The organism is Enterobacter cloacae complex sp. IR53030, from assembly GCF_049238365.1.
GTDB classification, from domain to species: domain Bacteria; phylum Pseudomonadota; class Gammaproteobacteria; order Enterobacterales; family Enterobacteriaceae; genus Enterobacter; species Enterobacter kobei.
Map to the genome: position 1 here is coordinate 1 of NZ_JBMKHA010000022.1, position 90,607 is coordinate 90,607.

Sequence of the window (90,607 nt, forward strand, 5' to 3'; positions counted from 1 at the left end):
CGGGGTGTGCATATTACGCTTTCCCGCTTCAGAGTCAAGCGTTTATTTTGCTTTTCTCTGCTGACCCGGCGGCGTGTGTGCCGTTGTTCCGTGTCAGTGGAGGCGCATTATAGGGAGTTATTTCACAGTGACAAGCACAAAATACAAAAAACTTTTCGTTCGCTCACTTTTCAAACTTAACGCTTATTTAAGGCGCGAATCGTCCGTTAAATGTGCGATTTCCCGCGCAAAACTGGCCACCTGCGACCAGTCGGTATAAACCACTTCTTTGCGGGTATCGGTTTCACCACCGGTCATTTTCATAATCAGGCGGATCATGAAACGGTCATACCAACGGTATCGAGGGTAACGCAGCGCACCAGCAAAAACCGCGCACAGGGCTGGCTGCCACGGTGAGCTGAGTAAAAACTTGCGCGTATAGCTGTTGGTCTGCGGCGTACGCTTCTCGGCTTTACGCGCAACCAGATTGACCGAGTAAAACGCGCCGGGCAATTTGTTGAGCACCGCCGTGTGCTTTTTCACAAAGCGATCCAGCGCTGGATGGAAATGCCCGTAACGAATAGAGGCGCCAATCACCACGCGATCGTACTCCTGCCAGGTGATCTGCTCCGCGCGATTCAGGTTCACCACATCCGAGTAAATACCCAGTTCTTTTAATTCCGACGCCAGATACGCGGCAATCTCACGAGTTTGTCCGTCTCGCGTAGAGAAAAGAATCAGTGTTTTCATCAACGGCTCCTTATTCGCGCCAGAATGTTGGGGTGAAGAGCACCAGCAGCGTAAAGACCTCAAGACGACCAAACAGCATATTGGCAATGAGGATCCATTTCGCGACCGGGTTCATACTGGCAAAGTTATCCGCCACGACCCCCAGGCCTGGCCCGAGGTTATTCAATGTTGCGACGACGGACGCAAAGGCGGAGAAATCATCCACCCCCGTCGCGATGATCGCCAGCATACTGACGATAAAGACCAGCGCATACGCCGAGAAAAAGCCCCATACGGCTTCGAGAATACGTTCCGGCAGCGCGCGGTTCCCCAGTTTAATGCTGTAGACCGCGTTCGGGTGGACCAGTCGTTTCAGCTCACGGTTGCCCTGCTTGAACAGCAGCAGAATACGAATCACCTTCAGGCCACCGCCCGTCGACCCGGCGCAGCCACCAATAAACGCAGAGCACAGCAGGAGTACCGGCAGGAACAGCGGCCAGCGCGCAATACTGTCCGTGGTAAATCCGGCCGTCGTCGCCATTGATACCACCTGGAAGAACGCCTGGTTTAGGGTCGTCAGCGCGGAGTTGTAAACATCATGGAACCACAGCACCAGGGTACAGATGACGACCAGCGTAAGCTGGACACCAATAAACATGCGGAACTCAGGGTCGCGCCAGTACACCTTCAGGCTTCGCCCGCTCAGTAAAGAGAAGTGCAGGCCATAGTTACAGCCAGAAATCAGCAGGAAAATCGCAATGATGGTGTTGATCGTTGGGCTATCGAAGTAGCCTACGCTGGCATCGTGGGTGGAGAACCCGCCGATAGCGATTGTCGCAAAGCTGTGTCCGATGGCATCAAAAGCAGGCATCCCGGCAAACCAGAGCGCCAGCGCACAGGCCACCGTCAGCAGGACATAAATCAGCCACAGGGTTTTCGCCGTCTCGGCAATACGCGGGCGCATCTTGTTATCTTTCAGCGGCCCGGGCATTTCAGCCCTGTACAACTGCATCCCACCGACGCCCAGAATGGGCAGAATAGCTACCGCCAGGACGATGATCCCCATACCGCCGAACCACTGCAGCATCTGGCGATAAAAGAGGATGGCGTGGGGTAATGAATCCAGACCCACCAGCGTCGTCGCCCCGGTGGTCGTTAACCCCGAGAACGATTCAAAAAAGGCATCCGTGATGCTCAGGTTAGGTTGCTCGGAGAAGATAAAGGGCAGCGAACCCACGCTCCCCAGCACCGTCCAGAACAGCACCACGATCAGAAAGCCTTCGCGGGATTTCAGCTCACCTTTCTGACGACGATTCGGCCACCACAGCAGCGAGCCAATTGCCAGTGCGACAAAAAAGGTCTGGGTAAATGCCCGCCCCGCGCCGTCCCGGTAGATAAGCGCCACCAGTCCTGGGAGAATCATCGTCCCGGAAAAAAGTATGACCAGCAGTCCAACGATTCGGGTTATGGCACGAAAATGCATCTCTGCCGCTTCCTTTGGTATTCAAAAAAGTGAGGTGGGGATTATTCTTCAATCGGCAGTAATTGCAACGAACCGCGACTAAAATCTGCCAGTTTTGCTGAAAAAGCAGCCAGCTCCGCCTGAGGAAGCGCCACGCGTAATTGCACCATCGCCTGAAAGTCACTGTGCGCGATAACGCCATTAAACTGTTTCAGCAACGCTTCGATGCCGGATAATTGGGCGTAATCGCACAATAGAGTATATTCGGTGAGCGGCGTTTTGCGGGTGGTCGTCAATATATTCAGTGCCTGCTGAACGCCACCGCCATAGGCTTTCACCAGCCCGCCCGTGCCTAACAAGATGCCGCCGTAGTAACGCACCACCACGGCGGTAATTTCACCCACGCCGCTGCCCATCAGCTGCGAGAGCATGGGTTTACCGGCGGTTCCCGCGGGTTCACCGTCATCGGAAAAGCCAAGCTGTTGCGAATCGTCCGGGGGCCCTGCCACCCACGCCACACAGTGGTGACGTGCGTCAGGATGCTCAGCCCGGACAGACTCAACAAATGCCTTTGCCGCTTCAACGCCGTCGGTGTGTGCCAGCAGCGTAATAAAGCGGCTTTTCTTGATTTCCTCAACAAAGGTGACCGGTTCAGCCGGTATCAGCCAGCTTTCCATCAGGCCAGCTTCAGGTCTCGCGTCATATTCTCGATACCGTTCTCGTGAATCACCACGTTATCTTCGATACGAATACCGCCAAACGGTTTCAGTGCGTCAATTTTTTCCCAGTTGAAGTGTTTGCTGAACTGACCTTCACGCCATGGCGCCAGCAGGGATTCAATAAAGTAGATCCCCGGTTCAATCGTCAACACCATACGAGGCTCAAGAATACGGGTGCAGCGCAGGTAAGGATATTTAGACGGTGCCGCAAGATGCGTACCGGTATCATCCTGCATAAAGCCAGCGACGTCGTGAACCTGCAGGCCCAGCGGGTGACCAATACCGTGCGGCATGAATGGCCCGGTGAGATCGTTCTCGACCATTGCCTCTTCGCTCATGTCTTTCACAATCTGATGCTTACGCAGCAGCTTCGCGATGCGCTGATGGAACTGAACGTGATAATCCACGTAGCTGGTACCGGCTTTCATGGTACCAATAAGCGCCAGTTGCTCATCGTTCACGTCTTTAATCAGCTGCGCGAAATCGGTGTCAGCATTAGCCGCCCAGGTACGGGTCAGGTCAGCCGCATAACCGTTGTACTCAGCGCCGGCATCAAGCAGGAAGCTGCGCATTTCCGACGGAACCTGATGGTCCAGTTTGGTGTAGTGAAGAACAGAAGCATGCTCATTCAGCGCGACAATATTGCTGTATGGCACGTCGGTATCACGGTGGCCGGTCGCGGTCAGGTACGCCTGGTTGATATCGAATTCGCTCATGCCGGACTGGAACGCCTCGTGTGCGGCACGATGGCCATTCACCGCCGTTTTTTGCGCTTCACGCATGCAGTAAAGTTCGTAATCGGTTTTGTACGCGCGGTAGTAATGCAGGAAGTCCAGCACCCCTTTCGGGTTGAGTTTGTCCGCGGGAATATCCAGACCCAATGCACGCTCCGGAACCGGGCCAATATAGGCGATATTGCCGCGTGCAGCAGGCTGCTGGCTGCCAATGCCGTCCGCTTTTGGCAGCGCAATCACGTCAATTTCTTCCGTCCAGAAAGAGGTCGGCAGCGGTTCCACGTTGTGCCAGTAATCGACCGGCAGGTAGAACCACAGTTTCGGCTTGTTCACGCCATCCACCAGCAACCAGCAGTTAGGAACCTGAGTAACAGGCACCCAGGCTTTAAACTGCGGGTTAACCTTGAACGGATAGGCATGGTCATCAAGAAATGTGTTTATCAGCTCGCCGGAATGGATAAGCAGGGCATCCAGTTTGAAGCGGGCCAGTACATCGCGGGTACGTTCCTGTAGAGTAACGATATGATTTTTATAAAGCGAAGCCAGTGAGTCCATCATTCTTCCTTTCGTTTTTTTGACCTCAAGTCATCGCATCTTAGCACACCTCACTCCGGCTGCGTGATTTCCACCGACCGTGATCAATGCAGCAATTTCTTAATGAGCAATTTGCATTTTATTAACATAAATCCCACACTCCGTTTCATCTGGTATGACCAGATCCAATTGCTGGATTCAGGAGACTGACATGCTCTACAAAGGCGACACCCTGTACCTCAACTGGCTGGAAGATGGCATTGCCGAACTGGTGTTCGATGCCCCCGGCTCAGTGAACAAGCTTGATACCGCGACCGTGGCCAGTCTTGGCCAGGCGTTGGAAGTACTTGAAAAGCAAACTGAATTAAAAGGGCTGCTGCTGCGCTCAAACAAAGCAGCCTTTATTGTCGGTGCCGATATCACCGAATTCCTTTCCCTGTTCCAGGTGCCTGAAGAACAGTTGAGCCAGTGGCTGCACTTTGCAAACAGCGTCTTTAACCGTCTGGAAGACCTGCCTGTTCCGACTATTTCCGCCGTTAATGGTTACGCATTAGGCGGTGGCTGCGAGTGCGTGCTGGCGACCGACTACCGTCTGGCCACGCCGGATCTGCGTATCGGCCTGCCGGAAACCAAACTGGGGATCATGCCTGGCTTTGGCGGATCCGTCCGTATGCCGCGCATGCTGGGTGCTGACAGCGCGCTGGAGATCATCGCCGCCGGTAAAGATGTCGGCGCGGAACAGGCGCAGAAAATCGGCCTGGTGGACGGCGTGGTTAAGCCAGAAAAGCTGGTTGAAGGCGCTCTGGCTATTCTGCGTCAGGCCATTAATGGCGATCTCGACTGGAAAGCCAAACGCCAGCCGAAGCTTGAGCCGTTAAAACTCAGCAAGATAGAAGCCACCATGAGCTTCACCATCGCCAAAGGCATGGTGATGCAGACGGCGGGTAAACACTACCCGGCGCCGATTACGGCAGTGAAAACCATTGAAGCGGCCGCCCGTCTGGGCCGTGACGAAGCCCTGAAACTGGAAAATCAGAGCTTCGTCCCGCTGGCGCACACCAACGAAGCCCGCGCGCTGGTTGGCATCTTCCTGAACGATCAGTTCGTGAAAGGCAAAGCTAAACAGCTGACCAAAAACGTTGAGACCCCAAAACACGCGGCGGTACTCGGGGCGGGCATTATGGGTGGCGGCATCGCCTACCAGTCAGCCTGGAAAGGCGTGCCGGTAGTGATGAAAGACATTAACGAGAAATCCCTGACGCTGGGCATGACCGAAGCGGCCAAGTTACTGAATAAACAGCTGGAGCGCGGCAAAATTGACGGGCTGAAGCTCGCGGGCGTGATCTCTACCATTCAGCCTGTGCTGGAATACAGCGGTTTTGATCGTGTGGACGTGGTCGTTGAGGCGGTCGTAGAGAACCCGAAAGTCAAAAAAGCGGTGCTGGCGGAAACGGAAGACAAAGTTCGTCCGGATACCGTACTGGCCTCTAATACCTCGACTATTCCGATTAGCGAACTGGCGAGCGTACTGAAGCGTCCGGAAAACTTCTGCGGAATGCACTTCTTCAACCCGGTACACCGTATGCCACTGGTCGAAGTGATCCGAGGGGAAAAAACCTCTGACGAAACCATCGCCAAAGTGGTGGCGTGGGCAAGCAAGATGGGCAAAACGCCGATCGTTGTTAACGACTGCCCGGGCTTCTTCGTCAACCGCGTACTGTTCCCTTACTTCGCCGGTTTCAGCCAGCTGCTGCGCGATGGGGCAGACTTCCGCAAAATCGACAAAGTGATGGAAAAACAGTTCGGCTGGCCGATGGGCCCGGCGTATCTGCTGGACGTGGTCGGTATTGATACCGCCCATCACGCCCAGGCGGTGATGGCGGCAGGCTTCCCGCAGCGCATGCAGAAAGATTATCGCGACGCGATTGACGCCCTGTTCGACGCTAACCGCTTCGGTCAGAAAAACGGCCTGGGCTTCTGGCGCTATAAAGAAGACAGCAAAGGCAAACCGAAGAAAGAAGAGGATGCGGCGGTGGATGGCCTGCTGGCCGACGTATGCCAGTCAAAACGTGACTTCACCGACGATGAGATCATCGCCCGCATGATGATCCCGATGATCAACGAAGTGGTGCGTTGTCTGGAAGAAGGCATTATCGCCAGCCCGGCCGAAGCGGATATGGCGCTGGTATACGGCCTGGGCTTCCCTCCGTTCCACGGCGGCGCGTTCCGCTGGCTGGACACCATCGGCAGCGCCCGCTATCTCGATATGGCTCAGCAGTATCAGCACCTCGGCCCGCTCTATGAAGTGCCTGAAGGGCTGCGCAACAAAGCGCGCCATAACGAACCCTATTACCCAGCAGTTGAGCCAGCCCGTCCGGTTGGCGAGCTGAAAACGGCTTAAGGAGTCACAATGGAAAAGGTTGTCATTGTTGATGCGATTCGCACCCCGATGGGCCGTTCAAAAGGCGGCGCATTCCGTAACGTGCGCGCGGAAGACCTCTCCGCACACCTGATGCGTAGCCTGCTGGCGCGTAATCCGGCATTGGACCCCGCCGCGCTCGACGATATCTACTGGGGCTGCGTGCAGCAGACCCTGGAGCAGGGCTTCAATATCGCGCGTAATGCGTCACTGCTGGCGGAGATCCCGCATTCGGTTCCGGCCGTCACCGTTAACCGTCTGTGCGGTTCGTCCATGCAGGCGCTGCACGATGCGGCACGTATGATCATGACCGGCGATGCTCAGGCCTGCCTGGTGGGCGGTGTGGAGCATATGGGGCACGTCCCGATGAGCCACGGCGTCGATTTCCATCCGGGGATGAGCCGTAACGTGGCAAAAGCTGCGGGAATGATGGGTCTCACCGCGGAGATGCTCTCCCGCCTGCACGGCATCAGTCGTGAAATGCAGGATGCGTTTGCCGCACGTTCCCATGCCCGCGCCTGGGCTGCCACGCAGTCCGGCGCATTTAAAAACGAGATCATCCCTACCGGCGGTCACGATGCGGACGGCGTTCTGAAGCAGTTCAGCTACGACGAAGTGATCCGCCCGGAAACAACGGTGGAAGCACTTTCTACGTTGCGTCCGGCATTTGATCCGGTTACCGGTACGGTCACGGCAGGTACCTCGTCGGCGCTGTCCGACGGAGCAGCGGCGATGCTGGTGATGAGCGAAAGCCGCGCCCGTGAGCTGGGGTTAACCCCACGCGCTCGGGTACGTTCGATGGCTGTCGTGGGCTGCGATCCTTCAATCATGGGTTACGGCCCGGTTCCGGCCTCGAAGCTGGCGCTGAAAAAAGCGGGACTAACCGCCAGCGACATCGATCTGTTCGAGATGAACGAAGCCTTCGCCGCGCAGATCCTGCCGTGCATTAAAGATCTGGGGCTGATGGAACAGATCGACGAGAAAATTAACCTCAACGGCGGCGCGATCGCCCTCGGCCACCCACTCGGTTGCTCCGGGGCGCGTATCAGCACGACGCTGATTAATCTGATGGAGCGCAAAGATGCCCAGTTCGGACTGGCAACAATGTGCATCGGGTTGGGTCAGGGTATCGCGACGGTGTTTGAGAGAGTGTAAATCAGGGAAAGTATCTCAAAGCCAATGACGTCAGAACAAGGCGGCAAGCGAGCGAATCCCGATGAGCTTACTCAAGTAAGTGATTCGGGTGAACGAGCGCAGCCAACGCAGTTATGGCGTCATTGGCGAAGAGAGAGAGTTTAGTTGCCGTTCTTCCCGCCTGTCAGGGGCGGGTTTTTTATTTAAATGAAGGCAAACGCATCGCCAAACAGGCGATCTTCACGCGCGTCACGTTCGTTACAGAACAGGTCCCGGGCGATTTTCGCCATCTCGAAACGACCTGCGATATAGATATCGTGTCCTGCCAGCGTGCCGTGATCCTGCAATACCGCCGTCAGCACGGTACCGCTACGCCCACGCCAGCCCTCTTCCGGCTGCTCAACCACCGGCTCAATGCGCAGGTTAGGATGGGTTACGCTCAGCGCTTCCAGCTCAGACAGGTCATACAGATGTTTCTCTTCGCGGCCACCCCAGTAAATGGTGATGTCACGGTCCGGGTTACGTGCCAGAGCGGTCAACAGAATAGAGCGCACATAAGAGAATCCCGTACCGCCAGCGATCAGGATCAGCGGACGATCTTCGTCATCGCGCAGCCACGCTTCGCCGTGAGGGATGTCGACCACAATCTCACGTTCTTTCAGGATGCGGTCCATAACGGCCATCGCGTACAGGTTAAGCTCAGACGCACCAATATGCAGCTCAATAAATTCTTTCTCTGCTGGCGTAGAGGCCATAGAGAAAGGACGCTTATCACGCTCATCCATCACTACCATTAAGTACTGACCAGCGCGGAAAGAGAATGCCGCTTCTGGCACTAAACGGACGCGATATACGGTGTCGGTGATGGCATCTACCGAGGTCACTTTACAGCTTAAGGTTGTCATTCGCTCTCTCTGTCGTGAAGTCTATAGGGCTTAACGGCCTGTTTCAGGTTTACCGTTATTCATTATGGCCAGTTCATCCCAGATCGCGTCAATACGCGCGGTCACGGCAGGATCTTTTTTGATCGGGCGACCCCATTCACGGTCGGTTTCGCCAGGCCATTTATTTGTGGCATCCAGTCCCATTTTTGAGCCAAGACCGGAAACCGGCGAGGCAAAGTCCAGGTAATCTATCGGCGTGTTCTCGACTAACACCGTATCGCGCGCCGGGTCCATTCGCGTGGTAATCGCCCAAATGACGTCATTCCAGTCGCGAGCGTTAACGTCATCATCGCAGACAATAACAAATTTGGTATACATAAACTGGCGCAGGAAAGACCAGACGCCCATCATCACGCGTTTCGCATGACCGGGATACTGCTTCTTCATCGTCACTACCGCCAGGCGATACGAGCACCCTTCAGGGGGCAGGTAAAAATCAACGATTTCCGGGAACTGCTTTTGCAGGATCGGCACAAACACTTCATTCAGCGCCACCCCCAGTACTGCGGGTTCATCCGGTGGACGACCGGTGTAGGTAGAGTGATAAATCGCATCTTCACGCTGCGTAATGTGCGTAACGGTAAACACCGGGAAGTTATCCACTTCGTTGTAATAACCGGTGTGGTCGCCGTAAGGGCCTTCCGGTGCCAGTTCGCCCTGCTCAAGGTAACCTTCCAGCACAATTTCCGCACTGGCCGGAACTTCGAGATCGTTCGAAATACACTTCACGACTTCGGTTTTTGTCCCGCGCAGCAGGCCGGCAAACGCATATTCAGAGAGCGTATCCGGCACGGGTGTGACGGCTCCCAGAATAGTGGCCGGGTCAGCGCCTAAGGCGACAGAGACCGGGAAACGTTCACCCGGATGCGCAGCGCACCACTCCTGGAAATCCAGCGCGCCGCCGCGATGCGACAGCCAGCGCATGATGAGCTTATTCTTACCAATCAACTGCTGGCGGTAAATACCCAGATTTTGCCGTTCTTTATGCGGACCGCGCGTGACGGTCAAACCCCAGGTGATCAGCGGCGCAGCATCTTCAGGCCAGCACTGCATAATGGGAATTTTGGTCAAATCAACCGCATCGCCTTCCAGCACTTTTTGCTGGCACGGCGCACCGCGCAGGCGTTTGGTTGGCATGTTCAGCACCTGCTTAAACTGCGGCAGCTTGTCGAACAGATCGCGGAAGCCTTTCGGTGGCTCTGGCTCTTTCAGAAATGCCAGCAGCTTACCCACTTCACGCAACGCGGTAACGTCTTCCTGCCCCATCCCCAATGCGACACGACGCGGTGTACCAAACAGGTTGCACAGCACCGGCATGGAGTAACCTTTCGGATTTTCAAAGAGTAACGCGGGGCCACCGGCACGCAGGGTGCGGTCAGCAATTTCTGTCATTTCCAGATAAGGATCAACAGGAAGTGTAATGCGTTTGAGTTCGCCCTGCTTTTCGAGCAGCGTCAGGAAGTCGCGGAGATCGTGGTATTTCATGCAGTTAGTCATGGCCTCTCTGTAAGCGCTTCATTATACGGCGTAAGCCTGCTTGATGCTGTAATTTTGTTAAATTAGCGTGAACTTATGCGTTCTGTTCCAGGTTCACCCATTATAATCAACTTAGCGATCCCTCCAGGGTTTTGATATGCTTGCGCCCCGAACTAAGGGAAAGAGTGATTATGCAGGCCTGGTATTTACTGTATTGCAAACGCGGGCAACTTCAGCGCGCGCAGGAACATCTTGAACGTCAGTCTGTAAATTGTCTGACACCCGTGATCACGCTTGAAAAAATGCAGCGCGGGAAGCGCACAACCGTCAGTGAGCCGTTATTCCCGAACTACCTGTTCGTGGAGTTCGACCCTGAGGTGATCCACACCACCACCATCAGCGCAACGCGCGGCGTCAGCCACTTCGTTCGTTTTGGCGCCCACCCGGCCACCGTTCCGTCGACGGTCATTCATCAGCTTTCGGTGTATCAACAGCCCGAAGGGATCACCGACCCGGAAACCCCTTACGCGGGTGATAACGTCGTCATTACGGAAGGTGCATTCGAAGGCCTGCAGGCGATTTTCGCCGAGCCGGACGGTGAAGCACGCTCCATGTTGTTGCTCAACCTGCTGAACAAGCAGGTGTTGCAGAGCGTCAAAAATACCGACTTCCGTAAAGTTTAAAAACTGATCCTGAAGAGATGGCGCACGTTGTCATCCGTCTGCGCAGAAAGCCAGTGCGGATCGTCCCCACGCCATCGCGCCACGCGCTCAACAATGTGCCCCAGGTATGCAGGCTCATTTCGCCGCGATGACGGTTTGGGCGTCATATCTCTCGGCAGCAGATAAGGCGCATCAGTCTCAATAAGCAAACGGTCGGCCGGAATCAACGGTAACAGCTCGCGTAGCTCAAGCCCGCGGCGCTCATCACAAACCCAGCCGGTAATGCCGAGAAACAGCCCGCGCGCCAGGCACTCCTGCGCCTCCTGCCTTGAACCGGTGAAGCAGTGCAGCACCGCGCCGGGGAGTTTATCCAACCAGGGATCCAGAAGCGCGAGAAAACGTTCGTGCGCGTCGCGGCAATGCATAAAGACGGGCATTTCAAGCTCTGCCGCCAGAGCAAGCTGGGCAGTGAATGCCTTTTCCTGTTCGTCAGGCGTGGAGAAGTTGCGGTTAAAATCGAGCCCACACTCGCCAATGGCCACCACCTCAGCGGTTTTCGCCAGCCTGTAAAGGATTTGTGCGCTCTCCTCGGTCCACTGGCTACTGTCATGAGGGTGGATGCCTGCGGTTGACCAGCAGTGTTCATAACGTTGCGCCAGAAGCTGCGCCTGCTCGCTCTCATGAAGGTTAGTTCCGGTCAGCAGGAGTCCTTTAACGCCGGCGTCAAAAGCACGCGCAACAACGTCATCGCGATCTTTTGCAAACTGCGAGCTGGTCAGGTTGAGTCCGATATCAAACATGCGAATCCCCATATAACAACCGCCCTGACGGGCGGCTGGTTTTACTCTTCAGTGGTCTTTTCAGACGCATCGTCTTCATCGTCCGATCGGCGTCCTTTACCCACGTAGAAACGCGAGAAGAATACGCCAACCTCAAAGAGGCAATACATCGGTATGGCCAGTAACGTCTGCGAGAAAACATCCGGCGGCGTGAGCAGCATGCCGACCACAAATGCACCTACCAGGATATACGGACGCTTTTTACGCAGGTCTTCAGGGGTCGTTACCCCAACCCAGCAAAGCAGCACAATGGCGACCGGCACTTCAAATGCCACGCCAAACGCCATAAACAGCGCCATGACGAAGCTGAGATAGCTGGCGATATCTGTCGACACCTGCACCCCTTCCGGCGCAGTATGCGTCAGGAAGCCAAAGGCCAGCGGGAAGACAACGAAGTAGGCAAACGCCATACCGATATAGAACAGCAACGAGCTGGAGACCAGCAGCGGGATCACCAGTTTACGTTCATGTTTATACAGCGCTGGTGCCACAAACGCCCATACCTGATAAAGGATGACGGGTGCAGACGCAATCAACGACACCCAAAAGGTGAGCTTAATAGGGGTAAAGAACGGTGAGGCAACATCTGTTGCAATCATCGTTGCCCCCAGCGGCATCTGCTTAATCAGCGGTGCAGAGACCACCTGATAGATATCGTTGGCGAAATAGACCAGGCACAGGAATATCACCAGAACCGCAATAATGCAGTTTAACAGGCGCTTACGCAGCTCAATAAGGTGCGTAATAAGCGGTTGAGTATCATCTACTGCCATGGTTACGCTTTATCACTCGACGAGGGGGATGATTCGGAAACAGGCGCGACGGGTTTCGCTTCCGCCACTTTTATCGTGGGGTCTTCCGGCTGCGCCTGTTTTTTCACTTCGGTTTCCTGCGGCGTCTGTTCTGGCGCGGCGGCCTGGTGCTCAGCACTCGCTGGCGTCACGCCCTCACGTTGCGCTTCGCTGTCCTTCACCACCGGGTTATGAATGGTGTTCGCTTCATCGCTCGCTTTTTCAGGATCGTTAACGCTGTAAGAGCGCTTCATGGATTCCGCCGCTTCGCGCAGTTCATCCATTGAGGCTTTCAGTTCCGGCGTCAGGTTATCCATGCTCGCCTTCTCGACCTTTTTCAGGCTTTCCTGAAACTCCTGGAGCTTAAGTTCCTGTGCCAGCTCATTCTGAACGGTCGATGCCAGCGATCTCAGCGCACGCACCCAGCCCACAACGGTTTTCACCGCCACGGGCAGACGCTGCGGACCCAGCACGATCAGGCCAATCACAAAGACTAGCAGCAGCTCACTAAAACCAATGTCGAACACGACTTACACCTGCTCTTTATCGTGGCTTTTGGCGTCTTCTTTTTTGGCTTCTTCTTGCTTATCGGAGATGGATTTTGCAGTAAAATCAGCATCCTGGCTGGCTTTATCCTGCTTGTTCTCATCATCGCTCATTGCTTTCTTGAAGCCTTTGATAGACGCGCCCAGATCGGAACCGATAGAACCGAGCTTTTTAGTGCCAAACAGCAGCACGACGATGACGGCAATAATGACTAATTGCCAGATACTGATACCACCCATACAAATTCCTCAGGAATAGATGATTAATTGGTCAAGTCGCATTATACGTATGCGACCCGTCGATGGCGACGCAAACTCAGCGCGTTTTTCTCCATCCGGCTAGCCAGACAACAACCCCGCCAGCCATCAGCCAGGCGGGCATCATCTGCCAGTCCGGACGATTGATTAGCAGCAACGTACCGCTCAACAGCAGCGTTGCGCCAATCCCAAAGAGATAGCGTGATTGTCCCTGGCGCACGCGACTGGACTGAAGCTCGCGGGCGATTTTATCCATGCTGTGCTGAAGGTTCTTGCTCTGACGCAAACTGTCGTAAACCAGTTCAGGAATTTCGGGCATTTTTTCAATCCAGAACGGGCCTTTCTCTTTCAATGAGCGCACCAGCGCTGGAAAACCTACCTGATCCTTAATCCAGGATTCCAGGAACGGTTTAGCCGTCTTCCACAAGTCTAACTGAGGATAGAGTTGGCGACCTACACCCTCAACGTAAAGTAATGTTTTCTGAAGTAAAACTAATTGCGGCTGAACTTCCATATTAAAGCGGCGAGCCGTATTAAACAGGTTTAACAGCACGTGCCCGAAGGAGATTTCTGCCAGCGGCTTTTCAAAAATCGGCTCGCAGACGGTGCGAATAGCAAACTCAAACTCTTCGACGTTGGTGTCCGGCGGAACCCAGCCGGAGTCAACGTGCAGCTCGGCCACCTTACGATAGTCACGGTTGAAGAACGCGATAAAGTTCTCGGCCAGATAACGCTTATCTTCTTTATTCAGCGACCCCACAATCCCGCAGTCGATACCGATATACTTCGGATCCTCAGGATGCTCATAGCTCACAAAAATATTGCCCGGATGCATATCCGCATGGAAAAAGCTGTCGCGGAACACCTGAGTAAAGAAGACCTGAACGCCACGTTCGGCCAGCAGCTTCATGTTCGTTCCCTGCTTCTCCAGCGCCGCCACATCCGAAACCGGAATACCGTAGATGCGCTCCATGACCATCATGTTCTGACTGCAGTAGTCTGAATAGACCTCAGGCACATAAAGCATCGGGCTGTTTTCAAAGTTACGACGCAGCTGAATGGCGTTTGCCGACTCGCGAAGCAGGTTAAGCTCATCAATCAGCGTTTTTTCGTATTCCCGCACCACTTCCATCGGGCGCAGACGACGGCCATCAGGTAACAAACGTGGTACCCAGCGCGCCAGACGATAAATCAGCTTCATGTCAGCTTTGATGACCGGCAGGATATCCGGGCGGATCACCTTGATCACCACCTCTTTGCCGTTCTCTTTCAGACGCGCGGTATGCACCTGAGCAATAGACGCCGACGCCAGCGGGGCTATTTCGAAATCGTCAAACCAGGTTTCAACGGGAAGATTACCCATTGCCTCTTCGATCTGTTTCTTCGCCCTCACCCCGTCAAACGGAGCGACACGGTCCTGCAGCATTGCCAGTTCATCGGCAATATGAGGCGGGAAGAGATCGCGGCGGGTTGAGAGCATCTGTCCGAACTTAATCCATACCGGGCCAAGCTCCTGCAGCGCCAGACGCAGACGTTCACCCAGCGGCTGACCTTTATGACGATTAGGCATCCAGAACAACATCCGCCGCCAGATTCTAAGCGGCAGCGTGATACGCATTTTGGGGATAAGCTCATCGAGCCCGTAACTCAAAAAGGTGTGGACGATAAAATAGAGGCGCCGAATTTCACCAGGCGTCATTTGCCCTCCAGTTTTTCCAGCCGTTTGGTTAATGCATCAACCGCACGTTCAACAGCAGCGGTTTCTTCCGCAAACCATGCCACTTCCAGCGGACCGGGGGCCATGCGCCACTCTTCAGTCAGGACTTCTGCGGCATAGCGCTGCTGCCGTTGCAGATTTTTGCGCAAGAACGCCGTGCCGCCATGAATAGCTTTCCCGATCCCTTCAGCGGCGATGTCACCAATAAAAGGCGCGAGCAGTTCTGCCGGGTCAAACTCCGCCAGATCGCTGAGCGCAACGAAGTTTTGTACGACCTGGATGTCGCCCTCCACTTCCAGCTCACCGCTGCGGATAAGCGCCGTCAATTGCTGGCGATCGCGCAGTTTTGGCAGCACGCTCATATGGGTAATGACCGAGCAATCCGCCTCGCCTTCCCACTCACCCAGAACATCGAGCTGGTGTTCGCTGAAGACCAGCACGAGCGGCGTTGAGAACTCTTTTAATACAATGCGCAGGACCTTCCCGTTAAGTCGCTGACGTGCAGATTTTAGCGCCGGCGCGCGATACAGGAAGGCATTGAGCACATTCTCGATGCCTGCGGTGACTAAGGGTTTAAAGGGCACGGGACACCTCCACTCAGAATTTGTAACCGCGATGCAGCGCAACGACACCCGCCGTCATGTTGAAGTATTCAACGTTCTCAAATTCCGCATCCTGCATCATGGCTTTTAGGGTGTCCTGATCCGGGTGCATGCGAATGGACTCCGCCAGATAGCGGTAGCTCTCCGCGTCGTTTGCCACCAGTTCACCGATACGCGGCAGCACGTGGAAGGAATAGGCGTCGTAGGCTTTGCTCAGCGGCTCAATGATCGGTTTAGAGAACTCGAGCACCAGCAGACGTCCACCCGGCTTCAGTACACGGTACATGGAGCGCAGCGCTTTTTCTTTGTCGGTGACGTTACGCAGGCCGAAGGAGATCGTGATGCAGTCAAAGGTATTGTCCGGGAATGGCAGCGCTTCGGCGTTCGCCTGCACGTATTCCACATTGCCCACCACGCCGATGTTACGCAACTTTTCGCGTCCCATTTTCAGCATGGAGTCATTAATATCGGCCAGAACAACGCGGCCAGTTTCACCCACCAGACGGGAAAACTTCGCCGTCAGATCGCCTGTTCCACCGGCTAAATCCAGCACGGTTTGTCCACGGCGCACACCGCTGCAGTCAATGGTGAAGCGTTTCCACAAGCGATGAATGCCGAACGACATCAAGTCATTCATCACATCGTACTTCGCCGCCACGGAATGAAATACGTGGGCCACCATGTCAGCTTTCTGCGCTTTGGCGACAGTCTGAAAGCCAAAGTGCGTCGTGTCTTGTGAATCGTCAACCATCTCAGAGCCTGCTAATCAGTCAAATGTTCGTGAAGTGTAACAGATTGGGCGCGTTTGCCCTACGATTCAACCGCCGTGATAGAAACGTGTCGGCGGCTCGTCAGACGATAAATTCGTCGTTAACTCGTTGTCTTCACTGGGGGGTCTTTTGCTCATCTGCGCCTTCACGCAGACGGAACTCTTCGTCTTGCGCCGTGGCCTGCTCCACCAGTTCCGGATTAATCTCGCGTTTGACCTCTACCCCCAGGCCGCGGAATGCTTCAGCCTGAGCAAGCAGGTTGCCCCGCCCGGAGGCGAGTTTTTTCATCGCCTGACGGTAGTTATCCTGCGCACGGTCCAGGCTTTGCCCGACCGAGGACATATCGTCCACGAAGAGGCGCATTTTGTCGTACAGCTTGCTGGCACGCTCGGCAATCTTCTGTGCATTGCGGCTCTGGTGCTCATAGCGCCACAGGTTAGCAATGGTACGTAATGCCACCAGCAGGGTGGTGGGGCTCACCAGCATAATATTATTTTTGAGCGCTTCGGTGATCAGTTCGGGCTGTCTGTCGAGGGCCAGCAGGAACGCCGGTTCGACCGGAATAAACATCAGCACATAGTCCAGCGAGCGCAGCCCCGGAAGCTGCTGATAATCTTTTCTGCCCAGCAGTCGGATATGGTTACGCACGGAGGCAATATGCTCCTGCAGCGCCGACTCGCGCGTGTAGTCGTCTTCCGCATTGAAGTAACGCTCATACGCCACCAGCGTCATTTTGGCGTCGATCACCACATCTTTCCCCTGCGGCAGACGCACAATGACGTCTGGCTGCATCCGCGAGCGGGCATCGTTTTCGATACTCACCTGCGTTTCGTATTCATACCCCTCGCGCAGGCCAGAGGCCTCCAGCACGCGGGTGAGCACTACTTCTCCCCAGTTACCCTGGGTTTTGTTATCCCCTTTCAGCGCCCGAGTGAGGTTGACCGCCTCCTGCGCCATTTGCGCATTCAACTGCTGAAGATTACGAATCTCGTGCGCCAGCGTGTGCCGCTCGCGGGCTTCCTGTCCAAAGCTGTCCTGCACCTGACGGCGAAAACCGTCCAGCTGTTCACGCAGCGGCGTCAGCAGGCTGTTCAGACTCTGGCGATTCTGTTCGTCAACGCGGCGGTTGCTGTGTTCGAAAATGCGGTTGGCGAGATTCTCAAACTGCTCGCTGAGGCGCTGCTCGCTGTTAATCATCTGACGGATTTTGTCTTCCGCATGCAGCTGCGTGGATTCGAGGCGGGTAGTCACTTCGCGGAGATCGGCCTCCAGCGACGTGTTGATATCACGCAGGTTGCGCAGTTCGTTATTGAGCAGCTCGCACTCGTCGCGCCAGTGGTCACTTAGCGCAAGCTGTTGCTTTACCGCGCTGAGCTCGGCGACGATCTCTTCGCGCTCCGCCAGCTGATCGGCCTTCTGCTGCGCATGCTGGTAGCTGGAAATCAGCCAGCCTATCGCAACGCCCGCCAGCGCAATCACCGCATAAATCAGGATTGAGATATCCACAATGCCCCCTGCATCAACGTATTACCCGCACAAAATAGAATTGTGCTGTATAAACGTCCAGTTTGAAAGGGTTTTCCTGCGAGGCGCTACGCAAAAAATAAAGGCCGAACGCGTCGGCCTTTGATTTGAGAAGAGAGGGCTAGATCAGACGACGAGCCGCTTCCACCACAATTTTCACCGCATGACTTTCGGTCTGCTTCATGGTTTCGGCGTTCGGGATCTCCTGCTGAGTACGGTTGACGATAACGCCCGCCACCATACCGGCACGCAGACCCTGGCTTGCACACATGGTCAGCAGCGTCGCGGATTCCATTTCGTAGTTCATTACGCCCATGGACTGCCACTCTTCCATTGAGCCTTTGAAACGGCTCACAACGCGGCCAGAGAAGGTGTCGTAGCGCTCCTGGCCCGGGTAGAAGGTGTCGGAAGAAGCGGTTACGCCAACGTGGGTGGTCGCGCCCACGGACTTCGCGGCTTCAACCAGCGCGGTGGTGCATTCGAAGTCAGCCACTGCCGGGAATTCCATAGGCGCAAAGTGCAGGCTTGCCCCGTCCAGACGAACGGATGCCGTCGTCACCAGTACGTCGCCCACGTTGATGTGAGGCTGAATCGCGCCGGTCGTGCCGATACGCAGGAAAGTACGAATGCCCAGCTGCGCCAGCTCTTCAACTGCAATAGAGGTAGACGGACCGCCGATACCGGTGGAGCACACAATCACCGCTTTGCCATCCAGCTCTGCACGCCAAGTGGTGAATTCACGATGGGCAGCCAGTTTGACCGGCTTATCCATCAGCGCGGCGATCTTTTCCACACGCTCAGGGTCGCCAGGGACGATAGCGAGCGTAGCCCCTTGTAAATCATTTTTAGTGAGGCCGAGATGAAAAACATCAGACTTAGACATAGGTGACTCCTCTGTGGGTCGGTTAGTCAGAAGAAGTAAAACGGTACTTTACAGAAGCAGTAAGCATAATTTCGTGATGCATCTCACCATGAATGAAAATGATTGCAGTGAATTTCCATCAAAAAGTGATTTACATCACATTAACAAGTTATATCGTCAGGCGCTGCACAAAAGATAGACCGTTTAAGGCACTGTGAGTTGTTAACCTGGTGTCTATATTTACCTTTGCGCTAACTCATTGGTACGGAGAATGCCATGACTGAAAAAACCGGTTTTGCACCTGCTGCAGCCCCGCTTGCTTCAACCATCGTTTCAACCTCAGAAGAGGCCATTACGGCGGGAGAGACCTCCATTCCCTCTCAGGGGGAGAATATGCCTGCCTGGCACGCACGACCAAAATCGGCAGACGGTCCGCTGCCCATCGTGATTGTGGTTCAGGAGATTTTTGGGGTTCACGAACATATTCGCGACCTCTGCCGTCGCCTGGCACTTGAAGGATATCTGGCCGTTGCGCCAGAACTCTACTTCCGTCAGGGCGATCCGAACGACTATAGCGATATTCCAACGCTGTTCAGCAATCTGGTCAGCAAAGTCCCGGACGCGCAGGTGCTGGCCGATCTCGACCACGTTGCCAGCTGGGCGGCGCGTAACGGCGGCGACCCGCACCGCCTGATGGTCACCGGCTTCTGCTGGGGCGGGCGCATTAGCTGGCTGTATGCCGCACACAATCCGCAGCTCAAAGCGGCTGTCGCCTGGTATGGCAAACTGGTGGGCGAGAAAACGCTGAATTCGCCAAAACATCCGGTGGACATCGCCACTGAGCTCAATGCCCCGGTGCTGGGTCTGTATGGCGGCCAGGACACCGGTATTTCGCTTGATTCGGTAGAAACCATGCGCCATGCGCTACGGGCAGCCAATGCCAATGCGGAGATTGTGGTGTATCCGGATGCCGGACATGCGTTTAACGCAGATTACCGTCCGAGTTATCACGCGGAATCGGCGAAAGATGGCTGGCAGAGAATGCTGGCGTGGTTTAGCCAGTACGGCGGGAAGAAATAAACACTTCGCAGCCCCGGCGAAAGTCGGGGCTGCGTCAGGGCTTACTCCAGGCCCAGATGTTTCCACAGCTCGTCCATCGGCAGCGTGGCCAGGGCGATACGCTCATCCGCCGCACCATACCAGATATGCAACGTGTCATTACGCACCAGCGCCCCGCAGGTAAAGACGACGTTACCGAAAAAGCCTTCACGCTCATAGGGCGCGCTCGGCTCCAGCAGCGGTACGGAAGATTTGGCGATGAGGGTGAGTGGATCATTAAGATCCAGAAGCAGAGCGCCCAGGCAATAACGCTGGCTAGCATCCACGCCGTGATAAATCTCCAGCCAGCCGCGCGCGGTCTTGATCAGCGGCGCGCCGCCACCCGACTTCAGCGCATCCCATTCATCTCCCGAGCGCCCCAGCAGATGCCGGTGGTTTCCCCAGTGCAGCATATCGGGCGATTCGCAGATCCAGATTTCCGGGTGGCCGAAATGGCAGGGCGCGGGCCGGGTAAGCGCCCGGAAGGATCCGCCAACCTTCTCCGGGAAGAAACAGACGTCGCGGTTATCAGGGCAGAAAATCAGCCCTTTCTTGTCGACGGAGATAAAATCAACGGTGGTCGCCAGCGCGGTGGAGATACCCAGCGATGACACGGCGGAGTAATTGATGTACCAGACATCGTCAATCAGGGTGATACGCGCATCTTCACAGCCAAATTCCTCATAGCGGCTGTCGGCGGTAATAAACGGCTGTTGATCGATGGTGAAATTTACACCGTCCTGGCTTCGCGCCAGGCGCAGGTGGGACATTGACGTCAGCCAGACCTGAGCCGGGTCGCTTTTCAGCACAATGGTACGCGGGTCGCTAAAATCATAGCGCGGGTCGTTGCGGTCGAACGTTTTTGTTGCCGCCTGCCAGCCGCCGGACTGCTGCACCAGAAGCGGAACGACGATCTTCTGTGGGTCATCATTTATCACGCTCTCGGCAACCCGAAGCAGCAGGATAATCTCCCCATGATACTCCGTTACACCGGCGTTAAAGACGCACTCCACTTTCCGTCCAGGCAGAGAAGGCGCCACGTCGCTGGGGGTGATCAACGGATTCTTACCGTGTCTGTTCATATACACTCCTTTTTATCAGAATTTGATTTTTGTCCAGCTGCTGCGCGTTTTGGCCGTACAGGGCATCCGCTTCAATGGCCCACAATGGGTTTTGTACCGGCTGGCCAAAATTCACGGCCACCCAGACCTGTTCCTGCGCCGTTGTTCGGGTAAACCAGACGCACGCCTTATGGCGTTTCAGCAGGCTGCACTCCCCATGCTGTAGCGCCCCGATGGCGGTCCGAAGCGCAATGAAGGTCTGGTACTGACGCCACAACGAGCCGGGCGTCGATATCTGATGTTCGGCATTGAGCAAGGGATAGTCCTGGCTGACGGGCATCCACGGCGTGGATGTGGAAAAGCCCGCAAACGGTGCGTCGCACCAGAGGAAGGGGGCACGGGACCCATCCCGTGAATGTTCAATGGCCTGCGCCAGCGCGTCGGCGGCACTGCACCCCTGCCGCATGGCCGTGTCGTAGAAGGTTTTTCCCTGAATATCAAAAATCTGCCCGACCGTCTGAGGCACATAGTCGGGCATCCCCAACTCGTCACCCTGAAAAATAAACGGTACGCCGCGCACGGTCAGCTGTAGCGCCAGAACGGCCAACGCCCGGGCGGCGTCATGCGGGCCTTCACCAAAGCGGCTAATCATGCGCGGCATATCGTGGCTGGAAAAGAATAGCGTCGGCAGGCCAGACTGCAGCGCCAGCGTGGCGTTAATCTCGTCGCACAGGCGTGCCGCATCGAAGGTTTTCTGGCTGCCAATATTGAAGTTAAAGACCACGTCCATCAGCGACGGGGCCTGATAACGGGCCAGGGTCTCCCTCTCCTCGCTGCCGATTTCGCCGATCAGGAAAACATCCCCTTGCTGCCTGGCATGTTGGCATACGCGCTGCAGTGTGCCGATGAGTCCCGGCTGGTTCACGTCATGCTCATCCTGCTGTACTCCCGCTTTCTCCGGATTGTCAGGCCCGATGCCGCGCGTGCTGAGGAAATTAATCACGTCGAAGCGGAAGCCATCCACGCCCTGTGCCTGCCAGAAATCAATGACCTGAAGCATTTCCTGCTCTACCGCGGGGTTCGCCCAGTTAAGATCGACCTGCTCAGGCGCGAATTTATGGTAGTAAAACTCGCCGGTGTCCGGCTCCGGGCTCCAGGCGCTGCCGGAAAAAAATGACTCCCAGTTGTTAGGGTGCGCGCTGAAAAGAAAATAGTCCCGATAGCGGCTTGCGGGATTATTCCAGGCATCCTGAAACCACGGATGCTGCGAAGAGACATGATTAAGCACCAGATCGATAATGACCCGGATCCCCTTTTCATGGCAGCGATGAACGACGTCGCGAAAATCGGTCAGCGTGCCGAATCGTGGGTCGACGGCGCAGTAATCACTAATGTCATACCCGTTATCCACCAGAGGAGAGGGGTAAAACGGCGTGATCCAGATGGCACCGATGCCTAACGCGCTCAGGTAATCCACTTTTGAGAGCAGGCCGGGGAAATCACCCAGCCCGTCACCGTTACCATCGCAAAACGACGGCAGATAAATTTGGTAACAGGTACAGGCCTGCCACCAGGGTTGTTTGTTCACCGTACATTCCTTATTTCAGTGATAACGACATGCCCTGCAGGAAATATTTCCGGAACAGGATAAACAACACGATGACCGGCAGCATTTGCACCACGGCTCCCGCCATCACTGGCCCCAGATAAACGCCGTAGGATTTACTGAAGGTGGCCAGCAGCACCGAAAACGGCATTTTGTCGGCATCGCGCATGACAATCAGCGGCCAGAGGAAGTTGTCCCACGAGCTTGAGAAGGTAAATAGCGCCACGATCGCCAGAATGGATTTGTTCAGCGGCATCATGACGTGCCGCAGAATGGCCCACAGGCTGGCATGATCCAGACGCGCGGCGTACAGGTAATCGTTGGGCGTACCCTTGAAGCTCTGAGACACCATAAAGATCCCCCAGGCACTCATTGCATAAGGCAGGATCATGGCGCTGTAACGGTTGATCAGACCGAGCTCACGCATCAGCACAAACTGTGGAATGATGAACATGAAAACCGGGAAAACCATCTGCACAATCAACAGATTACGGAAAGCGTTTTTGCCCCAGAATTCCGTTTTTGCCAGTGCATAGCCCACCAGCATGGAGGTGACGGTCACGCTCGCGGTCACGGTGACAGAGACGAAAAGCGAGTTAAACAGCGTGCGCAGAAACGGCTTATCGGCCCGGTTGCTGTTATCGAAAAGGAAAGTGTAATTTTCGAGCGTCAGCGTGCCCGAAAAGAGATCCGTGGTATAAATCTGTGCCGTAGGCTTCAGGGATGACACGACCATCCAGACAAACGGATAGAGCCAGCTTAACGCCAGAATAAACATCAGCGCATGAATTAGCAGGCTCAGGGGCGTGAGTTTTTTCATTCATACAATCTCAATGTGTTTTTCGAATAACCGACGAAATAGCCAGATCATCAGGAAACTGCAGGCAGCGACGATAATCGACATGGCAGCGGCCCAGGTAGGTTTCATATTTTGAAACGCGGCTTCGTACATGACCACCATGGGACTGGTGGTACTGTTTAGTGGCCCGCCACCGGTAATTAAATAGGGCTCTGTAAAAATACTGAACGCCACCGTAATAGCCAGCACCAGCACCATCACAATTTGCGGATTCATCATCGGCAGCGTTATTGCCCAGCCTTTCTGAAAACGCCCGGTTTTATCGAGAATAGCCGCACTATAAATATCCGATGGAATAGCCTGCATGCCGGAATAGAGAATTAATCCGTAATAACCGACAAATTTCCAGGTCACGATAAGCGCAATGGATAGCATGGCGCAGTCAGGGTTGGTAAACCACGGCACGGAAATCCCAAACCACGCAGACAATAAGCGGTTAACCGGGCCGTACTCATTAAAGAGACGGGAAAAGACAATTGAGTACGCCACCCCTGACGAGATATTTGCCAGTAAAAAGCTTAAGGCGATAAACCCCCGGCCATAGTTAATCCTGCGTAATCCGGCAGCAAAAAGCAGCGCGGTAATAAACACGATCGGGACATACCACATTAAAAAGCGGCAAATGTTCCACATGGATGTCCAGAATAATGCATCGTGCAGTACGCCAATAATATTCTGCAAACCGGTAAATTGCGGTGCGCCGATAAACTGCCAGCGGGTCACGCTCAGCACCACCAGCCAGGCAAGGGGGTAGAACCAGAATAGCAGCGAATAGCCAATCCAGGTGGAGGCCAGCAGGCCTCCGGTTCGGGATTCATATCCAGCCATCATGCCCCCTACTGGCCCGTGAGGGCGCTGATTTCCTGCTGAGATTGTTTCAGCGCGTCAGCAGGCGTACTGGTTTTGAATATCACGCGCTCAAGCATCTGCGTCATGCTGCGCTGTATTTCTGTCGTCTGGTTTGTTGCTGCAGGAGGAAGCGCGACGTCCACCCACGAGGCGATCTGTTTCTCTAGCGGATTTTGTTTGAAGTAACTGACAAAGATCGGATTACTCATTAAATCCGCGCGGGCGGGCGGCATCCCTGTCAACTCAAGCCACAGCCGGTCATGTTCAGGGTTACTGAAGACCCACTGCATAAACTGCCAGGCCTGCGCCTTTCGCTTACTGGAACTGAAGATCACCAGACCTTTGCTGTCGCCGAACGTATAGGGGTGTTCAATGCCCGTCTCGGTCAGCATCGGACCAATCTGAATCGTTTTTAATATGTCCGGATACTGCTTGCGATAGCGGGCTAAATCCCACGGTCCGCGCGCTGAGCCGATAACCTGCCCCGTTGCGAGCGGATCCTCGGCAGAGGTGAAGTCGTAGCTGCTCCACTTATTATTAAAAACGTTGCCCATGAAGGTCAGCACGGCCTCGCCAGCAGGCGTGGTCAGCGCAGGTTTTTTGTCGACCAGATACGGCTTGCCGTGGCTCTGGGCGTAGAACAGCGGAATGAAGTCGAACCAGCGTTCCCACCAGTTTTTACCTGCCGTAAGCTGTATCACATAGCCGTGATTATCCGCCGCCCGACGCTTCGCCAGCGCGTAAAGTTCATCGTAGCTAACCGGTACCCGATCAAAACCGTATTGCTTCAGTAAATCGCCACGCCACCACCAGACAATCGGGTTGATATATACCGGCAGTACCGTTTGTTTGCCGTTTAATTCCCAGGCTGACAGCAGAGAAGCCATTTGCCGTTTCTGAATCGTTTCCTGAAAACCCGGCATTCTGGAGAGATCTTCTATCTGCCCGACATCAACAAGCTGGCTGGCAAAACCAATAAATATATTGGTTGAAATATCCGGTTCAGTCCCTGATGCCAGCGCATTCATTATCGCTTCTTCTGAACTGTTTGCGGCAGGAATAGCGGTAAATTCGACGGGCATATGGGCAGGGTCTTTATTCCATTCCGCCACTATTTTACTCCAGAAAGCTTCTTCATTGACGGTGGGTGTGACCCACATTTTGATTGTTTCACGCGCCCCGGATTGTGTCTCTTTTTTATCATCAGGCCCGCAACCGGTAAGAAAAAAGAGGAATATTACCGATGCTATTAATTTTGCTGCTTCTGCAACTCTCACGTTATATCTCCCTGATGTCGATAAGTGTTAATCGCTCACTGCTGCACTCTGTGAATGGTGCGTAAGCTAACACCCCTTTTTTATGTTTAACGTTAAACAAATCACAAAACTATTTATATTTAACGATAAACTCAGCCGCTATTATTTATTTAATTACGCCTCATAAATAATTTACGTGAATATAAAATGCCTAATTCATTTAGCAAAAGAAAGAATAAAAACGTGACGATTAAATCGCTGGCAGCAGAGATGAGTATTTCACATACCACGGTATCTAACGCGTGGAATAATCCCGAAAAGCTGTCTGCTGAATTACGTGAAAAGATACTTGGGTACGCCCGTCAGGTTGGATTTCAGGGGCCGGATAAACTCGCCCGGGCTTTACGCACCGGAAAATCCGGGGCCATCGGCGTCATTTTTAACGATGCCATGAGCTATGTTTTTATCGATCCGCATGACGTCAGCCTGATGCGCGGCGTCGCGACCCGCTGCGAAGACCGTAATATTAATCTGGTGCTGATACCGCTTCAAAAAGGGCCTTCATCGCTCACTACCCTGGTGGACGGGTATATTCTCAACGCCACGCATAACAGCGCCGCCATTATTCAACAAACCCTGGCCCGCAATCTGCCTGTGGTGACGCTCGATTTTCAGCTTCCGCAGTTCAGCAGCGTGTCGGTGGATAACACACGCGCCATGCGTGATATCACCCACTACCTGATACAAAAGGGTCATCGCCATTTCGGCATTATTGCCTTCCCGTCTCACCCGAACGCGCGCGGGATGCGGCCTCTGACGCACCGCGTGACGGGGGATAACCAACTCATGCTGACCCGCGTGAATGCCTGCCGCGACGCGTTTCAAGAGCACGGTATTACGCTCAGCGACTGCTGGCTGTGTGAAACCCATCACGATGAGCCACACGGCGAACGGGCAGCGGAAGCATTGCTGACGGCACACCCTGAGATCACGGCGCTGATCTGCTTATCCGACCGTTTTGCCATCGGCGCGGTGAATTATTGCCAGCGACAGCATCTTGCTATACCTGGCCGGGTCGCCATTACCGGATTCGACAATACCGCCCGGCAGTATAACGGGCCTGGACTTACCACCATCGCGCAGGATGCCGAACGTAAAGGTGAAATCGCGGTTGATCTGCTTCTGAACAATGGCCCCGTCACCCACGTTGCGCTGGAACATCGGCTTATCGAGCGTGATACGGCATGAGATTACCCTGCTTAAGATAAGAGTGAACTATGGATGAACTAACGTGCTTTAAAACCTATGACATTCGTGGCGAAGTTGACGTCAATCTCACCCCTGACATTGCGCGTCGCATCGGAAGGGCGTACGCCGTCTGGCTGCATCCCCGGCGCGTGGTAGTAGGCGCTGATGTCCGCCTCAGCTCGGAGGCGCTAAAAACGGCCCTGATCGACGGGCTTACCGCAGGCGGCGTCGATGTTATCGACCTGGGCATGACCGGTACGGAAGAGGTCTATTTCGCTACCCGGGAATTGCGAGCAGACGGAGGGATCCAGGTGACGGCGAGCCACAATCCCGCCCATTACAACGGCTTTAAGCTGGTTGGCCTTGAGGCGCGCCCGATCAGTAATGACAACGGTCTGCTGGAGATCAAAGCGCTGGCAGAACAGAACCGCTTTCCACCCTGCGTGCGTCGTGGGGGCATTTTTCCCTTCGACAATCGCCCGGCCTGGGTGAACGCTCTGCTGCGATTTATCACTACGTCCCCAACGCGAACGTTACGCCTGGTGGTCAACGCCGGGCACGGCACCGCAGGTCCGGCGCTAGATGCGCTTGATGAGGGCTTAAAGCGTGCCGGTGTACCGGTCGAGTTTATCCGTATTCATCACCAGCCAGATGGCCGCTTTCCCGCTGGCGTACCTAACCCGATGCTGCCTGAAAACCGGCAAAGCACCCGACTGGCCGTCATCGAACATCACGCCGATGCTGGCATCGCCTGGGATGGCGATTTCGATCGTTGCTTTTTCTTCGACGAGCGCGGGGATTACGTTGAGAACTATTATCTCGTGGGGCTGTTTGCCGAACATTTTCTGCGACGCTATCCCGGCAGCCGCATCATTCTTGATCCCCGCTTAATCTGGAACACGCTCGACACGGTCGCCCGTTGCGGCGGTAGCGCAATCGTGAGTAAAACCGGGCATGCCTTCCTGAAAGCCCGGATGCGAAGGGAAAATGCCATTTACGGCGGCGAGATGAGTGGCCATCACTATTTTCGCGATTTTGGTTACTGCGATAGCGGCATGATCCCGCTGATCCTGATGCTCCAGATCCTGGGCGCAGACGCGCAGCCGCTCTCTCATCTTATGCGTCACGCACAGGCCCGCTATCCGGTGTCTGGCGAAATCAACCTGACGGTCAACGAGCCTGCCGCACTCCTCAATGACGTCGCCGCGCACTATGCCCCGGTCGCATGCGAACGCGACACCTGCGACGGCCTGAGCCTGTCCTTCGCAGACTGGCGTTTTAACCTCCGCGCCTCCAATACCGAGCCGCTGGTTCGCCTTAATGTTGAAGCGCGGGGAGATACCGCTCTGCTTGTCCATAAAACTCATGAAGTGCTGATGCTGATTTCTGCCCTGCAAGGGGCTCAGGAGACATTATGACCGCCCTTTCATTACGACATATTCATAAAAAGTACGATAAAAACGTCATCGTGGCGGATCTGTCACTGGAGATAGCATCAGGAGAATTTATCGTTCTTGTGGGCCCCTCCGGGTGCGGGAAATCGACGCTGCTGCGCATGATCGCGGGATTAGAGGCGCCAGACAGTGGCATGCTGATGATGGGCAATGAGGATGTTACCCACCTGGCGGCGGGCAAGCGGAGCTTGTCGATGGTTTTCCAGTCCTATGCACTTTATCCGCATATGACCGTACGGGAGAACCTCGCCTTTGGCTTACGCAATATCCGCACCCCGGAGGCCGACATTGCGCAGCGCATCACCCACGCCGCCAACATGCTCAGGCTGGACGAGCTGCTCGACAGGCTTCCGCAACACCTCTCCGGCGGCCAGCGCCAGCGCGTGGCGATAGGTCGTTCTATTGTCCAGCAGCCCGCGCTGTTTCTGTTTGACGAACCCCTTTCCAACCTTGACGCCGCTCTGCGGGTTGAAATGCGCCAGGAGATCCAGCAACTCCATAATACCCTGAAAAACACCATGATTTACGTCACGCACGATCAGGTCGAGGCGATGACGCTGGCCGACCGTATCGTGGTGATGTGTAAAGGCAATATTGAGCAAACGGGTACGCCGCTTGAACTGTACAACACCCCGGCGAACCGCTTCGTGGCCGAATTCATCGGTACGCCAAAAATCAATATGTTACCCGCCGTCTGGCAGCAGGGGGCATTGCATATCGACCCTGATACCGTCTTCCCGCTTTCGCGTCAGCCCGCAGACATTCAGGAGGGGGAATCGGTATTTGTCGCGATCCGTCCTGAACACCTGGGTTATCAGCAGCCGGGGGATTTTAGCCTGAGCGGGAAAACGCGGTTATGCGAACTGCAGGGAGATTCAACCCTGGTGTGGCTGGACGTGGCAGGGCATGCCGTGTGCCTGAAATCCTTCCAGCAACTGAGTCTGCCTGCGCAGCAACGTATCACGCTGACCGTGCAGGAGGCTCATCTGCATCTCTTTGACGCGGCAGGCAAGCGGATTGCAATGACGGAAAATGCCGCCTGAGTAGAGTATCAGGCGGCGGGAAATGCGCAGACTTACCCCTGACGCAAATTCTGCGCTGCCTTCACCATGTTGGCGAGCGCTGCGCGGGTTTCCGGCCAGCCGCGGGTTTTCAGGCCGCAGTCCGGGTTCACCCACAGGCGCTCTGCCGGAATACGCTGAGCGGCTTTTTTCAGCAGGGCTTCAATCCACTCCACGCTCGGCACGTTCGGGGAGTGAATGTCGTACACCCCCGGTCCGATTTCGTTTGGATAGTCGAACTCTTCAAACGACTCGAGCAGCTCCATATCTGAACGCGAGGTCTCGATGGTGATCACGTCGGCATCCAGCGCGGCAATGGAATCCATAATGTCGTTAAATTCGCAGTAACACATATGGGTGTGGATCTGCGTGTCGTCCTTCGCCACCGCCGCATTGATGCGGAAGGCTTCCACGCCCCACTTCAGATAGTCATCCCAGTCGCTGCGGCGCAGCGGCAAACCTTCTCGTAACGCCGGTTCGTCAATCTGGATAATGCCAATGCCAGCGGCTTCCAGATCCGCCACCTCATCACGCAGCGCCAGCGCGATTTGCTTCGCAATGGTTTCACGGGTCACGTCTTCACGCGGGAACGACCAGCACAGAATGGTCACCGGCCCGGTCAGCATGCCTTTTACCGGCTTGTCGGTCAGAGACTGAGCATACTTCGCCCACGACACCGTAATCGCTTCCGGGCGGCTGACGTCACCGATCACCACCGGTGGCTTCACGCAGCGGGAACCGTAGCTCTGCACCCAGCCATTCTGGGTAAACACGAAGCCGTCCAGGTGTTCACCGAAGTATTCCACCATGTCGTTACGCTCGGCTTCACCGTGCACCAGCACGTCCAGACCTAAACGCTCCTGCTCGATGATCGCCTGCCTGATGTGCTCAGCAATGCCGGTACGGTAGTGATTCGCATCCAGATTGCCCTTTTTGAAGTCGAGACGCAGGCCGCGGATCTCGGTCGTTTGTGGGAATGAACCGATCGTCGTGGTTGGCCATGCGGGCAGGTTGAAGCGGGCGCGCTGGGCTTCGGCACGGACTTCATACGGACTCTGGCGCTGGCTGTCCTGAGCGGTGATGGCCGCCAGACGTTTTTCCACTGCCGGATTATGCACGCGTGCCGAATGACGGCGCGCCTGAATCGGGGCGCTCCATTCGGTAATCGCCGCCGTGTCACCGCTGTTCAGCGCGTCGCGCAGCAGCGCCAGTTCTTCACATTTTTGCAGGGCGAAGGCAAACCAGCTTTTCACTTCCGGGTCGAGACGGGTCTCCACGCTCAGATCGATCGGGCTGTGCAGCAGTGAACATGATGAGGCCACCCACAGCTCACGTTTACCGACAATGTCTTTAATTTGAGCATACTTTTCGGTGAGATCGGCACGCCAGACGTTACGACCGTTTACCAGCCCCGCTGAGAGCAGCCAGTCTGCGGGCAGACGTTTGTGCAGGTCCTTCACGTCATCTTTGCCGTGAACCAGGTCAACATGTAGGCCCTGAACCGGCAGCGCGGCAATCGTGCTCAGGTTAGGCGTCACGCCCTCGAAATAGGTGGTCAGCAACAGCTTCACCTGCCCGGTAAGCGCGTCATACGCCGGTTTGAAGGCATCGAGCCAAACCTGGGGCAGCTCAAGCACCAAAGCAGGTTCGTCGATTTGCACCCACTGAATGCCGCGTTTACCCAGCTCAATCAGTACCTGTTTGTAGACGGGCAGAATGTCCTTCAGCAGGCTGAGGCGGTCAAACGGCTCGCCTTTGACTTTGCCCAGCCACAGGTAGGTTACCGGTCCGAGCAGCACCGGTTTCACCTGGTGGCCCAGCGCCAGCGCTTCGTCGACTTCGTCCAGAAGCTGTGTCCAGGTCAGTTTGAACTGCTGACCTTTTACGAACTCCGGCACCATATAGTGATAGTTGGTGTTAAACCACTTGGTCATTTCCGCCGCTGCCGCGGGTTCACCCGTTGGCGCACGACCACGGCCTATGCGGAACAGGGTATCGATATCTACCGATCCATCTTTGTTCTGATGACGAGCCGGCACGTTGCCCAGCAGCAGGCTGGTCGTCAGAACATGGTCGTACCAGGCGAAATCGCCCACCGGCAGCAGGTCAATGCCTGCCTGCTTTTGCTGATCCCAGTGACGGGCGCGCAGCTCGCGCCCCACGGTCAGTAGTTCTTCACGGGTAGCTTTACCCGCCCAGTAGCTTTCTTGCGCTTTTTTCAGCTCGCGACGCAGGCCAACGCGAGGGAAACCGAGAGTGTGATTGCGGATTGTCATGTTATGCCCCTTGTGAATTTCGCTATTTAGACGTCCAGATGTTTACACATCTATAATTGGCAGGTACTGTATATTCCTCAAGCGCAAAATGTTCATGGCGAAGTGAAGGACTTTCATGATCGAGATAAAACACCTGAAAACGCTGCAAGCGTTGCGGAACTGCGGATCGCTCGCGGCGGCTGCGGCCACGCTGCACCAGACCCAGTCTGCCCTTTCTCACCAGTTCAGCGATCTGGAACAACGCCTCGGATTTCGTCTTTTTGTGCGTAAGAGCCAACCTCTGCGCTTTACGCCGCAGGGTGAAATTCTTCTTCAACTGGCGAATCAGGTCCTGCCGCAGATCGCCAGCGCGCTACAGTCCTGTAACGAGCCGCAGCAGACAAAACTGCGCATCGCCATTGAGTGCCACAGCTGTATTCAATGGCTGACCCCTGCGCTTGAGAACTTCCGCCAGAAGTGGCCGCAGGTGGAGATGGATTTTAAATCCGGTGTGACGTTCGACCCGCAACCCTCGCTGCAGCAGGGTGAGTTGGATCTGGTGATGACCTCCGACATTCTGCCGCGCAGCGGCCTGCACTATTCGCCGATGTTTGATTTTGAAGTGCGCCTGGTGCTGGCACCGGATCATCCGCTGGCGGCTAAAACGCGCATCACGCCGGAAGACCTGGCAACAGAAACGCTGCTGATTTATCCGGTTCAGCGCAGTCGCCTGGATATCTGGCGTCATTTCCTGCAGCCGGCAGGCATTAGCCCGCAGCTGAAAAGCGTGGATAACACCCTGCTGTTGATTCAGATGGTTGCCGCCAATATGGGCATCGCGGCGCTGCCGCACTGGGTGGTGGAGAGTTTTGAACGCCAGGGCCTGGTGGTGACCAAAACCCTGGGTGAAGGACTGTGGAGCCGTCTGTACGCTGCCGTGCGCGATGGCGAGCAGCGTCAGCCGGTGACAGAAGCGTTTATTCGCTCAGCGCGGAACCACGCGTGCGACCATCTTCCGTTTGTGCGGAGCGCGGAGCGACCCAGCGGCGATGGACCCACAGTGAAGCCAGGATCACCGCTCCCCCAATAAGGAAGCTCGGCCAGTGCGGTTGCTGCTGCCAGATGGCGAGGTTGACCAGCAGCCCCGCCGGGACGTGCACGTTATTCATGATCCCGAGCGTTCCGGCGTCGACCTGCGTCGCGCCGTAGTTCCACATGAAGTAACCCAGCCCTGACGCCACCACGCCCAGCCAGACCAGAACGCCCCACTGCACCGACGTGGTCGGCAGCTTTTGCGGGTTACCGAGCAGAAACCACGCCGACACCGCGACAATCGCCGCGCCCATATAGAACCACGCAAATGCATTGTGCTGCGGCATCGGACGGGTTTCCATCAGGCGTTTGTAGCCCACCATGCCGATGGCGAAACTGATGTTGGCGAGCTGGACGAACATCAACCCGGTCCAGAAGTGATCGCTGACTTTGTCATAGCGAATAATCGCCGCGCCAATCACCGCCAGCGCCGCGCTCAGCAGGTATCCCCAGCGCAGACGACGCCTGCTGAGCAGGTCGTAAATCAACGTAATATAGAGCGGCGTCAACACGGTAAAGAGCAGGAATTCAGAGACGGACAAATAGACGTAAGCCCGGAAGCTGAACAGATACATGATGCCCAACTGCATCGCGCCCACCAGCATGTACAGCACAATCGTTTTCAGCGATTGACCACGCGTGCGCAGAAACGGCAGGAATACCAGCGCCGCCAGCCCCACGCGCATCAGCACCGAGAAGTAGCTGTCGACCGAACCGGCAAGGTACTCGCCAATCAGGCTAAAGGAGAAGGCCCACAGGATAGTGGTGATAATGAGTAGCGCCACAATGCTTGTCTCTCAGAAAGAAGGACAGGCATTGTAGCGGACTCTTCAGTTGACATCTGGTCAATAAACAACCGAATGAAGATTATTCAAGGAACAGCTTGCGCAGGTATTTCGGTACCGCGTTGTCAGCGTTGGAACCAATCACTTCCAGTTCCGGGTGCAGATCTTTCAGACGCTGATGCGCGTTCTGCATGATGCAGCCCTTGCCTGCCATGGAGAGCATTTCAGCGTCGTTCATGCCATCACCAAAAGCGATGCAGTCTTTCAGCGCGAAACCCAGACGTTTCGCGACCGCTTCCAGCGCGTGACCTTTGGAGACGCCCCCCGCCATCACTTCCAGACAGGTCAGGGTTGAGAAGCTCACGTTGACGCGATCGCCCCAGCGGGCGTTGATCGCCTGTTCCAGTGGGAGCAGTTCTTCATGGCTATCGCAGGTGAAGAACACCTTACTGATACCTTCCGGCTCAAGAAGGCCCGGCTCGTACAGGGAGTAGTTAAATACCGCTTCCTTGAAGAAACGCATTTCATCCGGGCGGTGGCGGTTCATGAACCAGTCGTCGTTGCGGTACACGTTGGTGATGATAGCCGTGTTGTTATGCACCACGCCGAAGAGATCGGCGGCAATATCGCGATCCAGGTTATGGGTAAAGATCAGGTTACCGTCAGTATCATGCACGCGCGCACCGTTGGAGGTGATCATGTACGATTTGATCTCAAGATTATCGCGGATCTGCCCCACGTCTACGTGGTGGCGTCCGGTGGCAAACACAAAGTTCACGCCACGGGCAGTCAGAAGCTTTAAGGTCTCTTTCGCGTAAGGCGACAGGGTGTGGTCAGGGGAAAGCAGCGTGCCATCTAAATCAGATGCAACAACCTGGTACATAGGGATTTCAACCTCTGGTGGAAAACAATAATCAGTTATGCCTGTTGAAAAATTCAACAATGGCGTTGAGCGCGACTGAGCGCATAGCGTCCTTTTCGAAAAGGATCTCATGGTAAGCGCCGTTGATGACCAGCGGTTTTCCCCCTTCACAAGGGTGACCGGCGGCGGCGCGCAATTCACAATAACGGTCATGCATGCGGTTATCGACCACACGCTCTTCTTCAGCCTGAATCAGGAGTGTTGGCGTGTCATCATCACCTACCCCCGCCAGCACCTGTTCACCGGCCAGAATCCCCTCCCGCACCCAGTGCCAGGTCGGGCCACCGACGCGTAAGCGCGGTTCATCGGCATAAAAGCGCAGGTTGCGGCGATAACGCTGCCGACTGTGGGTTAAGACGTTGATGGCGAACGGCAGCGCACGCCAGCGTCCGGTCCCGATGGCATAGCCTTCACGAATGCGCTGATGGCCCTCAGCCCAGTCGAGAAGATGACGCACCATCCAGTCGGGGAAACGTATGACGATACCGTACATCGGCGCGGTTAGCGCAATGGCATCACACTGGTGTTGATACCGCTGCAAAAACAGCGTCGAAATAGCGCCACCCATGGAGTGCGCAAGGATATAGCGCTTACGCCAGGGGCCGGGCTGCACTTCCTGCTGCCAGAACGCGGCAAAATCGTCGACGTAATCGCTGAAGCGATCGACATGTCCACGGTGCGTGTCCTGTAGCATGCGTCCGGACAGCCCCTGTCCACGGTGGTCGATGATGAGCACATCGAACCCCATATGGACCAGATCGTAGGCCAGTTCGGCGTATTTAACGTAGCTTTCAATGCGCCCCGGGCAAACCACGATTACCCGGTCATTTTTCTCATCACGGAAACGAACGAAGCGTACCGGGATGCCCCCGACGCCCGTAAACTCATCTTCCTCACGCTGCCGCCAGAAATCGGTCAGCGGCCCCATAGAGAAAGCAGCAAATGCGTTTTCTCGTGTTTCCCAGTCCTTTTTCTGCTGAAACATTGGGTTTCCACTCACGTAATCCAGGGAATATCGTTTTTTTTCGTAACCGGTCACAAAATGACTCATCAATAGCGTATTGTGGCATAAAAACAGACGATTCGGGAGTTTCAAATGACCTTCGAGTGGTGGTTCGCCTACCTGCTGACATCCATCATCCTGAGCCTTTCACCGGGTTCGGGTGCGATTAACACCATGACTACCTCCATCAACCACGGCTATCGCGGGGCGGCGGCGTCGATTGCCGGTTTGCAAACCGGGCTGGGCATTCACATCGCACTGGTCGGGATTGGGCTGGGAACGCTATTCTCCCGCTCGGTGCTGGCGTTTGAAGTGCTGAAATGGGCCGGTGCGGCATATCTTATCTGGCTGGGTATTCAGCAGTGGCGCGCGGCTGGCGCCATTAACCTGAATACGCTCGCGCAGACGCAAAACCGTGGTCATCTGTTTAAGCGGGCAGTATTAGTCAACCTGACCAACCCGAAAAGCATTGTGTTCCTCGCCGCGCTGTTCCCACAGTTTATCGTGCCGCACCAGCCTCAGGTGATGCAGTACGTGGTGCTGGGTGCGACCACAATTATTGTCGATATTATCGTGATGATTGGTTACGCGACGCTGGCACAGCGGATTGCCGGATGGATAAAAGGGCCTAAGCAGATGAAGGCCCTGAACAAAGTGTTTGGCTCGCTGTTTATGCTGGTTGGCGCGCTGCTTGCGTCAGCGCGTCATGCTTAGCGAGAAATGATGAGATGAATGCCGAAGCCGGCAAACAGCGCGCCGGCGAAGCCATCGATCCACTTCGCGATACGCTGGTAGCCACGGCGCATCGCCGGTAAGGCAAACAGGCTTGCCACGATAGTGAACCACGCGAAGGTCTCCACGACGATAAGCAGGAAAATGCCCCAACGTGCGCCCGCGCCAACGCTGTCGCCCACAAACAGCGAGAACACCGAGCCGAAATAGATAATCGCTTTCGGATTCGCCAGGTTGGTCAGCAGCCCTTTTACAAAGCTCCGACCACCCGTTGCCAGCTCCACCTTAGGCTCTTGCGTTTTTTTCTCTTCTTTTTTCAGCGCCCCGCGCAGCATCTGGTAGCCCATCCAGCACAGGTACAGGCCACCGCCAACCATAATGATGTTATGCAGCCAGGCCATCTTCGCCAGGATCAGGTTCAGACCGAGCAGCGCAACGGCCGCCCAGACCATGACGCCCATGGTAATACCGAGCACGCCCATCATCGCCTCTTTACGGGAACGACTGACTGCTGTTTGCGATACGAAGAAAAAGTCAGGGCCCGGGCTCATCAGCGCAACGATGTGCACTAACGCCACGGTGAGAAATAGCATTAACATAATTGGCTCGCAGGGAAATAATTCAGTGAGTCATCATACTGGCACTTTTTTGGCCGGCTGACTACTCCTCATCATCTCCGTCAACGTGAGAACGGATAAGCGCCATAAACTCTTTACCGAAGCGCTCCAGCTTGCGCGTGCCTACGCCGTTGACGCTGAGCATTTCGCTGGCGCTGAGCGGCATCTGTTCCGCCATCTCAATCAGCGTCGCGTCGTTGAACACCACGTAAGGCGGGATGTTCTCTTCATCAGCAATGGCTTTACGCAGCTTACGCAGTTTGGCAAACAGCTTGCGGTCATAGTTACCGCCGTAGGATTTCTGCATCACGCGTGGTTTGAGGGCGACCACGCGCGGTACGGCGAGCTTCAGTTCAACGTCACCGCGCAACACCGGACGCGCGGCTTCGGTCAGCTGTAGCGCCGAGTGCTGAGCGATGTTCTGCGTGGCAAATCCGAGGTGAATCAGCTGACGAATAATGCTAACCCAGTGCTCGTGGCTCTGATCTTTACCGATCCCATAGACCGGCAGTTTGTCGTGGCCCATGTCGCGGATACGCTGGTTATTGGCGCCGCGCAACACTTCCACCACGTAACCCATCCCGAAGCGTTGATTCACACGGTAAATGGTCGAAAGCGCCTTACGCGCGTCCATCAGGCCATCGTACTGCTTCGGCGGATCCAGGCAGATATCGCAGTTGCCGCACGGCTCCTGTCGCCCTTCACCAAAATAGTTGAGCAGCACCAGACGGCGGCAGGTTTGCGCTTCGGCAAACGCCCCCATCGCGTTGAGCTTATGGCGTTCGATATCCTGCAGCTGTCCCTGCGGTTTCTCTTCCAGACAGCGGCGCAGCCACGCCATATCGGCTGGATCGTAAAACAGCATCGCTTCCGCAGGCAGACCATCACGCCCGGCGCGGCCGGTTTCCTGATAGTAGGATTCGATATTACGCGGGATATCGAAATGCACCACAAAACGCACGTTGGGCTTGTTAATCCCCATTCCGAACGCCACCGTCGCGACCACAATCTGCAGGTCGTCACGCTGGAATTTCTCCTGCACATCCGCGCGGATGTGGTTCTCCAGCCCGGCATGATACGCCGCGGCGCTAAAGCCACGGTTTTGCAGACGCGCGGCGGTGTCTTCCACCTTCGCCCGACTGTTGCAGTAGATAATGCCCGACTTGCCGCGCTGTTCCTGGACATAGCGCAGGAGCTGATCCAGCGGCTTGAATTTTTCCATCAGCATGTAGCGGATGTTAGGGCGGTCAAAGCTGCTGACCTGAATATAGGGATCATTCAGCCCCAGCAGGCGAACGATATCCAGACGCGTCGTATCATCTGCCGTGGCGGTAAGCGCCATAAACGGCAGTTCCGGGAAGCGCTGACGGAGCTGGCCGAGGGCGGCATATTCCGGGCGGAAATCGTGCCCCCACTGCGAGATACAGTGCGCTTCATCCACCGCCAGCAGGACCGGGTTCCAGTGTGCGAGATGGTCGAGGAAGTTATCCAGCATCAGGCGTTCCGGTGCGATATACAGCAGACGAACCTGCCCGGTGCGACACCCGGCCATCACCTCTTGCTGCTGCTCCCGGGTTTGCGTGGAATTAAGACAGGCCGCCGCCACGCCGTTGGCGAGCAGTTGATCAACCTGGTCTTTCATCAGAGAAATAAGGGGCGATACCACGACCGTCAGGCCGTTAAGCACCAGCGCGGGCACCTGATAACAGAGTGATTTCCCGCCGCCGGTCGGCATAACCACCAGACAATCACGGCCTTCCAGCACGGTTTCAATGATGGTTTCCTGGCCAGGGCGGAACTGCTGGTAGCCAAAGGTTTCATGCAAAACCTGTTTAGCCAGCGACTCCTGATTCAATACTTCCGCCTGCGCCACGTTAACCCCATATGCCAGAAATGAAACAGGCGCTATTTTCAGCGCCTGAGAGAGAAACTTCAACGTTTAACGCAAAAACATTCGAGCAGCTTAGAGAATATCGTTCAGCATTACGCCCACACCCACGCGGGTCTGGTTGAAGTTATAGTCGATCAGCGACTCGCCGTAACCGCTGTACACCTGCGTATAGAGGCGCACATGCTTCGTTACCGGGTAGCTCAGGCCCACTTCCGCACCACCGTAGCCGGTATTCCAGTTGTACTGGCCTTTCGCGCTCAGCACGGCATCGCCTAACTGGTAGCCGACCTTGAGCTGGTAGTAACCCATATATTTGGTGATATCCGGGTTATCGTCGGTGCTCCCCACCACATACCACGGCTTCACTTCCACCATCCAGTTGCCGTTCTGCGCCATCAGGCGCGTATAGGCACGGTTCCAGCTACGAGACGTGGGGTCGGAACGGCCGTTAGAATCGTGATTAAAGCCGACTTCGACGTCACGCAACGTCCATCCGGCAAATTCATAATCCGTTGCAAAGCCAAGGAACAGTTGCGGCTCATAGTTGGTTTCACGGAACGGCGAAGATTCGCCGCTGTTGGAAAGCTGCCACCAGGATTTCTGCGTGTAAGAGGCACCGAGTACCGAGTTCGGCCCCAGAATACCGCGCCAGAACGGGAAGGCGAGGCTCAACTGGAACTTCACCTCATCTTTACGCGCATTATCAGACCAGTTATAGGAGCTTATCGCTTCTTTGTTCAGATCGCTGGTCTGGGTGTAAATCACGTAGTTGGTGTCATACGGGTAAAGCGTGAACGGATTGTCATGCTCCTGAAGCATGTTAGCAATGATGCTACCGTGTACGGATGGCGCATCGTGCACTTCTTTAACTGTCGCTTCCTGCGCATATGCTGTGAGGGGCAGCGCAACCGCCGCCAGTAACCAACCCAGATACGTCCGCATCGGTGGTGTTCTCCTGAAATAGTGACGTGTAATGAATAATTTTATCCGGGCATTCTACAGACTTCTGCGCCAACTTCCGCCTCCTCGTTTCTGAAAGTGGAAATCCGTATTGTTGAGGCATAAAATCAACATTTCATTAACAATAGGGATGTGAAACCTCATGTCAGCCATGCTTACCTCTGAAGAAGTGTTAAAGCTCGTGGGCGAGATTTTTGTTTACCATATGCCATTTAACCGTGCGCTGGGTCTGGAGCTGGAGCGTTACGAGAAAGAGTTTGCCCAGTTGAGCTTCAACAACCAGCCGATGATGGTGGGCAACTGGGCGCAAAGTATTTTGCACGGCGGGGTGATTGCTTCCGCGCTGGACGTGGCGGCTGGTCTGGTCTGCGTGGGCAGTACGCTGACGCGTCATGACACCATCAATGAAGACGAACTCCGTCAGCGTCTGGCACGCATGGGCACCATTGATTTACGCGTCGATTATCTTCGCCCCGGACGCGGCAATCGCTTTACCTGCACCAGCAGCCTGCTGCGCGCGGGGAATAAAGTGGCGGTGGCGCGCGTAGAATTACACAACGAAGAACAGGTTTATATCGCCAGCGCAACCGCCACTTATATGGTGGGGTAAAGCGGCAAAATCGGGTAAAATTAATTCACTTTTTTGTAACGGATTTTCCCGATGGATGCTAAACAGACGCGGCAGGGCGTTTTACTCGCCCTTGCCGCTTATTTTATTTGGGGTATTGCACCGGCGTACTTCAAGTTTATCGCTTATGTTCCGGCCGACGAGATCCTCACTCACCGCGTCATCTGGTCCTTTTTCTTTATGATCGCGCTAATGAGCCTCAGCCGTCAGTGGTCCGGCGTCAAGACGCTGCTCAAAACGCCTAAGAAAGTTTTCCTGCTGGCACTCTCGGCGGTGCTCATTGGCGGAAACTGGCTGCTGTTTATCTGGGCGGTGAATAACCACCACATGCTCGAAGCCAGTCTTGGCTACTTTATTAACCCGCTGGTGAACATCGTACTGGGGATGCTTTTCCTCGGCGAACGTTTCCGCCGTATGCAGTGGCTGGCGGTGTTTCTGGCCTTCTGCGGCGTGCTGGTACAGCTCTGGACGTTCGGCTCGCTGCCGATTATTGCCCTCGGCCTGGCGTTCAGCTTTGCGTTCTACGGTCTGGTACGTAAGAAGATTGCGGTGGAAGCCCAAACGGGGATGCTGTTTGAAACCCTGTGGCTGCTGCCGGTGGCGGCGATCTACCTCTTCGGTATCGCCGACAGCGCCACCAGTCATATGGGCAGCAACCCGTGGTCGCTGAATCTGATGCTGATGGCGGCAGGCGTGGTGACCACTATTCCTCTGCTGTGCTTCACCGGTGCGGCAACGCGTCTGCGTCTCTCCACGCTGGGCTTCTTCCAGTACATCGGCCCGACGCTGATGTTTCTGCTGGCGGTGGTGTTTTACGGCGAAGTGCCGGGCGCAGATAAGATGGTGACGTTCGCCTTTATCTGGGTAGCGCTGGCGATTTTTGTCGCCGATGCGATTTACACCCAGCGCAGAGTGCGCAAAGGGCTGTAGTGCCTTTTTGCCGGATGGCGGCTGCGCCTTATCCGGCCTACACGTTCTGTAGGCCCGGTAAGCGTAGCGCCACCGGGCGGATACTCAAAGCCAGTTACGACGCTTAAAGTACAGATACGGCGCCAGCCCGGCGAGGATCATAAAGATAATCGCCCCCGGGTAACCAAAGCTCCACTTCAGCTCCGGCATAAACTCGAAGTTCATCCCATAGCTGGAGGCCACCAGCGTCGGCGGCAGGAACACCACGGATACCACCGAGAAGATCTTGATGATGCGGTTCTGCTCGATGTTAATAAAGCCCATCGCCGCCTGCATCAGGAAGTTCACCTTCTGGAACAGGGATTCGTTGTGCGGCAGCAGGGATTCGATATCGCGCAGGATCTCACGCGCCTGCTCCAGCTGACCGCCCGGCAGACGCGCCTTGCGCACGAGGAAGTTCAGCGCGCGCTGGGTATCCATCAGACACAAACGCACCTTCCAGCCGATATCTTCCAGCTCGGCCAGCGTGGAGAGCGCTTCGTCGTATTCATCGCCCTGATGGCCTTCCATGATCACGCGGCTCAGCTTTTCCAGATCGCTGTAGATGTTTTCAATCTCATCCGCCAGCTGTTCAATTTTGGTCTCAAACAGGTCGAGCAGCAGTTCGTAAGCGTTGCCGTCCACCATTGCCTGGCTGCGGGCGCGCATGCGGTAGAGACGAAACGCGGGCAGTTCACGCTCGCGAAGGGTAAACAGGCGACCGTCGCGAATGGTAAAGGCCACGGTGGAGTTGCCCGCATGGTCTTCCGCATCTTCAAAGAAGAAGAAGGAGTGAATGTGCAGGCCATCTTCATCTTCAAAAAAACGCGCAGAAGCTTCGATGTCTTCCAGTTCAGGACGGGTTGCCAGGCTTTGCCCCAGCTCAGATTGTACGCGAAGGCGCTCATCGTCGTCCGGCTCGACCAGATCCACCCATACGGCATCAATGAGGGGCTGTGACTCTTCGGCTTCAAGCCGAGTCAGTCGGTTATTTTCGAGTTGAAATGCGCTCAACATGACCGGGACTCCCAATGCAAAAAATATCGGACAGTTCGGTGGGCACACAGAAACAAATTGGGTTTCAGACCATTAAACAGCCTGACTCAGCGCGACGGGAATAATGCAGTCGCTGACAACCACTAAGGCCATCAGCAAGGGGAGATAGCCTTAGGAGTTGTTCCTGGATGACAGGGAATTGAGCCAGTATCTACTGGGTGTGTCCAAGGCGAATGTCCTCTTAGCGTAATCGTGCGCGCATGTTACGCCAGCAGTAACTGTGGCGTCAACACGCAACGGAACGCTGAAGGGCATTAATTGACCTTCAACGTATAAGGCTAGCAGATTATTACAAAATAATGATATTTTTCTGAATGTTACACTGTTTCCAGCTTAGCGTAAGCGGCCACCAGCCATTTGATCCCCTGCCCCTGGAACGCCACCTGCAGGCGGCTGTGCTCGCCGCTGCCTTCCAGATTTACAATGGTGCCTTCGCCAAACTTCGAATGGCGCACGCGCTGACCCAGCTTGTAGCCGGTGTCCGTTTCAGAGATCGGTGATCCCATACGCGGATGGCTGACAGGGCGGCTGATGCTGGCACGCAGGCGCACTTCCTCCACGCACTCCTCCGGCAGTTCGCCAATAAAGCGAGACGGACGGTGGTAGACCTCTTTCCCATACAGGCGGCGGGTTTCCGCATAGGTTAGCGTCAGCTTTTGCATCGCGCGCGTCACGCCCACATAGGCCAGTCGACGCTCCTCTTCCAGCCGTCCGCCTTCATCGAGCGACATCTGGCTCGGGAACATCCCCTCTTCCATCCCGACGATAAAGACCTGCGGGAACTCCAGACCTTTGGCGGAGTGCAGGGTCATCAGTTGCACCGCATCCTGCCAGGTGTCCGCCTGCCCTTCACCCGCCTCCAGCGCGGCGTGGGAAAGGAACGCCTGCAGCGGCATCAGGTCTTCGTCTTCTTCGTTGTAGCTGAACTGGCGCGTTGCCGTGACCAGTTCCTCTAAGTTCTCAATACGGGTCTGACCCTTCTCGCCTTTTTCCTGCTCGTACATGGTGCGCAGGCCGGAGTCTTTGATTACCCGGTCAGTCTGCACGTGCAGCGGCATATCGGCGGTTTCCTGCGCCAGAGCGTCAATCAGCTCAAGGAAGCGCTGCAATGCGCTTGCCGCACGACCGGCAAGGGCTTTCTCCTGCAGCAGCTCGCGGCACGCCTGCCACAGCGTCAGCTGGCGGTCGCGCGACGCCTGACGCACCACGTCCAGCGTGCGGTCGCCAATGCCACGGGTTGGGGTGTTGACCACGCGCTCAAACGCCGCGTCATCATTACGGTTCGCAATCAGACGCAGATACGAGAGCGCATCTTTGATTTCCTGACGTTCGAAGAAGCGCATACCGCCATAAATGCGGTACGGCATACCTACCTGCAGCAGCGCCTCTTCCAGCACGCGTGACTGGGCGTTACTGCGGTAGAGAATGGCGCACTGCTCTAACGCGCCGCCGTTATCCTGCCAGGTTTTAATACGGTTCACCACGAAGCGGGCTTCGTCGAGTTCGTTGAAGGCGCAGTAAATTGAAATCGGCTCGCCGTCGACGCCGTCGGTCCACAGCTTTTTACCCAGACGCCCGTTGTTGTTTTCAATCAGGGCGTTGGCTGCGCTCAGAATGTTGCTGGTGGAGCGATAGTTCTGCTCCAGACGGATGGTTTGTGCGCCAGGGAAGTCATTGAGGAAGCGCTGGATGTTTTCCACCTGCGCCCCGCGCCAGCCGTAGATCGACTGGTCATCATCCCCCACGATCATCACCTTACCGGTATCGCCCGCCAGCAGGCGGATCCATGCGTACTGGATGTTGTTGGTATCCTGGAATTCGTCCACCAGGATATTGGTAAAGCGTTCACGGTAGTGCTGAAGGATATGTGGTTTGTTGAGCCACAGTTCGTGGGCGCGCAGCAGCAGCTCGGCGAAATCCACCAGACCGGCGCGATCGCACGCTTCCTGGTAGGCTTTGTAGACGTTTTGCCAGGTCTGCTCCACCGGGTTGCCGAAGCTCTGAATATGGTGCGGGCGCAACCCTTCGTCTTTCTGACCGTTGATGTACCACATCGCCTGACGCGGCGGCCACTGTTTCTCGTCAAGGTTCATCGCCTTGATCAGACGCTTCAGCAGACGGAGCTGGTCTTCGCTGTCGAGGATCTGAAAATCCTGCGGCAGGTTGGCGTCCATATGATGCGCGCGCAGCAGGCGGTGCGCCAGGCCGTGGAAGGTGCCGACCCACATGCCGCCCTGGCTGGTACCCATTAACTGGGCGATACGGTGACGCATCTCCGCCGCCGCCTTATTGGTAAACGTGACGGCCATGATTGAGTACGGCGAGCAGTTTTCCACGCTCTGCAGCCACGCGATACGGTGAACCAGCACGCGCGTCTTACCACTGCCCGCCCCAGCCAGCACCAGCATGTTGGTGCGCGAGGCCGCTACGGCTTCACGCTGTTTGTCATTAAGGCTGTCGAGCAGGTAAGAAACGTCCATTGGCACCGTCACATAGTATTCAGGAACAGAGCAAAACGCCCGGTGGCGCTTCGCTTACCGGGCCTACAATTGCAAAACCCTGGTAATTTATACAATATTACTGGTGATTATATCAGCGTCGTGAGGGATGCCAACCGTGAAATTTCCACGTGCGGCAGAAGACGGCTATCCAGCGTGGTCATCAGGTCGGCGTTCTCTGGCTTGATCCAGCAGGCCTGCATGCCGCAGCGGATAGCGCCAGCCACATCGGTGGTGAGGTCATCACCCACATGCAGAATGTTACCCAGCGGCAGAGTTAGTTTTTCCGCCGCCAGATGGTACATATCGCTGAATGGCTTGGCGCGCCCATGCGGGCCCGCGCGCAGCACAAACTCAAAGTAATGATCGAGACCAAACAGCTCCGGCTGCGCATTGCCGTTGGTGATGGCCACCAGCGGCCACTTTTCGGCCAGTTTTGCCAGCGTATCGTGGGTCTCTTGCGGTACGTCGATACGGCTGCGCCATTTGGCGAAGTTTTCCATAGCCGCTTCAGCACCGATGGCCGCGTCCTGCACGCTCAGACCCGCGTTGAGCATCGCCTGCTCCACCGCGCGACGACGCCATTCGGTCACGTCGTGGTAAATGTCCGGCTCGGTCTCCCGCAGGGACTGACGCAGCGTCTGGAAGTCCTTGTTCTGCATCGCTTTCAGCGCCGGGTGGTAGTTCTGCACAAACGCCAGCGACGCCTGCTCGGTACGCAGAATCACCTCGCGGTTGTCATAAAGGGTGTCATCAAGGTCAAACGTCAGGGCTGAGATCTGGCCGAGTGGGCGGTAAAAACGCATTATTTCCCCCGTTTGGCGCGTGGATGCGCCGCGTCATACACCGAGGCAAGGTGTTGGAAGTCTAAGTGGGTGTAGATTTGAGTGGTCGACAGATTCGCATGGCCGAGGAGTTCCTGCACGCCGCGCAGATCGCCGCTCGACTCAAGCATGTGTGTCGCAAAGGAGTGTCGCAGCTTATGCGGGTGAACATGACTGTTCAGCCCCTGCTTAATACCCCACTCCGCAAAGCGCTTCTGTACGTTACGCGCCGAGATTCGCTTGCCGAGTTTCGACAGGAACAGCGCATCTTCTTCCGCGCCAAACAGCCCGCGCAGGTCAAGCCAGTGCTCAATCCAGGCGACGGCATTGCGGCCAATGGGCAGGCGGCGCTCTTTGCTGCCCTTGCCCATTACCCACACTTCACCGGTGTCCAGGTCGAGGTGTTTTAAATCGAGGTTCACCAGTTCAGACAGACGCAGGCCTGCACCGTACATCACCTCCAGCATCGCGCGGTCACGCACCGCCAACGGATCGTTCAGATCGATATCCAGCAGACGGTTTACGGCGTCGACGTCGATATTTTTCGGCAGATGGCGCGGGGCTTTCGGCGTGGCGATCCCTTTTGCCGGGTTGGCTTTTATGCCGCCCTGGCTGACCAGCCAGTCAAAGAAACTGCGTAGCGCGGAGAGCCTGAGGGCCAGGCTCGCTGGGCTGAGGTTTTTTTTACGGCTACGCACAACGAACCCGCGTACCGTGGCAGCGTCACATTGTTGCCAGCTTTTCAGGCCGATCTCGTCGGCAATCTGCATGATGGCATCAAGCTGACGCTGGTAGTTAAGCAGCGTAATGGGGCTGAGCTGACGTTCCACCCCCAGATAGCGCAGAAAGCGCGCGACGTCAGTGGAAAGCGGTCCGTCCGTCATACGCGTTCAATCCAGCGCTCCAGCAGTTCGGGCAGCATCAGGGCGATCTCCTGCAGCAGGTGCGTGGCCTGGCCTTGCTCGTAGTGGTGCGCGTCGCGGCTGGTAAATAACATGACGCCCAGATCGCCATCGCGTCCCATCAGCGACATCGCCACCGAGCCAATCGCCTTCGCTTCCGGTAATACCACCAGCAGTTCAGGCCCGTTCAGCGGCCCCAGATAGTGATGCGCATGGCCCAGACGCTGAATGCGCAGCGGTTCAAACGCCTGACGACTGAGCGCCAGATGGGTAAACCCGGACGGTGCGCCAATGCGCCAGCGGTCAGGAAAAAGACGAATCGTTGCACCCGCCAGCCCAAGCTCACGCGCCCAGCGGTGGAAGCGGCTAAGGAACTCATCAAGGCTGTGTGCCGAGGCCAGACGCGCCTGCAGATGCAGCAAACGATAGAACAGGCTTTCGTTGGTGCTGGCCTGTTCCATCAGCAGCGTCATGTTCTCTTCTAGCTGATTGATGTGGTTGCGCGAGCGCGCCATGTGCCATTCGACCAGCGACACGGTCCCGCGAACCGGATGCGGCACGCGCATCTCTTCGACGACGCGTGCATTGCGAATAAAAAACTCAGGATTGCGCAGCAGATAATCCGCAACAGCTCTGTCGTCCAGTTCCGTCACTGTTTCCTGCAGTTCTTCCCCTGGTTGTTTCATAGATGGATAAACCCGTCATAGACATGTGCCGCCGGGCCAGTCATATACAGTGGATGACCCGGTCCTTTCCAGGCGATATCAAGCCGACCGCCCGGTAACTCGACGCGAACCTCTTCGGCGAGTAGCCCCTGTGAGATGCCGACCGCCACGGCCGCACACGCACCGCTACCGCAGGCCTGGGTTTCGCCCGCGCCGCGCTCGTAAACCCGCAGGCGGATGTGCTCACGCTTCACCACCTGCATGAAACCGATGTTCGCCCGCTCCGGAAAACGCTCGTGGCCTTCCAGCACCGGACCGAGCGTTTCAACCGCGGCGGTTTCCACATCATCTACCTGAATCACGCAGTGCGGATTACCCATCGAGACGACGCCGCACAATACTGTCTGCTCGGCCGCACGCATAATATAGGTCTTTTCCGCTTTGTTTGCGCGAAACGGCACGGCAGAGGGTTCGAAGTTAGGCTCGCCCATGTTCACGCGCACCAGTTCGTCATCGGTGACGCTGAGCACCATGCGGCCGTTGGCCGTACTGACGCGAATATCGCGCTTGTTGGTCAGCCCTTTCAGGCGGACAAAGCGGGCAAAACAGCGCGCACCGTTGCCGCACTGGTTAACCTCGCTGCCGTCCGCGTTAAAAATACGGTAGTGGAAATCGAGGTCGGGATCGTATGGCGGCTCAACCACCAGCAGTTGATCAAACCCCACGCCCAGATGCCGATCCGCCAGGCGACGGATAAGTTCCGGGGAGAAAAACACATTCTGCGTTACCGCGTCGACGACCATAAAATCGTTGCCAAGGCCATGCATTTTAGAGAACTGCATCATTTGCTCCATTGCGCGGGTACAGAACGTTGTCGTCAGAGATTAACCTGAGTCGGGCCACCGTTGTCGCCACGATCGTTAGTATTTGGCGTGGTAGACTCAATGCCACTTTGGACGGGTTTCGTCGGCGGCGGCGCGGTTTTATCCGCAGGTGGGAAGTAGAGTGGTCCCTTCAGTCCGCAGCCCGTCAGGCTAAACAGGGTGATGAGAACGGCAAGCGTTCGGAAAGCGTTTTTCATTATAAAGTTGCCCGTAAGTTCAAATCTGTTTCTATCATCGCAGGAGAAGACACAAAAGCAAGAGTTTGCCGCTTTCCTGCAACGGGAATTATTTAGCGTTATACTGCCGGCATCACGAAAAACAGGAACAAAACCATGAACGACAGTGAATTCCATCGCCTTGCAGACACCCTGTGGATGACCATCGAAGAACGTCTCGACGACTGGGACGGCGACAGCGATATCGATTGTGAAATCAACGGCGGCATTCTGACCCTGAGCTTCGAAAACGGCAGCAAAATTATTATTAACCGCCAGGAACCGCTTCACCAGGTCTGGCTGGCCGCAAAACAGGGCGGATATCATTTCGATCTGAAAGACGGGGAATGGATTTGCGACCGCAGCGGCGAAACGTTCTGGGATTTGCTGGAGCAGGCAGCGACGGCGCAGGCGGGTGAGACCGTCAGTTTCAGGTAGTTTTGTTGCCGGGTGGCGCTGCGCTTACCCGGCCTACGGGTTCGGGCTGTTGTAGGCCCGGTAAGGCGTAGCCGCCACCGGGATCACGAAATCAGGAGAAATACTGCTGCAACAGCGGTGCGGTATCCTGGTTTGCGGGCACCGCAGGGGTAATTGCCTGCGTACGGAACGGGATCACCTGCGCTCGCCCATCAACGTTCACAATCTGATAGAACTGCGGCAGGTTGAAGTTGATAAAGCTGGAGCCATAGGTGAAGCGGTCATGTGAAGAAGAGTAGAAACGGCTGACGTCGCGCACCAGCTCCTCTTTGCTACCTTCACAATGGTGATACACCTCGGCGCGGTTGGTCTCATCCAGAATGTAAATGTTAAACCCGGCATCGTCGCCCGACTCTTCGAAGAAGAACTGAATAATCCCTTCACTCGCAAAGCCGTCCACCACCTGTGGCAGTTTGACGTGGTTGGTTTCCACCTGGACCGACAGTCCATGCAGCTTGTTATGTGAAATCGCCCCGTAAAACTCAATGGCGTTTTCCAGCTTCTGTACCGATACATTCAGACGTTCAAAGAACAGCCCCCAGGTCTGGCCGGAGACGCGCAGCGCTTTAAAGCGCCCGGTTTCCTGACGGGTACTGGAGAGACGCAGCTCGATGCACTCGGAGACCAGCTGCTGCACGCGGGTACGAATCAAACCGCGCAGGTGCTGGCTGTAGCAGAACACTTCGACGCTGTCTGGCGGCGCAGCGTCCTGGTGCATTTTGCCCAGAATAGTTTTCAGCGCTTCGATCATCGCCTGCTCGCCGTTGAAATGCAGAGTACGCACTTCATTCCACGAGTTGCGGTACAGCAGATCCACGCTGCCCACCAGACAGTTTTGCTGTTCGCCAAAGCTGAAGACGTCCAGTTTGCGGAAGTCAAAATGGACTACCTGATTACGGAAAGCTGCCGTCGGGTCGTATTCCAGGTTGACGATAATCGCCAGATGGCGAATTTCACAGGGGCTGTAGAGCGCTTTCGGCGTTGGCGCAGGCAGACGCAGTGGGAAGTGGTGCGAAACATCCGCCACCATCTCCTGCAGCTTGGCTAAATCGACGACCTCGTTGCCCTTGATAAACAGGCGGGTGCGTGAAGTCAGCAGACCGTTAAACCACGCCCAGGCCACCAGTTTGTTCAGGTAGCGGTTATATTCCAACGGCTGATGGCTGATGATCGAGTCCATGCTAGGCGCACGGTTGTACAGATACCACCCGGTGCGGTTTGCGCGGCCCGGCGGTACATAGATAAAGGTCAGGTTCGGTTCTGACAGGTCAGGCGAAATCTGCGGGTTCACCAGGGTGACTTTGCCCGGCAGCGCTTCAAACGCGGCATAGAGCTTACGGGTCAGTACGCCAATGTCCTGCGGGCTGGCGGAGACGCTAAGGTTGTTGCGGCGCGCAAAGCGGATCAGGTTACGGTAGCTTTGCATCATCGCATCAAGCAGTTCGTTATGCGCTTCACGCACCTGATCGATTTTCCAGTTAGCGCGGTTGTCGAGCATGGACAGACGCGCTTCGTCCCATCCCCACTCTTTCACTAACTGGCTGACCACTTCACGACGCCAGCCCACACAGGCGCGCTCGCGGCTCAGTTTTTCACAAACTTTGAGATAAAAACATCGACGCACCAGGTCAAGACGCGTGGAGTCATCAATGGCTTTCAGGTATTCGGTAACGCGTTCCAGCATCATGCAGTAGGCATCAAGCCCGTAGGAGACAATCTCACCATCGTGCAGGCGCTGCTTGATATCTTTCGCCAGCAGACGCGGCGTGGGGTATTCCCAGGAGTAGGCTTCAAGCAACAGCGTTTTCAACACCGCTTTGTACGGTGAATCAATGCTCTTATAGAGCTGCCAGAGGCTAGCGCCAAAGTACTCTTCTGCGGACAGGGAGCTAAGGCCGCCCAGATCCAGCCACTCGTTTGGCGTCAGAACGCCCTGCGAATAAAGCGACATGACGTAGTCGTCATAATTCTCTTCTTCATCGCACGGCACCATATTCCACAGAATACGCTTCCCGGCCAGACGCACAGCAGTACGATAAAATTCATCCAGCAATAAGATGTGCTGAGTCGAGCCGCAGTCTTCACCACCCAGACTGCCGCTTTCGTTATGGCGGAAACGGTTTTCATCAATCAGGAAGAAGCTCACTTCCACGCCAAGCGACGCGGCCCAGCTCTCCAGCAGGCTGCATTTACGCTGCAGCAGCTGCCGCTCTTCGTTATCGAGCCAGGATTGATGGCAGACCCAGATATCCAGGTCTGAAGAACAGCTTTGCCCTACCGATGAGGTACTCCCCATCGTGTAAACGCCGGTAATCGGCAATTCACCTGTCGGTGATTCCTGCGGCGGCATGCCGCGGTAGAGTTCCAGCTCGTTCAGATAATGCTGTTGGGTTTCATCAGGCGTGAAAAGACAAATGCCTCTGGGAACGTTACCGTCAAGGTACCCAGGCATCAGCGGATGGTGATAGTGCAATAATGTCGGCAGCAGACTGTATACCTGCTGGAAAGCAGGGCCCATGGCAGCAAGCGCGCGATCCACGCGCAATTGATTTATGGCATCCAGTCTCTGTTTCAGAGTCTCAATATAGAGGTACAAGACGTATCGCCTGATGTTTCCGGGTGTCGTAAGCCATTCAAAACACGAATAACCGCGAGCCCGCAGTATTTCAAAAAGATAACCGTTACCCTTTTTTCGCCCTTATCATTATGGTGGTACCGACGAAAAAATGGTCTAAAACGTGATCAATTTAACACCTTGCCGGTTGACCGTAAAGAAAGATGCGCTACATACAAGTGTAGCACCGTTCTGTACGTGTAAATTCCTGAATACGGCTATGGCTGGCCAATACGCCACCGTGTCCCTCTCGCGCTTCATCAACCGTAAAACTGCCATCCCAGAGTCAACAATGTTAGGATGGTTAGCGATTGATAATGACGGTAACAAGCATGTTAGACAATGTTTTGAGAATTGCCACACGCCAAAGCCCTCTCGCGCTCTGGCAGGCACATTATGTTAAGCAGCGCCTTGAAGCCTGCCACAATGGATTGCGCGTCGAGCTGGTGCCGATGGTCACGCGCGGTGACGTGATCCTGGATACGCCACTGGCGAAGGTGGGCGGCAAGGGCCTGTTTGTCAAAGAACTGGAACTGGCATTGCTTGAGAACCGCGCCGATATCGCCGTGCACTCCATGAAAGATGTGCCCGTCGAGTTCCCGGAAGGGCTGGGGCTGGTGACCATCTGCGAGCGCGAAGATCCGCGTGATGCGTTTGTCTCTAACCGCTATGACTCGCTCGATGCGTTGCCCGAAGGTAGCGTAGTTGGCACCTCCAGTTTACGCCGTCAGTGTCAGTTGGCGGAGCGTCGCCCTGACCTGATCATCCGCTCGCTGCGCGGCAACGTCGGCACACGCCTGGGCAAACTGGATAACGGTGAATACGATGCCATTATTCTTGCCGTCGCTGGACTGAAGCGTCTGGGGCTGGAGGAACGCATTCGCGTGGCGCTACCACCAGAACTGTCGCTGCCGGCCGTGGGCCAGGGTGCCGTCGGCATTGAGTGCCGTCTGGACGATGTGCGTACGCGCGAACTGCTCGCGCCGCTGAACCATGACGAGACCGCTATCCGCGTAAAAGCCGAGCGGGCGATGAATACCCGCCTCGAAGGCGGATGCCAGGTGCCGATTGGCAGCTATGCTGAATTAACCGAAGGGAAACTCTGGCTGCGCGCGCTGGTGGGTGCCCCGGACGGTTCACAGATGGTACGCGGCGAACGTCGTGGCAATCCGCAAGATGCCGAACAGCTTGGCGTGTCGCTGGCGGAAGAGCTGCTGAATAACGGCGCGCGTGAAATCCTGGCTGAGGTCTATAACGGAGAACCCCCTGCATGAGTATTCTTGTCACCCGCCCTTCTCCCGCAGGAGAGCAGTTAGTGAGCCGTCTGCGCACACTGGGGCAGGTGGCCTGGAGTTTTCCGCTGATTGAATTCTCCCCCGGTCGCGAGCTCTCTGCGCTCGCCGATCGGATAAATACCCTGCAGGAAGGCGATCTGTTGTTTGCGTTGTCGCAACATGCCGTGGAATTCGCCAACGCCCAGCTGCAACAGCAAAGTTTGTCCTGGACAACTGCCCCACGCTATTTCGCCATTGGTCGCTCAACGGCGCTGGCGCTGCATACCGTAAGCGGCGCTGATGTTCGCTACCCGTTAGATCGGGAAATTAGCGAAGTCTTGCTACAATTACCTGAATTACAAACTATTGCCGGAAAGCGCGCGCTCATTTTGCGCGGCAATGGTGGCCGCGAGCTGCTGGGCGAAACGCTGCGTGAACGGGGTGCCGACGTGACGTTCGTTGAGTGCTATCAGCGTTGCGCAAAGCACTACGATGGCGCGGAAGAAGCGATGCGCTGGCACGCGCGCGGCATTAATACGCTGGTGGTCACCAGCGGTGAAATGTTACAACAGCTTTGGTCGCTGATACCGCATTGGTATCGCGAAAACTGGTTACTCCGCTGTCGGCTTCTGGTCGTCAGTGAGCGTCTGGCGAACCTCGCCCGGGAACTGGGCTGGCAGGATATTCGGATCGCTGATAACGCCGACAACGATGCGCTGCTGCGCGCATTACAATAACTCTCAAATGGGAAGCCATAATGACGGAACACGAAAAATCCTCCGCCGTGGTTGAAGAGACCAGGGAGACTGTGGACACCACGCCACAGCCAGAGACGACTGAGAAAACCGCTGAGAAGAAAAACGGCAGCAACAAAACCAGCCTCGCGCTGAGCGCAATTGCCATCGCCATTGCACTGGCGGCAGGTGTTGGCCTGTACGGCCTTGTGAAGCAACAGGGCGCTAACCAGACGGCCACCAGCGATACGCTGGTCAATCAGCTTACCTCCCTGCAAAAAGCGCAGGAAACGCAGAAAACCGAGCTGGAAGCGGTGATTAAGCAGCAGGCTGCCGCGCTGGCCGAGGCAAACAGCAAACAGCAAGAGCTGACCAAACAACTGGACGAAGTACAGCAGAAAGTCGCCACGATTTCCGGTACCGATGCCAAAACCTGGCTGCTCTCTCAGGCCGATTTCCTCGTAAAACTCGCCGGGCGTAAGCTCTGGAGCGACCAGGACGTTACCACCGCCGCCGCACTGCTGAAAAGCGCCGATGCAAGCCTGGCAGACATGAACGATCCCAGCCTCATTACCGCACGTCGCGCGATCACCGAAGATATCGCGAGTCTTTCCGCCGTTTCGCAGGTGGATTACGACGGCATTATCCTCAAGGTGAACCAGCTTTCGAATCAGATTGATAACCTGCAGCTGGCGGATAACAACGACGACGACTTCCCCATGGATTCCGACGGTACCGAGCTTTCCAGCTCTCTGAGCGAATGGCGCATTAACCTGCAGAAAAGCTGGCAGAACTTTATGGACAGCTTTATCACCATCCGTCGTCGCGATGAAACCGCTGTACCGCTGTTAGCGCCGAATCAGGATATCTATCTGCGCGAAAACATCCGTTCCCGCCTGCTGGTGGCGGCTCAGGCTGTGCCGCGTCATCAGGAAGAGACCTACAAACAGGCGCTGGATAACGTCTCGACGTGGGTGCGTGCGTATTACAATACCGATGACGCGACGACCACCGCTTTCCTCGAAGACATCGACAAGCTGAGCCAGCAGAACATCACGATGAACGTACCGGATAAGCTGGCCAGCCAGCCGATACTGGAGAAACTGATGCAGACGCGCGTGCGTAACCTGCTGGCACAGCCGGGCGTTCCGGCAGAGCAAACAGGCGGAGCGGCACCAGCGCCAGCGCCTGAAAGCGCGCCACAAGGAGAGTAATGATGCTAAAAGTTCTCTTACTCTTCATTTTGTTGATCGCCGGGATCGTCCTGGGACCGATGCTTGCCGGTCATCAGGGATACGTTCTGATCCAGACCGATAATTACAACATCGAAACCAGCGTAACGGGTCTGGTGATTATTCTGATCCTCGGCGTCGTAGTACTGCTGGCAGTCGAATGGATCCTGCGCCGTATTTTCCGTACCGGCGCGCATACGCGCGGCTGGTTCGTTGGCCGCAAGCGTCGTCGTGCGCGTAAGCAAACCGAGCAGGCGCTGCTTAAGCTCGCCGAAGGCGATTATCAGCAGGTTGAAAAGCTGATGTCGAAAAATGCCGACCATGCAGAACAGCCGGTGGTGAACTATCTTCTGGCTGCCGAAGCAGCGCAGCAGCGCGGTGATGAAGCCCGTGCGAATCAGCATCTGGAACGTGCGTCAGAACTGGCTTCCGGTGACCCGATTCCGGTGGAGATCACCCGCGTTCGTCTGCAGCTGGCACGCAATGAGAACCATGCGGCGCGCCATGGCATTGACCGCCTGCTGGAAATTGCTCCCCGCCATCCTGAAGTTCTGCGTCTTGCCGAACAGGCTTATATTCGTACCGGTGCGTGGGGCTCGCTGCTGGACATCATTCCGTCAATGGCGAAGGCCGAAGTGGGTGATGACGAGCATCGTGACGAGCTTCAGCGTCTGGCATGGATTGGCCTGATGGATCAGGCACGCGCCGACCTGGGTAGCGACGGCCTGAAGACGTGGTGGAAAAACCAGAGCCGGAAAACGCGTCAGCAGGTTCCTCTGCAGGTGGCGATGGCGGAACATCTTATTGAATGTGACGATCATGACACCGCCCAGGAGATCCTCCTCGACGGTCTCAAGCGCCAGTACGACGATCGTCTGGTCATGGTGATCCCGCGCCTGAAAACCAATAACCCAGAGCAAGTCGAGAAAGTGCTGCGTCAGCAGATCAAAACCGTCGGTGACCGCCCGCTGCTGTGGAGCACGCTGGGCCAGTCGCTGATGAAGCACGGCGAATGGCAGGAGGCGAGCCTCGCCTTCCGTGCGGCACTGAAACAGCGTCCGGACGCCTATGACTACGCGTGGCTTGCCGATACGCTCGACAAACAGCATAAGCCAGAAGAGGCTGCTGCCATGCGGCGAGATGGGTTGCTGTTGACGTTGCAGAACAACGGCACGCAGCAGTAATTAACAGGGAGGCCAGACGGCCTCCTTTTTTTATCGCTTTTCTCCTGCTACATTCTTTACACCTCAAGCCACAAACGAACCCGCCAATGTAACGATGCCTTTTCATTAACTTTTTTTCGCACATGCGCGAATTGCGCGTGGACTAAATCGTTTCTGAAAGGAAATCGTCATGAACTCGCTTTTGTATGCGCTTATTGTAGCGCTGCGCTGCCATCGCTGGCTGCGCCTGCTTGCCTGTGCTTTTATCTTCTCTTCACTGGGAAATGGGTTAACCCAGGTTGTAGTCTTCGGGCTGCTGTTAGCGTGGTCAGCCCCGCCAGCCCTGCTTACCCTCGCCTTTCTTTTCGCCACGGTACCAGGGTTTTTCGGCAGCATGATCGGTGAAAGGCTATGCTCGCGCTATTCTCCGATATCCCTGCTGATATTGACCGAAGGACTCGGCTTACTTGCCCTGCTCTTTCCCCTGCTTGGCGTGGGTTATCATAGCGTTGTCGCGTTACTCGCCGTGCAATCCACCGAAGCGCTACTCAGCGGGATGAGCTGGCCCGCCCTGACGTTGCTCTTCAAGCGCGGCCTCAGCGAAACGGAACTGCCTGCCGCCACCTGTCTGGAAAATGTTATTTTTGCGTCTCAGGTGCTATTAGGTACCGGGCTGGGCGTGGTGCTTTTTCAGAAGATGCCCGTGCTCGCCTTGCTGACCATTGATGCCATCAGTTTCCTCGGGTCGCTGGTCATGTTATGGCTGGCGGAACGCCTGTTTTCACCAGCTCCACACGCCGCCCCTGAAGAAAAGGGGGTTTCTACGAAATTGCGCTGGCAGACATTGACCGTTCGGCAGAAACGCAGCTTGCTCATTTTGCCTGCGCTGGCCGCTGTCGGGTCACCCGCTATGGCACTTCTTCCGGCACTGGCCCAGCAGCTACGCCCTCAGGATGCGGCTGGCCTTGCTCTGCCCCTGCTTTTTGCGAGGAGCATGGGGCAGCTTTGCGGCCCTTTGCTGCTTAAAAGAGACAGTCTGGCGCGTTTTGCGGCTCGTACGCCGCGATTATTACTTTGCCTTGGCATCTTTCTGGCCGCTTATGGAATGCTGCCGTTTATGGCCAACTGGGCAGGTTATGCGCCTGGGATGATCTTTGTCGCACATCTGGCCTCAAACGTGCTTTTTGCAGCGGGTACGTTTGGCATGCTCAGCCATTTTCAGGCCAGGCAAATCGCTGTTGCCAGCGGTAAAGCCTGGCGCTGGCAAACGCTCAGCGCCTCACTTTTCACTGGCATTGCAGCTGTGGTGGCTTCCGAGGTTGGCTCAGTACAGGCGCTATATATGGTTTCGTCAGCGGCTCTGCTGATAGTTGCTCTCATCATGCGCTTTTATCAGGAATAAGGCATAAAAAAACGCCTGCTATAAAAGCAGGCGTTAAAACAGGTCTGTAAGACAACATATTTGGTGCTTCACTCAACGTTATGTCCATGGTGTCTGATGAGGCCGAAGCGACATCTGTCAGTGGACGATAAGCACCGTAAATGGCTCTGCGTCATTCCTGAGTTTATGAGGCACTAAGGCGAACATAAGAGATGGAATGAGCATCTACACGTATATTATTGCACGTAACGTGCCAGAGTTACACGCAAAACGTTTACATGACGCAACATTTTAAGATAAAAGGAAATTATGCTGTAAAGCACTGTCTGAAGCTTCATAACGTATCGCTAAATGCAGAAATATGTCGTCAGAAAGAGACAGTAAAGCCCCTAAATAAATATTTTTATTACTTTCAACGGATTACATGTCGCTGAATCGCGACACTGAAAAAGGGCGCTGTCGGGGAATCACTACAGGAAATAAACATCACAGAAAACAAAAAACCCCGCCGAAGCGGGGTTCAAAATTGGTCGGCGAGAGAGGATTCGAACCTCCGACCCACTGGTCCCAAACCAGTTGCGCTACCAAGCTGCGCTACTCGCCGATGTACTGCTTTTTGAATTTTTAGTTCAATTCATTTAAAAAGTCGTGGTGCGAGGGGGGGGACTCGAACCCCCACATCCTAAGGACACTAACACCTGAAGCTAGCGCGTCTACCAATTCCGCCACCTTCGCAATTCACAACTCTTTCAATAATGGGGTGGCTAATGGGATTCGAACCCACGACAACTGGAATCACAATCCAGGGCTCTACCAACTGAGCTATAGCCACCACTGTATTCTTTCACGCGGTACTGACTACTTCTCAGACCACCGCAGCTCTAGCGCCGGGACTAAAATGGCGCGCCCGACAGGATTCGAACCTGAGACCTCTGCCTCCGGAGGGCAGCGCTCTATCCAGCTGAGCTACGGGCGCTTAGCGCCGTTGCGGGGCTGGATATTACGTACCTCCGTCCCCGCTGTCTAGTGCTTTTTTGAAAAAAATGCGCGTTTGGTTATGGTTTGCACATTTTGCCGCTTATTCCTCCACTTTGTGCGTGGTGCCGCGGCGACCCAGGCCAAAAAGCTTATACGCGGCCGTCACTGCCGCCAGGAAGATTAGCCCGACAAACAGCGACATGCGGGTATCTTCATTAAAGTACATTCCAATTAATACGCAAATCAGGAACGCCATCGTTAAATAGTTCGCATATGGGAACAGGATCGAGCGGAACGGATGGCTGGCGATCGCTTTTTTATGTGCATGACGGAAACGCAGCTGGCTGATGAGAATGACAAACCACGGCACCATACCCGGCAGCACGCTGGCACTGTAGACGTAAACAAACACACGCTGCGGATTAGGAATGATGTAATTCAGGCATGAGCCAATCAGCAGAATTACAATGGATACCGCGACCCCCGCAACCGGCACACCCGCACGTGATATTTTACTCATCGCCACAGGTAGCTGGTTATTTTTCGAGAGCGCGTAGAGCATACGGCCACAGCTGTACATCCCGCTGTTACAGCCAGAGAGTGCCGCCGTCAAAACCACAAAGTTGATGATGCCTGCTGCTGCGGTAATACCAATCTTCGCAAAGGTTAAAACGAACGGGCTTCCGGTCGTGCCAATTTCATTCCACGGGAAGATGGTCACGATAACAAAGATCGCGCCCACATAGAAAATCAGGATGCGCCACAGCACTTTGCCCACCGCGCTGCGCAGCGTGACCTGCGGGTTTTTCGCTTCACCGGCAGTAATACCGATCAGCTCCACACCCTGATATGAAGCCACCACGATACACAGCGCTGTCAGGAAGCCCTTCCAGCCGCCAGCGAAGAAGCCGCCGTGTTCAGTCAGGTTGCCAAAGCCGATGGCGTGCCCACCGTTGCCAAAGCCAAAGAAAATCACGCCCAGACCAATCACAATCATCACGATGATGGTGGTCACTTTGATCATCGCAAACCAGAACTCGAATTCACCGTACAGGCGCACCGCGGCCAGGTTTGCCAGCGCCACCAGCCCCACGGCAATCAGCGCCGGTATCCACTGGACCATGTCCGGGAACCAGAACTGGACATAGACCCCTATCGCGGTGATTTCAGAGATGCCCACCGCCATCCACATAAACCAGTAGGACCAGGCTGTCAGGTAGCCGAAGAACGGGCTCATATAACGGTGCGCGTAAACGGCAAAAGATCCGGTTACGGGTTCCAGAAAGAGCATTTCGCCCATTGAGCGCATGATGAAGAAAACAAACAGCCCGGCGATGATATACGCCAGTAATACGGAAGGGCCTGCCCATTTAAGGGTGCTTGCGGAGCCCATAAACAGGCCCACGCCGATAGTGCCGCCCAGCGCGATCAGTTCGATATGACGAGCTTCCAGCCCACGCTGTAGCTCCGGTTGTTTCTCTGCCATAGATCCTCGATTGTGTTTGCTGTTTCCCGGCTTAATACCGGGTATTGTTTTTTAGGGGGACTAAAATACGGAGCGAATGGTTTCTTAAAATCGACCAAATGGCAAACGATGCATAAAAAAAATGAATGCATTGCACAAATTATCAGCAGTTTTGCAGGCGAGTTGCAGCGCGAACAGCATATCGCGCTACATTTTGATTACATTTTCCCGGTGTAGTGCCAGGCGAGGTAGCGAAGCAGACGAATCTGCCGTTTAATGCGGGTGGGTTGTGAAAGCAGGCGGTAGAGCCATTCCAGCCCCATATTTTGCCAGACCGTCGGTGCACGCTTAACGTGGCCGGTAAAGACGTCGTAGGTGCCTCCTACGCCCATATAGAGGGCATCCGGGCTGACCAGCCGACAGTCGCGCATCAGGATTTCCTGTCGCGGGGAACCCATCGCCACGGTGACAATTTTTGCCCCGCTGTCGCGAACGCGTGCAAACAAGGCCTGCCGATCTTCAGGCTTAAAGTAACCATCCTGACTGCCGACAATATTAACATTCCACTGACGACGCAGTTTCTCTTCGGTCTGTGCCAGCACTTCGGGCTTACCGCCAATCAGGAAGACTGGCGTCCCCTCCGCGCCCGCGCGGGCCATAAGATGCTCCCAGAGATCGGCCCCCGCCACGCGGGAAACATTAGCGCCAGGAAACTTTTTACGGATAGATCGGACCACGCTAATCCCGTCCGCGTATTTAAATTCAGCCGCTTCAATCAGGCTTTTGACTTCGGCGTTATCTTCCACCGCCAGCATCTTTTCTGCATTGATGGCAACCAGCGTACCGGATTTCATCTGACCATCGGCAAAAAGAAAATCCAGCGCGTGCTGCATATCGCGCCAGCCAATAAGCTGCAAACCACGAAGCGCATAACGCGGTGCAGAAGTTTTATCCGTCATGACTATCCTTTCTTAAACTTGCGACAGCGTTGTGCTGCCCTGTTGCCCGCGCTTGTGAACAAGCCCTGCACTGTCAAACAGCCAGTACAGCAATTTGGCCAGTAACAGGCTGATGCCGAAAACGACCATGAAGAACACCACGCGCGAAACGAATGAATCCAGACCTTCACGCGCCAGAACGATCATATTGAAAATGGCACCAAAGCAGAAACTGTGCAAAATGGCCGCTTTGTAGCGGTTCGTCTCTTCAATACCGCGCAGGTAAAGCCAGTCGAACCATTTAATAATCAGCCCTACGACAACCGCACCAGGCAGGATAAACCAGCCGCCGCCCATCACCACCAGGGAGCCGATCAGCGTTGGCGAGATCGCCAGACCCGAATGATTGTTTAACACTTCCCAGGTAAAATAGTTCGCGGTATTGAGCACCACGCCAGGGCGCTCCGGCCATAGCCAGCTCGGGATAAAGACATAGAAGTCGCGAACAATCGGCGCAAGCCCCTGGAAATCAATCTTGTCGTAGTTTTGCAGCAGCAAGGCCAGGTTTTCCCACGGCGAGAAGGTATCGCGCGTCAGGTAGAGGAACGTGTAAAACGCCTCATCGCCCGCCACGTTCATCCCGTAGCGCTTCAGCGCCAGCCAGAACATCCCCACAATGCCAAACACCCCTGCCGCCACCAGCATCCACAGCGAGATCCAGCCGCGGATAATGCCGATAAACAAGAAGATAGCGAAAGCAATGATGATATTGGCACGCGTACCGCCCACAATCATGTAGGTCAGGATACCGAACGCGACGGTACTGACCAGGAAGAACAGCCACGCTTTACTGTCCTGTCGCAGGAAGAAAATCACCAGCATCGCCGGGATAAAGAAGTAGAAGAATCGCTTTAACGCCACGCCCGAAACTTCAGCCGAAAAAATCTGGCTGTAGGAGTTGAGCTTAAACAGCAGGAAGCCGTTATGCATAAAGAAGATCCCGACACTGACCAGGGCGATAGCCATCAATATCACCCATGTCAGGTGGGTCTCCACCCGATTCATGGTAAAGAGCGCCCGGCGTGATGCAGTGGCCCTGGCTGAACGCAGCCGCGTTTTGTAGGTGACGTAGTAAACCGCATAGAAACAGGTCGCCGCCAGAAGCGCCTGGAGCAAGATTTCCGGCGGCGCGACGCTCACGTCAAACCGGAAAACCAGAATGCTGGTCAGCGGAAAGCCGAAAAAGAAGGTCAGCAGAAACAGTAACGAGAAGAATACGTTAAAGTTGAAGCGCACCCGGCGGAATTCAAACCAGGTGAGGGTGGCGATAAACAGCGTGCTCAGAAGCCAGACAACCAGTAAGCCGCTGAATTGCAACTGACTCATGCTTTCTCTCCTGACGCGATACGCAGCGCACGGTGCCACGGCGTGAGATAGTTCGGACTGAAAAAGTCGATACTGTTTTTATCCACCAGCGTGAGCTGGCGTTGGGCTTCCCGTACCACCTCAACGTTCAGCACGTCTGAGGTAAACAGCACCGGAATATGCTGTTCAACCATATCCTGCCAGAATGGGTTGTCACGGTTGAGCACGCACGGCACCCCCGCCTGGATCAGCAGACACAACGTACCTATCCCCTGCTGACGCGCAAAGATAAAATAGCCGAGATCGCATTTTCTTAGCAGCGTAAGGTATTCATCAAACGCCAGCTTTTCACTGAGGATTTGAAGATTCTCAGGGCTAAAAAGCGTAAGACCCTGCTGGCGAACCTCGTTGATGTAGGCGTCGTTATTGGCCGGATAACCCATCGGCACGACCACGTTCACCGTGTCGCCAAACTGCTGGTGTACCGCCCGCAGCGCGGCAACATGCTCGTTACTGCGGTCGCCTGAATTTCCCACCAGAATCGTCAGCTTGCCTTCACGAACCGTGTCATTCGCCAGGGTATTTAGCGCCGGATCCATGCGGGTTGGGAAATAGATTAGCTCACCGCGCACGTTCGGATGCTGTTTCGCAAAATAGTTGAGATCGCCACGGGTGGCAAAAACGCAGCCCACCCTGCCCTGTGCCATGCGGCGCAGGGGATAGAAAAGGCGGAATTTCCAGCCGCGTGAGACTTCGTAGAGATCCGCCCCCCAGATATGCCAGCTGCACTGGGAAGGTTTGATTCCCCCGCTGAGCAGGGCCAGCCACAGGCCGGTATTGAACTGCCCGTGGAAAAAGAAACGTTGCTGGCGATTCGCTTTGGCTTTGGCAATGACCGCCTTCGCCAGCGCAGCCTTGTCCGGCCAGAAGCGAAGAGTCAGCGCCGGAAATGCCTCGCTCAGGCCCTTATCCTGACCTGCAACCATAAACTCACGTGCATCAGGGTTACCCGGTGCCAGTTCATCGTTAAAGAACCGCAAAACGGTCTGGTTATGGTGTGGGATATCCGATCCCAGGATGTGAATCAGTGCAGTCATGCGCGTTTACGCCACAATAAAAATACGCCGCAACAGGCAGCGAAATAAACGATATAGGTTGCCATATAGGCCTGAGCCGCCCCCAGCGCACCATGCGAAGGTATTAGCCAGTGTGAAAATGCCGTCAGTAACCCAAACTGGCTTATCTCCGCCAGGATATACAGCCGCAGCGAGGCTTTCGCAATCACCAGGTAGCCGAAAACGTAAGCCCCCACTTTCAGCACATCGCCCACCAGTTGCCAGGCAAACAGATCGCGCATGGCGGTAAACTTCGCTGAGAAAAGCAGCCAGATGGCGACATCGCGCAATAGCCAGACGGTAAAACTGGCCGCCGCCACGGCGGGAAGCACAAAGCGCAGCGAGCGGAAAATCTCACGGGTAATATCCTGCCTGGACGTCAGACGCGATAAGGTTGGCAGCAAATAAACGCTGAAGGAAGCCGTAATAAACTGTAGGTAGGCGTCGGAAATACTGCTTACGCCCTGCCAGATCCCTACCTCATCCCAGCTATAATGCGCCGCCAGCAGGTTTCGCATCATCACGTAAGCCACCGGCAGCGTGACGGAAGTGATGAGCGCCATCAGGGTAAATTTACCCAACTGGCTGGCAAGCACTTTGTCCCATTGCGGTTTGAGGTAGCTCAGAGGGATAACGCCCCGACGCATCAGCATAAACGCGGCAGGAACGACAACCAGCGCCGGAACCAGCGCCAGCCCGAGCAGTGCCCCTTCATAGCCACCCAGGCGGTAGCAGAAGTAATAGGCAATCACGCCGATGACGCTCCCCAGGATTAACGCAAGCGCGTTCCCGGCAGCATCACGAAAGCCTTTCATCAATGCCAGCAGCAGGTTTGCCCAGGCAATACCCATCTGAACCAATGCGACCAGACGCACCAGCCCCTCATACTGGGTGTGCCCAAATAATCCCTGACTGATGGGGGCCGCCGCGAGCAAAAATACGATAGCCAGTAGGGTCGAAAACCCGGTAACCATCGCCGACGCGGTGCCGACGACCCTGCGAAGCTGTGCCGCATCATCATGATACTGAGCAACGTATTTGGTCACACCGTTGAAGATACCGGCCCCGGCCAGCACGCCAAGGACGGTCACCAGCTGGCGGAAGTTCCCCGCCAGCCCGACGCCTGAAGGACCGAATGAGACGGCCAGCAGCTTGACGACCAGCAGTCCGGCGCCAATCTTTACAAGCGTGGACGCGGCGGTCCACACCGATGCTTTTGCCAGAGACATATCAGCCGAAATAACTCAGAAGGGTATTAATCACCGTACGCTGGTTAACTGGCGCGAGGTTGTAGAACAGTGGCAAGCGAAGCAAACGCTCACTTTCTTTTGTAGTGTAACGGTCTTCACCGGCGAACACCCCGAACGCCTCGCCTGCCGGGCTCGAATGTAGCGGAATGTAGTGGAAGACAGCCATAATTTCGGCTTCTTTCAGCCAGGCGATGAGCTGGCTGCGATCGTCGTTATCCCGAAGCTTGATGTAGAACATGTGGGCATTGTGAACGCAATCAGCCGGAATAGTTGGCAGCTCGATACGCCCGGCTTTTGCCAGCGGTTCAAGTGCATCGTAATAGGTTTGCCACAGGGACAGGCGCTGAAGGTTAATCCGCTCCGCCGCTTCCAGCTGTGCCCACAGATATGCCGCCTGCAGATCCGCCATCAGATAGCTTGAGCCAATATCACGCCAGGTGTATTTATCCACCTGACCGCGGAAGAACTGGCTGCGGTTGGTGCCTTTTTCACGGATCACTTCCGCACGCTCCACGAGCGCCGGGTCGTTGATCAGCGTCGCGCCACCTTCTCCACCCGCCGTGTAGTTTTTCGTTTCGTGGAAGCTAAAGCAGCCAATGTGGCCGATAGTGCCCAGCGCGCGTCCCTTGTAGGTGGACATCACACCCTGAGCGGCATCTTCCACCACAAACAGGTTATGTTTTTTGGCGATCGCCATGATGGTGTCCATTTCACAGGCTACGCCCGCGTAGTGAACCGGCACGATCGCCCGCGTTTTGTCGGTGATCGCCGCGTCAATCAGCGTCTCATCAATGTTCATGGTATCCGGACGGATATCCACAAAGACGATTTTTGCTCCGCGCAGGACAAACGCATTTGCTGTGGAGACAAAGGTATAGCTCGGCATGATCACTTCATCGCCGGGCTGGATATCCAGCAGCAGTGCCGCCATTTCCAGCGATGCCGTACAGGACGGGGTCAGCAGCACTTTAGCGCTGCGAAAACGCTGCTCCATCCACTGCTGACAGCGACGGGTGAAACCGCCATCACCGCAAAGTTTGCCGCTGCCCATGGCAGACTGCATATAGTCGAGTTCCGTACCGACGACGGGGGGGGCGTTAAATGGAATCATCTTGTCACCTGTATAACCAGTAGGCGGTGGCGTCGATGTTGGCACCACTCGCAATATAACGTTTAAGCGCGGCGGTGTTGCCCATCTGGGTAGCCACCCGCAGCGTCACACTCTGCTGCTGCTGCGCCCAGTGCAGCGCAGCCTGCATGAGTTTTGCCCCCATACCGCGTCCGGCCAATAAGCCAATACGCGCCTCGCGCTCGTTGAGCTTACGCAGCGAAACGAATCCCTGGATCTGACCGTCCGCGGCACGACATACCAGACAGACGTGGTCAAAGGTGCCTTTAACCGCATTCTCAATCCACTGGGCATAGAAACGTCCGCTGTCATCAGGTGCATACCAGGGCGCACGAAAGCGGCTCTGAGCAAATGCCTGAGCCGCCATCTGGCGTAACACAGGGATATCCTGTTCCGTTGCAAGTTCCGCCCCGCACGCATCGTGTCGGGTAAGGGCAATAGACAGGTCTGCCTCACCTTCAACCAGCTTAAAACCGTGTTGCTGGAGCGCATCAAGCCAATCGGCGCGGTCCGCCGGGATCTTAGCCTGCACGCGCTGCCAGGCGCTGAAGTCAGCTTCCTGCAGAGCAGGCGCATCCTCGCGCAAGCGCACTATCGCCGAGGGGCGTGCAAAAAAAGTGCTTTCCCATTCAAGGGATTCAAGCACGCCGTGGAGTTCACTCAACGCCAGACGCCTTTGGTATCAACGACATACTGTTGATGCACGGTATCACCAGACGTCGCTTTAAACTCTTTATGATCCACCAGCAGCACCAGCACATCCGCCGTTGCCAGCGCGTCATCAAGGGAGGTCAACGTGCAGTGTCCCGCCAGTTTTGCCGGCAGTTCATGGATATTCGGCTCAACTACCAGCGTGTCGCCCTTGTGCCACCCGGCGATCATCTCGGCAATTTCCATGGCCGGGCTTTCGCGCAAATCGTCAATATTGGGTTTAAACGCCAGGCCAAAACAGGCGATTTTCAGCTCGCTGGCACGCTTGCCGCTCTCTGCCAGACAATCGGCTACCGTGGCTTTGACCTGGTTGAGCACCCAGTGAGGTTTGCTGTCGTTCACTTCGCGCGCGGTACGGATCAGACGCGCCTGCGCCGGATTCTGCGCCACGATGAACCACGGATCGACGGCGATACAGTGTCCACCCACACCCGGACCCGGCTGAAGAATGTTCACGCGCGGATGGCGATTCGCCAGGCGAATCAATTCCCAGACGTTAATCCCCTGATCGGCGCAGATCAGCGACAGCTCATTCGCAAAGGCGATATTCACGTCACGGAAGCTGTTTTCCGTCAGCTTGCACATTTCAGCGGTGCGGGAGTTGGTGACTACGCATTCGCCTTCGAGGAAAATTTTGTACAGGGTGCTGGCACGTTCCGAGCAGACGGGGGTCATACCGCCAATAACGCGATCGTTTTTAATCAGCTCAACCATGACCTGGCCCGGCAGCACTCGCTCCGGACAGTAGGCGATGTTGATATCCGCCTGCTCTCCCGCCTGTTGCGGGAAGCTTAAATCGGGACGCGCGTCGGCCAGCCATTGCGCCATCTGCTCGGTGGCGCCCACTGGCGAGGTCGATTCCAGGATCACCAGCGCCCCTTTCTTCAGCACAGGGGCAATGGATTTCGCTGCCGCCTCGACGTAGACCATATCGGGCTCGTGCTCGCCTTTAAAAGGCGTCGGGACGGCGATCAGGTACGCATCCGCTTCCACTGGCGTCGTGCTGGCACGCAGGAAGCCGCCGTCAACGGCCTCTTTCACCACGCGGTCCAGATCGGGCTCAACAATATGAATTTCGCCGCGGTTAATGGTTTCCACCGCCCGTGCATTGATATCCACACCGACAACCTGTTTCTGACGAGAGGCAAACGCCGCCGCGGTGGGCAGGCCAATGTAGCCAAGACCAATGACAGAGATGGTAGTAAAACTCATAGCGATACCCGATTGTGTTTAAGTGCATGCAAAATACGACCACAAGCCTGGCCATCTCCGTACGGATTATGGGCCCGGCTCATTGTCTGATATGCGTCATCATCATGCAGAAGTCGCGTCACCTCTTCGACGATGAGCTGCGCGTCAGTACCGACCAGACGCACGGTACCCGCTTTAACCGCTTCCGGGCGTTCAGTCGTTTCACGCATCACAAGCACCGGCTTGCCGAGGGACGGTGCTTCCTCCTGAATGCCGCCGGAATCGGTGAGGATTAGCCAGGCATGGTTCATCAGCCAGACAAACGGCAGGTAGTCCTGCGGTTCAATCAGCAGGACGTTTTCAACATGGCCAAGGATGCGGTTGACCGGCTCGCTGACGTTAGGATTGAGGTGGACCGGATAGACAATCTGTACATCGACGTTCTGCGCCGCAATTTCAGCCAGCGCGTGACAGATTTGCTCAAAACCCCGGCCAAAGCTTTCGCGACGATGGCCTGTGACCAGAATGGTTTTTTTGCCGTTATTCAGGAATGGATAGCGGGCTGCGAGCGCTTTCTGCAGATCGCTGTTTGCCAGGACGCGATCGCGTACCCAAATCAACGCATCGATGACCGTATTGCCGGTCACAAAAATTTTGTTGTCGGCGATATTTTCGCGCAGCAGGTTCTGACGCGAGTTCTCGGTAGGGGCAAAATGGTACATTGCCAGATGGCCGGTAAGCGTACGGTTGGCCTCTTCTGGCCACGGCGAATAAAGGTTGCCGGTACGCAGGCCCGCCTCAACATGGCCGACGGGAATACGCTGGTAAAAAGCGGCCAGGCTTGTTGCCATCGTCGTCGTGGTATCGCCATGTACCAGAACAACGTCGGGCTGGAATGACTCCAGGATCGGCTTGAGACCTTGCAGTATGCGGCAGGTTATTTCCGTCAATCCTTGTCCCGGTTTCATAATATTGAGGTCGTAATCCGGGACGATGGAAAAGAGCGTTAAGACCTGGTCGAGCATCTCACGGTGCTGGGCCGTAACGCAGACTTTCGCTTCAATATCAGGGTCGCTGGCCAGCGCATGTACCAGAGGCGCCATCTTAATGGCCTCCGGCCTGGTGCCAAATACGGTAAGTACTTTCACATCGATTCTCTTCGATTAGACGATGAAGGCCCTGGCCTTCATCGTAAACGGCGTTCTTAGTTTGCGCGACGACGCGTTAACGCAACACCAGCACCAGCGAGTGCACCCACAATCCCCCACATGATCATCAGGAATGCACGGCGCGGACTATCGCGTTTTACAGGTTCTTCAGGTGTTCTCAAATAACGATAGGTCTGAAAACGCGGGTCCATCGTGGGACCGACATTAAGCGTGTTCAGCATCGCGCGATTTTGATCGTAGTCGAGGTCAAAATCAGGGCCAACGGCCTGCAGATTTTCCAGACGCGCCTGCAACATTGGGCGACCAAGCAGGAACATTTCAGAGTCAGGCAATTCATCTGCCGGGACATCCGTCTCAGAGCGGGAAATATTGTGCTGCTCCGCAATTTTCAACGCCTGTTCAATGTTATGTATGCGTCGGGCGAAAATGGCATTTGCCACTTCCTCCTGGCGTTTGACCTGCGCCTTCATCTGGATTGTGCGGGCTGCCCATGCGCCTTTCAGCTCTTCATTAAGATGGCTTGCGGCACGCTGGCTGGCAAACGCGACGTACTGACGCAACAGATTGTTGGCGTCCGGCGCGGTTTCTGCAATCAGCTTGACGCTGTCGTTGACGTTACGCAGCGCATCACCCGGCATAAATTGAACATTGTTAATCAGATCGTCCAGCAGCGCGGCATCGGCTTTGGTGTTATCAACCCGACGCTGCTTGTAGTAATCCGTCTGGGACCAGAAATCGCGGCGTGTATCCCACGAAGCCAGTTGCATCACAAACTCTTTATAGGCTTCATCCATAACGGAAGCCTGGTCCGGCGTCGCGAGATTGGCTTTAATATCCAGGTTTCGCAGGAATTGCTGCTGGGAATAGTACCCCCCGAGCATGTTAACCGTTGGTCTGTCTGTGATTGCCGTGGCGCTCCACTCCTGTTTTGCAAAGAATGTGTAGGCCAGCGCTAACAGTGCAAACCCCAGCGCGATCCCCGCAATCCAAAGTTTGCCTGCCCATAACACGCGAAACAAACCCCGAATATCCAGTTCATTCTCAGTTACCACTGATTTCGCTCCCGCCAACGGTTGAGTCATCATAGTCCCGGTTTTACTTAGTTAATGTTGTGTTTTTGCCACTGTTACGACGCATCCTGCGCTTAAGACGTTTAATGAATCGCGCGACTTTCCATGCGCGCTTAATGCAGTAGCCATAGAGAGAAAAAGCTAGCAAGAACAATACCAACATAGCCCACTCAGGCACAAAATGTGTATATTCCGCCGTCACACCAATCCCCGCTAGAATAGCAGCCGCCAGTGTAATTAGCACAAATGCCTGCCGGGAAGTGAATCCGGCTCGCATGATCAAATGATGAATGTGCTGACGGTCAGCAGAGAAAGGGCTCATCCCTTTACGAAGCCGGCGATACATAATCGCGACCATATCCATTAACGGGATGGCAATAATCCACAATGCCGTTACAGGACTAATGGGATGCACGTCACCCTGAGTGGTTTCCAGCAAGATCCAAATGATAGTAAAGCCGATGAACGTGCTACCCGCATCGCCCATGAATACTTTGTAGCGTCGACCCAGTGCGCCAAGATTTAACATGATATATGGCAGGATCGCCGCAATCATGGCAAAACACCACATAGCCAGGCTGTATTGCCCGTCGAACCATAAAATGAAACCTATTGCGGCAAATGAGACGCAGGACAGTCCTCCCAGCAATCCATCAATACCGTCAACCATGTTAAATGCGTTAATCGCAACCCACACAGCAAAAAGCGTCAGGAAATAACCGAATGGGCCGAGCTCCATCTCCCAGAGGCCAAAAATATAACCCAGGCTACTCAGGTGCAACTTTGCGAATGTCATCATGGTGATGGCTACAGCAGCCTGAACGAAGGCACGGATCTTGACGCTAATGTCATAACGATCGTCAAGAGCGCCGACCACGACGAGAACGGTTGCACATGCCAGGTACAACCGGGCGTGGGGAATGTAATAATCAGCTATTGCAAAAGTGAAGCAGATACCTGCAAAAACAGAAATTCCCCCAACCAGAGGGATCATGCCTTGATGCCGCTTACGGAAGTTAGGTTTATCCACTAATCCCAGGTATTTTGCCACCTTACGAGCCAGAAACAAAAAGCAGGTGGTAAATAAGAAAATACTGGTTAGTTCAGTAAACGTATCAAGTAGGTTCACAATGGATGTTCTCAACAAATGTTAGTCAAGGAAGTATAACCATCAAGGCGCTGAGCCTGAAGTTATAAAGCAAACCTCTTACAATTCCATTTGCTTATTATTCAAGCTATTAATGTTTTTACTGTGCGAATTATCTTATTGTCGCACTGACCGGTCAAAATTGGGAGTAGATGGTACTAGCGTATAATCCATAAAAGAAAAACGCCACGTAAAAACGTGGCGTTTACAGGCTTTATTTACGTTACGAGCGCTTCATCATGTCGAAGAAATCGTCGTTCGTTTTGGTCATCGCCAGTTTGTTAATGAGGAATTCCATTGCGTCGATTTCACCCATTGGATGGATGATTTTGCGCAGGATCCACATTTTCTGCAGCTCTTCCTGGGTAGTGAGCAGCTCTTCTTTACGGGTACCGGAACGGTTGTAGTCGATTGCCGGGAAGACGCGTTTTTCAGCGATCTTACGAGAAAGGTGCAGTTCCATGTTACCTGTACCTTTAAATTCTTCGTAAATCACTTCGTCCATTTTGGAGCCGGTATCGATCAGCGCCGTTGCGATGATGGTCAGGCTACCACCCTCTTCCACGTTACGTGCCGCACCGAAGAAGCGTTTCGGACGGTGCAGGGCGTTGGCGTCCACACCACCGGTCAGTACTTTACCGGAAGCCGGAACCACGGTGTTGTAAGCACGTGCCAGACGGGTAATGGAGTCGAGCAGGATGATCACGTCTTTCTTGTGCTCAACCAGGCGTTTCGCCTTCTCGATAACCATTTCCGCGACCTGAACGTGACGAGAGGCGGGTTCGTCAAAGGTAGAAGCAACCACTTCACCTTTAACCAGACGCTGCATCTCGGTCACTTCTTCCGGACGTTCGTCAATCAGCAGTACCATTAGTACGCAGTCCGGGTGGTTGTAGGCGATGCTCTGCGCGATATTCTGCAGCAGCATCGTTTTACCCGCTTTTGGCGGGGCCACGATCAGACCACGTTGGCCGCGACCAATTGGCGATGCCAAATCCAGAACACGCGCGGTTAAGTCTTCCGTTGAACCATTACCACGCTCCATGCGCAGGCGAGAGTTCGCGTGCAGAGGCGTTAAGTTCTCAAAGAGGATCTTGTTACGTGAGTTTTCTGGCTTGTCAAAGTTAACTTCATTGACTTTCAACAGCGCAAAGTAGCGTTCACCCTCTTTAGGAGGACGAATCTTACCTGAAATGGTGTCACCAGTGCGGAGGTTGAAACGGCGGATTTGGCTGGGGGATACGTAGATGTCGTCAGGGCCGGCGAGGTAGGAGCTGTCTGCAGAGCGGAGGAAACCAAATCCGTCTTGCAATATCTCCAACACACCGTCGCCAAAGATATCTTCGCCACTCTTAGCATGCTGCTTCAGGATGGCGAAAATGATGTCCTGCTTGCGCATACGAGCCTGGTTTTCCAGCCCCATATTTTCGCCGAGAGTGATCAGCTCAGAAACCGGCGTATTCTTTAATTCGGTAAGATTCATAATGGTGTGGGTTCTTAAACTCGGGGTGATTCTCGAACTTAATGTTGTGAATGGTATGGCAGGGTCATCCATGCCTGTTTAGCGGCCATCATCTCATGTCTGTTCGCTGTCTGGTCACAGGGAAAGAACGCAGAACTGAAACGACAAGACGGATTGAGTGACAAGCCCGGAATTTAGCCACTTCACGCACTGTTGATGTCAACAAGGGGAAGTATCGGGTAAAACAAGATTCAAACAACAGATATGTTTAAAACGAAGTCATAGCTAACTTAGCACGACTTAAGCCGGGCGTCCAGAGTTCCACATCATTTAGCCGGGTGCTCTGGACGCGCAGCGGAGAAACCTTACGCCAGGTTAGCGTCCAGGAACTCTTTCAGTTGACCTTTGGACAGCGCGCCCACTTTGGTCGCCGCCACTTCGCCGTTTTTGAACAGCAGCAGGGTCGGGATGCCACGGATACCGTATTTTGGTGCGGTGCCCGGGTTCTGGTCGATGTTCAGTTTGGCAACGGTCAGTTTGCCCTGATATTCGTCAGCGATTTCATCCAGAATCGGAGCGATCATTTTGCAAGGACCACACCATTCAGCCCAGAAATCGACGAGGATCAGCCCGTCAGCCTTAAGTACGTCCGTGTCAAAACTATCGTCAGTCAGGTGAATAATTTTATCGCTCATATATAACTCCACAGGAATAAGCCTGGTACGTTGGTTTTGTCTACACCAACGACGTGTTGATGTCGCATTAACCAACTAAAGGTTGACTTTATTTCACCGGATACGCTTTCGTAAAGCAATAGTAAGCTGATATTCTACCACACTATGAGCAAAACACATTTAACAGAACAGAAGTTTTCCGACTTCGCCCTGCACCCAAAAGTGATTGAAGCCCTTGAAACTAAAGGGTTTCATAACTGCACGCCCATTCAGGCTCTCGCACTGCCGCTGACGCTGGCCGGTCGCGATGTTGCAGGGCAGGCGCAAACCGGTACCGGCAAAACGATGGCGTTTTTAACGTCAACGTTTCATTATTTACTTTCTCACCCAGCGATTGCAGACCGCAAAGTTAACCAACCGCGCGCGCTTATTATGGCCCCGACGCGAGAACTGGCGGTACAGATCCACGCAGACGCTGAACCCCTGGCACAGGCTACCGGTCTGAAGCTTGGCCTGGCCTATGGCGGTGACGGCTACGATAAGCAGCTGAAAGTGCTGGAAAGCGGCGTGGATATCCTGATTGGTACCACTGGCCGTCTTATCGACTACGCCAAACAGAACCACATCAACCTCGGCGCAATCCAGGTTGTGGTGCTTGATGAAGCCGACCGTATGTACGATCTGGGCTTCATTAAAGATATCCGCTGGCTGTTCCGCCGCATGCCGCCGGCCAATCAGCGTCTGAACATGCTGTTCTCTGCCACCCTCTCTTATCGTGTGCGTGAACTGGCGTTTGAACAGATGAACAACGCCGAATATGTGGAAGTCGAGCCTGAGCAGAAAACAGGTCATCGCATTAAAGAAGAGCTCTTCTATCCTTCCAATGAAGAGAAAATGCGTCTGCTGCAAACGCTGATCGAAGAAGAGTGGCCGGACCGCGCCATTATCTTCGCAAACACCAAACACCGCTGTGAAGACATCTGGGGCCATCTGGCTGCAGACGGTCACCGTGTGGGCCTGCTCACTGGCGACGTTGCACAGAAAAAACGCCTGCGTATCCTCGACGAATTTACCCGTGGCGATCTCGATATTCTGGTCGCAACCGACGTGGCAGCGCGTGGCTTGCACATTCCTGCCGTTACGCACGTCTTTAACTATGATCTGCCGGATGACTGCGAGGACTATGTACACCGTATCGGTCGTACCGGTCGTGCGGGTGCGAGCGGCCACTCAATCAGCCTTGCGTGTGAAGAGTATGCGCTGAATCTTCCAGCCATTGAGACGTACATCGGTCACTCGATTCCGCAGAGCAAATACAATCCGGAAGCGCTGTTAAGCGAACTGCCGCCGCCTAAGCGTCTTACACGCCCACGCTCCGGCAATGGCCCGCGTCGTTCAGGCGCGCCGCGTAATCGTCGTCGTTCAGGTTAAGAAAATATGCTCAGCTCCACCTCGCTTTATGCAGCAATCGATCTCGGTTCGAATAGTTTTCATATGCTGGTTGTGCGCGAGGTGGCAGGGAGCATACAAACGCTGACGCGCATTAAGCGCAAGGTCCGCCTCGCGGCGGGCCTGAGCAGCGATAATGTCCTCTCTCCCGAAGCCATGGAACGTGGCTGGCAGTGTCTGCGGCTCTTTGCAGAGCGTCTGCAGGATATCCCGCATGCCCAAATCACCGTGGTCGCCACCGCGACGCTCCGCCTGGCGGTTAACGCCGTGGATTTTATTGCCAAAGCGCAGGAAATCCTGGGGTGCCCGGTTCAGGTAATCAGCGGCGAAGAAGAAGCTCGCCTGATCTATCAGGGAGTTGCGCATACGACAGGCGGGGACGATCGCCGTCTGGTGGTGGATATCGGCGGTGCCAGTACCGAGCTTGTGACCGGTACCGGCGCGCAGGCGACCTCGCTGTTCAGCCTGTCGATGGGCTGCGTAACCTGGCTTGAGCGTTACTTCGCTGACCGCAATCTGGGTAAAGAGAATTTCGACGAGGCAGAAAATGCCGCGCGCGAAGTGTTACGTCCGGTGATGGACGAACTGCGCTACCACGGCTGGAAAGTGTGTGTCGGTGCGTCAGGTACCGTTCAGGCCCTGCAGGAAATCATGATGGCGCAGGGAATGGACGAGCGCATTACGCTTGCCAAGCTTCAGCAGCTTAAACAGCGCGCTATTCAGTGCGGACGCCTGGAAGAGCTGGAAATTGAAGGCCTGACGCTGGAACGTGCCCTGGTCTTCCCGAGCGGGCTCGCCATTCTGATCGCCATTTTCACCGAGCTGAACATCCAGTGTATGACCCTTGCCGGCGGCGCGCTGCGCGAAGGTCTGGTCTACGGGATGCTGCATCTTTCAGTGGATCAGGACATCCGCAACCGTACTTTGCGCAACGTGCAGCGTCGTTTTCTTGTTGATATCGATCAGGCTGGCCGCGTATCGCAGCTGGCCTCTCGCTTTGCCGATCAGGTCGCTAACGTCTGGGATCTTGACCCTCTGAGCCGCGATTTATTGCTGAGCGCTTGTGCTCTGCATGAAGTGGGGCTGAGCATCGACTTTAAGCAGGCCCCGGCTCATGCAGCCTATCTTGTGCGTAACCTTGACTTACCGGGCTACACGCCCGCACAGAAAAAGCTGCTGGCAACGCTGCTGCTGAACCAGACCAACGCCGTTGATCTCTCCTCTCTTCATCAGCAAAACGCCGTACCGCCGCGCGTGGCCGAGCATCTGTGCCGCCTGCTGCGTCTGGCAATTCTGTTTGCCAGCCGTCGTCGTGATGATTTGCTGCCTGCGATTAATCTGGTGGCCGATGATGAGAAGCTGACGCTGACGCTGCCGGAAAACTGGATTGATCATCACCCGCTCGGCGCAGAGATGATCGAGCAGGAGTGCCAGTGGCAAAGCTATGTGCACTGGGCACTGGAAGTAAAATAAGAGAGTAGAATATGCCGGGTGGCGCTGCGCTTACCCGGCCTGCAAGCCCTTCAAACTCATCCCTTCTCTTTGGCTTTTGCCAGCATGGCGCGAATGTTTGCCACGTTCGCCTGGCCTTTGTGCATCCGCTCTTCAGCGGTAATCACCTTGCGCTCTTGTTCCCAAATCAGGTCGTCCTGCGGCAGTTCCAGCAGAAAACGGCTTGGCTCCGGGCGGACAAGCTCACCATACTGGCGGCGCTCTTTACACAGCGTGAACGTCAGCTCTTTCTGCGCACGGGTGATCCCCACATAGGCCAGACGCCGCTCCTCGTCGACGTTGTCTTCATCAATACTGCTCTGATGGGGCAGCAACCCCTCTTCCATGCCGACCAGATACACATACGGAAACTCCAGCCCTTTTGACGCATGCAGCGTCATTAGCTGAACCTGATCGGCCTCTTCTTCGCTCTCGCCGCGCTCCATCATGTCGCGCAGGGTAAAGCGGGTGACCACCTGGGTCAGGGTCATCGGCTCATCGATTTCCGAGCCTTCCAGCATTTCGGTCATCCAGCTGAACAGCTGATTAACGTTTTTCATGCGCATCTCAGCCGCTTTCGGGCTGGCGGAGGTTTCGTACAGCCAGGATTCGTAATCAATACCGTGAATCAGATCGCGCACCGCCGCCACCGGCTCGCGCTCTGCAAGACGCTGTACTTCGCCAAGCCAGTGGGTGAATCGCGTTAACGAGTCGTAACCGCGCCCGGTCAGCGTCTGGCTTAGTCCCATATCGAAGCTGGCCGTAAACAGGCTTTTATTGCGGGTCATCGCCCATTCACCCAGCTTTTGCAGCGTCGCCGGACCAATTTCGCGCTTCGGCGTATTCACGATGCGCAGAAACGCGCTGTCGTCATCCGGGTTAGTGAGCACACGCAGATAGGCCAGCAGATCTTTAATTTCAGGCCGTGAGAAGAACGAGGTGCCGCCCGAGATTTTGTACGGTATGCGGTTCTGCATCAGCGTCTTTTCAAAGACGCGCGACTGGTGATTACCGCGATAAAGGATCGCGTAATCTTTATATTCGGTTTTGTTGACGAAGTGGTGGGCAATCAGTTCGCCCGTCACGCGCTCCGCTTCATGTTCTTCATTGTTGGCGCTGAGCACTTTCAGCTCCGTGCCGTAGCCCAGCTCGGAGAACAGGCGCTTCTCAAATACGTGCGGGTTATTGGCAATCAGGATGTTTGCCGCCTTCAGGATCCGCCCGGAGGAGCGGTAGTTTTGCTCCAGCTTAATCACCTGCAGCGCGGGGAAGTCTTTACTCAGCAGCACCAGGTTTTGCGGACGCGCGCCGCGCCAGGAGTAGATCGACTGGTCGTCGTCGCCTACCACGGTGAAACGGGCACGCTGGCCCACCAGAAGCTTTACCAGCTCGTACTGGCTGGTGTTGGTGTCCTGATATTCATCCACCAGCAGGTAGCGGATTTTATTCTGCCAGCGCTCGCGCACCTCTTCATTTCGCTGTAAAAGCAGCGTCGGCAGCAGGATCAGGTCGTCGAAGTCCAGCACATTACACGCTTTCATGTGCGCATCGTACAGACCATAACAGTGGGCGAAGATCCGATCCCGTTCGCCTTTGGCGATCGCCGCAGCCTGGGCCGGGGTCATCAGATCGTTTTTCCAGTTAGAGATCGTCGAGATCAGCTGCTGCAACAGCACCTTGTCATCTTCGATCAGCCCTTCAGTGAGCTCTTTGAGTAATGCCACCTGGTCGGTGTCATCGAAAAGCGAAAAGTTGGATTTCATCCCCAGCGCGGCATACTCACGTTTGATGATATCCAGCCCCAGCGTGTGGAACGTGGAGATCATCAGCCCGCGCGCCTCTTTGCGCCCCAGCGTCTGGCCGACACGTTCTTTCATTTCGCGTGCCGCTTTGTTGGTAAAGGTGACCGCCGCAATGTGACGGGCCTGATAACCACAGCCACGGATCAGGTGCGCAATCTTATTGGTGATGACGCGCGTTTTACCGGATCCTGCTCCCGCCAGCACCAGACAGGGTCCGGTGACAAATTCGACGGCTTGTTGTTGTCCGGGGTTTAGACGCATAAATGATCACTCAATGAAAGTCAGGAGGGGAGAATAACAGCGTGGTAGTATAGCGAGCCTAATCCATACCACTCAAGGCACGATCATGGCAAAAACAGCAGCAGCACTGCATATTCTTGTTAAAGAAGAGAAACTGGCTCTGGATCTTCTGGAGCAGATCAAAAACGGCGCCGACTTCGGCAAGCTGGCTAAGAAGCACTCAATTTGTCCGTCAGGCAAACGTGGCGGCGATTTAGGTGAATTCCGTCAGGGTCAGATGGTGCCGGCGTTCGATAAAGTGGTCTTCTCCTGCCCGGTGCTGGAGCCGACGGGTCCGCTGCACACGCAGTTTGGCTACCACGTCATTAAAGTGTTATATCGCAAATAAAAAGCCGGGTGGCGGCTGCGCCTTACCCGGCCTACATTTTACGTGTTTGTAGGTCGGGTAAGCGAAGCGCCACCCGACGAGGTTGTTAACCCGCTACCGCGATACGCTTCATATCGGTCATGTAGCCACGCAGTTTGTGACCCACTTTCTCGATCTGGTGGCTGCGAATCGCTTCATTCACATCGCGCAGCTGCGCGTTGTCTACCGCACCTTCCGCAATCGCTTTGCCCAGATCGCCCGGTTGCAGGGTGGTCATAAACTCTTTCAGCAGCGGTACGCAGGCGTAAGAGAACAGGTAGTTACCGTATTCAGCGGTATCAGAGATAACCACGTTCATTTCGTACAGACGCTTACGGGCGATGGTGTTCGCGATCAGCGGCAGTTCGTGCAGAGATTCGTAGTAGGCAGACTCTTCGATGATGCCTGAATCCACCATGGTTTCGAACGCCAGCTCAACACCCGCCTTCACCATGGCGATCATCAGTACGCCTTTATCGAAGTACTCCTGCTCGCCAATTTTGCCTTCAAACTGTGGTGCCGTTTCGAACGCGGTTTTGCCGGTCTCTTCACGCCAGGTCAGCAGTTTCTTATCGTCGTTCGCCCAGTCCGCCATCATGCCGGAAGAGAATTCGCCGGAGATGATGTCGTCCATATGTTTCTGGAACAGCGGTGCCATGATGGTTTTCAGCTGTTCAGACAGCGCGTAAGCACGCAGTTTTGCCGGGTTGGACAGACGGTCCATCATCAGCGTAATACCGCCCTGCTTCAGCGCTTCGGTGATGGTTTCCCAGCCGAACTGGATCAGTTTTTCCGCGTAGGCCGGGTCGGTGCCTTCTTCCACCAGCTTGTCGAAGCACAGCAGAGAACCGGCCTGCAGCATACCGCACAGAATGGTCTGCTCGCCCATCAGGTCAGATTTCACTTCGGCAACGAAGGACGATTCCAGCACACCCGCACGGTGGCCGCCGGTCGCCGCTGCCCATGCTTTGGCAATCGCCATGCCTTCGCCTTTCGGATCGTTTTCCGGGTGAACCGCGATCAGGGTCGGTACGCCGAAGCCACGTTTGTACTCTTCGCGTACTTCCGTACCCGGGCACTTCGGTGCCACCATCACTACGGTGATGTCTTTGCGGATCTGCTCGCCCACTTCAACGATGTTGAAGCCGTGGGAGTAACCCAGCGCAGCGCCGTCTTTCATCAGCGGCTGTACGGAACGCACCACGTCAGAGTGCTGTTTGTCCGGGGTCAGGTTAACCACCAGATCCGCCTGCGGGATCAGCTCTTCGTAGCTCCCCACTTTGAAGCCGTTTTCGGTCGCTTTGCGCCAGGAAGCACGCTTTTCAGCAATCGCTTCTTTACGCAGGGCATAAGAGATATCCAGACCGGAGTCACGCATGTTCAGGCCCTGGTTCAGACCCTGTGCGCCACAGCCGACGATGACCACTTTTTTACCCTGAAGGTAGCTCGCGCCATCGGCAAATTCATCGCGCGCCATGAAGCGGCATTTGCCCAGCTGCGCCAGCTGCTGGCGCAAGTTCAGTGTATTAAAGTAGTTAGCCATGGGTGATACCTCGTGATGTTGTGTGTCTTATTGTTCGGTTCGCGTTTCAGCGAGAATAGAACCACATTACAACAGGAAATTTATTGCGGAAATTGATATATTCACAACGTCATATTGCAATTTTTGCAATATAAAAAGAGGGAGTGGAATCGGTGGATTTACGCGATCTGAAAATGTTTCTGCATCTGGCGGAAAGCCGTCACTTTGGCCGCAGCGCACGGGCGATGCACGTCAGCCCCTCCACGCTCTCGCGCCAGATACAGCGCCTTGAGGAAGACCTCGGCCAGCCGCTGTTTGTGCGCGATAACCGCACCGTCACGCTCACGGAAGCGGGTGAAGAACTGCGCCTTTTTGCCCAGCAGACGTTGCTGCAGTATCAGCAGCTACGGCACGCCATTGACCAGCAGGGGCCGTCGCTGTCCGGCGAGCTGCATATTTTCTGCTCCGTCACCGCCGCCTACAGCCATCTGCCGCCCATTCTTGATCGCTTCCGCGCGGCACATCCATCGGTTGAAATTAAGCTGACCACGGGCGACGCCGCAGACGCGATGGAAAAAGTGGTGACGGGCGAAGCGGATCTCGCCATTGCAGGGAAACCCGAAACGCTCCCGGGTGCGGTAGCGTTTTCAATGCTCGAAAATCTGGCGGTGGTACTGATTGCCCCGGCGCTGCCCTGCCCGGTGCGAAACCAGGTATCGGTAGAAAAACCGGACTGGTCCACGGTGCCGTTTATCATGGCCGACCAGGGGCCAGTGCGCCGACGCATTGAGCTGTGGTTCCGCCGACAAAAAATCAGTAACCCGTTGATTTACGCCACGGTCAGCGGTCATGAGGCGATGGTGTCGATGGTGGCGCTCGGCTGCGGCGTGGCGCTATTGCCGGAAGTAGTGCTGGAAAATAGCCCGGAACCGGTGCGCAATCGCGTGATGATTCTGGATCGCAGCGATGAGAAAACGCCGTTTGAGCTTGGCGTGTGCGCACAAAAAAAGCGGCTGCATGAGCCGCTTATTGATGCGTTCTGGAAGATATTGCCCAACCATTGAAGTCGGGTTGCGCTCCGCTTATCCTGCCAGGAAGAAACGGAAGGCGGGGTTGTGGGTTTCGTCGTGACACTCATAGCCCAGTTCGTTCAGCCGTGTTTCAAAATCCGGCTCGTGCTCACCCAGTTCAAACGCCGCCAGCACGCGGCCGTAGTCGGTGCCGTGGCTGCGGTAATGGAACAGGGAGATGTTCCAGTGCGTGCCCAGCGTGTGCAGGAATTTGAGCAACGCGCCCGGTGATTCCGGGAATTCGAAGCTGAACAGGCGTTCCCTGAGCGGCTTCGAGGGACGCCCGCCGACCATATAGCGCACGTGCAGCTTCGCCATTTCGTCGTCTGAAAGGTCCACCACGCTGTAACCACCGTCATGCAGGAGGTTAAGGATCTCTTTACGCTCCTCGACGCCACGGCTCAGACGCACGCCGACGAAAATGCAGGCATCTTTGGCATCGGCGAAACGGTAGTTGAACTCCGTCACCGAACGACCGCCCAGCAGCTGGCAGAACTTCAGGAAGCTCCCCTTCTCTTCCGGAATAGTCACCGCCAGCAATGCTTCACGCTGTTCACCCAGCTCGCAGCGCTCGGACACGTAGCGCAGGCCGTGGAAGTTCACGTTGGCGCCGGAAAGCACGTGCGCCAGGCGCTCGCCGCGGATGTTGTGCTGCGCGATGTATTTTTTCATCCCCGCCAGGGCCAGCGCGCCGGACGGTTCCGCCACCGCACGTACATCCTCAAACAGATCTTTCATTGCCGCGCAGATAGCATCGCTATCAACCGTGACGATATCGTCGAGGTATTCCTGGCAGAGACGGAAGGTTTCATCGCCAATGCGTTTTACCGCCACGCCCTCGGCAAACAGACCAACGCGCGGCAGATCCACCGGATGCCCGGCATCCAGCGCCGCTTTCAGGCAGGCAGAGTCCTCCGCTTCAACAGCGATGACTTTGATCTGCGGCATCAGCTGTTTAATCAGCACGGCCACACCCGCCGCTAACCCGCCGCCGCCCACCGGAACGAAGACGCGGTCGAGATGGGCATCCTGCTGCAGCAGTTCAAGCGCCAGCGTGCCTTGTCCGGCAATGACCATCGGGTGATCGAACGGCGGCACCCAGGTGAAGCCCTGCTGCTGTGCCAGCTCAATGGCTTTGGCTTTGGCTTCATCAAAATTGGCGCCGTGGAGCAGCACTTCCCCGCCGAAACCGCGTACCGCGTCGACTTTGATGTCAGCGGTAGCAACCGGCATCACGATTAGCGCTTTCAACCCCAGACGAGCAGACGAGAACGCCACGCCCTGCGCATGGTTGCCCGCCGAGGCGGTAATGACGCCGCGCGCTTTTTGCTCGTCGGTCAGTCCGGCCATCATCGCGTAGGCGCCGCGCAGCTTGAAGCTGTGCACCGGCTGGCGGTCTTCGCGCTTCACCAGGATCACGTTGTCGAGGCGCGAAGAGAGTTTTTCCATTTTCTGAAGCGGCGTGACCTGCACGGCTTCATAGACCGGTGCGCGTAGCACCGCTCTCAGATATTCCGCCCCCTCGGGGGCGGCGGATAAGGGTTGTGACTCGGCCATCATTAGCCCCCAAGTTTCGATTTATCGCGCACCGCGCCTTTATCTGCACTGGTGGCAAGGCTCGCGTATGCGCGCAGGGCGAAGGAGACTTCACGCTGACGATCTTTCGGCGTCCAGGCTTTATCGCCGCGCGCTTCTTGTGCCTCACGACGGGCCGCAATTTCCTGGTCGCTCAGCTTCAGTTGAATGCCGCGATTCGGGATATCGATTTCGATCAGGTCACCGTCTTCAATGATGGCGATGTTGCCGCCGCTTGCCGCTTCCGGTGAAACGTGGCCGATGGAGAGCCCGGACGTACCGCCGGAGAAACGGCCGTCGGTGATCAGCGCACAGGCTTTGCCGAGACCCATGGATTTCAGGAAGGTGGTTGGGTAGAGCATTTCCTGCATGCCCGGCCCGCCTTTCGGCCCTTCATAGCGAATAACAACCACGTCGCCTTCTACCACTTTGCCACCGAGGATGGCGTCCACCGCTTCATCCTGGCTTTCGTACACTTTCGCCGGGCCGGTGAATTTCAGGATGCTGTCGTCCACGCCTGCCGTTTTCACGATGCAGCCGTTTTCCGCAAAGTTACCGTACAGCACGGCCAGACCGCCGTCCTTGCTGTAGGCGTGCTCCAGCGAACGGATGCAGCCTTCGGCGCGATCGTCATCCAGGGAATCCCAGCGGCAATCCTGCGAGAACGCCTGCGTGGTACGGATCCCGGCGGGACCGGCGCGGAACATCGTTTTCACCGCGTCGTCTTTGGTCAGCATCACGTCGTATTGGTCCAGCGACTCCGGCAGCGTCAGACCGAGCACGTTTTTCACGTCGCGGTTCAGCAGCCCGGCGCGATCCAGCTCGCCCAGGATACCGATTACGCCACCGGCACGGTGAACATCTTCCATATGGTATTTCTGGGTGCTTGGCGCAACTTTACACAGCTGCGGCACTTTACGGGACAGCTTGTCGATATCACTCATGGTGAAGTCGATTTCGGCTTCCTGCGCGGCGGCCAGCAGGTGCAGAACGGTATTGGTGGAACCGCCCATGGCGATATCCAGCGTCATCGCATTTTCAAACGCCGCTTTGCTGGCGATGTTACGCGGGAGTGCACTGGCATCATCCTGCTCGTAGTAGCGTTTGGTGAGCTCAACGATGCGTTTACCGGCGTTGAGGAACAGCTGTTTACGATCGGCGTGGGTCGCCAGCAGCGAGCCGTTACCCGGCTGCGACAGGCCCAGCGCTTCGGTCAGACAGTTCATGGAGTTGGCGGTGAACATCCCGGAACAGGAGCCGCAGGTCGGACACGCGGAGCGTTCAACCTGGTCGCTCTGCTCGTCAGACACTTTCGGATCCGCGCCCTGGATCATCGCATCGACCAGGTCGAGCTTGATGATTTTGTCGGACAGCTTGGTTTTACCGGCTTCCATTGGGCCGCCGGAGACGAAGATCACCGGAATGTTCAGGCGCAGGGAGGCCATCAGCATCCCCGGGGTGATTTTATCGCAGTTGGAGATACAGACCATTGCATCGGCGCAGTGGGCGTTGACCATGTACTCAACCGAGTCGGCGATCAGCTCACGCGACGGCAGTGAATAGAGCATGCCCCCGTGACCCATTGCGATACCGTCATCCACCGCGATGGTGTTGAACTCTTTCGCCACACCGCCGGAAGCTTCGATTTGCTCGGCAACCAGTTTACCGAGGTCGCGCAGATGCACATGGCCTGGCACAAACTGGGTGAAGGAGTTCACCACGGCGATAATTGGCTTGCCGAAATCGGCGTCGGTCATCCCGGTGGCGCGCCACAGTGCGCGGGCACCCGCCATGTTACGGCCGTGGGTGGTGGTGGCTGAACGATACTTAGGCATGCTTTATTTACTCCCGTCTGACTATTCAATGGGACGGTGCGTGCCGTCCCAAATTTATATTTAGTGATTAACCTGATCCAACCAGCCGTATTTATCTTCTGTTTCGCCAGTAAAGAGGCCAAAGAAAGCTTGCTGGATGCGTTTGGTGACCGGGCCACAGCGGCCTTCGCCGACCTGAATACCGTCTACGCTACGAACCGGCGTGATTTCAGCCGCCGTACCGGACATGAACACTTCATCAGCCAGATACAGGGATTCGCGGGACAGCACCTGCTCGCGCACTTCGATACCCAGGTCTTTCGCCAGCTTGATGATAGCGTCACGGGTAATACCCGGCAGCGCGGAAGATGTGAATGGCGGCGTGAACAGGATGCCATCTTTCACTTCAAACAGGTTTTCACCTGCGCCTTCCGAGATGTAGCCATTCACGTCCAGCGCGATACCTTCCTGATAGCCGTGACGGCGCGCTTCGCTACCGACCAGCAGAGACGAAAGGTAGTTACCGCCCGCTTTAGCAGCGGTCGGGATGGTGTTTGGCGCCACGCGGTTCCAGGAAGAAACCATTGCGTCGATCCCCTGCTCCAGGGCTTCTGCTCCGAGGTAAGCCCCCCACGGGAACGCGGCAATGATCACATCGGTGTTGTAACCGGCTGGCGGGTTCACGCCCATACCGACATCACCCACGAAGACCAGTGGACGAATGTAGGCGCTGGTCAGGTTATTCTTGCGAATGACTTCGCGGCAGGCTTCCATCAGCTCATCAACGCTCTGTGAAACCGGGAAACGATAAATTTTGGCTGAATCATGCAGACGCTGCATGTGTTCGCGATGGCGGAACACCACTGGCCCTTTGTGAGAATCGTAGCAACGGATACCTTCAAAGACGGAGGTGCCGTAGTGCAGCGCGTGGGACATGACGTGGACCTTCGCGTCCTCCCAGCGAACCATCTCACCATTGAACCAAATGTAATCAGCTTTTTTTGTCGTCATTTTTTCGTCCTGTCACGCTTAAGCGCGGATTTGTTGTGATGTGGTTGTGCTCTGGCAGATGGCAACATGGGCAACGTCTACCAGTTTTGATAACTGACTAAACAGTAAGTCGACCGGCCGCGGGCTGGCAACGGTTAATTCGATACTGATGTTCTGCGCGTCGGTGGCCGTCTCCATATTCATAGAGCAAATCTGAAAACCACGATGACGGACCACACGCAAAACGCGTTCTAAGGTTTCCGGGTTGAAGCGAGCCTGCACGGCGACCTGATGTTGCATCATGATAATTTCTCCAGCATTTGTGAGTTACTGGCACCGGGCGGCACCAACGGCCAGACGTTCTCAAGCTCGTCGATTGAGACATGAAGCAGGTACGGCCCTTCGCTTGACAGCATGGTGTCGAGTGCCGCTTCAACCTGGTCTTTACGGGTGATGTGCTGGCCAGGAATGCCGAAGGCGCTGGCCAGGGTGAGGAAATCGGGGTTATCGGTCAGGGTGGTTTCGCTGTAACGCTCCTGGAAGAACAGCTGTTGCCACTGTCGAACCATCCCTAAACGCTGATTATCCAGCAACACGATTTTCAGCGGCAACTGCTTGCGCTTAACGGTGCCCAGCTCCTGAACGTTCATCATGAAGGAGCCGTCACCGGAGATACAGATAACCGTATCGTTCGGGCGAGCCACCTGCGCACCCACGGCGGCAGGCAGGCCAAAGCCCATGGTGCCTAAGCCGCTGGAGGTGATGAAGTTTTCCGGACGGGTGTAGGTCATGTGCTGGGCTGACCACATCTGGTGCTGGCCTACGTCGGTGGTGACGACGCTATCAGCCGGTTTACGGTCAGACAACTGTTTCAGCAGCAGCGGCGCGTAGATGGCATCGCCAGGATGGTCGTAACGCCAGGCGTGTTCGGCGCGCAGCTCTGCGGCGTGCTGGCGCCACGCGCTGATATCCAGTGGCTGCGCCAGTGCCGGTAACAGCGTATTGAGATCGCCCTGCAGCGCGACGTGCGCCTGACGCAGTTTGTTCATCTCCGCCGGGTCGATATCCATATGGATAACTTTGGCATTTGGCGCGAAGGTATTCAGTTTGCCGGTAACGCGGTCGTCAAAACGCGCACCCACGGCGATGAGCAGATCGCACTCTTGCACCGCCAGGTTTGCGGCTTTAGTGCCGTGCATCCCCAGCATGCCGAGATAGTATGGGTCGTCTGCATCAACCGCACCAAGACCTTTCAACGTGCAGGTGGCAGGCATTTGCGTTACCGCGATAAATTCACGCAGGGCAGGCACGGCCTGCGCCATGCCGACACCCCCGCCGACGTACAGCATCGGCTGTTTCGCCTGCGCCAACATCTGGCGCGCCTCTTCAACCTCTGCATGCGGGAACGCATCGTCGCTTTCCACGGTGGAGAAGTGCGGTTCCAGTTCGCCGAGTGCAACCTGGATATCTTTCGGGATATCCACCAGAACGGGGCCAGGGCGGCCCGATCTCGCCACTTCGAACGCTTCGGCCATTACGCGCGGCAGCTCATCCAGAGACTGGACAAGGAAGCTGTGCTTGGTGCAGGCCAGCGATAAACCAAGTACGTCCACTTCCTGGAAAGCATCGGTACCGATGAACGGGGAAGCCACCTGACCGGTGATCGCCACGACGGGCACGGAATCGAGCAGCGCATCAGCCAGGCCGGTAATCAGGTTCGTTGCGCCCGGACCTGACGTTGCCATGCACACGCCAGTTTTACCCGTCGCGCGGGCATAGCCGATAGCGGCCATTGCTGCCCCCTGCTCGTGTCGGCACAAGAGATGTTCCACGCCGCCGTCATACAGTGCATCGTAAATCGGCATGATCGCGCCACCCGGATAACCGAATACGGTCTCGACTCCCTGCGCGCGCAACGCATGTACAACCCATTGTGCCCCATTCATAGTTAGTTCCCCGTCATAAATCTGGAGAAACAGAATTTTATGCTAGTCGTCATGTCCTGCTCCTCGTTTACGTTTTTTAGTCATAAAAAAACCCCCGGACCTTTCGGTGCGGGGGTCTTAGTTCGTTAAGGCTTGATTTCTAAGCCTTTCCTCGTCCAAGTGCAGCCCCGCACGGTGGGATAATAATCACCACCACGCTAATCACGACCAGGCTAATCACTCGTAGAAGGGCTGTCATTTTCAGTTCTTTTTGCATCTTGTTCGAAGGAATACCTAAAGAGTTATCACAGTTTTTAAATCAAACACAAGATTTATTTATGACGCATTTGGTTAGGCCGCAAATCATATTTCTTAAAATCGTTGTTTTATATGGAGAAATTGAAGAATGAATATTTTTCATATTTTTACGACGGCGCTAACCATCAAAACGGCGCTTTTTACCTTCTGCGAGAAGTCTTCCACGGGTATGTAATGATTTCAGTGTGCGCTTAAAATCTCTGAATAAGAGCCGTAAATACGCAAAATGACGCTAAACAGACAAAAGAGGCACTGGCATAGTCGTACCAGGAGGTAGTGCAAATGTCACTGTCAGTTGTTTATACGCGTGCGGCTCTCGGGGTGAAGGCACCGCTGATTTCTGTAGAGGTTCATCTGAGTAATGGGCTACCCGGGCTCACGCTCGTCGGGCTACCTGAAACGACGGTTAAAGAAGCCCGGGATCGCGTTCGCAGCGCAATAATAAATAGCGGTTATACCTTCCCCGCGAAGAAGATCACCATCAACCTGGCTCCCGCCGATCTGCCCAAAGAGGGAGGACGATATGATTTACCTATCGCGATTGCGCTTCTCGCAGCCTCTGAGCAGCTTAATACGACCAGGCTAGGCTCGTACGAGTTTGTGGGAGAACTCGCGCTCACAGGCGCGTTAAGGGGCGTTCCCGGTGCGATATCGGGCGCGCTGGAAGCTATACGCGCAGGGCGGCAAATCATTGTCGCGAATGAAAATGCATCAGAAGTGAGTCTTATCGCCGAGAAGGGGTGTCTTGTCGCAGGGCATTTACAGGAAGTTTGCGCCTGGCTGGAAGGGCGCCATGAACTGTCCGAGCCGGAAGAGTGTGACAATCTTATAGCCGATACCCCAGAGGATCTCAGCGAGATTATGGGACAGGAGCAAGGGAAACGGGCGCTGGAGATTACGGCCGCAGGTGGACACAATCTTCTTTTGATCGGCCCGCCTGGTACGGGTAAAACGATGCTGGCGAGCAGGCTGAGTGGCTTGCTGCCACCGCTCAATAATCATGAAGCGCTGGAAAGTGCCGCCATTTATAGCCTTATCAGTTCTACCTCCTTGCAAAAACAGTGGCGCCGTCGCCCTTTTCGTTCACCTCATCATAGCGCTTCACTGACGGCGATGGTCGGCGGTGGGTCTATTCCCGGGCCGGGTGAAATCTCACTGGCGCACAATGGCATTCTGTTTCTCGACGAGCTGCCTGAGTTTGAGCGCCGCGTCCTGGATGCCCTGAGAGAACCCATTGAATCTGGAGAGATACACATCTCACGCACGCGAGCCAAAATAAGCTATCCCGCGCAGTTTCAGCTGGTCGCTGCGATGAATCCCAGCCCTACGGGTCATTATCAGGGCAATCATAACCGCTGTACGCCAGAGCAGACGTTGCGCTATCTGGGAAAGTTATCCGGCCCGTTTCTCGACCGTTTCGATTTATCCCTCGAAATCCCCCTTCCCCCGCCGGGCCTGCTCAGGCAAAAAGGCATCACGGGTGAAAGCTCAGCAGATGTACGCGAGCGGGTCATTGCTGCCCAGACGCGACAATATGCCCGTCAGAACAGGCTGAATGCGCGGCTGGATAATGCCGGGATCCGGCAGTTTTGTTCTCTTAACATGGAGGATGCGGTTTGGCTGGAGGAAACCTTGACGCGTTTTGGTCTTTCTATACGCGCGTGGCAGCGTTTGCTGAAAGTGGCCAGAACCATTGCTGACGTGGAGGGTTGTAGTGACATTCAGAGGAAACACTTGCAGGAGGCGCTGAGCTACCGCGCTATCGATCGTTTGCTGCTCCATCTGCAGAAGTTGCTGGCGTAAAAAAGGGGCCGTAGCCCCTTCTCATCATCTTAGTCATCAGACTCAGTGTAGTCTTCTGCGCCTTCCATCTGTGGCTTACCGCCGGAGAGCGTATGGAAGCGTTTTGGACGCTTAATGCGCGCCATGTACTTGATCCATACACGTTCTGCTTCAGACTGTGGCTCACGCTCGCCACGGCACACTAAGACAAACTGCTTTTCATCTTCAGTTGCAGGCTCACGCTTACCCAGATCCAGCTCGTTGAAGGCATAACCATGACGCTCAAGCAGCTGCGCCTCTTTGATGGTGAAATCGCCGTGACGAGAGAACCCGCGCGGATAATGTTTATTGTCGAAAAAACGATTAGTCGTCGTAAAGCTTTCCGCCATCCTACACGCTCCTAATTCTTTGGCCGAGCTATTTATGGCGCGGAGTATTAGTTACGCTTGACAGAGTGTAAAACAAAACATTTAAATCATAACGACAAATTATTTTGCGGAGAAAGATGTGGATACGGAATTGCTAAAAACTTTCCTCGAAGTGAGCAGAACACGCCACTTTGGGCGAGCAGCTGAAGCCCTTTACCTGACGCAGTCAGCGGTCAGTTTTCGTATTCGACAGCTGGAAAATCAACTGGGTGTGAATCTTTTTACCCGCCACCGCAACAACATACGTTTAACGCCTGCCGGTGAGAAACTGCTCCCCTATGCGGAAACGTTGATGAATACCTGGCAGGCAGCACGTAAAGAGGTTGCCCATACGTCGAGGCACAATGAGTTCTCGATAGGGGCCAGCGCGTCCCTGTGGGAATGTATGCTAAGTCAGTGGCTTACCCGGCTATATCGTTCTCATGAACATTTGCAATTTGAAGCCAGAATTGCGCAACGCCAGTCCCTGGTTAAGCAACTTCATGAGCGCCAGCTTGATCTTCTTATCACGACCGAAGCCCCCAAGATGGACGAATTTAGCAGCCAGATCGTAGGGCAGTTTGGTCTGGCACTTTATGCTTCTGAACCTTCAATGATGAAAGCCGATCTGACCTATTTGCGCCTGGAGTGGGGTCCTGATTTTCAGCAGCATGAGGCGGGATTGATAGCCCCAGATGATGTTCCACAGTTAACCACCAGTTCTGCCGAGATTGCCTGTCAGCAACTTCCCTTGTTGAAGGGTTGCACCTGGTTACCAGCCCGTTGGGCAGATACTAAAGCGGGGCTACATACCGTGATAGATTCCACCACCATTTCGCGCCCGCTGTATGCGATTTGGCTGCAAAACAGCGATAAGCAGTCGCAGATAAAAGATCTCTTAAAAATCAATATTATGGAATGATGCATCAGCCAGCAGGGAAGCTGGCTGAAAATTCAGGTGTGCCGTTGTATTTCAGGCAAAAAAAATCCTTTGCCGAAGCAAAGGATTCGATATGGCAGGGGCGGAGAGACTCGAACTCGCGACACCCGGTTTTGGAGACCGGTGCTCTACCAACTGAGCTACGCCCCTAAAGTTTTTTGCCATTAAGCCTGCCAGTGAGGCAGGCTTAATGTCTTAATAAGTGGCGGAACGGACGGGACTCGAACCCGCGACCCCCTGCGTGACAGGCAGGTATTCTAACCGACTG

At 55.4% G+C, this 90,607-nt stretch carries 81 protein-coding genes, 5 tRNA genes and 1 pseudogene; 23 read left to right on the plus strand and 64 right to left on the minus strand.

Going from position 1 to position 90,607, the window contains the following annotated elements:
* Window positions 1-183: 183 nt before the first annotated feature.
* Genes hemG through pepQ form a run of 4 tightly spaced genes read right to left on the minus strand, consistent with a single transcriptional unit; the run spans window position 184 to window position 4,178 of the window.
* Complete coding sequence (hemG, locus tag ACOTXR_RS19565; protein WP_058690924.1) at window positions 184-729, minus strand: menaquinone-dependent protoporphyrinogen IX dehydrogenase; 546 nt, start codon at window positions 727-729, stop codon at window positions 184-186.
* Window positions 730-739: 10 nt separating this feature from the next.
* A complete protein-coding gene (trkH, locus tag ACOTXR_RS19570; protein ID WP_013099227.1) occupies window positions 740-2,191 on the minus strand; it encodes a Trk system potassium transporter TrkH in 1,452 nt (483 codons plus the stop codon).
* Between the two features lie 41 nt (window positions 2,192-2,232).
* A complete protein-coding gene (locus ACOTXR_RS19575; RefSeq protein ID WP_014885611.1) occupies window positions 2,233-2,847 on the minus strand; it encodes an IMPACT family protein in 615 nt (204 codons plus the stop codon).
* Window positions 2,847-4,178: a Xaa-Pro dipeptidase gene (gene pepQ, locus ACOTXR_RS19580; protein WP_058690925.1), complete on the minus strand. Its 1,332-nt coding sequence runs from the start codon at window positions 4,176-4,178 to the stop codon at window positions 2,847-2,849. The genes ACOTXR_RS19575 and pepQ overlap by 1 nt, the downstream gene beginning before the upstream one ends.
* A 190-nt stretch (window positions 4,179-4,368) precedes the next feature.
* Between pepQ and fadB the strand changes: the two genes are divergently transcribed.
* Together fadB and fadA are read left to right on the plus strand one after the other, a co-directional pair.
* Window positions 4,369-6,558 carry a fatty acid oxidation complex subunit alpha FadB gene (gene fadB, locus ACOTXR_RS19585; protein ID WP_045281882.1) on the plus strand — a complete coding sequence of 730 codons (2,190 nt, stop codon included), beginning with the start codon at window positions 4,369-4,371 and terminating at the stop codon, window positions 6,556-6,558.
* A 9-nt stretch (window positions 6,559-6,567) separates the two neighbouring features.
* Window positions 6,568-7,731, plus strand: coding sequence for an acetyl-CoA C-acyltransferase FadA (fadA, locus tag ACOTXR_RS19590; protein ID WP_008501515.1), 1,164 nt, complete (start codon window positions 6,568-6,570; stop codon window positions 7,729-7,731).
* Window positions 7,732-7,913: 182 nt separating this feature from the next.
* Here fadA and fre read toward each other — a convergent pair whose 3' ends face one another.
* Together fre and ubiD are read right to left on the minus strand one after the other, a co-directional pair.
* Window positions 7,914-8,615: an NAD(P)H-flavin reductase gene (fre, locus tag ACOTXR_RS19595; protein ID WP_014885614.1), complete on the minus strand. Its 702-nt coding sequence runs from the start codon at window positions 8,613-8,615 to the stop codon at window positions 7,914-7,916.
* Window positions 8,616-8,645: 30 nt separating this feature from the next.
* Window positions 8,646-10,151 (minus strand): 4-hydroxy-3-polyprenylbenzoate decarboxylase, encoded by a 1,506-nt coding sequence (ubiD, locus tag ACOTXR_RS19600; RefSeq protein WP_023331547.1) that lies wholly within the window; start codon window positions 10,149-10,151, stop codon window positions 8,646-8,648.
* A gap of 170 nt (window positions 10,152-10,321) precedes the next feature.
* On the opposite strand from ubiD, the gene rfaH reads away from it, so the two are divergent.
* Window positions 10,322-10,813, plus strand: coding sequence for a transcription/translation regulatory transformer protein RfaH (gene rfaH / locus ACOTXR_RS19605; protein ID WP_014885616.1), 492 nt, complete (start codon window positions 10,322-10,324; stop codon window positions 10,811-10,813).
* On the opposite strand, the gene tatD is transcribed toward rfaH, so the two are convergent.
* The 9 genes and pseudogenes from tatD to udp form a co-directional block, all read right to left on the minus strand.
* Complete coding sequence (gene tatD / locus ACOTXR_RS19610) at window positions 10,810-11,592, minus strand: 3'-5' ssDNA/RNA exonuclease TatD (protein WP_032635121.1); 783 nt, start codon at window positions 11,590-11,592, stop codon at window positions 10,810-10,812. The two genes, rfaH and tatD, sit on opposite strands and share 4 nt — an antisense overlap.
* Before the next feature lie 41 nt (window positions 11,593-11,633).
* Window positions 11,634-12,404 carry a Sec-independent protein translocase subunit TatC gene (gene tatC, locus ACOTXR_RS19615; RefSeq protein ID WP_014885618.1) on the minus strand — a complete coding sequence of 257 codons (771 nt, stop codon included), beginning with the start codon at window positions 12,402-12,404 and terminating at the stop codon, window positions 11,634-11,636.
* Window positions 12,405-12,406: 2 nt separating this feature from the next.
* The gene (tatB, locus tag ACOTXR_RS19620) at window positions 12,407-12,949 is read right to left on the minus strand and encodes a Sec-independent protein translocase protein TatB (protein ID WP_023331551.1); all 543 of its coding nucleotides are present in this window, start codon (window positions 12,947-12,949) and stop codon (window positions 12,407-12,409) included.
* A gap of 3 nt (window positions 12,950-12,952) precedes the next feature.
* The gene (gene tatA / locus ACOTXR_RS19625; protein ID WP_014885620.1) at window positions 12,953-13,207 is read right to left on the minus strand and encodes a Sec-independent protein translocase subunit TatA; all 255 of its coding nucleotides are present in this window, start codon (window positions 13,205-13,207) and stop codon (window positions 12,953-12,955) included.
* Between the two features lie 76 nt (window positions 13,208-13,283).
* On the minus strand, window positions 13,284-14,924 hold the full coding sequence (gene ubiB / locus ACOTXR_RS19630; RefSeq protein ID WP_014885621.1) for a ubiquinone biosynthesis regulatory protein kinase UbiB: 1,641 nt from the start codon (window positions 14,922-14,924) through the stop codon (window positions 13,284-13,286).
* Window positions 14,921-15,526, minus strand: a complete 606-nt coding sequence (gene ubiJ, locus ACOTXR_RS19635) for a ubiquinone biosynthesis protein UbiJ (RefSeq protein WP_058690928.1) — start codon at window positions 15,524-15,526, stop codon at window positions 14,921-14,923. The genes ubiB and ubiJ overlap by 4 nt, the downstream gene beginning before the upstream one ends.
* Before the next feature lie 13 nt (window positions 15,527-15,539).
* Complete coding sequence (ubiE, locus tag ACOTXR_RS19640; RefSeq protein ID WP_014885623.1) at window positions 15,540-16,295, minus strand: bifunctional demethylmenaquinone methyltransferase/2-methoxy-6-polyprenyl-1,4-benzoquinol methylase UbiE; 756 nt, start codon at window positions 16,293-16,295, stop codon at window positions 15,540-15,542.
* A gap of 66 nt (window positions 16,296-16,361) precedes the next feature.
* Window positions 16,362-17,820 (minus strand): annotated as a pseudogene (gene rmuC, locus ACOTXR_RS19645) (DNA recombination protein RmuC).
* Between the two features lie 139 nt (window positions 17,821-17,959).
* On the minus strand, window positions 17,960-18,721 hold the full coding sequence (gene udp, locus ACOTXR_RS19650) for a uridine phosphorylase (RefSeq protein ID WP_003860792.1): 762 nt from the start codon (window positions 18,719-18,721) through the stop codon (window positions 17,960-17,962).
* A gap of 255 nt (window positions 18,722-18,976) precedes the next feature.
* Between udp and ACOTXR_RS19655 the strand changes: the two genes are divergently transcribed.
* Complete coding sequence (locus tag ACOTXR_RS19655) at window positions 18,977-19,780, plus strand: dienelactone hydrolase family protein (RefSeq protein ID WP_014885625.1); 804 nt, start codon at window positions 18,977-18,979, stop codon at window positions 19,778-19,780.
* A 41-nt stretch (window positions 19,781-19,821) separates the two neighbouring features.
* On the opposite strand, the gene ACOTXR_RS19660 is transcribed toward ACOTXR_RS19655, so the two are convergent.
* Genes ACOTXR_RS19660 through ACOTXR_RS19680 form a run of 5 tightly spaced genes read right to left on the minus strand, consistent with a single transcriptional unit; the run spans window position 19,822 to window position 25,450 of the window.
* Window positions 19,822-20,880, minus strand: a complete 1,059-nt coding sequence (locus tag ACOTXR_RS19660; protein WP_058690929.1) for a glycoside hydrolase family 130 protein — start codon at window positions 20,878-20,880, stop codon at window positions 19,822-19,824.
* The gene (locus tag ACOTXR_RS19665; protein ID WP_421767068.1) at window positions 20,864-22,447 is read right to left on the minus strand and encodes an alpha-amylase family glycosyl hydrolase; all 1,584 of its coding nucleotides are present in this window, start codon (window positions 22,445-22,447) and stop codon (window positions 20,864-20,866) included. Before ACOTXR_RS19665 ends, ACOTXR_RS19660 begins: the two co-directional genes overlap by 17 nt.
* Window positions 22,448-22,457: 10 nt before the next feature.
* On the minus strand, window positions 22,458-23,285 hold the full coding sequence (locus tag ACOTXR_RS19670) for a carbohydrate ABC transporter permease (protein ID WP_014885628.1): 828 nt from the start codon (window positions 23,283-23,285) through the stop codon (window positions 22,458-22,460).
* Complete coding sequence (locus ACOTXR_RS19675; protein WP_078309894.1) at window positions 23,286-24,152, minus strand: carbohydrate ABC transporter permease; 867 nt, start codon at window positions 24,150-24,152, stop codon at window positions 23,286-23,288. It abuts the gene before it with no gap.
* Window positions 24,153-24,160: 8 nt separating this feature from the next.
* Window positions 24,161-25,450, minus strand: coding sequence for an ABC transporter substrate-binding protein (locus ACOTXR_RS19680; RefSeq protein WP_078309879.1), 1,290 nt, complete (start codon window positions 25,448-25,450; stop codon window positions 24,161-24,163).
* A gap of 186 nt (window positions 25,451-25,636) precedes the next feature.
* On the opposite strand from ACOTXR_RS19680, the gene ACOTXR_RS19685 reads away from it, so the two are divergent.
* The 3 genes from ACOTXR_RS19685 to ACOTXR_RS19695 are packed head-to-tail and all read left to right on the plus strand — an operon-like array spanning window position 25,637 to window position 29,174.
* Window positions 25,637-26,677 carry a LacI family DNA-binding transcriptional regulator gene (locus ACOTXR_RS19685; protein WP_048996610.1) on the plus strand — a complete coding sequence of 347 codons (1,041 nt, stop codon included), beginning with the start codon at window positions 25,637-25,639 and terminating at the stop codon, window positions 26,675-26,677.
* Window positions 26,678-26,706: 29 nt separating this feature from the next.
* Entirely contained in the window at window positions 26,707-28,095 is a 1,389-nt protein-coding gene (locus ACOTXR_RS19690; RefSeq protein WP_032635130.1) for a phosphomannomutase/phosphoglucomutase, read from the plus strand.
* On the plus strand, window positions 28,092-29,174 hold the full coding sequence (locus tag ACOTXR_RS19695; protein ID WP_014885633.1) for an ABC transporter ATP-binding protein: 1,083 nt from the start codon (window positions 28,092-28,094) through the stop codon (window positions 29,172-29,174). The genes ACOTXR_RS19690 and ACOTXR_RS19695 overlap by 4 nt, the downstream gene beginning before the upstream one ends.
* 32 nt (window positions 29,175-29,206) lie before the next feature.
* Here the strand turns inward: ACOTXR_RS19695 and metE are convergent, their stop codons facing one another.
* Complete coding sequence (gene metE, locus ACOTXR_RS19700) at window positions 29,207-31,468, minus strand: 5-methyltetrahydropteroyltriglutamate--homocysteine S-methyltransferase (protein WP_058690478.1); 2,262 nt, start codon at window positions 31,466-31,468, stop codon at window positions 29,207-29,209.
* Between the two features lie 115 nt (window positions 31,469-31,583).
* Here metE and metR point away from each other — a divergent pair, with 115 nt between their 5' ends.
* Window positions 31,584-32,537, plus strand: a complete 954-nt coding sequence (gene metR, locus ACOTXR_RS19705) for an HTH-type transcriptional regulator MetR (protein ID WP_023331563.1) — start codon at window positions 31,584-31,586, stop codon at window positions 32,535-32,537.
* Here metR and ACOTXR_RS19710 read toward each other — a convergent pair.
* The 3 genes from ACOTXR_RS19710 to pldB all read right to left on the minus strand — a co-directional run bounded on the left by ACOTXR_RS19710 (window position 32,425) and on the right by pldB (window position 35,231).
* The gene (locus ACOTXR_RS19710; RefSeq protein WP_014885636.1) at window positions 32,425-33,324 is read right to left on the minus strand and encodes a carboxylate/amino acid/amine transporter; all 900 of its coding nucleotides are present in this window, start codon (window positions 33,322-33,324) and stop codon (window positions 32,425-32,427) included. The two genes, metR and ACOTXR_RS19710, sit on opposite strands and share 113 nt — an antisense overlap.
* An 82-nt stretch (window positions 33,325-33,406) precedes the next feature.
* Window positions 33,407-34,207: a sugar/pyridoxal phosphate phosphatase YigL gene (gene yigL / locus ACOTXR_RS19715; RefSeq protein ID WP_058690477.1), complete on the minus strand. Its 801-nt coding sequence runs from the start codon at window positions 34,205-34,207 to the stop codon at window positions 33,407-33,409.
* A gap of 31 nt (window positions 34,208-34,238) precedes the next feature.
* On the minus strand, window positions 34,239-35,231 hold the full coding sequence (gene pldB / locus ACOTXR_RS19720) for a lysophospholipase L2 (protein WP_032629594.1): 993 nt from the start codon (window positions 35,229-35,231) through the stop codon (window positions 34,239-34,241).
* A gap of 111 nt (window positions 35,232-35,342) precedes the next feature.
* On the opposite strand from pldB, the gene rhtB reads away from it, so the two are divergent.
* Window positions 35,343-35,963, plus strand: coding sequence for a homoserine/homoserine lactone efflux protein (gene rhtB, locus ACOTXR_RS19725; protein WP_058690476.1), 621 nt, complete (start codon window positions 35,343-35,345; stop codon window positions 35,961-35,963).
* Here rhtB and rhtC read toward each other — a convergent pair.
* From rhtC to pldA, 3 genes are all read right to left on the minus strand, one after another.
* Window positions 35,960-36,580, minus strand: coding sequence for a threonine export protein RhtC (gene rhtC, locus ACOTXR_RS19730; protein ID WP_014885640.1), 621 nt, complete (start codon window positions 36,578-36,580; stop codon window positions 35,960-35,962). The two genes, rhtB and rhtC, sit on opposite strands and share 4 nt — an antisense overlap.
* A gap of 61 nt (window positions 36,581-36,641) precedes the next feature.
* Window positions 36,642-38,471, minus strand: coding sequence for an ATP-dependent DNA helicase RecQ (gene recQ, locus ACOTXR_RS19735; protein WP_014885641.1), 1,830 nt, complete (start codon window positions 38,469-38,471; stop codon window positions 36,642-36,644).
* Between the two features lie 90 nt (window positions 38,472-38,561).
* Window positions 38,562-39,431: a phospholipase A gene (pldA, locus tag ACOTXR_RS19740; protein ID WP_014885642.1), complete on the minus strand. Its 870-nt coding sequence runs from the start codon at window positions 39,429-39,431 to the stop codon at window positions 38,562-38,564.
* Between the two features lie 160 nt (window positions 39,432-39,591).
* On the opposite strand from pldA, the gene yigI reads away from it, so the two are divergent.
* Together yigI and rarD are read left to right on the plus strand one after the other, a co-directional pair.
* A complete protein-coding gene (gene yigI, locus ACOTXR_RS19745) occupies window positions 39,592-40,059 on the plus strand; it encodes an acyl-CoA thioesterase YigI (RefSeq protein WP_023331568.1) in 468 nt (155 codons plus the stop codon).
* A gap of 51 nt (window positions 40,060-40,110) precedes the next feature.
* A complete protein-coding gene (gene rarD / locus ACOTXR_RS19750; protein ID WP_014885644.1) occupies window positions 40,111-41,007 on the plus strand; it encodes an EamA family transporter RarD in 897 nt (298 codons plus the stop codon).
* Between the two features lie 84 nt (window positions 41,008-41,091).
* Here the strand turns inward: rarD and corA are convergent, their stop codons facing one another.
* From corA to lptM, 8 genes are all read right to left on the minus strand, one after another.
* A complete protein-coding gene (gene corA / locus ACOTXR_RS19755; RefSeq protein ID WP_008501540.1) occupies window positions 41,092-42,042 on the minus strand; it encodes a magnesium/cobalt transporter CorA in 951 nt (316 codons plus the stop codon).
* Between the two features lie 150 nt (window positions 42,043-42,192).
* Window positions 42,193-42,249, minus strand: a complete 57-nt coding sequence (gene ysgD / locus ACOTXR_RS19760) for a YsgD/CorL family protein (RefSeq protein ID WP_212743980.1) — start codon at window positions 42,247-42,249, stop codon at window positions 42,193-42,195.
* Between the two features lie 149 nt (window positions 42,250-42,398).
* Window positions 42,399-44,561 carry a DNA helicase II gene (uvrD, locus tag ACOTXR_RS19765; RefSeq protein ID WP_014885645.1) on the minus strand — a complete coding sequence of 721 codons (2,163 nt, stop codon included), beginning with the start codon at window positions 44,559-44,561 and terminating at the stop codon, window positions 42,399-42,401.
* A gap of 107 nt (window positions 44,562-44,668) precedes the next feature.
* Window positions 44,669-45,385 (minus strand): 5-amino-6-(5-phospho-D-ribitylamino)uracil phosphatase YigB, encoded by a 717-nt coding sequence (gene yigB, locus ACOTXR_RS19770; protein ID WP_032635134.1) that lies wholly within the window; start codon window positions 45,383-45,385, stop codon window positions 44,669-44,671.
* Window positions 45,385-46,287, minus strand: a complete 903-nt coding sequence (gene xerC, locus ACOTXR_RS19775) for a tyrosine recombinase XerC (RefSeq protein WP_058690475.1) — start codon at window positions 46,285-46,287, stop codon at window positions 45,385-45,387. The genes yigB and xerC overlap by 1 nt, the downstream gene beginning before the upstream one ends.
* Complete coding sequence (locus tag ACOTXR_RS19780; protein WP_032635135.1) at window positions 46,284-46,991, minus strand: DUF484 domain-containing protein; 708 nt, start codon at window positions 46,989-46,991, stop codon at window positions 46,284-46,286. The genes xerC and ACOTXR_RS19780 overlap by 4 nt, the downstream gene beginning before the upstream one ends.
* Complete coding sequence (dapF, locus tag ACOTXR_RS19785; RefSeq protein WP_014885649.1) at window positions 46,988-47,812, minus strand: diaminopimelate epimerase; 825 nt, start codon at window positions 47,810-47,812, stop codon at window positions 46,988-46,990. Before dapF ends, ACOTXR_RS19780 begins: the two co-directional genes overlap by 4 nt.
* A 35-nt stretch (window positions 47,813-47,847) precedes the next feature.
* Window positions 47,848-48,051, minus strand: a complete 204-nt coding sequence (gene lptM / locus ACOTXR_RS19790) for an LPS translocon maturation chaperone LptM (RefSeq protein ID WP_014885650.1) — start codon at window positions 48,049-48,051, stop codon at window positions 47,848-47,850.
* A gap of 135 nt (window positions 48,052-48,186) precedes the next feature.
* Here lptM and cyaY point away from each other — a divergent pair, with 135 nt between their 5' ends.
* Window positions 48,187-48,507, plus strand: a complete 321-nt coding sequence (gene cyaY / locus ACOTXR_RS19795; protein WP_014885651.1) for an iron donor protein CyaY — start codon at window positions 48,187-48,189, stop codon at window positions 48,505-48,507.
* 91 nt (window positions 48,508-48,598) lie between these two features.
* Here the strand turns inward: cyaY and cyaA are convergent, their stop codons facing one another.
* Window positions 48,599-51,142, minus strand: coding sequence for a class I adenylate cyclase (gene cyaA / locus ACOTXR_RS19800; RefSeq protein WP_014885652.1), 2,544 nt, complete (start codon window positions 51,140-51,142; stop codon window positions 48,599-48,601).
* A 350-nt stretch (window positions 51,143-51,492) separates the two neighbouring features.
* On the opposite strand from cyaA, the gene hemC reads away from it, so the two are divergent.
* The 5 genes from hemC to ACOTXR_RS19825 all read left to right on the plus strand — a co-directional run bounded on the left by hemC (window position 51,493) and on the right by ACOTXR_RS19825 (window position 56,965).
* Window positions 51,493-52,434 carry a hydroxymethylbilane synthase gene (gene hemC / locus ACOTXR_RS19805; protein WP_032629599.1) on the plus strand — a complete coding sequence of 314 codons (942 nt, stop codon included), beginning with the start codon at window positions 51,493-51,495 and terminating at the stop codon, window positions 52,432-52,434.
* Entirely contained in the window at window positions 52,431-53,171 is a 741-nt protein-coding gene (hemD, locus tag ACOTXR_RS19810) for a uroporphyrinogen-III synthase (RefSeq protein WP_014885654.1), read from the plus strand. Before hemC ends, hemD begins: the two co-directional genes overlap by 4 nt.
* Window positions 53,172-53,191: 20 nt before the next feature.
* Window positions 53,192-54,382: a uroporphyrinogen-III C-methyltransferase gene (gene hemX, locus ACOTXR_RS19815; protein WP_058690474.1), complete on the plus strand. Its 1,191-nt coding sequence runs from the start codon at window positions 53,192-53,194 to the stop codon at window positions 54,380-54,382.
* Between the two features lie 2 nt (window positions 54,383-54,384).
* The gene (gene hemY / locus ACOTXR_RS19820) at window positions 54,385-55,584 is read left to right on the plus strand and encodes a protoheme IX biogenesis protein HemY (protein WP_014885656.1); all 1,200 of its coding nucleotides are present in this window, start codon (window positions 54,385-54,387) and stop codon (window positions 55,582-55,584) included.
* 169 nt (window positions 55,585-55,753) lie between these two features.
* Entirely contained in the window at window positions 55,754-56,965 is a 1,212-nt protein-coding gene (locus ACOTXR_RS19825; RefSeq protein WP_058690473.1) for a hypothetical protein, read from the plus strand.
* Between the two features lie 506 nt (window positions 56,966-57,471).
* Here ACOTXR_RS19825 and ACOTXR_RS19830 read toward each other — a convergent pair.
* The 17 genes from ACOTXR_RS19830 to trxA form a co-directional block, all read right to left on the minus strand.
* A tRNA-Pro gene (locus tag ACOTXR_RS19830) sits at window positions 57,472-57,548 on the minus strand.
* Between the two features lie 45 nt (window positions 57,549-57,593).
* Window positions 57,594-57,679 (minus strand) — tRNA-Leu (locus tag ACOTXR_RS19835).
* A 21-nt stretch (window positions 57,680-57,700) separates the two neighbouring features.
* Window positions 57,701-57,776, minus strand: a tRNA-His gene (locus ACOTXR_RS19840).
* A gap of 67 nt (window positions 57,777-57,843) precedes the next feature.
* Window positions 57,844-57,920 (minus strand) — tRNA-Arg (locus ACOTXR_RS19845).
* 102 nt (window positions 57,921-58,022) lie between these two features.
* Window positions 58,023-59,408, minus strand: a complete 1,386-nt coding sequence (gene thrP, locus ACOTXR_RS19850; protein WP_058690472.1) for a bifunctional threonine/serine APC transporter ThrP — start codon at window positions 59,406-59,408, stop codon at window positions 58,023-58,025.
* A gap of 197 nt (window positions 59,409-59,605) precedes the next feature.
* Window positions 59,606-60,346 carry a lipopolysaccharide N-acetylmannosaminouronosyltransferase gene (gene wecG / locus ACOTXR_RS19855; protein ID WP_023331579.1) on the minus strand — a complete coding sequence of 247 codons (741 nt, stop codon included), beginning with the start codon at window positions 60,344-60,346 and terminating at the stop codon, window positions 59,606-59,608.
* 12 nt (window positions 60,347-60,358) lie between these two features.
* On the minus strand, window positions 60,359-61,711 hold the full coding sequence (gene wzyE, locus ACOTXR_RS19860) for an ECA oligosaccharide polymerase (RefSeq protein ID WP_014885661.1): 1,353 nt from the start codon (window positions 61,709-61,711) through the stop codon (window positions 60,359-60,361).
* Complete coding sequence (locus tag ACOTXR_RS19865; RefSeq protein WP_058690471.1) at window positions 61,708-62,787, minus strand: TDP-N-acetylfucosamine:lipid II N-acetylfucosaminyltransferase; 1,080 nt, start codon at window positions 62,785-62,787, stop codon at window positions 61,708-61,710. The genes wzyE and ACOTXR_RS19865 overlap by 4 nt, the downstream gene beginning before the upstream one ends.
* The gene (gene wzxE, locus ACOTXR_RS19870; protein WP_014885663.1) at window positions 62,784-64,034 is read right to left on the minus strand and encodes a lipid III flippase WzxE; all 1,251 of its coding nucleotides are present in this window, start codon (window positions 64,032-64,034) and stop codon (window positions 62,784-62,786) included. The genes ACOTXR_RS19865 and wzxE overlap by 4 nt, the downstream gene beginning before the upstream one ends.
* A gap of 1 nt (window position 64,035) precedes the next feature.
* Entirely contained in the window at window positions 64,036-65,166 is a 1,131-nt protein-coding gene (gene rffA, locus ACOTXR_RS19875; RefSeq protein WP_014885664.1) for a dTDP-4-amino-4,6-dideoxygalactose transaminase, read from the minus strand.
* 4 nt (window positions 65,167-65,170) lie between these two features.
* Entirely contained in the window at window positions 65,171-65,848 is a 678-nt protein-coding gene (rffC, locus tag ACOTXR_RS19880) for a dTDP-4-amino-4,6-dideoxy-D-galactose acyltransferase (RefSeq protein ID WP_058690470.1), read from the minus strand.
* Window positions 65,845-67,107: a UDP-N-acetyl-D-mannosamine dehydrogenase gene (gene wecC / locus ACOTXR_RS19885; RefSeq protein ID WP_058690469.1), complete on the minus strand. Its 1,263-nt coding sequence runs from the start codon at window positions 67,105-67,107 to the stop codon at window positions 65,845-65,847. Before wecC ends, rffC begins: the two co-directional genes overlap by 4 nt.
* Window positions 67,104-68,234, minus strand: a complete 1,131-nt coding sequence (gene wecB / locus ACOTXR_RS19890) for a non-hydrolyzing UDP-N-acetylglucosamine 2-epimerase (protein WP_014885667.1) — start codon at window positions 68,232-68,234, stop codon at window positions 67,104-67,106. Before wecB ends, wecC begins: the two co-directional genes overlap by 4 nt.
* A 56-nt stretch (window positions 68,235-68,290) precedes the next feature.
* Entirely contained in the window at window positions 68,291-69,337 is a 1,047-nt protein-coding gene (wzzE, locus tag ACOTXR_RS19895) for an ECA polysaccharide chain length modulation protein (protein ID WP_014885668.1), read from the minus strand.
* 13 nt (window positions 69,338-69,350) lie between these two features.
* Complete coding sequence (gene wecA, locus ACOTXR_RS19900) at window positions 69,351-70,454, minus strand: UDP-N-acetylglucosamine--undecaprenyl-phosphate N-acetylglucosaminephosphotransferase (RefSeq protein ID WP_014885669.1); 1,104 nt, start codon at window positions 70,452-70,454, stop codon at window positions 69,351-69,353.
* Window positions 70,455-70,695: 241 nt separating this feature from the next.
* Window positions 70,696-71,955, minus strand: a complete 1,260-nt coding sequence (rho, locus tag ACOTXR_RS19905; RefSeq protein ID WP_008501566.1) for a transcription termination factor Rho — start codon at window positions 71,953-71,955, stop codon at window positions 70,696-70,698.
* 344 nt (window positions 71,956-72,299) lie between these two features.
* The gene (trxA, locus tag ACOTXR_RS19910; protein WP_006179218.1) at window positions 72,300-72,629 is read right to left on the minus strand and encodes a thioredoxin TrxA; all 330 of its coding nucleotides are present in this window, start codon (window positions 72,627-72,629) and stop codon (window positions 72,300-72,302) included.
* A 144-nt stretch (window positions 72,630-72,773) separates the two neighbouring features.
* Between trxA and rhlB the strand changes: the two genes are divergently transcribed.
* Both rhlB and gppA read left to right on the plus strand, forming a co-directional pair.
* The gene (gene rhlB, locus ACOTXR_RS19915; protein WP_014885670.1) at window positions 72,774-74,039 is read left to right on the plus strand and encodes an ATP-dependent RNA helicase RhlB; all 1,266 of its coding nucleotides are present in this window, start codon (window positions 72,774-72,776) and stop codon (window positions 74,037-74,039) included.
* Window positions 74,040-74,045: 6 nt separating this feature from the next.
* The gene (gppA, locus tag ACOTXR_RS19920; protein WP_023331584.1) at window positions 74,046-75,530 is read left to right on the plus strand and encodes a guanosine-5'-triphosphate,3'-diphosphate diphosphatase; all 1,485 of its coding nucleotides are present in this window, start codon (window positions 74,046-74,048) and stop codon (window positions 75,528-75,530) included.
* Window positions 75,531-75,586: 56 nt separating this feature from the next.
* Here gppA and rep read toward each other — a convergent pair whose 3' ends face one another.
* On the minus strand, window positions 75,587-77,611 hold the full coding sequence (gene rep, locus ACOTXR_RS19925; protein ID WP_222834723.1) for a DNA helicase Rep: 2,025 nt from the start codon (window positions 77,609-77,611) through the stop codon (window positions 75,587-75,589).
* Between the two features lie 85 nt (window positions 77,612-77,696).
* Here rep and ppiC point away from each other — a divergent pair, with 85 nt between their 5' ends.
* On the plus strand, window positions 77,697-77,978 hold the full coding sequence (gene ppiC / locus ACOTXR_RS19930; RefSeq protein ID WP_008501570.1) for a peptidylprolyl isomerase PpiC: 282 nt from the start codon (window positions 77,697-77,699) through the stop codon (window positions 77,976-77,978).
* Between the two features lie 85 nt (window positions 77,979-78,063).
* Here ppiC and ilvC read toward each other — a convergent pair whose 3' ends face one another.
* Window positions 78,064-79,539 (minus strand): ketol-acid reductoisomerase, encoded by a 1,476-nt coding sequence (ilvC, locus tag ACOTXR_RS19935; RefSeq protein ID WP_023331585.1) that lies wholly within the window; start codon window positions 79,537-79,539, stop codon window positions 78,064-78,066.
* 152 nt (window positions 79,540-79,691) lie between these two features.
* Here ilvC and ilvY point away from each other — a divergent pair, with 152 nt between their 5' ends.
* The gene (gene ilvY, locus ACOTXR_RS19940; RefSeq protein WP_014885674.1) at window positions 79,692-80,582 is read left to right on the plus strand and encodes an HTH-type transcriptional activator IlvY; all 891 of its coding nucleotides are present in this window, start codon (window positions 79,692-79,694) and stop codon (window positions 80,580-80,582) included.
* Window positions 80,583-80,600: 18 nt separating this feature from the next.
* On the opposite strand, the gene ilvA is transcribed toward ilvY, so the two are convergent.
* The 7 genes from ilvA to ilvL all read right to left on the minus strand — a co-directional run bounded on the left by ilvA (window position 80,601) and on the right by ilvL (window position 87,151).
* Entirely contained in the window at window positions 80,601-82,145 is a 1,545-nt protein-coding gene (gene ilvA / locus ACOTXR_RS19945; RefSeq protein WP_014885675.1) for a threonine ammonia-lyase, biosynthetic, read from the minus strand.
* Between the two features lie 2 nt (window positions 82,146-82,147).
* Window positions 82,148-83,998, minus strand: coding sequence for a dihydroxy-acid dehydratase (ilvD, locus tag ACOTXR_RS19950; protein WP_014885676.1), 1,851 nt, complete (start codon window positions 83,996-83,998; stop codon window positions 82,148-82,150).
* A gap of 60 nt (window positions 83,999-84,058) precedes the next feature.
* Window positions 84,059-84,988, minus strand: coding sequence for a branched-chain-amino-acid transaminase (gene ilvE, locus ACOTXR_RS19955; RefSeq protein WP_014885677.1), 930 nt, complete (start codon window positions 84,986-84,988; stop codon window positions 84,059-84,061).
* 18 nt (window positions 84,989-85,006) lie between these two features.
* Window positions 85,007-85,270, minus strand: a complete 264-nt coding sequence (gene ilvM / locus ACOTXR_RS19960) for an acetolactate synthase 2 small subunit (RefSeq protein ID WP_003860184.1) — start codon at window positions 85,268-85,270, stop codon at window positions 85,007-85,009.
* Entirely contained in the window at window positions 85,267-86,913 is a 1,647-nt protein-coding gene (gene ilvG / locus ACOTXR_RS19965; RefSeq protein WP_032635161.1) for an acetolactate synthase 2 catalytic subunit, read from the minus strand. The genes ilvM and ilvG overlap by 4 nt, the downstream gene beginning before the upstream one ends.
* A 2-nt stretch (window positions 86,914-86,915) precedes the next feature.
* Window positions 86,916-86,966 (minus strand): peptide IlvX, encoded by a 51-nt coding sequence (gene ilvX, locus ACOTXR_RS19970; protein WP_201405605.1) that lies wholly within the window; start codon window positions 86,964-86,966, stop codon window positions 86,916-86,918.
* 86 nt (window positions 86,967-87,052) lie between these two features.
* Entirely contained in the window at window positions 87,053-87,151 is a 99-nt protein-coding gene (gene ilvL / locus ACOTXR_RS19975) for an ilv operon leader peptide (RefSeq protein WP_001311244.1), read from the minus strand.
* A 341-nt stretch (window positions 87,152-87,492) separates the two neighbouring features.
* On the opposite strand from ilvL, the gene ACOTXR_RS19980 reads away from it, so the two are divergent.
* On the plus strand, window positions 87,493-89,013 hold the full coding sequence (locus ACOTXR_RS19980; RefSeq protein ID WP_058690467.1) for a YifB family Mg chelatase-like AAA ATPase: 1,521 nt from the start codon (window positions 87,493-87,495) through the stop codon (window positions 89,011-89,013).
* 29 nt (window positions 89,014-89,042) lie between these two features.
* On the opposite strand, the gene ACOTXR_RS19985 is transcribed toward ACOTXR_RS19980, so the two are convergent.
* The gene (locus tag ACOTXR_RS19985) at window positions 89,043-89,381 is read right to left on the minus strand and encodes a DUF413 domain-containing protein (protein ID WP_014885680.1); all 339 of its coding nucleotides are present in this window, start codon (window positions 89,379-89,381) and stop codon (window positions 89,043-89,045) included.
* 118 nt (window positions 89,382-89,499) lie between these two features.
* Between ACOTXR_RS19985 and hdfR the strand changes: the two genes are divergently transcribed.
* Window positions 89,500-90,321, plus strand: coding sequence for an HTH-type transcriptional regulator HdfR (gene hdfR, locus ACOTXR_RS19990; RefSeq protein ID WP_014885681.1), 822 nt, complete (start codon window positions 89,500-89,502; stop codon window positions 90,319-90,321).
* A 92-nt stretch (window positions 90,322-90,413) separates the two neighbouring features.
* On the opposite strand, the gene ACOTXR_RS19995 is transcribed toward hdfR, so the two are convergent.
* Window positions 90,414-90,489 (minus strand) — tRNA-Trp (locus ACOTXR_RS19995).
* Window positions 90,490-90,607 lie beyond the last annotated feature (118 nt).

Excerpts from the sequence above, each read along its gene's own strand:
- pldB (WP_032629594.1), bottom strand. The coding sequence starts at position 35,231 with ATGTTTCAGCAGAAAAAGGACTGGGAAACACGAGAAAACGCATTTGCT.
- ACOTXR_RS19675 (WP_078309894.1), bottom strand. The coding sequence starts at position 24,152 with ATGGCTGGATATGAATCCCGAACCGGAGGCCTGCTGGCCTCCACCTGG.
- wecG (WP_023331579.1), bottom strand. The coding sequence starts at position 60,346 with ATGACGGATAAAACTTCTGCACCGCGTTATGCGCTTCGTGGTTTGCAG.
- rhtB (WP_058690476.1), top strand. The coding sequence starts at position 35,343 with ATGACCTTCGAGTGGTGGTTCGCCTACCTGCTGACATCCATCATCCTG.
- wecC (WP_058690469.1), bottom strand. The coding sequence starts at position 67,107 with ATGAGTTTTACTACCATCTCTGTCATTGGTCTTGGCTACATTGGCCTG.
- ilvG (WP_032635161.1), bottom strand. The coding sequence starts at position 86,913 with ATGAATGGGGCACAATGGGTTGTACATGCGTTGCGCGCGCAGGGAGTC.
- trxA (WP_006179218.1), bottom strand. The coding sequence starts at position 72,629 with ATGAGCGATAAAATTATTCACCTGACTGACGATAGTTTTGACACGGAC.
- ACOTXR_RS19780 (WP_032635135.1), bottom strand. The coding sequence starts at position 46,991 with ATGAAACAACCAGGGGAAGAACTGCAGGAAACAGTGACGGAACTGGAC.
- rhlB (WP_014885670.1), top strand. The coding sequence starts at position 72,774 with ATGAGCAAAACACATTTAACAGAACAGAAGTTTTCCGACTTCGCCCTG.
- ACOTXR_RS19865 (WP_058690471.1), bottom strand. The coding sequence starts at position 62,787 with ATGACTGCACTGATTCACATCCTGGGATCGGATATCCCACACCATAAC.
- thrP (WP_058690472.1), bottom strand. The coding sequence starts at position 59,408 with ATGGCAGAGAAACAACCGGAGCTACAGCGTGGGCTGGAAGCTCGTCAT.
- hemG (WP_058690924.1), bottom strand. The coding sequence starts at position 729 with ATGAAAACACTGATTCTTTTCTCTACGCGAGACGGACAAACTCGTGAG.
- pepQ (WP_058690925.1), bottom strand. The coding sequence starts at position 4,178 with ATGGACTCACTGGCTTCGCTTTATAAAAATCATATCGTTACTCTACAG.
- ACOTXR_RS19695 (WP_014885633.1), top strand. The coding sequence starts at position 28,092 with ATGACCGCCCTTTCATTACGACATATTCATAAAAAGTACGATAAAAAC.
- wzxE (WP_014885663.1), bottom strand. The coding sequence starts at position 64,034 with ATGTCTCTGGCAAAAGCATCGGTGTGGACCGCCGCGTCCACGCTTGTA.
- ubiD (WP_023331547.1), bottom strand. The coding sequence starts at position 10,151 with ATGACTAACTGCATGAAATACCACGATCTCCGCGACTTCCTGACGCTG.
- rep (WP_222834723.1), bottom strand. The coding sequence starts at position 77,611 with ATGCGTCTAAACCCCGGACAACAACAAGCCGTCGAATTTGTCACCGGA.
- rfaH (WP_014885616.1), top strand. The coding sequence starts at position 10,322 with ATGCAGGCCTGGTATTTACTGTATTGCAAACGCGGGCAACTTCAGCGC.
- ACOTXR_RS19980 (WP_058690467.1), top strand. The coding sequence starts at position 87,493 with ATGTCACTGTCAGTTGTTTATACGCGTGCGGCTCTCGGGGTGAAGGCA.
- ubiE (WP_014885623.1), bottom strand. The coding sequence starts at position 16,295 with ATGGTTGACGATTCACAAGACACGACGCACTTTGGCTTTCAGACTGTC.
- hemY (WP_014885656.1), top strand. The coding sequence starts at position 54,385 with ATGCTAAAAGTTCTCTTACTCTTCATTTTGTTGATCGCCGGGATCGTC.
- gppA (WP_023331584.1), top strand. The coding sequence starts at position 74,046 with ATGCTCAGCTCCACCTCGCTTTATGCAGCAATCGATCTCGGTTCGAAT.
- dapF (WP_014885649.1), bottom strand. The coding sequence starts at position 47,812 with ATGCAGTTCTCTAAAATGCATGGCCTTGGCAACGATTTTATGGTCGTC.
- wzzE (WP_014885668.1), bottom strand. The coding sequence starts at position 69,337 with ATGACTCAACCGTTGGCGGGAGCGAAATCAGTGGTAACTGAGAATGAA.
- xerC (WP_058690475.1), bottom strand. The coding sequence starts at position 46,287 with ATGACGGACGGACCGCTTTCCACTGACGTCGCGCGCTTTCTGCGCTAT.
- fadA (WP_008501515.1), top strand. The coding sequence starts at position 6,568 with ATGGAAAAGGTTGTCATTGTTGATGCGATTCGCACCCCGATGGGCCGT.
- ppiC (WP_008501570.1), top strand. The coding sequence starts at position 77,697 with ATGGCAAAAACAGCAGCAGCACTGCATATTCTTGTTAAAGAAGAGAAA.
- trkH (WP_013099227.1), bottom strand. The coding sequence starts at position 2,191 with ATGCATTTTCGTGCCATAACCCGAATCGTTGGACTGCTGGTCATACTT.
- fadB (WP_045281882.1), top strand. The coding sequence starts at position 4,369 with ATGCTCTACAAAGGCGACACCCTGTACCTCAACTGGCTGGAAGATGGC.
- ilvA (WP_014885675.1), bottom strand. The coding sequence starts at position 82,145 with ATGGCCGAGTCACAACCCTTATCCGCCGCCCCCGAGGGGGCGGAATAT.
- tatA (WP_014885620.1), bottom strand. The coding sequence starts at position 13,207 with ATGGGTGGTATCAGTATCTGGCAATTAGTCATTATTGCCGTCATCGTC.
- hemD (WP_014885654.1), top strand. The coding sequence starts at position 52,431 with ATGAGTATTCTTGTCACCCGCCCTTCTCCCGCAGGAGAGCAGTTAGTG.
- ACOTXR_RS19575 (WP_014885611.1), bottom strand. The coding sequence starts at position 2,847 with ATGGAAAGCTGGCTGATACCGGCTGAACCGGTCACCTTTGTTGAGGAA.
- fre (WP_014885614.1), bottom strand. The coding sequence starts at position 8,615 with ATGACAACCTTAAGCTGTAAAGTGACCTCGGTAGATGCCATCACCGAC.
- ilvM (WP_003860184.1), bottom strand. The coding sequence starts at position 85,270 with ATGATGCAACATCAGGTCGCCGTGCAGGCTCGCTTCAACCCGGAAACC.
- ACOTXR_RS19670 (WP_014885628.1), bottom strand. The coding sequence starts at position 23,285 with ATGAAAAAACTCACGCCCCTGAGCCTGCTAATTCATGCGCTGATGTTT.
- ACOTXR_RS19660 (WP_058690929.1), bottom strand. The coding sequence starts at position 20,880 with ATGAACAGACACGGTAAGAATCCGTTGATCACCCCCAGCGACGTGGCG.
- metE (WP_058690478.1), bottom strand. The coding sequence starts at position 31,468 with ATGACAATCCGCAATCACACTCTCGGTTTCCCTCGCGTTGGCCTGCGT.
- pldA (WP_014885642.1), bottom strand. The coding sequence starts at position 39,431 with ATGCGGACGTATCTGGGTTGGTTACTGGCGGCGGTTGCGCTGCCCCTC.
- hemC (WP_032629599.1), top strand. The coding sequence starts at position 51,493 with ATGTTAGACAATGTTTTGAGAATTGCCACACGCCAAAGCCCTCTCGCG.
- cyaY (WP_014885651.1), top strand. The coding sequence starts at position 48,187 with ATGAACGACAGTGAATTCCATCGCCTTGCAGACACCCTGTGGATGACC.
- rhtC (WP_014885640.1), bottom strand. The coding sequence starts at position 36,580 with ATGTTAATGCTATTTCTCACCGTGGCGTTAGTGCACATCGTTGCGCTG.
- ACOTXR_RS19985 (WP_014885680.1), bottom strand. The coding sequence starts at position 89,381 with ATGGCGGAAAGCTTTACGACGACTAATCGTTTTTTCGACAATAAACAT.
- ACOTXR_RS19825 (WP_058690473.1), top strand. The coding sequence starts at position 55,754 with ATGAACTCGCTTTTGTATGCGCTTATTGTAGCGCTGCGCTGCCATCGC.
- ACOTXR_RS19655 (WP_014885625.1), top strand. The coding sequence starts at position 18,977 with ATGACTGAAAAAACCGGTTTTGCACCTGCTGCAGCCCCGCTTGCTTCA.
- yigL (WP_058690477.1), bottom strand. The coding sequence starts at position 34,207 with ATGTACCAGGTTGTTGCATCTGATTTAGATGGCACGCTGCTTTCCCCT.
- yigI (WP_023331568.1), top strand. The coding sequence starts at position 39,592 with ATGTCAGCCATGCTTACCTCTGAAGAAGTGTTAAAGCTCGTGGGCGAG.
- tatD (WP_032635121.1), bottom strand. The coding sequence starts at position 11,592 with ATGTTTGATATCGGACTCAACCTGACCAGCTCGCAGTTTGCAAAAGAT.
- yigB (WP_032635134.1), bottom strand. The coding sequence starts at position 45,385 with ATGCGTTTTTACCGCCCACTCGGCCAGATCTCAGCCCTGACGTTTGAC.
- ilvD (WP_014885676.1), bottom strand. The coding sequence starts at position 83,998 with ATGCCTAAGTATCGTTCAGCCACCACCACCCACGGCCGTAACATGGCG.
- ubiB (WP_014885621.1), bottom strand. The coding sequence starts at position 14,924 with ATGACGCCTGGTGAAATTCGGCGCCTCTATTTTATCGTCCACACCTTT.
- wzyE (WP_014885661.1), bottom strand. The coding sequence starts at position 61,711 with ATGAGTCAGTTGCAATTCAGCGGCTTACTGGTTGTCTGGCTTCTGAGC.
- rffA (WP_014885664.1), bottom strand. The coding sequence starts at position 65,166 with ATGATTCCATTTAACGCCCCCCCCGTCGTCGGTACGGAACTCGACTAT.
- ilvL (WP_001311244.1), bottom strand. The coding sequence starts at position 87,151 with ATGACAGCCCTTCTACGAGTGATTAGCCTGGTCGTGATTAGCGTGGTG.
- rarD (WP_014885644.1), top strand. The coding sequence starts at position 40,111 with ATGGATGCTAAACAGACGCGGCAGGGCGTTTTACTCGCCCTTGCCGCT.
- corA (WP_008501540.1), bottom strand. The coding sequence starts at position 42,042 with ATGTTGAGCGCATTTCAACTCGAAAATAACCGACTGACTCGGCTTGAA.
- ilvC (WP_023331585.1), bottom strand. The coding sequence starts at position 79,539 with ATGGCTAACTACTTTAATACACTGAACTTGCGCCAGCAGCTGGCGCAG.
- rho (WP_008501566.1), bottom strand. The coding sequence starts at position 71,955 with ATGAATCTTACCGAATTAAAGAATACGCCGGTTTCTGAGCTGATCACT.
- ACOTXR_RS19690 (WP_032635130.1), top strand. The coding sequence starts at position 26,707 with ATGGATGAACTAACGTGCTTTAAAACCTATGACATTCGTGGCGAAGTT.
- ACOTXR_RS19685 (WP_048996610.1), top strand. The coding sequence starts at position 25,637 with ATGCCTAATTCATTTAGCAAAAGAAAGAATAAAAACGTGACGATTAAA.
- tatC (WP_014885618.1), bottom strand. The coding sequence starts at position 12,404 with ATGGCAGTAGATGATACTCAACCGCTTATTACGCACCTTATTGAGCTG.
- metR (WP_023331563.1), top strand. The coding sequence starts at position 31,584 with ATGATCGAGATAAAACACCTGAAAACGCTGCAAGCGTTGCGGAACTGC.
- lptM (WP_014885650.1), bottom strand. The coding sequence starts at position 48,051 with ATGAAAAACGCTTTCCGAACGCTTGCCGTTCTCATCACCCTGTTTAGC.
- udp (WP_003860792.1), bottom strand. The coding sequence starts at position 18,721 with ATGTCTAAGTCTGATGTTTTTCATCTCGGCCTCACTAAAAATGATTTA.
- ilvE (WP_014885677.1), bottom strand. The coding sequence starts at position 84,988 with ATGACGACAAAAAAAGCTGATTACATTTGGTTCAATGGTGAGATGGTT.
- uvrD (WP_014885645.1), bottom strand. The coding sequence starts at position 44,561 with ATGGACGTTTCTTACCTGCTCGACAGCCTTAATGACAAACAGCGTGAA.
- hemX (WP_058690474.1), top strand. The coding sequence starts at position 53,192 with ATGACGGAACACGAAAAATCCTCCGCCGTGGTTGAAGAGACCAGGGAG.